Raw genomic sequence first — 101,935 nt, 5'->3', positions numbered from 1 at the left:
GCGTTGTTTCGGATAACGAAGATTAGCAAGGGATTTGCAACTGGTCGTTTGCCTGTGCACGAATGTCCGAAAAGCCTTGATATAGTGCGTTTTTTGAGGGCACGCAAACAGGATGATACGACGTTGTTCAAAGGCTCATTTTCGACAACTCGGTGAGGCCGGGCCATCCGCACAACTGAATCCAGTCGTCGAGCGCCCGCACCGCCAAGGCTTCCGAGCCGCGCGCATTCCCTTGACGAACGGCGGCAAGAAGCCCCTGAAGCGCCTGATGCAGATCACCCGCGACGCGGTCTTCATCGCCCGGCCATGCGCGCCAGACGCCCGGTGAGATGGCGAGCGCATTCTCGAGCGCTCGCTCGGCATCGACTTGCCTGCCCCCATCGGCAGCCCAGGACACGGCCGCCAACAGCGCACTTTCCGCGGTCGCGAGTGCGTTTTCGTCCTGATTGACCACGCCCGGGGGGAGTACGCCCGAAAACGCCGCTTCCCCCGCGCGCAGTCGAACCGCCTGAATCTCATAGTCGCTTGGCCGCAAACCTGCCGCCTTCAAAACATGGCGGATGCCAACGGGCGTCAACGCGAGCCACGCTGAGCCGCTCGTCGACCGCAGCGGAACGGCGACCTCGATGGACAGCCCGGGATACGCGACTGACGTGGAGGGACTTGCCACGCCCCCGATGGACTGTCCCCGCGCTTCCGTTCGAATAGTCGGCACATGGGCCCCCGGTGCTGCAAGCTGATGAAATCCCACGAGCGCCAGGGAGCCGAGCATCATCCCGCTCGCCAATCCTGTCTTCAGCCCAGCTCGAAAACGCCCCTCTCCCGCCGGAAGACTCCACTCCCGCATGGCCGCGATGACGCGGTTCAAGCGTGAGCGCGAAGTTGACGGCGATCGCGCTTCCTCGATCCGCGCGCGCATCGCGGTAAGGGTGATGGGGGCGCGGCGGCGCTCGATCCGGAGCACCGGTTCGCCTTCCCCGAAAGCCATGCCGCGATCGGGAACGGTCCAGGTCTGCGTCCCCATGCGAACGCGAACCGTGTGCGATGGCGGTTTGCGATCTGCGTGGCTATGAATCGGGTTCGATGCGTTCAAGTCCACCGCCTCCCGGCCGTTTCACGTGAGAGTCACGGCTAGTCTATGAGCCGGAAGTAGGCGGTATGCAAGTTTCGAGAGATTCGGCGGGAGGAAACCCTCCGCGCGCTCCCTCTGCAGGAAGGACGCGCGCGAGGGGCGAGAGGTTCATTCCGTGTCTACGGGAGAGAAGAGATAGAACGTGAGGTTCCCGGCCGTGTACGTGTGCATCTGCGCCCCGATGAGGGGATCGATCTCGTCCACGGGTACCATCCACACGCCGTTCGAGCGAATCAGCGGCGCCTTCAGGCGCACTGGTTTGCCGTCGATTGTAACCATGCCGGAGCGCTCGTCGATCGCAACATCGTGTCCTTGGTACGAGAAACGGGCCACGCCGTTTGCTGCGTGCAGGATGACATCGAGGTTCTGGGCGTAATGATTCAAGCTCAGGTAGGTCACACCGCGCAGGATTTGCGGCTGCGCATCCGGCGTCACGGGCTCACCCGTCGTGGGATCCAGAAAGACGGGCGGATTGTTCAAGTGCCAATCGAACATATTCATCAGCGATCCGGCCAGGGTGTCGTAGGACGCCGGCCCGAGTGAACCGAGGCCCCAGTTTTGCTCAATAAACTTGAGAATGGACGTCTGATCGATCAGGGTGTTATCCACGAAGTTATGCTTGGCGTACGGCGAAATGACCAGGAAAGGCACGCGAGGGCCATAGCCGGCGCGATCGATGCCGTTTTGTAACACCGGCTTCCCGCCGAGGACGTCCACAGCCGGATCATTCGACCCATTCACAAGCGGCGGCATGACGTGATCGTACCAACCATCCGAATCGTCATACGTGATGATGATGGCGGTGGAAGGCCAATCCGGCGAAGCCTCGATTTGGTTAATGGTCTGAACCAACCAGCGCTGCTCGTCGAGCGGATCGGAGTAACCCGCGTGGCCGTCCTCGTATTCGGGCGCCTTGAGGAAGCTGACGGCTGGCATATTTCCGTTCTGAAGCGCCATGAAGAAGTCCGTGATGTCGTACTGGTGGTTCGCCTGATCCGTGTGTCCGATCATGGACACGCTAGATGGCGGCAGATGATTGGGATTGGCAGTGGACGCGTAATACTGGAACGGCTCGTGGTGCGCGCTGTAATCGGTGGTCTCGTCCGTGCCCGCGATGTTGTTGTCTTTCGCGTTGGGATTGGCGAAGCCGCCCTGGAACCAGCCCCACGTGACGCCCTTCGCGTTCAGAAGGTCCCCGATGTTCTTGCCGGACATGGCCATGGTCATGCCCTTGGAGGCGCTGTCGTAGTAGGGATCGATATCGCCGATGTCCACGCCGTTTTGGGTGACGGCATTGGTCGGGAAGTTTTTGCTTCCCGGCTGTACCACCTGCGCCGTACCCGTCGTCTCATTGGACGAATAGACCGTCGCGCCGGCCGTGTCGCCCGAGATGAGGTTGATGGCGCCGGGCGTGGACGGCCCGTACTGCGTGCAGTACGCGTTGTCGTTCAGCGCGAAGTGCTGGGCGTAGTACCACAGGGCGGTAACGGTGTTTCCGTCGTAGTAGTCGAGATCGATGGGATTCCCCCGGCCTACGGTGTTGATGAAGTTGTCCATGCGGCCACCGTCGACCGACTGTTGCTCCGGCGTGTAGTTGTGATTCATGTCGGGCGTCACAGCCTGAGAGCGGTCGAGGCGCTGCGGGTTCGCGCCATTCGGGTTGTTCGTGAGGAGACTGCCCGAAAGGCCGTTGACGCTCGGCGTGTCAGGGGCCGCGTAGAAGGGCGGCTCGCCTGCGGGATTGGCGGCATTCGGATACGTGCCAAAGTAATGATCAAAGGAGACGTTTTCGTCAAAGATGACCACGAGATGGTGAATCGGTGTTGCCGTGGTGACGGACGGCGCGGCCGTGTCGCCGGCGAGCGCCTGCGGGGCCATCGCCGTGAGCAGGGCCACGGAAGTCGCGAAGACAGAAGACCATCGTCTGGCTTTCACAGTGGGTGAACCCCCTCCCCTATTGGTTCCACGAGCCGAATGTAACCTGGAATTGTTGAAAGAATATGAATCGAAGGTGAAGAGGGCGAAAAGATTTGGTGTTGAGCAAGGAGATCCATCTCATGTTTCACTTGGGCGAAAAGAAAAGGGGCTCAAAGCCCCCGCATCACCCTTACCCCTATACCGTTCGCGGTTTACCCCAGAACGTAAATCGTGATGGTGCGAGCCCCCCACGCATCCGCTTGCGAGAGAGAGGCCATGCAAATGTCGATCCGGTCGCCCACGATGGCCGATCCCGTGTCGGCGGCGATGCACACGCCAATTCCCGGAATGTACACCCGAGATCCGAGTGGGATGACCCGCGGATCTACCGCGATGACGCCCGGCTCAGCCGGCACCCCCGTTGCGGTTGTACCACCCGCCACATACGCGGTAGCCACAACCGTCAGCGCTTCGCGGATGAGCCCCGGATTCGGATTGGCAGATCTTGTCGCGAGCGTCGCCTGCACAGGCTTCGGCTCGGCCGTTCCGACCTCGACCACCGCATCGATAGGTTCCCGCACGATCCGTCTGACCACCCGTGTGGCAATGCACTTGCCATCCCGATAGACGCGCGTCGTCTGAACTTCCAGCAACCCTTTCACACCGTGCGTCACGTACTGGACATGTCCTCGAAGGAGTTCACTCGTGCTGCGACGTATGGTCTGAAACGGTATCTCCTGCGTCTGGGTGGTGGTCTCCGTCACGTAACGGTGAATCTCGATGGTCTCGCCTTGCCGAATCGCGTCCGTCACCTTGACGTTCATTCGATCCTGCGGCGTGAGCTCGATGTGTTCGCCCTGCAAGAGCTCTCCCACGGTCTTGGCGAAGGTAAAGACCGTCTCCTTCTTCCCTTCGACGTCCAACGTCACTTCCTTGGGACTCTCGATGGTCACCGTCTCGCCATTGACGACAGAGCTATCAAGTGCCGGGCTGACGCGGTCCCTTTTGCCGATGCGGACTCCGTGCTGCTCCAGGAATTCTTCCAAGGTTCCGGTCGAAAACCCACGCAACACCTTGCGCTGCCCATTGTCTGACACCGTGATGGTCTTGTAGGTGCTTGCAACTGCCGTGCCCGCACCGCCAAAGCCGACGGCTGCCGCCGTCACGGCCGCCACCACGGCTTTCGACTTTGGTAGACGCACTCCCTCACCTCTTTCCGTTTTTTTCCTCACGGATAGGGGTCGGGCTGCGGACAGTATAACGAGATTGCGACGGGATTGCAAACCACGTTCTGTAAGCGCATTCTCCGCCGCTTTCTCAGCAGCCTGAAAGCTTGACTCTAGTCTATAGAAAAGGCTATGGCGGATGGACGGGAAACATGTCGGCGGAAATCCAGAGATTTTCGTGTAAAATCGACAAGGACGGCGCAGCCGGTTTTGCCGACTTTGCCGCCCTCCGCCGAAATCCGCTTCACACGAGCGCCTGTCGCTCCGGGATCTGCAGGATGTCCGCCAACCCCTTCGCCACCTTCCACACGTCTCCCGCGCCCATGGTCAAGACGAGATCGCCCGGATGCACACTTTGAGCTAGGTACTCGATCACGTCGTCATGCGTCGGGATGTAGCGGGTGTTCGGATTGCTCATGCGCGCGATCTCGCTTGCGAGCCTGGCTGCGGACACGCCGTCGATCTTGCGTTCCCCCGCCGGGGAGTAGATGTCGCAGAGAATGACCTCGTCGGCCTCTCCGAACGCCTTGGCAAATTCCTCGAACAAAAACAACGTCCGCGTGTAACGCTGCGGCTGAAAGACCGCCACAATCCGCCTGCCTGTGGACTTCGCCGCAGCGATGGTGGCGCGGATCTCCGTCGGATGGTGTGCGTAGTCGTCGACAATGAGCACGTCCGCCACCTCGGCCACTACCTGAAACCGCCTTTTCGCCCCGTGAAACCTCGACAGCGCGCGGGCCGCGGCCTCGAACGAGAGCCCGACCTCCATGCAAACGGCAATGGCGGCGAGCGCGTTCAGCACGTTGTGTTTGCCGGGAAGGGCGAGCTGAAGCGTTCCGACGAATTTCCCGTTCATGTACACGTCGGACTGTGAGGCGCGATCGCCCAGGACCACATGTTGCGCGGTCATGTCGGCGTCCTCCGCGAACCCGTAGGTCACCACTCGACAGTGCGCCGCGGCGCGCAATTCGCGGAGCTTTTCGTCATCCGCGGACATCACCAAGAGCCCCTCGGACGGGATCTGGCCGATGAACGTCTCATACGCTCGGACGAGGTTCTCGAACTTTCCGTCGTAATGTTCCAGATGATCCGCCTCCACGTTCGTGACCACCGCGATGGCCGGCCGATAGTGAAGAAACGATCCATCCGACTCATCGGCTTCCGCGACGACAAACGGCCCCTTGCCTGCCTTGGCATTGTCGCCGAGATCTGCCACGACACCTCCGACAATAAAGGTCGGATCCAGTCCATTTTGTTCCATCGCAAACGCGATCATCGAGGTCGTGGTCGTCTTGCCGTGGGCGCCGGTCACCGCGATGCCGACGCGATCGTCCATCAAACGCGCCAGCATTTCGCTCCGGTGAATCACGGGAATATGGAGCGCCCGCGCCGCCTGGAGTTCCACGTTATCTGGTTTGACGGCGGTGCTGTGGACGACAATGTCCGCTCCCTCCACGTGCTCAGGGCGATGCCCGTAATACACCGTCGCCCCGCGCGAGGCGAGCTTCTCCGTCAGCTCGTGACGAGATACATCCGATCCCGAAACCCGATATCCCAGATCCAGCATCACCCGCGCGATGGCGCTCATGCCGTAGCCGCCGATCCCGACGAAATGCACATGTTCCGAACCGCGCACGCGCCTCACCGTCCTTTACTGCCATTCCTCTGCTCCAAGTGCAATGATAGTGTTCCGCGCCAACTCCGCCATATACAAATTTCCCCAAATCACGATCGGCTCGTGGCCCGCCAACGCCTCCTGAATGGCGTCCTCGATCGACGACATCACGCAAACCGAAAGATCTGGCCGCATCTCGCGAGCAAGCGCCGCCAACGCCCTCGGGTCTGCGCCTCGCGGATGAGGGGATTTCACCATCAGCGCCGCGCGCGCCAAGGGCAGCATGTGTGCAAGCATGCTCCGTACGTCCTTGTCAGCGAAGGCCGCGAAAACCATGCGCCACCGGCTCGATCCCATGCCCTTCCCCAGGCGCCGAAGCGCGCGGGCAAGCGTGCGCGCGCCTTCTTCGTTGTGCGCGCCGTCGATCACGACAAGGCGGCCCCCGATGTCAAACAACTCACAGCGAAGCGGCCAGCGCACGCGCTCGAGAGCCGCCAGCGCGCGCGCCCAGTCCGCTTCCGCGATCTGCCCCTCGCCTAACTCCAGCATGGCGAGGCTCACCGCAGCGTTCTGCGCCTGATGCTCGCCGACGAGGCCCAAGCGGACAGAAGGCGCGTCGCGGAACAGCCCTCGATAGGTGCCGCGCAGGCGCGCGTCCGCGCCCGTGATGGTGAACTGCACCTCGCGACCGACGTGAAACAAGTTCGATCCCAGCCGTGTCGCCGTGCGCTCGATCACACGGTACGCGCCATCTGTGCATGCGGTGACTACGGGCACGCCTGGCTTCACAATCCCTGCCTTCTCGCGCGCGATATCGACGAGCGTCGGGCCGAGAATCTCGACGTGATCGTAGGAGACGTTCGTAATGGCCGTCACGTGCGGCCACACCACGTTTGTGGCGTCCAGACGGCCGCCGAGTCCCGTTTCCCAAACCACGCGCTCGACGCCATTCGCCCGAAACGCGAGAAGCGCCACCGCAGTCAGCACCTCAAACTCCGTCGGCGGATCGGAGGCGTCCGCGGCGCGGCGCACGGCGTCCACATGCTCTGCGAACTCCTCCTCCGATATGGGCTTGCCGTCGATGGCGATCCGCCCGTTGAAGCCGCCCAATCCCGGCGAGGTGTACAGACCGGTTCGATGTCCGAGCGCCGTGAGCATGGCCGCAAGCATGGCGCAGACGGAGCCTTTGCCATTCGTGCCAGCGACGTGATAGAAACACAAGCCGTCTTCAGGATGATCCAACTTCGACAAAATCCGACGCATCCGGTCAAGGCCGGGCTTCATGCCGAACCGCCGGAGCGCGCCGAGATAACGAACGGCCTCCTCGTATCGCATGTGCGCTTCGCCCTTTACCCCTCGAGCGACGCCATGCGCTCCTCGACCGTCAGCAACTTCGCCCGATAGTCGGCAAGCTTCTCCCGCTCTTGGGCGACGACCTCCTGAGGCGCGCGATGGACGAAGTTCTCGTTGGCAAGCTTCTTCTCCAAGCGTTCGACCTCGCCCTTGAGGCGATTCGCTTCTTTCTTCAGCCGCTCGCGCTCCGCGTCCATGTCGATGAGGCCAGCGAGCGGGATGTAGATTTTCGCGCCGGTGACCACCTGGACCGCGGCCTGCTTGGGCGCCTCGATCCCGGCCCCCACGTCCACGCGCTCTGCGTTGCAGAAGCGGGAAATCATCTCCGTGACCTGATCCACTACGCCTCGAACCCGTTCCGAATCGCACGCGATGACGATGGGAATGGAGGTCTTCGGCGGAATCTGGAGCTCCGAGCGGACGTTTCGCACAGCGCGGATCACGTCCATGGCCACGCGCATCTGCTCCACGGCGGCCTCGTCCTGCGGCAGATCCGCCGCCTCCGGCCACGCGGCGTCGATCAACATACCTGTAGTGTTCGGCAGCGCCTGCCAGATTTCCTCCGTAATGAACGGAATGTACGGGTGAAGGAGTCCCAACACCCTCGAGAGCACGGTAAGCAGCACCGACTGAGTCTGCCGCTTTTTGTCCGCGTTATCGCCGTACAGGTTGATTTTGGCGAATTCGATGTACCAGTCGCAGAACTCGTCCCACGTGAACTCATACACCGTGCGCGCCGCTTCGCCCACGTCGTAGTCCTCGAGCGCCGAGGTCACACGGCGGATCGTCTCGCCCAGCCGGTGCAGGATGAAGCGATCGGCGAGATCGAGCGACTGTGCGTCGAGCGGCAGAGGGGAAAAGCCCTCCTCGAGATTCATCAGCACGAATCGAGCGGCGTTCCAAAGTTTGTTCAGGAAGTTCCGGGCGCCCTCGACCTTCTCCCACGAAAAGCGAAGATCGTTGCCGAGGACGGTGTTGGACGCCAGCATGAAGCGGAGCGCGTCCGCGCCGTACTTGTCGATCACGTCCATCGGATCGATGCCATTGCCCTTCGACTTCGACATCTTCTGGCCCTTCGCGTCCCGCAACAAGCCGTGCAAAAGCACGGTTTGAAACGGCATCCGGCCCGTGAAGTGCACGCCCATGAAGGCCATGCGCGCCACCCAGAAGAACAGGATGTCATAGCCTGTGACGAGCAGGCTCGTCGGGTAGAAGCGCGCCAGATCCGGCGTATTCTCAGGCCATCCCATGGTCGAAAACGGCCAGAGCGCTGAAGAGAACCAGGTGTCAAGCACGTCCTCGTCCTGCGTCACGTCCGCCGATCCGCAGTGGAGGCAATGGTCGAGATCGTCCCGGGACACGGAAACCTGCCCGCACGATGCGCAGTACCAAGCCGGGATTCGGTGGCCCCACCACAGCTGGCGGGAGATGCACCAGTCGCGCACGTTCGTGAGCCACTGCTCGAACACCTTCATGAATCGGTCCGGCAGGAACCGCAGCTCTCCTCGGCGCGCGCGCTCGAGGGCGTCTCGCGCGAGCGGCTCCATGCGGACAAACCACTGCTCCGACAGATACGGCTCGATAACCGTGCCGCAGCGCTCGCAGTGACCCACGGCGTGTTGAAGCGGTTCCTCCTGGACGAGGTAGCCCTCTTCGCGCAACGCCTCGACCACCCGCTCGCGCCCTTCCTCGCGCGAGAGACCCGCGAATCGGCCGGCGAGGTCGGTCAGGCGTCCATCCTGATCCAGGCAGACGAGCGCCGGCAGTCCATGCCGCTCGCCGACCTCGAAATCGTTCGGGTCGTGCGCGGGCGTGATCTTGAGGCAACCGGTGCCGAAATCTCGCTCGACGTAACTGTCTGCAATGACGGGAATGGAGCGATGGGTCAACGGAAGCCGAAGGGTCTTGCCGACGAACGACGCGTAGCGCTCGTCATCCGGGTGCACGGCGACGGCCACGTCCGCGAACATGGTCTCGGGGCGGGTGGTAGCGATGACAAGATGGCCCGAGCCATCCTCGAGCGGGTAACGGACGTGATACAGGACACCTGGCTCCTCGATGTGCTCCACCTCGATGTCGGAGAGCGCGGTCCGACAGCGAGGGCACCAGTTGATGATGCGGTTGCCGCGATAGATGAGGCCTTCCTCGTACAGCCGGACAAACACCTCGCGGACGGCGCGCGATAGCCCGGGATCCATCGTGAACCGCTCGCGAGACCAGTCACACGAGGCGCCGAGCGAACGGATCTGGCTCGTGATGGTACCGCCGTACTGCTCCTTCCACGCCCAGACCCGCTCCACGAACGCCTCTCGCCCCAGGTCGTAACGCGATTTCCCTTCTTGCTCGCGCAGCGCCTGCTCCACGCGCGCCTGGGTGGCGATCCCGGCGTGATCCGTGCCGGGCACCCAAAGGGTCTCGTAGCCCTGCATGCGGCGGAAGCGCGTAGCGATGTCCTGGAGCGTCGTGTCGAGCGCATGGCCGAGATGGAGAACGCCTGTCACGTTCGGCGGAGGCATGACAATCGAAAAGGTTCCCCGGGTGCCTTCGCGAGGCGCGAAGTGGCCGCCGCGCTCCCACACCTCGTAGATACGCGATTCGACGGATTTAGGATCATACACCGTGGAGAGCGTTCGTTCGCTCATGTGAATCCTCCTCGTCTCATGGAAAAGAGCCCCCAGTCCTTCAGGACGGAGGGCTCCGCGATACCACCTGAATTCCCCGCGCCAAACCGCCCGGGGCACTCGAACATCGATAACGGGATGACCGGCACGGCTCCAGGACGACCTTCAAGCGGCCGGAAGGGGCGCGGTCTCAGCACTCTGCCCGCCCTCTCTGGACAACCGGCGACGCCCTACTCCTTCCCTTCTTCGCCTTGGCGTATGGGATCTGGTACGTATAGTACGCAACCTGGGAATTGGTTGTCAAGATTTCGGCCGCCGACCTCGCCCGCGGCGCTTCTTCTTCCGGTGGATGCGCACGCGCGGCCGCTCGTCCCCTTCAGCCCGCCGCGTTTCGGCCTCCTTCTGCGCTCGCTCGGCCGCAAGCTGGGCTCTGCGCCGTTCCGACCAGTCCGTGCTCCAGCCGTACACCCAGGCAAAGACGAGCGCGATGACAAAGGTCATCGCATTCTGCAACAGAAAAGCGCGTTCCTCTCCGTGCGCGATGATTGTGCGCGTCTCGGCGTAACCGAGCGTGTACTGAAACAAAAAGCCCAGCAAATAGCTCACGGCGGCCACAACCAGGCCGTTCAGGCTCCGCTTTTCCTTGGCGCGCTGCACTACCGCGATCACGGCGATGAGCGTACCGAGTTCCGCCGAGAAGAAGAACGAGTACTTGCCTCCGGACGCGTAGTATACGATGCACTCCAGGACTGCGACCGCGGCGACCGTCAACAGGTCGAACCGCCAGTACCAGCCGCGCCACACGCCCGTTTTCCACGCGTTTCCTGTCGACTCCAACCGACTTCCTCCAGACCTGCCGCGAATGTAGACGACCCTATGTTATCAGATCGAACGCCGTCTGCATACTCGAAGACCACTCCGTCCAACAGCCGCATATACATGTATCGGCTCAGTGAGGAGGTCGGCCTCGTGGGATTGTTTCAAAACTTGCTCCGCTTCGTGAAACTGCTGCTCGCACTCGCGATTTTGCTTTTGTTTTTCAGGGCCATTTTCTGGCCAAGCGCGCTCGATCTCCTGATCCTCATGCTGCTTTTCCTCGTATTTTTTCTCATGTTCATCGGCGCGCCATGACTGGGTAATCCACACAAAAAACGCGGGAACCGCGACCTCGGCCACGATTCCCGCCCGTCCCCTCACGCATGGGTTCCACTTGCTCAATTGAGTTGCACGACTTTCTGAATCGTCACCCTGCGCTCGGGTACCAAAAGTGCCATCCCAGGCTCCAGATGTCCCTGAAGCCAAGGGTTGGCTCGCTCCAGCTCGCTCGGCAAACATCCGCACCGTTCCGCCACACTCTCTAAGGTCTCGTGTTCGAGCACGATGACGAAGCGCAGCGTGTAGCGCGGCTCCGGCGCGTTGAAGTCGACGAACGACCACAACTTCTTGTCCTTCGCCTTAAACTGCTCGCTCTCATGACGCGCTTCCTCGCCCTCTCCAGGCTCAGCTGCTTGGTCGGCCGACACCGGCGCCTCAGCGCCAGACTGCTGCTCGGCGGGAACCTCCACCGTATCCTCCCGAACCGACGCGAAGAACGAGACCTTTGGCATCGGGTCCGCCGCGACAGCCGGCGGTTCCTCGCTCAGAACGTGGGCCTCGCTCAGCACATCCTCCTCAGATTCGGACCGAGCTGAAACGCTTGGTTCCTGCTGAAAGGGGGCACGCGCATCTGCGTCGTTCGTGGCTTCGAACACCACGTCATCCGCCTGATGGACGAATTCGAAGGAGGCCACGGGTGCCTGCGAAGCCGAGACTGGGTCGCTCGACGCATCGAGCCCTCGAGGTCCGATTTCTCCCACCGCATCCGCCGGCCCCGTCTCCGGCAAGAAGCGATCGAACTCGGCGAGATCGCGCTGAACCGTCGGGGGTCCCTCATCCGCACCGGCGGATGCCTCCGCAGATTCCGAGGGTTCCGCGCCACCGCGCGCCTCGCTCACCGCCTCGACCGTGGACTGGACGTTTGCGCCAGAGGCTGTTTCCTCGTGGGCTTCGCCGCGCAACGCGGACTCGAACGCCATCTCGGCAGTCGCCTGCAGAAGCCCATCGCTCGCGGAGTTTTCCTCTCCTTCGGCCGAGAACATCTCCTGGACTTCCTGTGCGCCGCAGCGAAACAGATACCCTTTGGAACCGTTTAGCCCGTGCACCTCGAGCCATCCACCCAAGTGGAGCCACGCGTCGCCCGACACATCGAGCTCAACGCCCGCGAGCCGGCTCTTGACGTTCAGCACCCCGGCCTGCTGCGCGGACACGGGCACGCGCAGCAAAAACGGAAGCCGCTGATGAACATGGACCACGTCGCCGCTCGACGCCTTCTGCACGTAGGCCGCAAAGACGATCGCGCCCTCAAGCTGATACGTATCGCGGTCCTGATCGAACGCGACGATCTCCGTCGCGACGGTCGCATCTTGCACCACATCGCCGGAGGCGACTTGTTCGGCGTAGACTTCTTGATCGACCGGCAGCCGAATCAAGAGTTCGCGCGAAACTTCGGACATTCGAGCCCCTCCTCAAACCGCAGGATTCCACCACCAATCTATGTCCCGCGGAGGCGAGATATGTCGATGGGAACGCGGTTCGAGAGGGTGATTGACATCGAGACGGTACCGCGTCACGCCCTCCGCGTTGCGATGCGAGGAAAGACGCGCTCCATAGCCTCGATGGTCTTTTCGATCTCGGCCTCGCCGTGCACCATCGACATGAAGCCACTCTCCAACTGAGCGGGCGCAAATGCCACGCCTTCCGCCAACATTTCGTGGAAGAAGTCGGCGTAGAGCGCCTGATCGCAAGCTTTCGCCGTCTCAAAGTCCACGATGGGGCCGTTATGGAAAAAGAGTCCAAACATACCGCCGATGGCGTGGCCCGTAGCTGGCAGTCCGTACGTCGCCGCGAGTCGACAGAACGCCTCCACAAGCCTGCGCCCGTACGACTCCAGGCGCTCGTAAGCGCCTTCGGCCGCCGCCCGTTTCAGCATGCGAAGCGACGTGAGGCCTGCCGCCATCGCGAGCGGATTCCCGGAGAGCGTGCCCGCCTGGTACACCGGTCCCTCCGGCGCCACGAGCGCCATGAGGTCCTTGCGCCCGCCGTAGGCGCCCACCGGCAATCCCGCGCCGATGACCTTGCCGAACGTCGTCAGATCCGGCAGCACGCCGAACCGCGCCTGCGCTCCGCCAAGGCCGACGCGAAAGCCCGTGATGACTTCGTCGAAGATGAGAAGGGCGCCATAGCGGCGCGTGATCTCCCGCACGGCCTCCAGGTACCCCGGCCGCGGCAGCACACACCCCATGTTGCCCGCCACGGGCTCCAGGATCACGGCCGCGATCTCGTCGCCGCGATCGGCAAACAGCTTCTCCATGGCATCGGCATCGTTGTAGGGCACCGTCAGCGTGCGCTCGGCCACGGACTGGGGGACGCCGGGCGAGTCCGGTAGGCCGAGGGCGGCCACGCCCGATCCCGCCTTGACAAGAAACGAATCGGCGTGCCCGTGATAACAGCCGATGCACTTGACAATGGCCGTCCGCCCCGTGGCGGCGCGGGCCAGGCGGATGGCGCTCATGGTCGCCTCGGTGCCGCTTGAAACCATGCGCACCTTCTCGACCGAGGGGACGAGCTCCACAATCTCCTCCGCCATCTCGGTTTCAAGCTCGGTGGGCACGCCAAAACTCGTCCCGCGCGCTGCCGTGTCAGCAATCGCCCGGACAATATCTGGGTGCGCGTGGCCCCAGATGAGCGGTCCCCAACTCATCAGATAGTCGATATAGCGGTGGCCGTCGATGTCGTACAGGTACGGCCCTTCCCCGCGATCGGCGAAATACGGCGTGCCGCCGACCGCGCGGAACGCCCGGACGGGCGAATTGACGCCCCCCACGAGAACCCGCTTTGCCCGTTCAAAGGCTTGCTTGGAACGCTCCCCGACCATGTCCACCCCTCCTCAGCGCGCCTCTTCCCGCAGCCAGCGGAGCACGTCCGGCGCGTGATACGTGAGAATCAGATCCGCGCCCGCGCGCTTGAACGACGTCATCATTTCCATGACGACCGCCTTTTCGTCGATCCACCCGTGTTGCGCCGCCGCCTTGACCATGCTGTACTCGCCGCTCACATTGTAGGTCGCGATGGGCACGTCAAACGCCGCGCGGAGGCGAGCCGTGACGTCCATGTACGCGAGCGCCGGTTTCACCATCAGCATATCGGCTCCTTCTTCAAGGTCCGATCTCGCCTCGCGCATCGCTTCGCGGCCGTTGGCAGGGTCCATCTGGTAGCTCTTGCGATCGCCAAATTGGGGCGCCGAGTCCGCCGCCTCGCGGAATGGACCGTAAAACGACGACGCGTATTTCACTGCGTACGACAGGACAATGACGTCCTCGAAGCCTCTCGCATCGAGCGCCTCGCGGATGGCTGCGACACGGCCGTCCATCATGTCCGAGGGCGCGACGATGTCCGCACCGGCCTGCGCGTGCGACACGGCCGTCTTGGCCAACAGTTCAAGCGTCGGATCGTTCACAATTTTCCCGTCCCGGACGAGGCCGCATTGGCCCAACGGATTGTACTCGCACAGGCACACGTCCGTCATGACCACGAGATCCGGATTTTCAGCCTTGATGGCGCGAATGGCCTCCTGCACCACGCCGTGCTCATGGTACGCAGAGGAGGAGAGTTCGTCCTTCTCGCGCGGGATGCCAAAGAGGATCACCGACTTCAGGCCGAGTTCCGACAGCGACGCGATTTCCCTTCGCAGCGCGTCCAAGCCGTAGCGGAAAACGCCCGGCATCGAATGGATGGGCGAGGTCCCGTTCAATCCTTCTTGGACGAACATCGGATAGACGAGATCGTCCGCGTGGACGCGATGCTCCCGGACGAGATCGCGCAGATAAGGCGTGCGGCGCAGGCGCCGGTGGCGCCGAAATGGACTCATATCGATCACGCTCCCCTAGGATACAAAGTCTCGAGATGGTGAATCAGCGCTTCGTGCGACGGCTCAGGCGGAGGCTCGAGATGGCGCACGCCCAGCCGGTCGAGCGCGCTCGCGGTGGTCCCGCCGAATGGCAGCCACGCGAAACGCCCAGGCGCGAAGATCAGGTCGCACGCAGGGTGCGCCGCGATGGCGGACACGGCGGAGGGGCTGAACAGGACGACGATGTCGCCTGAGCGTTCCGCTAACTGATCCGCCGCTTGTGGCCGGAGGACGGTGTCATACACAATCCACTCGGTCACGCGGCGCCCGACGCGGCGGAGTTCCTCCGGAAGCACCTCGAGGGCCAGACGCCCGCGCGGGAAGATAAAGCCGACCGGCGGCGGACACGCTTCGAGGAGTCGCTCGGCAAATTCTTTTGCGCCGCGCACGCCGGGAAAGTGCACGGCGTTCGGCGCCACGGCTCGGAGATCGCGCCACGTGGCTGATCCGAGTGCAAAGGCGGCTGGCGCCTCCTGCAGGCGCGTCACCGCCGGTGCACAAGACGCGAGGGCTCGGACGGCCGCGGCCGACGTGAACACCCATGCGTCGTCGCGCGCGGTCACTTCCGCAAGCTGTGTGACCGCCTCGGCGAGCGGTACCGTCTCGATGAGCGGCATGTGCTCCGCGCGAAAGCCGCAATCTCGCAGCGCCGCGGCGAGGACGGCGCCGCGATTTCCAGACTGCGTCACGATGACGTCCGGTCGCGGCATCTCAACCACCTCGCGCAGGTCGAAGCCATGCCTCGGCGCCCTGGCGAAGCATCTCTTCAGCCACTGCGACGCCAAGCGCCCCCGCGTCGTCCCCTGTGCGCTCAAGCTGCAGGTGATGGTTCCCGGAGGGATCGGCGACAAACGCGATCAGGCGCAGCCCGCACCCGACGGATTCAGCGTAGGCGCCGATGGGCACCTGGCAACTGCCCTCGACCCGCGATAGGAACGCGCGCTCTGCTTCAACGGCGCGCGTCGTATCGGGATCCGAGATGGCGGCGAGGTATCGCATCACCTCGTCGTCTTCGGTTCGGCATTCCACGGCAAGCGCGCCCTGCCCCACCGCGGGCACAAATCGATCCACGGGGAGGTACTCCGTGATCTTCCCGGCCAGCCCCAGGCGGTGTAGCCCGCTCGCCGCAAGCACGATGGCATCAAATTGTCCCTCTTCAAGGCGCCGGAGCCGCGTGTCGACGTTGCCGCGCAGCGTGTCCACACAAAGATCCGGCCGAAGGCGGAGGAGGGCCGCCTGCCGGCGCAAACTGCTCGTCCCCACGCGAGCGCCCGACGGCAGATCGAACAGCCCTTGGCCCGTCCGGCTGATCAGGGCATCCCTCGGATCTTCGCGGGGCGGCACGGCCCCAATGGTGAGGCCCTCGCGCAGTTCGAACGGCACGTCCTTGAGGCTGTGTACCGCCAGATCGGCTTGTCCAGTGGCAAGGGCTTCCTCGATATCCGCAACAAACAGCCCCTTGCCGCCTACCTCGGACAGCGCTCGATCCACGATCTCGTCGCCGCGCGTCCGGATGGGCACGAGTTCAAACTCGACGCCAGGCGCCACCCGTCTCAAAAGATCCACCACGTAATTCGTCTGGGTGAGCGCGAGCGCGCTCCGCCTCGTCGCGACTCGTAACGTCCGCAATTCTATCCTCCCTCGGGTCATGGCAGCCTTCCGCCGACAAACAGCAAATTGGAGAGCACCGCGACAAAGCAGATGACCTGAAACACCATCATGGCGCGGGTCGCAACTCTCCGGCGCATCCGCCAGACCAAGTAGCTGACATATAGCATGAGACAAAACGCAGTCACCATAAACTTGGGCCATGTCAGCAGCCATTGGTGAAGCACTCTATCGCCCCACCAGAGCCCCGTCACCACGGCCAGAAACAGCAAACCTGCCCCCGTCGCGCTCGCAAACAGCGACAAGCTGTCGAGCGTGGCGAGCGAAGGCAGGTGCAGGTACCAGCGGTCGAACAGGCGCCGGCGAAGGCGCTCCTCAAGCACGAGGTGCATGAGTGCAAAGGAAAAGCTGAACGCAAAGGCCGTGTCCCCGAGCACCGCCAGCGCGACGTGGAGCGCGAGAAGGCTCGACGCAGGAAGAAACGGCGTGTTCGACTGCGCCTGCAGACCTCCCGCCAGAAGAGCGAGGCCAAACCCTACCGCGTTCAACAGGAGCGCCACGGGGCTCCAAGCGGCGCCGCGCCCCATCGCCACCGTGACGGTGATCATGAGCCACGCGATGAACAAGGCGAGATCGCCACGAGAATAGTCCGCCGCGCCACGCAGGGAGGCCAAGCGCGCGAGAAACACAGCTGTCACGAGTGCGAAGGACGCTACATACAGCCCATAACCGACGCGCGGAGAGAAAGGTGTCGCCCGCGCGAACGACCAGCCGGACCACACGAGCGCCAACGCATACGCAACCATGCTCAGGACATACCACGTCCCCATGTCTATCGCTCACCCTAGGAGAGCGCCGGCCGCCGGGCAGCGTCGGCGGCATAGGAAGAGCCTTGTCCCCACTCGACGCGAACGCGGTTGTGGCCCGTTTCGGGCTCTAGGCCAAACAGCGCGGCGAGCGTCTCCGCGTAACCGGGGTCGCCCGACTGCAGCGACAACTCCTTGACGTTTTTCACAGGTTCCCTCAGCAGTTGGTGAACGATGCTCATCATGTGCTTGTGAATGACTTTCTGATCTCGCTCGCTGAGGTGAGGGAGTTTGCGCACGAGGCTCGCCATGACCTCGCGCTCGATGGCCTCTCCGCGCTGATGCAGTGCGGCAATCACGGGTACGACCTCCTGCTCCGCCAACCATCGAGAGAAGGCGCGGACGCTCTCGTCAATCATCGCTTCGACCGCAGCCTCCTGGCGAGCGCGCTCCTCGAGATTCGCGGCGACCACGCCCTCGAGATCGTCCACATCGTACAGGTAAGCCGACGTCCAACGCGACACCTCGGGATCCACGTCGCGCGGGACGGCAATGTCCAGGATGACAAGCGGCCGTCCACGGCGCGACGTCATGGCATTCGCAACCATTTCCTGCGTCACCACGTAGCGCCCTCGGCCGATGGCACTTAGCACCACATCCGCGCGGATCAGCGCTTCTGCAAGCCCTACCTCATCCAAGGGCCGCGCGTCACCACCGACTTCAGCGGCGAGCGCCTGCGCCCTTTCCAGCGTCCGGTTGAAGATGAGGAGGGACTTCGGCTGGTGTGCGGCGAAATGGCGCGCGGCGAGTCCTGCCATATGACCAGCGCCAATCACGACGACCTGTTTATCCCGAAGCTCCCCAAGCACCTTGCGCGCAAGCTGCACAGCGGCGTAACTCACAGACACAGCTTCTCGCCCGATGGATGTCTCTGTCTGAGCCCGCTTGCCCACATGGATGACTTCGCGGAACAGCCGGTTCAACACAGAACCTGTTGCGCCCTCCTCGAGCGACAACTGGTACGCATCGCGCACCTGGCCCAGGATCTGCGTCTCGCCAAACACCACCGAGTCGAGCCCACAAGCGACCCGCATGGCGTGCCGCACCGCATCTTCCCCTTCCCGGACGTAGGCGTACCGCTTGAGCAAGTCTCGATCCACGCCGGTGAGGCGGGCGACGGCGGACAGCGCAAAGTCGGATCCGGCCCGTGCGCTCGGGCCGAGGCCATAAACCTCGAGGCGATTGCACGTCGATACCACGACGCTCTCCAGCACAGTTCGCGAATCGCGGAGCTGCGTCAAAACGTGACGAACCTCGGCCTCACCGAGGCTCACGCGCTCACGCAGTTCCACGGGCGCTGTTTTGTGGCTGAGCCCCACAACAAAGATCTTCACACGCGTCACCCCCACGTCCTATCCCATTATAGAGCAGCAGGAGCGCCTGCCCAAGGGCTTCGGCCCATCGGGTGTGACGCTCCCTTGAACGTTGTTGAGAGGGGCCCATGGTGGAATAGCCCACCCTCACGTCTCTCGTCTCTCTGGATCTGCCGCGGTGAAGGAGATGGCGGGATCGGACGACTCGCCCGGGGCGCTCGACGCGCGTGTTTCCGCGAGATCGCCTTCCATCACAGCCCACAGCGCTTCCAGTCCCGTTCGCTTCTCGGCGGAGACCGGCCAGATGTCCACCGGTGTGCGAAGCGTCTCGCGGATGACCTTCACGTGTTTCGGGATATGGCTTTTCCCTATCTTATCCGCCTTGGTCGCCACCACGGACACGGGCACGCCCAGCTCGAGCAGGGCGGTGTGGACCGCGACGTCGTCCTTCGTGGGCTCGTGCCGAATGTCGATGAGATGAAAGATCCGGCGCAGGCAGTCGCGTTGATTCAAATAGCGGTCGATCATCACCGCGAACCGCTCCCGCTCCTGCTTGCTCACGGCGGCGTAGCCATAACCGGGAAGATCGACAAACCGAAACGATCCGTTGACGAGGTAGAAATTGATCTGGCGCGTCTTTCCAGGTTGTGACGAGACGCGCGCAAGTTGCTTTCGGTTCAACAGCCGATTGAGCAACGTGGATTTTCCCACGTTGCTGCGGCCGAGAAATGCAAATTCGGGTAACCTCGTCTTTGGCCACTGATCCGGCCGAACGGTCACCGCTTCTAATTCGGCACTGCGGATAATCACTGGTGCGCCTCGCCTCCTCCGAATCGGCTGTCCGACCACACGTCAGCCCACCAAGGTTCGTCCGCCAGAGAACCTCCAGCGTGATCGAGCGGATTGTCCACCAGTGCCAGGCGCAAGACCTCGTCCATGTGGGAGACAGGGATAAACTCGACTTCCGACTTCACGAGGTCCGGCACGTCGTCCAAATCCTTGACGTTTCCCTTCGGGATCAGAATGGTCCGGATCCCGGCGCGGTGAGCCGCAAGGCTCTTCTCTTTGAGCCCCCCAATGGGCAGAACCCTCCCGCGCAACGTGATTTCGCCCGTCATCGCCACGTCTCGGCGCGCCTTGACGTGCGTGAGCGCGGAGACGAGGGCGGTGGCCATCGTGATGCCCGCCGAAGGCCCGTCCTTGGGAATGGCGCCCTCTGGGACGTGGATGTGAATGTCCACTTTTTCGTGGAAATCCGGCGGAAGCCGGAGGGCTCGGCTGCGCGAGCGCACGTACGATAAGGCCGTCTGCGCGCTCTCCTTCATGACGTCGCCCAGCTGGCCCGTCAGCACAAGTTTTCCAGATCCAGGAACAATTGAGACTTCGACGAGCAGCAGATCTCCGCCCATTTCCGTCCACGCAAGCCCCGCCACAACGCCGACCTGATCCTCCGCCTCCATCTCGCCGAACTCATACTTGTGAGGCCCCAGATACGACCGCAGGACGGAACTCGTGACCGTCACGCGCTTCGCCTCTCCAGCGGCCACCGCTCGGGCCACCTTCCGGCATACGGCTGCCAACTGCCGGTCCAACTGTCGCACGCCTGCCTCGCGCGTGTAGTGCCGAATGATCTCCAGCAACACGTCGTCCGACATGCGAATGCGATCTCCCTTGAGCGCGTGGGCGGCTCGCTGCTTCGGCAGCAGGTGCTCTCTGGCGATATGGAGTTTCTCGATCTCCGTGTAACCCGAGAGCTGAATGACCTCCATGCGATCCCGCAGCGGTCCAGGGATCTGGTATACGTTGTTGGCGGTCGTAATGAACAGCACGTTGGACAAGTCGTACGGGATTTCGATGTAGTGGTCGGAAAACGCGTGATTCTGCTCGGGATCGAGCACTTCAAGCAGCGCTGAGGCTGGATCGCCGCGAAAATCGCTCGCCATCTTGTCGATCTCGTCGAGCAAAAACACCGGGTTGATGACGCCGGCCTGCCGCATGCCCTGGAGAATTCGCCCAGGCATGGAACCGATGTAGGTCCGGCGATGGCCTCGGATTTCGGCCTCGTCCCGTACGCCGCCGAGCGACACGCGCACAAACGGCCGCTTGAGCGACTTCGCGATAGACCGCGCCAGCGACGTCTTTCCCACGCCCGGAGGACCGGCCAGGCAAATGATAGGGCCGGCCTGCTTGTCGGTGAGCGCCTGCACTGCGATGAATTCCAGGATGCGCTCCTTCACCTTGTCGAGGCCGTAATGTTCCTCGTTCAGGATGCGCTCTGCTCGCGCGACGTCTGCAGTTGACTTGGCCGATTCCAGCCAGGGCAGCGCAAGCAACCATTCGACGTAATTGCGAACCACGGTGCCCTCGGCCGATGCAGGTGGAATTCGTTCCAAGCGAGCGATTTCCTTTTCCACCCGATCCCGCACGTCGTCGGGCATGGGTTTGGCGGCGAGCTTTTCGCGAAGTTCATCGACCTCAGCCTGGCGCCCCTCCTTGTCGCCGAGCTCCCGCTGGATGGCCTTCATTTGCTCGCGCAAGTAATACTCCTTCTGAGTCCGCTCCATCTGCTTGCGCACGCGCTGGTGAATCTTTCGCTCGAGCTCCAGGACTTCGCGCTCGTCGGAGAGGATCTGCAGTAGGCGCTCGAGGCGCTTCTCGATGTCGAACGCCTCGAGGATGTCCTGTTTCTCCCGCACCTTCAAAGGCAGGTGCGATGCCACGGCGTCCGCAAACTGGCCCGGATGCGACATGTCTACCACGGTCGCGTACGTGTCGAGATCGAGCTTGCGGGACAACCGCACGTACTGTTCAAACTGCTGGGTGACCGAACGGCGCATCGCCTCGATGGCGGGCGTGGTGGGAACCTCCTCTGGTTCTTCATACGTCTCCACGCGCACGGTGAAGGATTTCTCTTCGGAGACAAACTCGCGCACCACGGCGCGCTTAAGCCCCTCGACCAGCACGCGGATGGTCCCGTTCGGCAACTTGAGCATCTGCTTCACGCGCGCGAGCGTACCGACCCGGTACAGGTCGTCAGCCGACGGATCGTCCACCTGCCCGTCCTCCTGAGAAGCCAGCACAATGAGGTGGTCGTTCGACACCGCCTGCTCAAGTGCGCGGACCGACTTCGGCCGACCGACGTCAAAATGCAGCACCATGCCCGGGAACACGAGCAGGCCGCGGAGCGGCAACAGCGGGTATACGTCCTTGGTCTCTGGCGCCGAATGCCCCTCGGTCACCATGCCCCCACCTCCGAACTCTCTCCCTGACGATGCCCTTCATTGTATCCAATCGCCGCGGCAAAGTCGAACGCGTCACGACGCTCATTGTGCGAGAGGTTTCTGGATCATGGCCGCGGCAACGTCGGACCGGACGCCATGATCGTCAAGGCCGCTCACCAGCGAGAGGCGCAACACATCCTCCAGCCGCTCGACGGGGACCACCTGGATGTCCGCGCGTTGGCGAAAGGACTCCTGCCAATTCGCCTTCGGAATCAATACGACCTTCGCGCCCGCTTCTGCCGCCGCGGCGATCTTGGCCGTCACGCCGCCGACCGGTCGGACCAAGCCCAGAATGGAGAGTTCCCCCGTCATGGCCACGGTATGCAGCACAGGCTCCATCCGGACGGCCGAATAAATGGCGACCGCCATGGCGACGCCCGCACTCGGCCCATCGACGGGCACGCCGCCCGGAAAGTTCACGTGCAAGTGATAATCAGTCGCTCGAATGCCGTACAGGCGTTCCAACGTCGTCAAGACGTTTTCCAACGAAGACTTGGCCATACTCTTGCGGCGGATGGATCGATCGCGCCCGCCAATGGTCTCCTCCTCCACGAGGCCGGTGATGATCAGACGGCCGTCTCCATCCGGCGCAGGCGTGGCTGTCACTTCAATCTCAAGTAACATGCCGAGCTGAGGTCCGTACACCGCGAGGCCGTTCACGACACCCACTTGGGGCTTGTCTGCGATCTTCCTGTCTGGGCGGGGCGTGAGACGGCTGAACTCGACGACCCATTCAATGTCCTCTCGACGGATGGACGATCGCTTTTCCATCATCGCGAGGCTACCCGCCATCTGAACGAGGTTGACGGCGTCACGCCCGTTGGTGGCATAATCGGCGACGGTATCCGCCACGCCCTCTTCGAAGGGCATGCCTAGCTTCTCCGCCGCGCCTTCGGCCACCTGGCGAATCTCTTCACGCGTAAGGGCGCGGAAGAAGATTTCCACGCAGCGCGAACGGAGCGCCGGCGGCAACTCCTCGGGCGATCGCGTCGTCGCGCCAACCAGCCTGAAATCGGCGGGCAAACCGTTTTGGAAGATGTCGTGGATGTGCACCGGGATGTTGGTATCCTCACTGCTGTAGTACGCGCTCTCGAGGAACACCTTCCGGTCCTCGAGCACCTTCAGCAGCTTGTTCATCTGAATCGGATGGAGTTCCCCAATCTCGTCGATAAACAGCACTCCGCCGTGCGCCTTGGTGACTGCACCCTGCTTCGGTTGTGGAATGCCCGCAATCCCCATTGCGCCCGCGCCCTGATAAATGGGATCGTGTACGGAACCGATTAACGGGTCGGCAATTCCACGTTCGTCGAAGCGCGCCGTGGTCGCGTCGATCTCGATGAACTTCGCGTCCGGTTTAAAGGGCGAGCCCGGCGTCCGCTTGGCCTCTTCGAGAATCAAGCGCGCAGCTGCGGTCTTCCCCACGCCAGGCGGTCCATAGATGATGACGTGCTGCGGGTTGGGACCGCACAGTGCTGCGCGAAGCGCGCGCACGCCGTCGTGCTGGCCGATGATATCGTCAATTCTCTGCGGTCTGGTGCGCTCCGCGAGCGGCTCCGTGAGCGAGATGGCGCGCATCCGACGCAGCTTCTCCAGCTCTTTCTTAGACTCGCGCTCGATAGCGTGTCGGCTCTGATTCTGGGTGCGAAGCAAATTCCAAAAATACATCCCAATCACGAGCGCGAAGAACAGTTGTACGGCTGCCAGAATACTGGCCGTCATCCGGATCCCTCCCTCTTCCTGCTGCGCTATGCAGTATTGCCTTGCAGGAAGAGGGATAAACGAAAAGCCAGCCCGCTGGGGCTGGCCCGGAACCGCCGTCAGGCGGTCTCTTCTCGCTGGAACGGGATGACCGTGCCGTCTTTACGAAGGACGATAGGCGGTCCCTCGCGCAACACGGCAGCCTTCGTAATAATGCACTTTTGCACGTCATCGCGCGAGGGCAATTCATACATCACGTCAAGCATAATCGACTCGATGATTGCCCTCAGCCCGCGCGCACCGGTGCCTCGCCGGATGGCCTCTTTGGCAATGGTCTCAAGCGCGTCCTCGTGAAACTCAAGCACGACATTATCCATATCAAGGAGCTTTTGGAACTGCTTCACAATCGCATTTTTGGGCTCCGTCAGGATGCGCTTCAAGGCTTCTTCGTCGAGGGCATCCAGCGTCGCGATCACGGGCAGGCGCCCAATAAACTCCGGGATCAACCCAAACTTCAACAGGTCTTCCGGCAACACATGCTGAAGAATGGCGGAATCCTTGGTCTCGCTCGAAGCCGATCCCGCCGCACCGAACCCGATGACCTTGCTGCCGAGCCGGCGCTTGATGATGGTCTCCAGGCCGTCGAACGCGCCTCCGCAGATGAACAGGATGTTCGTCGTGTCGATCTGGATGAACTCCTGATGCGGATGCTTCCTCCCACCCTGCGGCGGCACGCTCGCGATGGTGCCCTCCAGGATCTTCAGCAGCGCCTGTTGCACGCCTTCGCCCGAGACGTCGCGCGTGATGGACGGATTTTCCGACTTGCGCGCAATCTTGTCGATCTCGTCGATATAAATGATCCCGCGCTCCGCCTTCTCGATATCGTAGTCGGCCGCCTGGATCAGCTTCAGCAAGATGTTCTCCACGTCTTCGCCGACGTACCCGGCTTCGGTGAGCGACGTCGCGTCCGCGATGGCAAACGGGACGTTCAGCGTGCGCGCCAACGTCTGCGCGAGCAACGTCTTCCCGCTGCCCGTAGGCCCAATGAGCAAGATATTGCTCTTCGACAGTTCCACGTCGTCGTTCTTCTGCGAGCCCGCGTTGATGCGCTTGTAGTGGTTATACACCGCCACGGACAGCGCCCGCTTGGCGTGTTCTTGACCAATGACATATTGATCCAAAACCGCCTTGATCTCGGTCGGCTTCGGCACATCCTTCAACTCGAACTCGTCGTCTTCACCGAGCTGTTCCTCGACAATCTCGTTGCACAGCTCGATGCACTCGTCACAGATATATACGCCGGGGCCAGCAACCAACTTCCGCACCTGCTCCTGCGTCTTACCGCAGAAGGAGCACTTCAGTTGGCCCTTCTCCTCGTTAAATTTGAACATGGTTCGTTCCCCTCCTCTTACGAGGTTACCACACCGGCCGCACAAGGCAAAGACATCCGATTCCCACCTTCACCGAACCGGATGCAGCGGATGCAACACTTCGTCAATCAGACCATAGGCTTTCGCCTCTTCGGCCGTCATGAAGTGGTCGCGATCCGTGTCCCTCTCGATGACCTCGAGCGGTTGCCCCGTCCGTTCGGAAAGCAGGCGATTCAGCTTATCCTTCGTCTTCAAAATCCATTCGGCATGGATTTTGATGTCCGAAGCCTGGCCCTCGACGCCGCCGAGCGGCTGGTGAATCATGATCTCTGCATTCGGCAGGGCGTACCGTTTTCCCTTCTCACCCGCCGCCAACAGGAACGCGCCCATGCTCGCGGCCATGCCGATGCACAGCGTGGACACCGCCGGGCGGATGTGCTGCATGGTATCGTATATGGCCATGCCTGCGGTCACAGAACCGCCTGGGCTGTTGATGTACATCTGAATGTCCTTCTCAGGATCGTCGGCCGCCAGGAACAGAAGCTGTGCGACGATCGAGTTCGCGACCTGATCGTCGATCGGCGTTCCCAGGATCACGATCCGATCCTTCAGCAAGCGAGAATAAATGTCGTACGTCCGCTCGCCGCGGCTCGTTTGTTCGATCACGTACGGAATCGGATAATACATGCAACAGCCTCCCTCTCCCTGCGGCCATGTAGAGGACAAGACAAGGCTCTGGCCTTGTCTTGTCCTGAACTCGCCTCGATCAGTTGTCGGTCGGCGGCACGATCTTCGCGTGGTCCACCAACAGGCGCACCGTCTTGCGCGTCTTCAGATCCGCCCGCAAGCTCACGAGCTCTGGGTCACGGAAACTCAGGAGCTGACGCACCCGGTCCGCCTCTAGGCCGGTCTGCTCGGCCATGCGCGCAATCTCTTGTTGGACGTCTTCCTCGGTGACTTCCACCTTCTCGGCCTCAGCGATGGCTTCGAGCACAAGGCTCGTGCGAACGTTTTGCTCCGCCAGCCCGCGGTACTGATCACGCAGCTCCTCCATCGTCAATCCCGTGAACTCAAGATACGCGTCGAGCGGAATCTGCTGCATTTGCAACTGTTGCGCAAAGTGGCCAATTTGGTGGTCGATCTCCCGCTCAATCATGACCGGCGGGATCTCCATCGTGGCCCGCTCAGTCGCCTTTCTCACAACTTCATTCTCAATATATCGCTCGTGCTCGAGTTTTGCCCGCTCTTCGAGTTTCTTGCGAAGATCGGCCATGTATTCATCGACCGTTTGGAATTCGCTGATCTCCTGCACGAACTCGTCGTTCAGCTCACGCAGCACGGGCCGCCGGATCTCATGCAGCTTGACGTGGAAGCGCGCCACCTTGCCGCGCAAAGACTTCACGTGGTAATCCTCCGGGAAGGTGACCTCGATGTCGCGCTCTTCACCGGGCTTCATGCCTATCAGCTGATCTTCAAACCCCGCGACGAGCGCCCCACTGCCAATCTCCAAGCGGAAGCCTTCCGCCTCTCCGCCTTCGAAAGGCTCGCCATCGACGGTCCCTTCGAAATCGATGGTGACCACGTCGCCCTTCTCAACCGCCCCATCCTCGACGGTCTCGATCTGAGCATGACTCCGGAGGACATTCTGAACCTCTTGTTCGACGTCCTGGTCGGTGACCTCGAAGACCTTGTCTTCCACTTCGATGCCCTTGTACTCGCCGAGTTGAACCTCGGGTTTCACGGTGACGGTCGCCTTAAAGATGAAAGGCTTCCCGTTCTCCACCTGCACGACGTCGACCGAAGGCTGATCAACCGGCTCAATGCCCGTCTCCATGACGGCTTCTTGATAGGCCTGCGGCAAGAGGATGTTGACCGCGTCCTCGTACAACGACTCCACGCCAAACCGCTTCTCGAACAGCTTGCGCGGAACTTTCCCCTTCCGGAAACCTGGAAGGACAACGCGCTTCACGACGCGTTTAAAAGCCTCATCTAGCGCTTGGGCGAATCGCTCGCTGTCGACCTCCACTTCGAGCACACCCACATTTGCGCCAGTCTTTTCCCACTTCGCTGCCATTCAACCGATCCTCCTAACTGTGTCCCACAAACCATCCGACGAACCCGCGTGCGCGCGTTCGCGGTCACCACTCTCGCTTGAACCGCGTGCGAGGCCCATCTGTGAATTGAGCACCCCGGTGGGTGCTCATGGCTTGCCCGCGTGGCGTCTCAGGAGGGATTTGAACCCCCGACCCGCGGTTTAGAAGACCGCTGCTCTATCCCCTGAGCTACTGAGACACGAATGGAGCGGGTGAGGGGAGTCGAACCCCCGCCGCCAGCTTGGAAGGCTGGAGTTCTACCGTTGAACTACACCCGCATATCATACCACCTTCGATAGTTTAGTCGATCAGGCAGGGGATATCAAGATAGCGCCTTCCCGACGTGGTTCACGTCCATTCGTCTCAGGTCATTTCAGGAATGCGGGCCAATAACTCGCGCACGGCCCGCGCGCGATGAGAGAACTGGTGCTTCTCCGCGGCGGACATCTCCGCGAATCGGCGCAACGCTCCCTGCGGAGAAAACAGCGGATCGTATCCAAATCCGTGTTCTCCCCTCGGCTCGTCATAGACGACGCCGTCCACCCGCGATTCAACCTCCAACATGACCCGATCCTTGCGAGCGAGGACAAGCGCGCAGGCAAACCATGCTTCAGCTTGCCGAAGCCCCCTGGAGCGAAGCGCCTGGACGAGCTTGTCGTTGTTGGCGCCATCATCCGCGCCTTCCCCCGCGTAGCGCGCCGAATGTACACCCGGCTCGCCGCCAAGCGCGGGAACCACAAGCCCGGAATCGTCGGCGAGTACGGGATCCTCGACGTATGCCGCGTAAAACAGCGCCTTTTGACGCGCGTTCTCTAAGAAGGTTTCACCCGTTTCAGGCGCCTTCGGCAGCCCTGAAGGGAGAGGCACAAGTTCCACTCGACCCCCAAGGATCTCCGCGAACTCTCGAACCTTGTTCCGATTCTGCGTGGCCATTACGATGCGCATCTGCACCACCTCCTCACGGCGCGACCTGTTGCAAGGGCTCCGCAGGTAGGGGAAGCGACACATGGCGGACGGCGCGATCGCCAGGCGTTTCGCCGAACCAAGTCGCCAGGGCCATGCGGAGGCTCGCCGTATCTCCAGTCGTCAAAAAGCAGGCGTCCGGTTCGCCATCATCCGGAGCCTGAAGGCCGCGCTCGGCGAGCCATCGCGCGACCCGCTCTGCAGTGGCGTCGGCTGACGAAATGACGCGGATGGACGGACCCAAAACCCGCCGAATGACCGGCATGAGCAGCGGATAATGGGTGCACCCGAGCACTAGGGTGTCGATGCCCTGACGGAGGAGCGGCTGAAGCGATTCGCGCACCACAGCCTCCACGGCCTCGCCTTCCACGTGCCCCTGTTCGACCAGTGGAACAAAAAGCGGACACGCTACCTCGACGACAGAGACATCCGGGCGAAGGGCTCGGAGCGCCTGGGCGTACGCATGGCTTGAGACGGTCACCGAAGTGCCGATGACGCCAATTCGCCCGGTTTCGCTCGCCTCTACCGCCTGGGACGCCCCGGGCTCGATCACGCCCACGACGCCGATGCCGAGCTCGTGCTTCAGGCGCGACAGCGCGACGGCTGTCGCCGTATTGCAGGCGACCACGAGCAGCTTGATGCCGAGGCGCTCCAGGTAACGCCCGATTTCGAGCGCAAAGCGTTCCACTTCGGCTGGGTCCCGATCGCCATAGGGACAACGGGCGCGATCGCCGAAGTACACCATGGATTCGTGGGGCAGGCGGCGCTTCATCGCGTGAAAGACCGTCAGCCCCCCGATGCCGGAATCAAACACGCCGATAGGGCGATGCGCGCAGTCCATGTTCCCCACTCCTCTAAGTTCAAACACCCGCGTACCTCGGCTCTACGAGCGACGGTTACGAATTACCCATATTCGTCAGAAGAAGATCGAGTGCTTGTAGGATGGCGCGGCGCTGCTCAATGGAGACATGTTTCAAAATCGAATCGAGGTAGGCCCGGCGCGCGGAGAGCACCGCTTCAATGACCTGCGCGCCCTTGTCCCGGAGTTGCACACGAACGACGCGCCGATCCACGAGATCCCGCTGGCGGGCCACATACCCAGCGCGCTCCAGCCTGTCCACCAAGTCAGTAGTCGTGCTGTACGCGAGATACAGCTTGGCCGACAACTCGCCGATGGTCAACTCGCCCTCATTGTACAGCGTGATAAGCGCATCAAACTGGGGCGACGTGAGGTCGTAGTCTTTCAACAGAACCCTGCCGCGGCGACGCACCGTGGCGGCGACGAGGCGCAATGCCTTTTCAATTTCCTCAACAAAGGGACTGTAGTCTGCCAAAGGATACCCACATCCTGTCCTGGCCCAGAGTCCAATAAATCGTACCATTGCCCACTTTTTTCGGTCAACGGGATCGGGCATCAAGAAAGGGCGCCGGTGGCGCCCCAACCTGTTGTCCTTGAACTATTCTTCAAACGGCCACGCCGGAAGTCGGCGCGACAGCGGTTTGTCTCGTCGGTATCCGAGCGCGTACTCCGCCTGCAGGATGGTGTGGATCTCGCGCGTCCCCTCATAAATCACCGGCGCCTTGGCATTTCGCAGGTACCTCTCCACCGGATACTCGTTCGAATACCCGTAGGCGCCGTGAATCTGAACCGCGTCCGACGCCGCCTCCCATGCTGCGTCACACGCCACCCACTTCGCGAGCGAAGTTTCGCGCGTGTTCGGCAAGCCCTGGTTCTTCAGCCACCCAGCGCGGTAAACCAGCAAGCGAGAGATGTCCAGGTTCGCGGCCATCTTCGCAATCATCTGCTGCACCAACTGATGCCTGCCGATGGGCTGGCCAAACGTCTCGCGCTCGTGACAATACTTGACCGATGCCTCGAGGCAAGCCGCGATGCATCCGCAGGCCCCGGCCGCCACCGTGAAACGCCCGTTGTCGAGCGCGGACATGGCAATTTTGAAACCTTCGCCCTCTTCTCCAAGGCGATTCTCGACTGGAACGCGGACGTGATCGAAGAACAGTTCCCCCGTATTGCCCGCGCGAATGCCGAGCTTGCCCTTGATCGATCTCGTCGAGAACCCTTCCCAGCCGCGCTCCACGATGAACGCCGTGATCCCGTGGTGCTTCTTTGAGCGATCCGTGTACGCAAAGACCAGGAAATGATCCGCGACGTCGGCGAGCGAAATCCAGATCTTTGAACCGTTCAAAATGTAGAAATCTCCGTCCCGCACGGCGGTCGTCCTCATCGCAGCCACGTCCGACCCCGCGTTCGGCTCCGTGAGTCCAAACGCCCCGATTTTCTCGCCGCGCGCCTGAGGAACCAAGTACTTTTGCTTCTGCTCCTCGGTTCCCCACTGAAGCAGCGTGAGCGAATTGAGACCCGTGTGAACCGAGACGGCCGTTCGAAACGCGATGTCTCCGCGTTCGAGCTCTTCACAGACAATGGCGAGCGTATTGTAGTCCATCCCGGCGCCGCCGTACTTCTCGGGAATACACACGCCCATGAGCCCCAGCTCTGCCAGCCGCCGGAGCACACCTGGCTCAAAGTGCTGCTTCTCGTCCCACTCGCGGATGTAGGGCAAGATCTCCTCGTCCACGAACTTGCGGACCACATCCCGAACCGCCATCTGTTCTTGCGACAGGCTGAAATCCATGACACACGCCTCCCCTGTTGAGCCCGCGGCTCTCACACTTGCCTACCTCGATGTCTCCAGATCCGACGGCGGACGACTCACCACGACACCCGCCGCCTTTAACGCTTCAATCTCGCCAGGAGGATATCCCAACTCCAACAGAATCTCCTCCGTGTGTTCGCCAAGCCCCGGCGGGCGCCGCCGCAGGTGAAGGTCCCACCCTTCTCCAAAAAAAGGCGATCTCGTCACGCAGAACGATCCCACCCCGGGGTACTGAGTCTCCCACAGCATGCCTCGAGCTGCGACCTGCTCTAGATGAAGCACGTCATCGATTCGGTTCACTGCAGAACAGGGCACGCCCGCCTCCATCAAAACCTTCTCCCATTCCTGAACAGTTCGTTCGGCTAGCCGCGCTTCGAGTTGAGCCGCTAGCTCACTCCGATGGCGCACGCGGAGCCCGTTCGTTTGGAAGCGTGGGTCGTCCGCGAGCTCAGGGCTTCCGATGGCTTCGCAGAACCTCCGAAAAAGCCCGTCGTTCCCGACGGCGACAACCAGCCAACCGTCCGCCGCTTCCAACGCCTGATACGGCGCGAGACTGAAGTGAGATGAGCCCAGCCGTTCACCTACGTGACCTGTTAGGAAGTACGCCGTGGCGTAATACGTCATGAGCGCCACCTGGCCTTCAAACAGGCTCGTTTCCAGGTAGGTGCCGCGCCCCGTGTGTTGGCGCTCCAACAGCGCGGCGCAGATTGAGAGGGCCGCCCAGAGCCCGGCCGTCAAATCGGCGATGGACCAGCCGGTGCGCACAGGCCCGCGCCCCGCCTCGCCCGTGACCGACATCAACCCACTCGCGGCCTGAATGGCGAGATCGTACCCTGGTCGATCCTTCCACGGCCCCGTGCGACCGTACCCACTGATGGCCGCGTAGATAAGGCGGGGATTCTCCGCTCGGAGCGAGCGATGGCCCAACCCCCACCGCTCCATCGTTCCTGTGCGGAAATTCTCCACGAGCACGTCCGCTTCCTGCGCGAACCTGCGCACAATCTCGCGCCCTGCTTCGGTCTTTAAATCCACCGCAATGCTCCGTTTGTTCCGATTGAACGCGAGAAAATAGCTGCTCACGCCGTCCTTGGTGGGCTCATACTTGCGGGTCTCGTCGCCCTGCGGGCTCTCGACTTTGATCACGTCGGCGCCGAGATCGCCGAGAATCTGGGTACAAAAGGGCCCCGCGAGCACTCGACTGAGGTCGAGCACGCGGACGCCTGCAAGCGGTTGCATGCGAGTCACCTTCTTCTCGGACGAAAGTCCTGCATCAGGTCAGCGCTGCACGGCCTTGATGTTCGTTCTGACGGCCGTGTCCCTGAAGTCCGACGATGAACGGCCCTTGCGATTCCGCCGCACGCACCTCCACGACCACCGCGCCTTCGGGCACGCGCTCGCCTTCTTCAGCAGAATACAGCCGCCCAAGCGCCGCCTCATACCGCTCCTCGGTAATCTGCCACGCTTCGCGCGCAGACCAAAGCGCATCGCGGATGGCCGCAAACAGGGCATCCTCCCAGGCGGGCACGTGGCACCGGACGTACACCGGTCTTCCTTCCACCAATGCATACGCCAGCTGTTGAGCTGCGCGAACGTCCACGCCGGAGCTCGACCGGTCTGCCTGTGTCCAGATCCGCAATCCGCTCACCTCAGTTTCATAATGTAAACTCTGATTCACTACAGAAATGATGCCTGCTCTCATGGTAGATCACAAAGCAGGTGGCGGCAAGACAGGGATCAAAAAAAGCTGGCCCGAGGGCCAGCACACGATAGCTGCGAAAGATGGCGCTGAACGTCATGCCTCAGAGCGAGCGGTCAAATCCGCCACGCTGGGCGAGGGCTGTGGCACGTGAACCTGCACGCTCTTCAGCAACGCCTCCGCCATCAGGATGAGACCAATGGCGGCAGAAATCAGCCCAGAGTACCCTCCAAACGCACTGTTTACGCCGGCGAGGTTGGCGAGCGTGCCGCCGAGGAATGCGAAGAAGACGAACAAGAAGAGCAGCCCAAACATCAGTTGCACCCGGAACGCGGCGATTACGAACGGCACGGTGACAATGGTCCAGATGAGCAGAAACGCCCCGAGCGCCTCGTTCGCCTGCGTACCAAATTGAAGCACGCCTTTCAATTCGAGATAGAAGAACAGGAACAGGGACGTGAAGAACGCTCCGTAAAATCCGTTCACGCTCAGGCCGAAGGTGTCCCCGCGGACGTAGGAAAAGATGCATGCCAGGAAGTACACGAGACCGCCACATACGAGGATGGCGGGCATGAAGAACAGTGTCACCTGCGGAGGCACCAGATGCGCGTTCGGCAGATTCAGCAACGTCTGCGCGATGACAAATGCCGCAAGTCCCACCACAATCGGATCGCCAAGCCGCTTGTCGTGCATCATCGATCTCCCTTCACATCGCGTTTTTTGAATCCGCTTACATTCGTGGTTCCAAAAACTCGTCAGCCTTCCGACCCTCACTGTCCCCACAACCAACTGTTTCATATCAGAAACACCGTTTCATCTTGATGCCGCTCGCCCCCTTGCGACGAACTTCGCTTCAATCTCCATACTAAGGTCGAATGAAAGCGCTGTCAATCATGAAAGTTCCGATTTCTATACTCAGATTGCGACGCGGATTCAGGCGCCGTGGGGACTCCTGTGGTCTTTTCTGTGCGCTGCGAGCATAGGGATGGAATAGGCGCCAGAGCGCCAGGGCCTGCGCGGCCTGCGGAAGAGGCTCAACACCCCTACTCGCGGTAGGGGTGTTGCCTGTCAAATCGTGATCTCACCCAGGCGCACCAGTTCCACCACGGCCTGCGAGCGCCCTTTGACATTCAGCTTCTTCATGACGTTGGATATATGGTTCCGGACGGTCTTCTCGCTGACAAAGAGTTGCGAAGCGATTTCCTTCGTCGTCTTATCCTGAACGAGCAGCTCAAACACTTCTCGTTCTCGGTTGGTCAACAGCGACTTGCCGCGCCCGTCCTTGACAGGTGCCATCCCCACGATCCCTCCTTGCCCGGTCATACAAGAGCGGGATACAGTCAGGGTATCGTATGTCGCCCGCTGCGCGACCGTTCCGCCCCGCGCCCGAGATGGGCGAGACCGCGGGATGATCTCGACATCCGTCAAGGTATACAGCGCCGGCTGACTGCGTCTTGCAGTTGTTGAAGAGCCTGTCGCAGAAGTGAACGCGGACAAGCGATGTTCATTCGCTGGAACCCAGATCCCTGCGAACCAAAGATGTGCCCCTCGTTGAGACCGAGGCGGGCCTCCTCACGCAAAAACCGATCCAGTTCTTCGTCAGACATCCCTAGCGCTCGGAAGTCCAACCACACCATGTACGTGCCTTCTGGACGGATCATGCGAATATCCGGAAGTTCCTGCTCGAACGTGCGCTCCATCTCATCGAGGCTCGCCTTTAGATATTCCAGCAGCTCATCGAGCCATGCCGCGCCGTGCTGATAGGCCGCAATCATCGCCTCGATGCCGAAGACGTTGAGTTCGGCCATGGAAGCTCGGCGCGATGCTTTTTCGTACGCGGTTCGCAGCGACTCGTTTTCCGTCCAGATATACGCGGTGTTGAGCCCCGCCAAGTTGAACGTCTTGCTCGGCGCGTGACACGTGATGCTGTTTCGCGAGCACTCCGGTCCGAGCGAAGCGAACGGAGTGTGCCGATGAGGGGCAAAGACGATGTCCGCGTGGATCTCGTCGCTCACCACCAGCACGCCGTGCCGCTGGCAGATATCCGCGACGCGCTCGAGCTCGTGTTTCGTCCACACGCGGCCGACCGGATTGTGCGGCGAGCATAGGAACATGACCTTGGCGTCTTTTGCCTTTTGCTCCAGGTCGTCGAAATCCATCTCGTACCGCCCGTTCGACTCCACGAGCGGATTTTCGACCACGCGCCGCCCCCATCCCTCAATCACGCGCCGGAACGGGTGATAGACCGGAGGCTGAATCAGGATCCCGTCGCCAGGCTCTGTGAAAGCCTGGACGATCACCGAAAGCGCTGGGACCACGCCAGGCGCAGGCACAATCCAGTCCGGCGAAATCTCGAGCCCATGCCGCGCCTTGATCCACTGGACGATGCTCTCCGTATACCGGTCCGTCTGGATGGCGTAGCCGAACACCCCGTGCTTGGCCCGCTCGACGAGCGCGTCGATCACGGCCGGCGGCGAGGGAAAGTCCATGTCCGCGACCCAGAGCGGAATGAGATCGTCCCTCCCGAAACGGCGCCTCAGGCCGTCCCACTTCATGCACCCTGTGTTCCTTCGTTCCACATACCTGTCGAAACTGGACATGCACCCGACCTCCCGATGCCGCTCCTCTGTAGGCGCGACAGCATCGCACCGACGTACATCAATGTATCACAACGGACGGCGCCACATCCTGGCCCTCGGTCATGGCAACCTATTTACCTAAATCTCCGATATGGATACCATGAAAAAGCGCGCTGTGGTACGCTTGATCCGGAGATGGAGATCCATCGCGTGCTGGAGGATTGCACATGACCGCCATGAGCCACTCGCGAAGGCGCCTGCTGACGCCAACCGGCGGCTATCTCCGCGGATACGATTACACATTGAATCCGTTCATCGGCTGTGCATACGGTTGCAAGTACTGCTACGTGCAGGCGTTGCCTGTGGCGCGCTTCCGCGGCGAACCTTGGGGCTCGTACGCCGAAGCCAAGCCAATCAACCCGGAAGATCTGCTGCGAGAACTGCGCAGGGCGCGGCAGCGCGGAGGAACGCGCATCTTCATGTCGTCCAGCACGGATCCGTATCAGCCCGCGGAATGGCGCGTGGGTGCGACGCGTACCGTTCTGCGGACGCTCACGTCGGCGCCCGAACTCGTGGATTTTCTGTTCGTGCAGACGCGCTCTCCGCTCGTCGCCCGGGACGCCGATCTCCTCGCATCCCTGCGCCATCGCGTCCTCGTCTCCGTGACCCTTGAGACGGATCGGGAAGAGGTCCGGCGCCGTTTCACGCCCTTCGCGCCGACCGTGCGAGCGCGCATCCGAGCCATCGAAGCCCTTCGCGCGCATGCAATCCCTGTGCAGGTCGCCGTGGCCCCCATTTTGCCGTCATCGCCCGATTTCCCGCGGCTCGTCGCCGAGCTCGCGGATTTCGCCGCCATCGACGACTGGTTTATCGGAGACGGTGCGAATGGGCGGCGAAGTCGCGCGCTGGGTGTCGAACAGTGGTACCTGCCCGCGGAGCGGGACGCGTGGTATCGCCCGGAACAGGCGCGGGACTTTGCCGAACTGCTCGCAGAAAGGATGCCCCGAGACCGCATCTTTCTGCACCAACAGGGATTTTTGCCGCTCGACGTACGGCGGCCCTTTGACGAAAGGATCGATCCGGAGCATGCGTGAGAGCATTCCTCTCTATAAGCAACTGAAATCGGAGTTACTCGAAAAGATCCTGAGCGGAGAATGGCCCCCTGGCGAACAGATCCCGTCAGAAGCGGAGTTGGCATCCATGTATGACGTCAGCCGCACGACGGTCCGCCAAGCGGTGGGCGATCTCGTCACCGCGGGATTCATCGTGCGCCGGCAGGGCAAAGGGACCTATGTTGCGGAGGTCGATCACCCGGCCACGTCTACGACGCTATACGGGTTTGCTGAGGAACTCCGGGCGGCCGGACTTCCCGTGGAGGTGCGCGTCGACGTGATCGAGATGCGCGTCTGTCCCGACGATATTGCCCGCTGGCTGCGGATGACGCGGTCCCGGCAGGTGCTCTACATCGAGCGCACCGCGTACGTGGAGGACATGGCCTATTTTCATGAGCGCTCCTATCTCGTGCCGCCATACCAGGTGTCGTCGAGGATGACGCCGGACCCGAAGATGTACGACTCCATCTACGGTTTTTTCGAACAAAACGGCGTCCGGATCAATTCGGGCAGCCAGACCATCTCAGCCGACCTCGCGGATGAGGACGATTGCGCGCGATTCGGGCTGACCCCGCCCGCCGCCATGCTGTGTATCGAACGGATCACGAGGGACGAGTCCGGCGCACCTGTCGAATATTCGCTGGTGCGCTACCCGTCGGATCGGTACCAACTTCGGGTTCACCTGCTTCGAAATCCGCGTTGACGAGCGGCGAGCGCGCGGCCTCTGGCCAAATCGCTCGCCGCCCTGTAGAATGGAACTGCACCGTTCAACTTGTTATGACATCATGACAAGTCAAACCGGGACGTAGCGCGCCGGGCAAATGGGCATGCTGTGGTCTGAAGACCTCCGCTACCAGAAGCGCGGCCAAAGGGGGACAGGAAGATGCAGCAGGCGACGCTGGCGAGGAAGGAACACCGATTGCCGCTCGAGGGCGTGATTCGCCGCCCGGAAGGCATGTGGTTCATCGTCGGTACCGTGTGCTTCGGCGCCTTCATGGCGGCGCTCGACGCGAGCATCATCAGCATTGCGCTGCCCAAGCTCGAACAGGCGTTCCACACCACGATGAACCGCATCGAGTGGGTGAGTCTTATCTACCTTCTTGCACTCGCTGGGTGCATCGTGGCTTTTGGACGACTCTCGGATCTCATAGGCCGGCGCCCGATGTACACCATGGGATTCGGCGTGTTCATCATCGGGTCTGCGCTGTGCGGGGCCTCGTGGAATCTGTCCAGTCTACTCGCGTTTCGGGTCGTGCAAGGCATCGGCGCGAGCCTGCTGCAGGCCAACAGCGTGTCCATCATTACCGCCGCCGCCGACGCCGAGCGGCGGGGCCAGGCCATCGGCTTTCAGGCGCTTGCCCAAGGGCTCGGATTGAGCCTGGGGCCCCTCGTCGGAGGCGTTTTGACGCACATCGCGTCCTGGAGGCTCATCTTTTACATCAACCTGCCGGTAGGAATCTTGGGCACCCTTGCGGCCCTCCTGTTTCTCCCTCGCGATCGGCGCGAGTCGCCCCGTCCACGATTCGATCTCGTCGGCGCCCTAGTACTCGCGTTTCTGCTCATCGTCACCATGTACGTGCTGAAGGAGGGCTTCCGCCCGGAGAGCCGTCCCACCATCACCGCGATGTTGCTCGCCATCGCAGTACTCGCTGCGGCGTCGTTTGTGGCTATCGAGCGCAGGGCGCCCGCTCCGCTCGTGCCCATCCACTATCTCCGCGAACCCGTCGTCTGGCTGGGCAACTTGACGTCTATCCTGTCGTTCAGCGTGATGTACGCCGTCACCCTCGTGGTGCCCTACTGGTTCGTGCACGTCGAAGGCCTGTCGAGCGCCAAAGCAGGTCTCCTGCTCACGGCCCTTCCCGTGGGCATGGCGCTGTGCACCCCCTTCGCCGGCCGACTCGCCGACCGGTGGTCAAAGGTCAAGGTTTCCGCGGCTGGTCTGGTGCTCGCCGCCTTGGGATCCGCGTCGCTGTTCGCGTTCGCCCGTGTCACGCCTGCTTTCCTCGCCGGCCTGTTTCTCGTGGGATGCGGCGTCGGGACGTTCACGCCCGCCAACAACGCCCGCGTGATGAACGCGACGCCCGCCGCTCACCTCGGCGTCGCCGGCGGCATCCTCAACATGAGCCGCACGCTCGGCATGGGCCTCGGCGTGACGGCGGGCGGCGTCAGCGTCGAACTCTTCACCGCTGCTTTTGGCGGCCACGGCATCGCACTCGCGTATCGGTGCAGCTTCCTCGTTGCGGCGGCGCTTGCCGTCATCGCCCTCGGTCTGACCCTCCTCCATCAAAAGCCATCGCAAGAAGCGGCTTGACTCCGGGATCCACGCGATCCCGCTTGACCGCCTCCGCCTCGCACGAACGCGAACAGAACCCACGCATCTCGCGCTCACACGCCTCACAGCATAGAAAACGGCGATGGCAGTCCAAGTATCCACAGTTGATGTATCGATCGCAAGGCGCGCCGCAGATGGAGCAGTGGGAGATGACTGTGTCCTCTTCCGTTTGGTTGATGCGCACGGCGACGCGATCGTCAAACACGTAGCACTTGCCCAGGAACTTTCTCCCTCGCACCTCCGGATCCTTGCCGTACGTGATAATTCCGCCATCCAACTGATAGACTTCGTCGATGCCTTGTTCCATGAGATACCCGGACAGCTTCTCACAGCGGATACCGCCAGTGCAGTAGGTCAACACCTTTTTCCCGCGCCATTCGTCCTTGTGGCGTTGAATCCAAGCTGGGAATTCCCGAAACGTGGACACGTCCGGCCGCACAGCCCCCTCGAAATGGCCGATGTCGTATTCGTAGTCGTTGCGGCCGTCGATCACGACGACGTCGTCTCGGCCGAGCATTTCGTACCACTCGCGCGGAGACAGCCTCCGCCCCGTCTTTTCCCAGGGCTTCGGGGCACCTTCCGCACCAAAGTGGACAATCTCCCGTTTCCGCTTGACAGAGAGCCGAGGAAACACATGTCCCTCGGCCGGATCGACCTTAAACACCATGTCCGCGAAACGCGGATCCTGACGCATGCGGTCGCGGTACGCCTGGCACGCCGACGCTTCTCCGGAGAGCGTCCCGTTCAACCCCTCCTCGGCCACAAGAATGCGGCCCAGAAGCCCCAATTCCTCGCACATCGCTCGCTGCGACCGAGCGAGGTCGTCTGGATCCTCGACGGGCGTGAACTTGTAAAACAGCATGACCTCGTAGGCCATCGGCACTGGTCCCCTCCTCTTTCCGCGTGCTCCCACAAAAAACGAGCCGAGGTCGCAGTTACCTGCAGACCTCGGCCGGCCTTGCTCCGACGATCACGGCGTCGTCGCGCCACTCGACTGGGTAACCTCATTCGGGCTCATGATCAACCAGCGGCCGTTGACGCGCTTGACATACAACACGCCGCCCTGCTCATTCGAGAACTCGACCTCCGCCACGTCGCCTCGCTGACCCAAAAGCGCATAGTTGACTTCGGACGGATCGAGCGACAGGTACAGATTGTACAGCGACGCATGCCAGCCTGGCGTCTGCTGGAACGTCGGCGTGAGCAGATGGTACGCCTCGTTGAACTGCCGCAGTTCCACAAAGTCGATGAACCGGCGCACCGTGTTGACCGGCGTATTGCTCGTCTCCTCCTGGATCACCGGCCGAAGGAGGAAGTAGCTCCCGAACCCGAGAACCAAAAGTGACACGATGAGCGCGATGAAACTCCTCGTCTGCGCCCGCTGCCTGCGCTGTGCCGAGACGGCCTGCATCGTTCATCCCCGCCTTTCCCTGAATCCACGGCGACCCAAAGCTCTTACTTGCGCAGCCATGCGCCAATCGCGCGGTAGGTGACCTCTCGGTTCATCACAGCGATGGACGTCGTGAGCGGAATGCCCTTCGGACATACCTCCACGCAGTTCTGCGCATTGCCGCACTCAAAGATGCCGCCCTCGCCCATCAGCGCCTGCAGGCGCTCCTCTTTGTTCATCTTCCCCGTCGGGTGCATATTGAACAAGCGCGCCTGAGAGATGGCAAAAGGACCAATAAACGACGTCTTGTCGTTCACATTGGGACATGCTTCGACACAGGCGCCACACGTGAAGCAGCGAGACAACTCGTACGCGATTTGCTGTTCCTCGCTCGACATGCGCGGACCTGGGCCGAGATCGTAGGTGCCATCGATAGGGATCCAAGCCTTGATGCGCTTGAGTGCTTCGAACATGCGGCTGCGGTCGACGACGAGATCGCGAATGACTGGGAACGTGCGCATTGGCCGTATCCGAATGGGCTGCTGCAACTTATCGACGAGCGCCGAACACGCCTGGCGAGGCTTGTTATTGATGACCATGGTGCACGCCCCGCAGACCTCTTCCAGGCAGTTCATCTCCCAAGTGACCGGCGCGACCGGCTCGCCCTTCTTGTTCACGGGATTGCGCTGGATCTCCATCAAACAGGCGATGACATTCATGCCTGGGCGATACGGAACCTCAAACTCCTCCCAGTACGGCTCCGAATCCGGCCTGTCCTGACGCTCGATGATGAGATGCACCTTGCGACCCGAATCCGTCTGCGCCTGCTGCACGGCCTCCGCTGTTGTGCTCATTCCTTGGTCGCCTCCTTGCTCACCGCGTAGTTGCGCTTACGCGGCTTGATCAGCGAGACGTCGACGTCCTCGTACGAGATCTTCGGCCCGTCCGGCGTGTACTCGGCGATGGTCGTCTTCAGGAAATTCTCGTCGTCGCGCTCCGGGAACTCTGGCTTGTAGTGTGCGCCGCGGCTCTCGTTCCTCATCAGCGCTCCGATGGTAATGGCACGCGCCATGATGAGCATATTCTTCAGGTGGCGCGTGAACTGGGCGACCTGGTTCTCCCAGCGCGATGTGTCGGACATCTTGATCCGCTTCCAGCGCTCCTGAAGCTCCTGGATCTTGGCGTCCGTCTCCTTGAGCTTGTCGTTGTACCGCACGACTGTGACGTGATCCGTCATCCACTTGCCAAGCTCGCGGTGCAACTGGTACGGGTTCTCGTCGCCGTCGAGCTTGAGAATTTCCTCGAATTCCTGCTCGTATTTGCGGCGGTACTGCTCAAACAGCGACTCGGGCAGGCTATCCGCAGACTTACGCAGATTCTTTGCCCAGCGCACGGCGTTCGGGCCGGCGATCATCCCGCCGTAGATACAGGACACGAGCGAGTTGGCGCCAAGACGATTTGCACCATGGTATTGATAATCCGCTTCGCCTGCGGCAAACAGGCCCGGGATGTTGGTCATCTGGTCGTAGTCGACCCACAGCCCGCCCATGGAATAGTGCACAGCCGGGAAGATCTTCATCGGGACCTTGCGCGGGTCGTCGCCGACGAATTTCTCGTAGATATCGAGAATGTTGCCCAGCTTCCGATCCAACACGTCCGCCGGAATGTGCGTCAAGTCGAGGTAAACCATGTTTTGGCCGTCGACGCCAAGCCCCATCTCCACGCAGACCTTGTGAATGGCGCGTGTCGCGATGTCGCGAGGCACCAGGTTCCCGTATTCGGGATACCATTCCTCCAGGAAATACCACGGCTTGCCATCCTTGTACGTCCAGACGCGGCCACCCTCGCCGCGGGCGGACTCGGACATGAGCCGCAGCTTGTCGTCTCCCGGAATAGCCGTTGGATGAACCTGGATCATCTCCGGATTCGCGTACTTGACACCCTGCTGATACAGCTCGGACGCCGCGGAACCCGTGTTGATCATCGAGTTGGTGCTTTTGCCGAAAATGAGTCCGTTGCCCCCGGTGCACATGACCACCGCATCGGCGCGGAAGTAGTGGATCTCCATGGACCGAAGATCCTGCGCGACAATGCCGCGACAGATCTGCTCGTCGTCGATCACGGCGCCGAGGAAGTCCCAGCCCTCGTATTTCTCGACCAGGCCTGCCACTTCATACCGGCGAACCTGTTCGTCCAACGCGTAGAGCAGTTGTTGCCCTGTCGAAGCGCCCGCGAATGCGGTGCGGTGATGCTTGGTGCCGCCAAACCGGCGGAAATCCAGAAGTCCCTCCGGCGTGCGATTGAACATGACACCCATGCGGTCCATCAAATAGATGATGGCCGGCGCCGCCTCGCACATGCCCAAAACCGGAGGCTGGTTGGCCAGAAAGTCGCCACCGTAGATGGTGTCGTCAAAGTGCTCCCACGGCGAGTCACCCTCGCCCTTTGTGTTCACGGCGCCGTTGATGCCGCCTTGAGCACACACGGAATGGGAACGTTTTACAGGGACTAAGGAGAACAGTTTCACCGGCACGCCAGCTTCCGCCACCTTGATGGTGGTCATGAGACCGGCCAGGCCGCCTCCCACGACAATGATGCTCGTGTTTGCCACGTCAATTCCCTCCCATGCTCGCGTAAGCACCTTGCGAGAGGTCCATGTGCACCTCAGACGTTCATCCGGAACGCAATCAGCGACGCCACACCAACCGCCGCCAACACGACAAAGATGATCATGGTCACCCACGCGGTGATGCGCTGCGCCCGGCGCCCGACCGTGATGCCCCAGTGAATGGCGAACGACCACAGTCCGTTCGAGAAGTGGAACGTCGCCGCGATCACGCCCACGATCATGAACGCGAAGTACGCATTGTTGGTGACGAGCTCGTGCACCATGTCAAACGACGGCGCATTGCCGGAAAACCGCGTCGTCCACAGGTGGAAAATAATGAAAACAAAAGTGATGATGCCCGTCACCCGCTGCAACACGAACATCACGTTGCGGCTGAACGAGTACCGGTTCGCGTTGTAGCCAGACACGAACGCCACGTATAGCCCAAACACACCGTGATACGTGATGGGCAGGAAAATGAACACGAACTCAATGACGTGCAGGAGCGGAAGCGATTGAATCGCTTGCACGGCTTCGTTGAAAGCTGCCGCACCGCCCAGAACCGTCGCGTTCGTGAACAAGTGTTCCAGCAGGAACAGTCCCACCGGAATCACGCCCGAAAGCGTGTGGAGCCGCCGCCAGAAAAACTCCCGGTTGTGCTGGGCTGCTTGGGCCACTGCCACTTGGGTTCCTCCCTTCAATCCCCCAAAAAGAGAAGCGATATGTACGCGCGGCGGGATCGCCGTGCAAGTGCAAAACACCGCAGGCCAGCGCGACACGCCGCCACCGTTTGGCACCTTCTAAATTGTAATGATTGGCCATCGTAGAATCAAGAAAACGGTGCCTCGGACGAAATTTCCATCTCGACCTTCTCCCGAGCGACAAGCTCTTCCCGGACCCTGGCCACGATCTCCCGCGCGAGTTGGTCGCCAATCCCGAGACCGCGAAAGTCCTCCGGCTGCGCCGACGCGATGGCCTTCAGGCTGCCAAACCGGCGGAGAATGGCCTTCTTCCGCTCCGGTCCCACGCCACGAATCTCGTCCAGGACGGATTGAAATCCGCTCTTGCTGCGCCTCGACCGGTGGAACTCCACCGCGAACCGATGCACCTCATCCTGGATGCGCTCGAGCAGGTAGAACGCAGGACTGTGTCGTTCGATGCGCACAGGCTCTTCCTCGTCCATGAAGAAGAGCTGGCTCGTGCGATGGCGCTCGTCCTTCGCCAGGCCGCAGACGGGAATATCGAGCCCAAGCTCGCCCTCCAGGACGGACAACGCCGCGCGCAATTGACCCTTCCCGCCGTCAATCACGACGAGATCGGGCAGCGGCTTATGCTCCCGGACGAGCCGGCTGTACCGCCGTCTCACGACTTCCCGAATCGCTTCATAGTCGTCTGGCCCTTGGGTGGATCGGATCTTGTACTTGCGGTACTCCGACTTGGCGGGCTTGCCGTCGATGAACACGACCATCGCCGACACCGCGTCGACGCCCTGGAAATTGGAATTGTCGAACGCCTCAATCCGCCGGGGAGGCTGGATCGCGAGCACCTGTCCCAGTTCCATCACCGCGCCCAGCGTGCGGTCCAGATTGCGGTCCATCAGCTGGATTTTCTCCGCCAGCGCCTGGCGCGCATTGTCACAGGCGAGATCGACCAGATCCCGCTTGGGCCCGCGCTTCGGCTGCAACACCTTCGCATCGACGACCATCGCAAGGGCTTCGCTCGGCACGCCCTCGGGCAACAGGATTTCCTTCGGAAGATCCACCCGCTCGTGGTAGAACTGCTCCACGAACGACATGAAGTCGGTCAGTGGATCGTCGAAGTGCGGCGCAATCTGCACCTGCCGCTCGATGAGCTTCCCGTTCCTTACAAAAAACACCTGGACACTGAGCAGCCCGCGGTCTTCGGCGAAGCCGAACACGTCTCGGTCGATCCCGTCCGTCCACGTCACCTTCTGCTCCTGCATGACCTGCTCGATGTGGCGAATCAGATCGCGAAGTTCCGCGGCCCGCTCAAATTCGAGCGACTCCGCCGCCGCTTGCATCTTCTGCTCGAGTTCGCGCACGACATCCTGGTGCCCGCCGTTCAAAAAATGGCTGATTTCCTTCGCCATCGCTTCGTACGTGGCTTCATCCACGTCATACACGCACGGCGCGAGGCACTGGTGGATGTGATAGTACAGGCAGACTTGCTTCTTGAGCGTCTTGCACTTGCGCAGCGGATACAGCCGATCCAACAAGCGCTTCGTGGCCTGCGCCGACGTGGCGTTGGGGTAAGGCCCGAAGTACTTCGCGCCGTCCCGCTTGACCTGGCGCACAATCTGCAGCCTCGGATGCCTCTCCTTGGTTAGCTTGATGTACGGGTACGACTTGTCGTCCCGCAGCATGATGTTGTAAGGCGGCTGGTGCTGCTTAATCAGGTTGCATTCGAGCAAAAGCGCCTCCGCGACGGTGTCCGTCACGATGTACTCAAAGTCGCGGATCTGCGAGACCAACACCTGTGTTTTCGTGTCATGCGACCCCGTGAAGTACGAACGCACACGATTCCGCAGCACCTTGGCCTTGCCCACGTAAAGAATTTGACCGCTCTCGCCCTTCATGAGGTAGACGCCGGGCCGCTGCGGCAACAGATCCAGCTTGTCTCGGATGACCTGGTTCACCGCCTCACCTCCTCAATCGGCTCGCGCCACCACAAGATAAGTGCGTCCTCCCGCGCGCTCGACGTAGTCCACGTAGCCCCCGTCCGCGCCCCAGGCAGACACGGGCACCTCCAGGCGAAGCGACGGCTGGCGGCTCCCTGGTGCGTGCAGGGCGCACATCGCGAGCGTCTGTCCTTCCGGCGAGGACACCGGGGCGACCGCGTACAACACGCCGCTTTCACCTTGGACGACGGCGCCATCCGTCGCAGCAGGCACGCCAGCGTAAACAGTCGATTGCCCCGTCGGCGCCACGCACACCCACATGCCCGCCGCCACTGGAGCCGCCGAGGTTCCCTGATACACAAAGCCCGCGGGCGTGACGTGTGGATTGCGGACCACCCCACTCACGTCGATACGGACGGATGGGCCAAGCGACGCCGAGCCCCCGCGTGCGACAATGGGCGCGAGATGGACGGGAGATGCCGCCGTGACGCCTTCTTGCCCTGATACGGATTGCCACGCAATGCCGCCTGGCCCCGTCGCGATCACGACCTCGCCGCCGTCGCCCACGTTCAGCGTGGTCAGCCGCGACGGCGATCCGCCTGCAAACGGGACAGCGTACACGTCCACCCTCGAGGCCGCGCCATGAATGCCATTCTCCGTCCAATTCACCGTGACCACAGCCCAGGCGCCCGCCGACGAGAGCGACCAGGAGCGAAACAGCCAGGCACCTCCAGTCCCCGGTGAAGGGGGCGAAAGGGTGACCTTGCACGTCCAACGCGGGTGAGCCAACAGGCTAAGCCCATGGAGCGCATAAGCGCTCAATTGAATTTCATCTCCTTGGGTGCCGAGCGACAGGCTGCCCGTCACCAGCTCCCCATCGCCGAAGGCTAGATGGCCGAGATCGACCGGCTGACGCGTGATGTCCAACACGGCCTGCACTTGCACAGGGAGGTCGGCGCCCGCGACGGGCTCTGGCGACGCTCGGTGGACGCTTGAAGGCTGCCCCACTCCCGACGACCGCTCTCCCCACCAGCCGTACCCTACGAGGGCGAATCCGAGCAGGACGAGCATGCCGGCGGACGCGCGCGCCACCCGAGAGCCCGAGCGACGCGCTTCGGCCTCTTCGTACGCGATTTGGGCGCGCAACCGCTGCAGCGCTCGGTTCCGGAGCGCCAGTGGGAGATCGCGAAGAACCGCCTCTGGCAACCCCGTTTCCTCGAGTTCCTCCCCTCCGTCTCTCACCTCGAGCGTGTCGGCGGTCGCCTCGCTCGACTCGTCCTCCGCTGGAGACGAAATCCCGAGCGATGTCAGCGTCTCCTCCACCCGTTCGCGAAGGCGCGCCAGGTCTGCTCGGCGGCCGATTCGCATCCACACGGCGAGCATGAGGTCCACGAACGCGTCTTCGGCCTCAGGCGTCTCCCCCATCCGCTCCACGACGGCACGCCACACAGCGGGACCGAACCGGTCCACCAGAACATGTGCCATTCGCCGGCGCTCCGCACCCGACCTACGTGCTCTCATGGATCACGCTTCCCCGTTCTCTCCAGGATGGATAGTCTCATCATAGCCCACGAAAGCCGGAAAGGACAGCGACCCCCGCCGCGCGCGGCGTTGAGCAGAAACAAAACGAAAGACCCCCTGCCGTAGCAGGAGGCCTTTCTGGAATGGGTCATGAAGGACTCGAACCTTCAACCACCCGATTAAGAGTCGGATGCTCTACCAATTGAGCTAATGACCCGTGGTGACCCTAAGGGGATTCGAACCCCTATTACCGCCGTGAGAGGGCGGCGTCCTGAGCCATTAGACGATAGGGCCAACTGGCTGCCGAACTAGGACTCGAACCTAGACTAACTGATCCAGAGTCAGTCGTGCTACCATTACACCATTCGGCATCGTAGCCTTACCTGACGCCCTACCGCTCTTCCGGGCGGCTCAGCCGGTTGCGTAATTCAATATACATGCTTCCTCGTGCCGTGTCAATAGCTGCTCGTCAATTTTTTTGTCGATCCGTACCGCCTGCGCGAACGGCGGCCGGCGGGCGAGCCCGCCGGCTTTCGCCTCACGCCGTGACCACCTCGCCAGCCTCGATGCGATCGGCCGTTTCCCGCAAACGGCGCACGGCTTCGTCGCGTCCGATGAGGGCGATGACATCAAACAGGCCGGGTCCCACCGTCAAACCCGTGATGGCCAAACGCACGGGGTGAATGAGTTCGCCCGATTTCACGCCCATGTCTTCAATCCACTGCCGGAACTCGCGCTCGACGACAGGCGCCAGAAACGGTGCCACCTCTGTCAGGCGATCCGCCACGGTCCTTAGCCTACTCGCGGTCTCCGGATGCGCGAAGTGCTTGCGAACCCCCTTCTCGTCGTACGCGCGGACCGGTTCAAAGTACGGTCGCAGCCCGTCGACCAACTCCTGAAGGTTGCGGCTGCGCGTCTGCACGAAGGCAATCACGGTGCGGATCCACATCAGGACTTCCCGTCGACACTCGTCTGCCGCCACATAGCCGCGCTCCACCAACTGCGACCACGCCTCATCCATGACAGCTTCAGGGGACTGCTGCCGAAAATAGTGGGCGTTGAGCCACTCCAGCTTCTTGACGTCATAAATAGCAGCGTGCTTGGCCACCTTCTCCAGGTCAAAGAGCTGAATGGCCGTTTCCCGGTCCACAATTTCCCGATCATCCCCCGGGGAGAAGCCCAGAAGCAACAGATAGTTCACGAGCGCCTCAGGAAGGATGCCCATGTCCCGATACTCACTCACACTCGTGGCCCCATGGCGCTTGGACAGTTTGCTGCGATCCGGCGCGAGGATCATGGGCACATGCGCAAACGCCGGCGGCTCTGCGCCGAGCGCCTCGAACAGCACGATGTGACGGGGCGTGTTGGACAAGTGCTCCTCCGCCCGGATGACGTGTGAAATTTTCATCTCCACGTCGTCGACGCAAGACGCGAAGTGGTACGTCGGCGTATCGTCCGCCTTCCAGATGATGAAGTCGTCGATCTCACTGTTCGCGAACGCCACATCCCCGCGGATCAAGTCGTGAACAACGGTCTCGCCCTCCACGCGGCTGCGGATCCGGTACACGTGAGGCTCGCCTGCCGCCATGCGGCGAGATCGCTCTTCAGGAGACAACTCGCGGCAGCGGCCTACGTAGCGAGGTGGCTTCCCCTCTCGTTGTGCGGCCTCGCGGTCCCGAGCGAGTTCTTCGGGTGTGCAGAAGCACGGGTACGCCTTGTCCTCAGCCAGGAGCCGGTCCAAGTGGCGGCGGTAAATATGCATGCGCTCCGATTGGCGATAGGGGCCGTAGGGCCCTCCCACATCTGGACCTTCGTCCCATAGGATGCCGAGCCAGCGCAATCCCTCTAAGATCTGCTGATACGAAGCTTCCGTCGAACGGGCGCGATCCGTATCGTCGATTCGAAGGACGAACTTGCCTCCGTGCTTTCGCGCAAACAACCAGTTGAAGTACGCCGTGCGCGCGCCCCCGATGTGAAGCGCCCCCGTAGGGCTCGGCGCAAAGCGAACACGAACTTCTTGAGCCATGCCCCAACCTCCTGTCAAATTGCCCGCGGATATCCGCCGCGCCTGTGCGCACACTAGGCGCGAGGTGAACCGTGATGAAGGATCCGAACCGCCATTCCAAGACGCCCGCCATTTCGAGCTCCAACTCCGGCGCGTACGATCCCGGCCCCGTTGATCAAGGGGAGACCGATTACCCGACGGCCGACGTCGCCGCCGCGCAAGCCGCCACCTACGATCTCGCCGTCGAGGAGTTTCCGGAGGGCCCCTATGGCGCCGCGACCGACGAGCGGTGCCTCGGGAAGACGTCCCCGTGGCTGCCCGGCCAGATGGTGAGCGGCCGCTTTCGCGACACCAATATGATCACGTCGGATCGGCATACTGCGCCGTACGAGCAGGACGGCGATGACACGTACGAGGATCGATCCTAAACGCGCGCACGGCCGGATGGCAACTTTCAACGTTGCCCCGGCCGCACGATGGCGCCATGTTGGCCTCAATGCGTTTGGCCGACCACCTCGAGCAGCGCGGCGATGCACATTTCGTTTTCTTCCGGCGTGCCAAAGGTGATACGCACATACGATTCCAATCCGCGGAACCCGGTTCTCACCAGGATGGCCCGCCGCATCAGCGCCTCAAACACCGCCGCGCCATCGCCGACTTCCACCAGGCAAAAGTTTGCCTCGCTCGGCACCACGCGGATCCCATGTTCGGCAAGCCGCCCGTATTGAAACCTCGCTTGAGAAGCAAGCGCCTGCGATCGCCGGACGTGATCGACATCCTCAAGCGCGGCGATAGCGCCGATTTGGGCCACGCGATTCACGTTGAAAGGCTCTCGCACGCGGTGAATGAACTGAATCACATTCGCGTTCGCCACCAGATACCCTACGCGCAATCCAGCCAGCCCATACAGCTTTGAAAACGTGAACAGAAACCCCACGTTCCCGCGTTCGAGCTCCTCCGGGCGAAGCTGCAGGCGTTCTTCATCCAAGGCGTAATTGTCGTACGCCATGTCGACCACGACAAACACGTCGTCGGGGATGCGCGCCATGAGAGCCTCAAACTCACCGCGCTTCAGCACGGTCCCGGTTGGATTGTTGGGTGTGCACAAATACACGATCTTCGTCCGAGGCGTGACGGCCTCCGCCATGGCATCGACGTCATATGTAAAGTCCGGCTTCAGCGGCACGGGCCGCACACGGGCGTCCATCACCTGTGCGCCGAATCCGTACTGAGAGAACGACGGATGCGGCACGACGATCTCGTCGCCTGGCTCGAGAAACGTCTCAGAGATGAGCTTGATGATGTCATCGGATCCGTTGCCCACCAGCACTTGATCCGGAGAAATTCCGTGATGACGAGCGACGGCCTCGCGCACGAGATCACTCGCACCATCCGGATACAAGTGAAGCCGCGGCAGCTCCTTGCGAATGGCCTCGATGGCGAGCGGCGAAGGGCCCAGTGCGTTTTCGTTTGAATTGAGCTTGATGATTCGCCGGTTCCCCAGTTCTCGGCGCAGTTTCTCGTCGCTCAGACCGGGTTTGTAAGGCTCAATGGCGGCCAGGTTTCCCCGCACCCTGCTCGTGACGTCGGACATCCCGCGCACCTCCCACGTGTCATGCTCTTCATTGTACAGGATATCGGCCTAGGCCGTCACTGCTCACGCGCCAACGGGCGGCGGAGGGGGCTTGGGCCCCTCCGAACGGTCAGGGCCTTCCGCATCCACACGCGCTTGCGCCGCAGGCATCTTTCCCTTTCCGTCGGTTTCCACCCCTCGCGTCTCGCCGAGTCCTGCGGACAACGCGAACCGCCAAGCAGATTCCACGCTCAGATCGACCGGCTTGACGCGATCCCGCGGGACAAGGACCGTCACGCCTGCAAATTGAAACGCATTCGGCAGGTACACAGCCACCATCCGCCCCTGCGGATCGAGTGCCTCGGGAAGCGTTTCGGACGTGATGAAGCCAAGCACCTGGGCGCGTTCGTCCGGCCACATCACGAGCACAGGAGTTTGGAACGCTGTTCGCCGCCGGAACAAGTTCTCGATGAGCTCCTTGACCGTGGTGTACACGGTGCGCACAACCGGGATGTGCGTAAAGAGGCGATCCGCCCATTGCAACACGATCCGGCTGACGTATGCGCGCGACAACAGGCCGATGACGAACAGCGCCGCGAGAACAATCAAAAAACCGAGACCCGGGATGTGAAGATAGACCCAGGGGATGTACCAGCTGACGAGTCCATCGACCTGGTTGACGACGAACACCACCACCCAGATGGCCAGCGCAAACGGCAAGATGGTGGCAAGGCCGATACCTAGGTACTGGGCCAGTTTCCGAAGGATCTCCTTCACCCAATTCATCTCCTGTCACCCCGGCAGGCTATAGAACCCAGCCGCCAGTACCACGTAGGCGCCAAAAGCCATAGCGCCTTCCAGCCAATTGGACTCTCCATCCATGACGAGCACAACAACGAGCAAAACGGCGGCCATCATGCTGACCACTTCCGGCCACGTGAACGCGAACGTGAACGGGACGCCCATCAGCGCGCCGATGAAAAACAGGACCGGCGCGATGAACATGGCCACCTGAAGCGTGCTTCCCACGGCGATTTCGAGCGACAAATCCATGCGGTTTTTCCAAGCCATCCAGACCGCCGAGGCGTGCTCCGCGGCATTTCCAATGATGGCGACAACCACGACGCCGATGAACACTTCGCTCCACCCGAGGTGTGCCGCGATGGAACGCACCGAGCCGACGAGCCAGTCGCTCTCCAGACTCACGAGGACGGTGGAAGCCGCCAACAGCGCCACATGCACGAGAAGCGGCTTGTTCGACGCGGAAGCATCGTCCTCTTCATGTTGAATCGCTTGGAACAGTTCGCGATGGGTGAACAGGCTGAAGTAGAGTCCCAGTAGATACACCACGAGGGAGACGGCCGCCGCCCCGTACGACAGGACCGGAGATAGGTGAGCAGCGCCATAGGCGAAGGCGGTGGGTACCACAAACGCAACGCCAATCCCCAGCATCAACATGGAACCGTGACTGCGCGCCACGCGGACATTAAACTTTTGAATCGGATGGCGCAAGCCCCCTACGAAGAACGAGAGGCCCAAGACGAACAGCAGATTGCTGATGATGGAGCCCGTGATGGACGACTTGACCAAAGGAATGAGCCCGTCCTTCAGGGAAAACACGCCGATGATCAGTTCCACCGCATTGCCAAATGTCGCCGATAAAAGACCTCCCAGTCGCTCGCCGGACCTCGCCGCGATGGCCTCCGTGGCCCGCCCCATGATGGCCGCGAGCGGGATCACGGCCGCTGAGGAAACAAAGAACTGCATCACAGGGCTGTGCACCCACAGATGAACACCGACGCTCCATGCGGTCAGAACCACCGCAGCGATCGAGATCAAGACATTCAATCGCGTCTCTCCTCCTGGTGATACCGTCTGCACCATTCCTCAAAAATCTATCAAAACCATACCAAATGTCCGCGCTCCATTGCATGCGTCTCCCGGGGTTCTACATGACAAGTGTGCTACAATGAGGCGAGAAAGGAGACCGCGCGATGTATGCATTTCCCAAGGTCAAACGGCTGCGAGGGGAACTCAAGCGGAGCGAAGTGCGCAACCAGGTGAAGTATCAGTTGACAACGCGCGAGTTCGTCCAACAGCGAGGTCGAACGACGTATCGAATCGCGCTCGAACACATCCTCGGCATGGTAGAGTGCTCGGACGCCGAGTACGTGCGCCACGCAAAGCCGCTGTTTGGGAACGCCCCTGATACGTTCGGAAAACCCTACAAAATTGTGACCGTTTTGATGCACCTCGTTACGGAAAAGGGTGTGATTGAGCAACATGGCGTGTCATTCTACACGCGCCTTTCCCCAGCGTTTGCGGCACACATGGAGAGCCTCCTCGCCGAACACGGCTGAGGCCGAGTCAGCGATCGTTGGGTCCCCGGCGCCTCTTCCAACTCGACCAAAAGGTTCTCAGATACCGAACACCCAGAATGGCGGCACAGGCCGCCACCACGCCGTATCCCACCCACCGGATGCCTGAGGCGCCGGTCCAACGCGCCAAGAAACCTGAAAACTCGTACGCAGCGATGGCGACGCCAGCAAACATCCAGTTTGGATACCGTTCGTTCATGACAGGCCTCCATCGTTCTCGTCACTCCACAGGCGGATCTGATCTCCGCGCTCGAGCCGAGGCCTTGGGCGCCTCGCGAGATGGAGAAGATCCAGCCAATCGAACGCGTTCCATACAGCATCGTTGTTCGAGTTGTTGTTCATCAGGATGTGAACCTCTCGAACCCGCTCGGCGAGTGCGCGCACGTCCGGAACGATTTCGCGGAGCTCGTCCTGGCTGTATCGATAACAGAATCGCTCCTTGGACGAAGTGAGACCCTTTTGATTCCACGTCTCGCGATTTCGGCCGTGCATGCGGAAAATAGCGAGATCTGGAGTCGTCACGCAGGGCACGTACGGAACTGACGTACGCCCCGCGTCGGGTTCGTCACAGATGACGTGAACGGCGCCCATGGCCTGGAGCCATTCGAGCGTCCGATGGGTACGTTCGTCGGTAGCGTACCAGCTGCGCTCGCGAAATTCCACCGCCACGCGATGGGGATGCAGGAAATCCACCAGGCGTTCGACGGTCACGCGATGCTGGCGCGTGGCGTCAAACCACGGGGGAAACTGCAATAAGATGACGCCCAGTTGGCCCCGCTCCTCGACGGGTTTGAGACTCGCCAAAAACGCCTTACCCACGTCACGGCGCGCCTCTCTGGACATCACCCGAACGTGAAACGTCAGCGCGCCGGGCGCCTTGACGTGAAAGAGGAAGGAAGGACTCACTTGATCGAGCCACCGCTCCCACACGCGGGCCTCCACGACGCGGTAAAAGGTGCTGTCGATCTCGACGAGATCGAAATACGACGCGTAGTAGGCGAGTCGAAACTCCCGGGGCCAGGTGCGAGGGTAGAAGTCGTCGTGATCGTGAAAAGCGCACGTTCCGACGCGTATCATCCTGGACCTCCCCGCGGTGCGGGCTTTGACCCCGTTCTTCGCTCATCGATATAATGGTGGACGTGAACGCGATATCTAGGTCTTGGATGGGAGATGAACGACATGGCGAGCGCTCAACACGCCATCCGCTGTCCGCACTGCGATCATACCTGGTTCCGGGAAGAACGCCAAGTCGAGCTCGACTCTAGCGTTGTCATCAAGCCAGGGATGCCCGTTGAAGGCCGCGTCGTGCGCGAGCAGTACGTGTACATCTGTGCGAATTGCAATCAGGTCTTATACCACGAATGACGCGTTTCACAGCTTGGTCCCAGTATAAAGATCCCCATCTCCTCACAGGATAACGAGGAGATGGGAGGGATCTCCTTGAAGCGACACGGTCGGCGTTTGGCGTGGGTCGCTGTGGCTGTCGCGGCGTTCGGAGCGTGGCACGCCTGGCCTCGGCTGGAAAGGCCGCATGCGCATGATCATCCTTCGCGCTCGGCCGAACCGTCCTCCGCCGGTTGGACGGCCGCAGACACAGGCACCACGCGACTTGGGGGGCGCGAGACGATTCTCGTCTTAGGCAGCGACAAGCGCCCCGAAGACCCGCGAGGGAATGCCGACGTGCTCCTCGTCGCGAGCCTCGATGACAGCCACCGCCGCATCGAACTCCTCTCTATCCCGCGCGACACCCAGGTGGCCTTCCCAGACGGACGGTATCACAAGATCAACGAAGCCCTCGCGAGTGGTGGGCCAGAAGAAACCTGCATGCTGGTGGAGCGCTTGATTGGGCTCCCCATCGACCATTACGCCGTCATTCGATTTGATGCACTCGTGCGCATGGTCGATCGCATCGGCGGCCTCGATATCGACGTGCCGCGCAATATGGACTACCGCACGGGTGACAAGGTGTACGGCGTCATTCACCTGCGGAAAGGCCGGCATCACCTGAGCGGCGAACAGGCGCTTCAGTTTGTCCGTTACCGGCACGACGCGCTCGGCGACATCGGGCGCACGGAGCGACAACAGGCGTTTCTCATGGCGCTCAAGGACCAGCTCTTTCGCCCACAGACACTGCCCAGGCTGCCCGAAGTGGCGCTGGACGCGTGGAAGATGATCGACACCGACATGTCCCTTGGTGACATCACGCGCCTTGCGGCCCGCGCGCCGCAGTACAGGACGTACCGGGCCGTGCACACCACGCTGCCGGGCTCCTTTCACGATCCCGACCCGTCCATTCCAGGGGACTTGAGCTACTGGGTCGTCAATCCGGCCGAAGCCCGGTATGTCGCCAAACGGTTTTTCGCAGACGGCGAAGTTCCGTCGCGGATCATTCAGGACCCTCGTGAGACGCGCACCTGGCTCCCTCCAGAGGCACGCGCGGCGCAAACGGCGACCGAACGTTCGAGATCTGGCTGACGCCTGGTCACGCGCCTGTTTTGGCACGCATCAGCGAATCCCGCACCGACTCCCGTGTGACCACAATCGCATCCCCACGGGCCTCGCGCTCGATGTTTCGCCACGTCACGCGACTGTTCATCCAATACGACCAGACGGTGGACACTAGGATTCCAATGGCCTGCCCGACCGGAACGGGCACGCCCAATTCCTCGCATCCTCGCATCACGAGCGTCGTGATGGCGATCCCGACGAGCGAAATGCCGACAAACACAGGCAGCTTCCATCCCCATCCTCGCCCGGAGGATTCGGATTTCCAGGTGACGCGATCGTTCCAGAAATAGTTATTCAACATGGCCACCAGCGAGGCAGCGACGGATGCCACGGTGTCCCGCAGGTGAAGGCCGTACCACAGGAGGCTCAGAACCGCCTCGTTCACCACCACGCCCGACAGGCCGATGAAACAGAACAGGAAGAACCGCCGATCCGGCGGGCTTTGGCTCACCAAGCGCACCAAGTGGCGAAAGTAGTTCCACTGCTCCTTGAGACTCATCTTGGATTCGCCGAAATCGCGGGCCACGAACTCGTATGCGATCTCGTGCACGCTGCGGTAGCGGCCCTTTACCAGCACCTCAATTAAGATCTTCCATCCAATAGGATTCAGCTCGACACCTTCAATCACGTCGCGCCGCAGGCCGAAGAAGCCGCTCGTGCAGTCCGAGATCTTGCGCAGGCGATGGAGAGCGAGCTGCCCAATCACCCTCGCCGTCCACGAGATCAACTTCCGCAGTGGGCCCAGCCCGCCGTCTGAGCCCCCTTCCACGAAACGGCTTGGAATCACCACGTCGATCCCGGATTCTAAACGCTCATAGATGGCCGGCAACAGCTCCGGCGGATGTTGCAGATCCGCGTCCATCACAATCAGGTACCTGCCCTGCGCACGTTCGAATCCACGCACGACTGCGCTCGCGAGGCCCCGCTCGTGATCGCGGTGGAACACGTGAACGGCGGGATCCTGGGACTCCAGATCTCGAAGGACCGCAACCGTATCATCGCTGCTATCGTCGACAAACCAAATTTCGTAGGAAATCCCTAGAGGGGATAAAGCTCGATGAATGCGTTCCACCAGGGGATGGATGTTGTCTCGCTCGTTGTACGTCGGGATCACCAAACTGACGTCCACGCCTCAAGCCTCCTCGCGCCAAGGCCTACCGTGCCGAGGCTTGGCCCTGTCCATCATCTCGGAACCACGCACACAACGCAGCCATGTCGAGATCGGCGAGCGGGCCCGAGGATGCGCGGCGCAGGAGATCCCGAGCGAGCCCCGCCATGGGCGTGCGAGCCCGCCAACGCTCGCTGGCTTCCATGAACAGACGCATGTCCTTCGCCAGATGTTTCACTGGAAATTGCGGCGTGAAATCGCCTGACTCAATCATTCCGCGCTTCCCGCTGTACACGGCAGGCCATACCGAACTCGTGGCCAGCACGTCTAGCGCTGTTCGAACGTCGAACCCCGCCCGTTCCGCAAAGGCGAGCGCTTCTCCCAGCGACAGCATGGACATCGCAAGCAAGTAGTTGACCATGAGCTTCATGGCGGAGGCGTTGCCGACGTTGCCCAGCCGGTGAATGACATGCGCCATCGTGCGTAGATACGGCAGAGCCGCCTCCACGTTCGCCTCCGTTCCTGCCACCAAGGCTACGAGCTTCCCCTCTTCGGCCGGCTTGGTGGTCCCGAGGACAGGCGACTCCACGTACCCCACGCCGCGCCGTTCCACTTGATCCGCCAAACGAATCGAGTCTTCGACCCCGACCGTGCTCATGTTGACGACGATGGCCCCTGGCTCCATCGCATCGATGGCCCCCGACGCGAATAACGCCGCTTCCACTGCCGCGGCATCGGACAGCATGAGAAAGGTTAGCCGGCATCCCTGTGTGGCTTCTCGCGGATCCGACGTGAGCCGCACGTTGGAAGGCAAATGCTGAATTGATTTTGGCGAACGGTTGTACGCGAGGACCTCTTCGCCCAACGACGCGACCCGCTTGACCATTCGCTCACCCATCAGCCCAAGGCCCATCCAGCCAACGGTCATGGTTCATCCTCCTGTCTACCACGTGGACTCGCTGTACATGGATGTTCATCCATGATGGCGACCAATCGCTCGAGAAGTTCGAGAAACTTCCTCGCGTCCTGCTCTCCCAGCTTGTCCAGGAGTTGCGCGATCTTCACAGCGCGACTTCTCGTCAGCTCTCGGAGATGGGAACGGCCGCGATCCGTTAGAATCACGTACACGACTCGCCGATCCTCACTTGAACGCACGCGCTCGACGTAGCCCAACCGAACGAGTTCGTCACACACCTGGGTGATGGCACCGGGGCTCAGACCTGCGATGCGGGCCAAGTCAGACGACTTGGCCTGCGGCACGAGGCTCAAGTGCCGGAGCACAAACGCCTGCGTGTGCGTCAAACCGAATTTATCCTCGGTGAAGTGCGAGCGCATCCCGCGGAAGAACCGCTCCATAATCGTGTCGAGCCGCTGTGCGATATCCAGGCGATCCCCGTTCACCCACATTCACTCCACGTATGTAGTCTTGCGCAATGGTTCGCCGTTTCGCATCTGCTTCACTTCGCGTGGCCGTTGCGCCCGACGCGGCGGCGCAACAGAGCCGCAAACACGGCGAGCGCCGCGAGCGGAATACATCCCAGAAGAATGTAGATCCAGTTGCCAAACACACCTGCGTAGACCAACGCAACCCCGAGATAATACGGGACCATGGCCACGACGGCCGTCCACGTGTACGACCAAAGCGACGTGGCCGGGATCATGCCGGCAACATAGTTGACGAGAAACGCGGGCACCGGAAGCAAGCGGGCTAGCAACAAGCCCAAACTCCCCCATTCTCGCACCCAATGGTTGACCTGTTCAAACCGCTCGTGGTGCTGGACGCGTTGGAGCATGATGCGCGTAAAATAGCGGGCGATGAAAAAAATAAGAATGGAACTGATGGTGGATCCAATCCACGCATAGGTCGTTCCCGCGACAACCCCGAACACGCGCAGGAAGATGATCAAAAGCCCTTCGGACGGGATGGGCGTCAGGCACCAGATGACCATGATTGCGATGGCCCAGATCACGCCCCAGAATCCCCACGACTGAATCCAGTCGGTTAGCCGGTGATTCCGGTCCAAGTACAGAACCACCACCGCCACCAGGGCGCCCGACAGGATCATCGCAATGGTGCGCCAATCTGTGAGCAGTTGCTTAACAAACCCCGCCACATCCACGACTCCCCGCTATCATTCCACTCTCTTTCACAGTATCAGACTGTCGGCAAAGGTTCAAACGCATTCAAAGGGCGACGGGCCGTCTTCGACGCCCGCCGCCGACAGCTCCGTTCACCGAGGCTCGATGGGCGAGGTGCGCTTCTGACCGATGCGCTTTCCATCTTCCGGCTTTGGCGTCAGCGTGTGCTCGTCGACGGTATCGCGAATCGCCCACTGCTCCAACGCTTCGCGATCGCCTTCCGCGAGCAGCTTTTCACCGAAGTTGCGCATCGGTGGTCCGGGCTTGCGGTGCGTCTCCCCTTGCATGGGCCATCCCTCCCGTGCCTTACCGTGCCCCGCCCATCCGTATGTATGCGCTTGGCCCGCGCTCAAACCCCTGGCTTCCTGCGCCACACCACCCCTTCATCGGTGCCGATGGCCACCTCGTTCGCCATGTCGATGAACAGCCCCGACTCCACGACTCCGGTGGTCAACTTGAGACGCCGCGCCAAATCCGCTGGATTAGCCACTTCATCGAACACCGTGTCCAGGATGTAATTGTGATTGTCCGTGACGAACACTTCCCCGTTTCGCTCGCGCAACGTCCAGCGTCCGCCGAGTTGTTCAATCCGCCGCGCGGTCGTCTCCCACGCGAAAGGCACGACTTCAATGGGGATGGCGAGCCCTGACAGCGTATCGTACAGCTTGCTGTCATCTACGACGATGATGAGCTCATCCGAGATCGACGCGACCAACTTTTCGCGCAACAGCGCGCCTCCGCCGCCCTTAATGAGTTGAAGGTCCGGTGTGACCGCGTCGGCGCCGTCGATGGTGAGATCCAGGCGAGGACAGTTGCGGAAATCGGTCAAAGGGATTCCCAGCTCTCGGGCTAGCCGCTCCGTCTCACGCGACGTGGGGATGGCCACGATGTCGAGCCCTTCCTTGACCCGTCTGCCCACCTCGACAATGGTGTAATACGCGGTCGAACCCGTTCCGAGGCCGACCTTCATCCCAGGTTGAATTCGCTTTGCGGCTTCTTCACCCGCCATCCTCTTCTTCTCCATGCTCGACTTCCTTTCACAGAATCGGAGACAAAAGCCTTGCGCAGCTCTCCATGATGCGTTCGGCTCTCGGCCGTGATCGATATTGTTCCAGCGTCAATCTATCACATTTCTCAAGATCGCGCTCGAACAGATCGGCGAGATGCCCACTCTTGTCTCGGTCAAAGATGAGCGCATTGACTTCGAAATTGAGTTTGAAACTGCGAATATCGATGTTCGCTGTGCCGACGGAGGCCAATTCCCGATCCGTCACCACCATTTTGGCGTGTAGAAAGCCGTCTCGGTATAGGTAACACTGCACGCCCGCCTGAAGCAGATCGCCGAGATAAAATCTCGAGGCCCAAAAAACCCACAGGTGATCCGGCTTGCCCGGCAACATGACCTTCACGTCGACGCCGGAAAGACTCGCAATTTTCAGCGCCGTCAACAGGCTGTCGTCCGGGACAAAGTACGGCGTCTGGATATAGATGCTCTCTTTGGCCGCGTAAATCATTTTGATGTACGCATTCCGGATCTGCTCCCAATCCGTGTCCGGTCCGCTCGCCACCACCTGCATGCCGGTCGCGCCGGGGCGCCCGCAAACGCGAGGAAAATAGCGCTCCTCGAATTCCACGGGACGCTTAGATGAGGAATTCCAATCCAACAGGAAGATAGACTGCAACTCCAAGATGGCGCTACCTTCGATGCGCAGATGCGTGTCGCGCCAAAAGCCGAACCGCTCGTCCTTGCCCAGGTATTCATCTCCGACGTTGAAACCGCCAACGTATGCGACGGACCCATCCACCACCGCGATTTTCCGATGGTTGCGATTGTTCATGCGCAGATTCACGTACGGGATGCGGGAAGGAAAGAAAGCGGCGACCTCCCCGCCTTCACGCACCAGCGGTTCGAAAAACGACTTGGGAGTCCATGCGCAGCCGACGGCGTCGTAAAGGAGGCGAACCTGCACACCCTCGCGCGCCTTCTCGGCCAGGAGGCAAACGAGGCGCTTGCCGAGGTCGTCCGGCCGGAAGATATAGTATTCGAGGTGGATGTGATCCTTCGCCTTTCGAATGTCTTCGAACAGGGCTTCGAACTTGTCCACCCCGCGCACGAAGACATCGACGCGATTATCTTCCGTATAGACCGCGTAAGCCGTCTTGAGATTCAGCGCGATGAGATCCGCATGGCGCTGTGCGGCCGGTTCCTTGTACAACACATGGCCCGACTCAACCTGCCGGTGCTGGCGCTCCGCGGCGCGCGCCACCCAGGGCGCATTGCGCAGGCGAAACCGGGCCAACCGGTAGCGGCTGATATGTTGTCCAAACAGCACGTACAAGATGAATCCGCCAACTGGAACAAACAACAAAACCATGAGCCACGCCCACGTGACGGCGGCGTTATGCCGCTCTACGAAAATGATCACGCAGGCCGTGACGAGATCGAGTGCAAAAACGAGCAAATAGGCGATGTGCAACCACGGCATGTTGGGTCTCCATTCCGGCATGGCGCCAGGCGCGGGCGCGTCACGGCCGCGCCCGCAGCACCGGCCAGACGAGCGGCGCAAACGCGATACAAAACGCCGCAATGGCCATCCATTTGAGATATGCTTGATCCGCGGGATACGTCATATCGGGCACCTCCAACCGCGTCTGTGCTATAGCGTATGCGCGATCGCCCGTCTCCGACGTTCCCAGAGAGGAGTGAACACCTGTGAACGGTTGGTTCTTGGCGGCTGCCATAGCGTCCGAGGTGTTGGCGACTTCGATGCTCAAATTGACGCACGGATTCTCACGCCTCTGGCCTTCGCTGGCCGTGGTCCTGGGCTACGCGCTTTCCTTCTACGCGCTCTCGCAGGCGCTTCGAACCATTCCCATTGGCGTGGCGTACGCCATCTGGTCCGGCGTCGGCACCGCGGCCATCGCGGCGATTGGCGCCGTTGCCTACAGGCAACCTATCACGCCGCTGATGGGTTTAGGCATCGGGCTCATTGTGGCGGGCGTGGTGATCTTGAACCTTCATCGCCCACTCCATTGACCTCGCCGCGGCGCATCTCCTGGTGCGCCTGAGCGCAGAACACGCTCGGCTCGTGAGGATGATCCTCGTCTTCCACCTGAACGGTGACGTGCCCGATATTGAGGTGGCGCAGCCGGTGTTCAATTTCCCGGATCACGCCCTGCGTTTCGGATACCGTCGTGACACCGTCCATCTCCACATGGCACGAGAGCGCATTGCGCCCGTTCGCGATGGACCAGATGTGAAGGTCGTGCACGCCCCGCACGCCTTCCACCGTCAGGATGGCGTTCACGACGTCTCGGGCATTCACATCGGCCGGCGCCCCCTCCATCAGAATGCGCGTGGCGCGTCCCGCGAGCCGGACGGCGCCATAGGCGATGGCCAGCGCGATGGCCACGCTCAGAATGGGATCGATGGGCTCCCAGTGCGTCCAGGCGATCACGGCGCCCGCCGCGATGACCCCAAGCGAAGCCGCCATATCGCCCAGCATGTGCAGCACGGCGCTCTGCACGTTGAGATTGTCCTCGCCGCGCATCGCGACGGCCATGCCGAGATTCACGATAACGCCGACCACAGCGCTAAGCGACATCCACAGCGGTTCAATCGGCCGAGGGTGCTGCAGCCGGTTCCAGGCTTCCACCATCACCCAAACAGTGACGCCGAGCAGGAGCAGCGCGTTCAACAGCGCGGCCAGAATGCCAGCGCGATGATAGCCAAAGGTCATGCGCGCATCGGACGGCCGCTCTGCCTGTCGAAGCGCGTACCACGAAAGCCCGAGCGCGGCCATGTCCGTGAGCACGTGGCCTGCGTCGGACAGAAGGGCCAAACTGCCGGACACCACCCCACCGAGAACTTCCGCGAGAAACACCAGCGCCGTCAACCAGAACGCCAGGCGCATCTTGTCGGCCGGCGCGTGCACATGCAGCCATTCGCCTTCGTGCACGTGCCCGCCACCATGCGCGTGATGATGACCGTGCGGATGTTCGTCGTGCGAATGGGACATCGTTCTTTCTCCTCGTGCGTGGTCCCGCGGCCCGATGCCGCGATCACCTTCACGATATTCGTTCCTCGCCTCCCGCGCAATACCGCAGGCCGGGATCGCCTCTCGCACACAGTGGGGCGGCCCGAAGGCTCGAGCCGCCCGCCCCATCAACATTTGCTGTAACCGCACGCCTCACACTCGTAGCATCCGCCTTGGCGAATCAACGTGTGCTGATGGCACTCCGGACACCAATCCTTCGCGATGGAATACGCCCTCAGTTCCGACGGCTTCGCGTCGTCGAGCTCGTCCGGCGCAGACGTCGCCGCCTGGCGCGCGGCCATCTGGCGAAGCGGGAACGTCTCGGCGTGCTCGATTAAGGCCTTGGCGATGGCGTCCGGCACCGACGTGATGCGCTGCGCGCCGAAGCCCACGGCATTTTGGCCTCCAATGCCGGAGAAGTGTTTCACCAACTCCGCCTCGCGGTTGGGGTTGTTCGACTCGCGCAGGTACAGCGTGATGGCCCGGCCGAGCGCCTCGTTGGCCGCGTACACGTCCGATCCGGCCTTGCCGACGTTGACAAACACCTCGGTGGCCATGTGCGTGTCCGGATCGTCGTTGATCGTGATAAACGCCTTGCCGAGCGGGGTCTCCTTGCGGTACGTCGCACCATAGAGCACGTCGGGGCGCCGGCGCTTCACGTACCCACCCGGAGCAGGAGCAGCCTGGGCTGGTTGTGCCGCCTTTTCGGGTGTCTCCGAGGTTGCCGCGCCCTTCGCTTCCTGGCCATCGCCCGTTTCGTCGTCCTTCTTCAGCGACAGTACCTGCTCGCTGCGCGATCCGTCCCGGTAGATGGTGATGCCCTTGCAGCCGAGCTCGTAGGCGAGATCGTACAATTTCACCGTGTCTTCCACCGTGTACGAGTTCGGCGCGTTGCACGTCTTGGAGATGGAACTGTCGATCCATCGCTGCAGCGCGGCCTGCACGCGCACGTGCTCCTCTGGCGTGAGCTCCATTGCGGTGACGAAGTAGGGCGGCAGGCTCTCCTCGTTCGGATGTGCGCGCCGGTATTCCTCGACGATCGACGCGTGTTCCTCGAACAAACCGAGGCGAGAGTTGCGGAAGTACGACCACGCGTAGTATGGCTCGCACCCCGTCGAACAGCCGACCATCGTGCCCGTCGTGCCGGTCGGCGCAATGGTCATGGTCGTGACATTACGCACGCCATGCTTGCGGATGGCGTCGACCACGTGCGGGCGCTCCGCCGCCATGTGGCGCATGAAGCCGGATTGCAGGAACTTGTCCGCGTCGAACTTCGGAAACGGCCCGTACTCCTTCGCCAGCTCGACGGACTCGAGATACGCCCACTCCGCCATGAGCCCCATCAGCACGTCAATCAGTTTGACGCTTTCCTCCGAGCCGTAGCGAATGCCGCAGTAGAGCATCAGATCGTGCAGTCCCATGATGCCAAGCCCCACGCGGCGTTCGGACATCTGGTTCTGCCGGTTTTCTTCGAACGGATAGTAGGTCGCATCGATCACGGCGTCCTGAAACCGAATCCCCCAGCGCGTCGTGCGCTCGAGCTCCTCCCAGCGGATGTGATGCAGGAGAAACTCGGCCTCGTCCGCCGAGAACTTCTCGAGAAGGCGGGATCGCACATAAGCCTCGCGCTCGGGATCGGAGAATTCGGTCCGAACGCCGCTGTCGCGAAAACCATTGGCAAATCGAGCTAGAACAACCGCGCCGAGGTTGCAGATCCCATAGGGCGGAAGCGGCTGCTCTCCACACGGATTGGTGGCGACGAGCGGGTTGAAATACCACGAGTTGCTCATCGCGTTGGCTCGACCCAAAAAGACGACGCCCGGCTCGGCAGATTTCCATGCCGACTCACAGATGTCGCGCCACAGCTTCGCGGCGGAGACCGTTTCTGTCACCTCAAAAGGCTTGCCTTCTTCGATCCAGCGCCCGAAGTCTCCATCGAACGCCTCGCGGTACGACGCCGGGACAAATCCGAGCTGCCACGACTCGCCACGGCGTTTCGCCTCCATGAACTCCTCGGACACGCCCACGCTGATGTTGGCTCCCGTGATGACGCCGTCCACCTGCTTCGCGCGAATGAACTTGGGCAGATCAGCGTGGCGGTCGTTCAAGATGAGCATCAAGGCGCCGCGGCGGGAACCGCCCTGAAGCGTGAGCTGACAGCCCACGCTCATAATCTCTCCGACGCCCACGGGGCCGAAGCCCTCGCCGAACACCTGGTTCCCCTTGTCGTACAGAAGCCCCCACGAGTACGCGCCGGACGACCGCCCGTTCACACCGCGGACATAGCTATAGCGCGGGCGAAGCGACGACAGGACGATCGACACGCGCTTGCCGTCCCGCATCGCCTCCCACATGTCCCCGAGGGTTCTCGCGATGGTGCTGCGGCTGTCCCCAGGGCTTAGGCAGAATCCGACGGCCTGCGGCACCAGGTGCGCGTCGGAAGCCAAGATCTTCTCCATGAGCTCGCGCGCACGGATGCGCCCGTGCTCTTCGACGGGAAGACCTTGGCGCAACCACGCGTCGAGATCGCCCGTCCATTTGTCGTCATACCCCTCCACCGACGTGTCCGGAAACCGAAACACCCACTCGTCGTCCTCTTCCACGGCGCGCCAAAACGCGGCGTCGGCGCGGACGAGCTTCGTGGAATGAGGGTACTCAGTCTCCAGAAAGTCGGCGAGATCGGGATGCCAGGCGTCTAGGACCAGCATGAGTTCTGTCTTCCGGGACGCCCTGCTGACGGGAATCAGGGTGCCCTGAGGTGGGATGCGAGACAGGTTCATGCCCACGCCGCCGCTCCGCGCCTGGATTTCGAGCGTCTGGCCAAACGATTCCGCGTAGTCGCGAAGGTCGGGGCCCACGTTTGGAATCACAAAGCAGTTGTAGCTCGTCACCTGCATGCCGGTTCCCAGCGACGCGTTGATACGCCCGCCTGGGACGTAGCGCCAACCCTTCTGAAGCTCGTAAAACGCCTCTTCCCACACCTCCGGCTGGCGCGTGACCGCAGCAGCGCCCCGAGCGACGCGCCGCCACATCTGCCGAGGTGAGGTTTCGAGCAGCACGTCCACTTGGCTTGCCGGCAAGTCCACGAGCGAACCATCCCGGAGCTCCACCGTGACCTGGTCCGCATCGCGATCCACCGCCTTCACGCGCGCAAGCTCGTGGTAGGCGCGCTTCTTGTCCAACACGGCGACGACGAGCGCTCCTGGCGCCAAAGCTTCCTTGCGGATGTCCTTCAGCAAATACCGGTCGGCGACGATCTTTTCACCAGTCGGTCCCAGGTAATCGTCGTCGTTCAGATCCAGCATGGGCCTCTCCCGTTGTTCGATGGCCATTCGAATCCTCCTCTATCCTCGCGCGAACGACGTTCCGTCGCCGGAGGGCTTGTCCGCCTGCGCCGGCCGTTCCGCCGCGCGCGCCCGATCACCGATGAGCGCAAGCACTTCCTTCAGCAGCGTCTCGACATCGCGAAACTCCCGATACACGCTCGCGAATCGGACGTACGCCACGCCGTCGAGCTCCCGCAGCGCATCCATCACGCGCTCCCCGATGACCGAAGACGGCACTTCGCGTTCGTACTCGAGCCGCAGCTTTCGCTCGATCTCGTCGCACACCGCCTCCAGCGTCTCCGCAGGGATAGGGCGCTTTTCACACGCCTTCATGATGCCGCGGTAAAGCTTGTCGCGGGAAAACTCCTCCCGCTTCTGATCCTTTTTCACGACCATGAGCGGCCGCTGCTCCACCCGCTCATAGGTGGTAAAACGCCGCCCGCAGGCCTCATGAATGCACTCGCGCCGCCTGCGGATGGTCGTCCCGTCCTCGCCAGGCCTCGACTCGATGACGCGCGTGTTGTCCGCTCCGCAATACGGACATTTCATGCTGCTCACCCCCGTGCGCACCGGGCACTTCGCGGAATCCGCCGCAGATGACAAGCCTTCCGTCCTATATGTAGTGTCAGAAACTCGAGTCACCGCGATTATAAACACTATATCTGCGAGAAACAAGGGTCCAAGCGTTGAACTTCGGCGAGGATTCTTGGCGGTTTCAAGGGTGCGGAAGAAGCGACGCCACGGAGTCGACCGTCCACTCGGGGGAATGCGCCGAATCCAGTTCGCCTTCCAAGCCGGACCTGACCCACACCGTCGCAAGGCCTGCCGCCCGCCCCGCCGCCACGTCCGTCTCCACGTTGTCGCCGACGATGACGACTTCCTCTCGACGAAGATGGAACCGGTGGAGCGCATAGTCGACAAACGACGGATCCGGCTTCCCTGTCACGAATACCTCGGCCGACGAAGCGGTCTGCACAAACGCGCCGAGCGCTCCATTGCCAGGCATGAAACCGTCCTCGACGGGCAGCCGTCGGTCCGGATTCGTCAGAACCATCCAGCCGACGCGATGCGCGACGCGGGCGAGAAGTGCAAGGTCGCCGTAGCAGGCGTCCGGTGCGAGCCCCACGGCGACGGCAACGGCACGATTCACCCACGCTGCCCGCAGTTCGTCCGCCCGAGCCCTTCGCGGCTCCAACCCTTCATCCCGAAGAGCCTCTTCCAAACCGGGGCCGCCGACAAATGCGACCATGGGCGGTTCGCCTTGACATTCGGCGGACGTCCGTTGACGAATCAGGAAGGCAGCCGCCTGGGCGGAGGTAGCCACTTCTTCGGGATGGGCATGGATGCCGAGATCGCGCAAAAACGCGGCGACCTGAACAGGCGTTCTCGACGAGTTGTTGGTAAAAAAGATGGGTTGAATGCCCCGCGAGCGAAGGGTGCGAACAAACTCGGGAGCCCCCTCGATCACGGCTCGCCCGCGAAACAAGGTGCCGTCGAGGTCCAGGAGCGCGCCTTTGAACCCCGAATGCCAGAATGCCTCAGGAGACATCTCCCCTGGCAATGACGCACGAGACATCCCAGTCCCTCCTTTGCCAGCCGAACAGCAGATCGAGTGTACCACACGATAGGGTGACAAATTGACCCGCCTCGAACAAACTTTTAACATGAAACTGATTGTCGCGGAGACGGAGGGGTCGACTTGGCGAATGCAGGGCCATGGGAGCGCGTACTCCCCGGCGTGTGGTGTATGCGCGTTGCGTATCCGAACGTACTGCCGTACGGAACCGTCAATTTGTATGTGATCGAGGACGGCGGCGAGGCCGTGATCGTCGACGGAGGCGTCACCGATGGCGATCTCGACCTCGTGATGGCGCACCTTCCGCAACTCGGCATCCAGCGCGTTGCCGCGATCATCGCGACGCACTACCACGTCGACCACACGGCTGGCATTCCGGCGCTCAAGGCGCGTCTCGCTGCCCCCGCATTCATGCACCCTTTGGACATTGCTGCGTTCGACGTCAAGTTTCCGCATGGAGCTGGCACTTTTGAACCGTGCCCAGAGCGCCTGCGCGCAGGACATCGCGACCTATATGTCGTCCATCAGCCGGGGCACACCCACGGTCACCTTCACCTGTGGCTCCCCGACGCCAAGGCGCTCTTTGTCGGCGATCACTTGGTGGAAGAGGGATCCGTTTGGGTGGGGCCGCCGGACGGGCACATGGCGGATTACTACCGCGCACTGCAAGCCGTGATGGCGTCAGACGCGGAAGTGGCGCTCCCGGGACACGGGCCCGCCATCTGGCACCCGCAGCTCGCGGCGGAGCGGTTATACAAGCGGCGCCAGATGCGAGAGGAGCAACTGTTGGCCATTCTGGCCGGCGGCCCAAAGACGCTGGCCGAACTCACGGCCGCCCTGTACCAAGGCGCCGATTCGCGCGCCTGGCCGTTCGCGCGTCACACGGTGATGGCGCACCTGGAGCACCTCGAAGAGCGCGGCGCTGTGCGCAAGGCGATGTCCTCCACGGACTGGATCATGCGATATGCACGCACTGAGGAGTGAACCCACCCGTGAAGCGCTTGTCGTTTGCGAAGGATCGGACGTGGCTCGGGCTGTTGACGGCCATCGCGCTCGTCTATCACGTGTATTTCATCGTCAAGGCATGGCGCCAACCCGTCCTGTTGTACGGGGACGCCTATTATTATGATCATTCCGCGCACGTGCTGAACGCGCTGCATCTGTACGCGTACTGGAGTTGGGGCCCTGCCGCCCAGGTGACCCCGGGCTACCCGCTGTTCCTCGCGCTCGTGTATCGGGTGTCCGCCCTCTTCACGACCAGCCATGAGACGGCGATGCACGTAGCGCAGGCGTTTCAGCACCTGCTGGCCGTGGCAGCGAGCGTACTCTTGTATGTGATTGCCCGCTTTCGGCTGCCGCGTTATGCGAGTTTCCTCGCCGCGCTCCTGTGGACCTTGTACCCGCCCGTAATTTACGCGAATGATCAACTGCTCACAGAAAACCTCTACATCCCGTTTCTTCTCGCATTCGTGTGGTCGTTCCTCGTCCTGGTTAGAGACCGCACATGGCCGAGTTTCATCGTCGCGGGCCTGTTACTCGCGGTGACCACGCTCATTCGCCCAAGCGTCGCACCGCTCTTGGCGGCGCCGGCCTGCCTCTTCTTGCAGCGCGAGACGAGGCGCGCCTGGAGGCCCATGCTGAGAAATTATGCGCTGTACGTCGCCACCTTCTGCATCGCCATGGTACCATGGTGGGTGCGCAATCTCGTGGCGATGCACCAATGGATCACGACGGATCTCGACGCGGCAAATCCGCTCCTGTTCGGCTCGGATCCGACATTTTATAAGGACACGAGCTTGTCGAACGGGTTGACGTACGCGCAGCAAAAGGCCCTCGCCATTCACCGCATTGTGGAGGGCTTTCACACCCACCCGCTGGCCTATCTCAAATGGTACACCTTAGACAAACTCGGCTGGCTGTTCGGCACACCCTGGTACAATAGCGTACTGCCGCAACACGCGGGCCTGTTGACCCGGATCACCTTTGCCTATGCCCACCTGCACCTGATGTGGGTCATCATCGGGGCCATCGGGCTCGCAGCGGGATTCGGGATGCGGTATATTCGATGGCTGAGCTGGTTGACCGTCTTTCTCATCGTCGTTCAGCTTCCCTTTATCCCAATTAATCGGTACGCGTACCCGACCATGCCCTTTTTGTTTGTCGGTGTCGGAGCGGTGATTTACCTGGTCACAGCCTGGGCGCGCATGCGCAAGGCGTCGCCGCGCCGAGTCACCGCGCCATAAGCGCGGACGATTTTCACGATGGAGGCATGCCCAGACCATGCGAATCGCAGTCCTCATTCCGTGTTACAACGAAGAACTGACCATCGGAAAAGTGGTTCGGGACTTCAAACGCGAACTGCCCGATGCGGAGATTTACGTCTATGACAACAACTCGCGCGATCGCACGGCGGAAGTGGCGAGGGAAGCGGGCGCCATCGTGCGAAGGGAGACGCGCCAAGGCAAGGGAAACGTCGTGCGCTCCATGTTTCGCGACATCGACGCGGACGTGTACGTCATGACGGATGGCGACGATACGTACCCCGCAGAATTCGTGCACGATCTCATTCGGCCGATTATCGAAGGAGAGGCCGACATGTGTATCGGCGACCGCCACTCCGACGGCTCCTACTCGAAGGAAAACAAGCGCCCTTTCCACAACTTCGGCAACCAGTTGGTGCGGAAGCTGATTAACACCCTGTTTCACGCCGATCTCCGGGACATCATGACCGGGTACCGGGCGTTCAGCCGCCGCTTCGCGAAGACCATGCCCATTCAGAGCGAAGGCTTTGAAATCGAGACGGAGATGACGCTTCACGCCCTGGACAAGCGGTTTCGCATTCTGGAGATCCCGATTCAGTATCGGGATCGGCCGCCAGGCAGCCACTCCAAGTTGAACACGCTCAGCGACGGCATCCGAGTGCTGAAGACCGTCTTCTGGATTTTTAAAGACTACAAGCCGCTCGCTTTCTTCACGGCAGTCGCGCTGATTCTCTTTTTGGCCGGGCTCGGCGTCGGCATCCCCGTGTTGTACGAGTACTTCTCGTTTGGCCGCATCGCGAAGATCCCGTCCGCCATCCTCGCCGTCGGGTTCATGGTGCTGGCCACCAACAGCCTAACGTGTGGCTTCATCTTGGATACCATCGTCCGCCATCACCGCGACTACTACGAGCTCTTGCAGAACGAGTTCAAGGACTGAAGACAAAGGAGCGCCAAACCCTCCCATGCGACTTGGCTACGCCATCCTCATTCTCCTCAACGTCTGCCTGCTCGTCGGCGGGCAGACGCTTTGGAAGTACGGACTGCAACATCGAGATCTCAACAGCCTGCGATCCGTCATCGCGGCCATGTTTTCTCCCTGGGTGATCGCGGGCATCGTGCTGTATGTCATCGCGACGGTGATTTGGATTTTCCTCTTGAACAAGCTGTCCCTGAGTCTGCTCTATCCCCTGCAGAGCCTCGCGTACGTGCTCGCGATTCTCGTGTCCATCTTTGTGTTTCACGAGCACGTGCCCTGGATCCGCTGGGCCGGCGTGCTCGTGATCCTCGCGGGCGTGGCTTTGGTCGCCGTATAGGCGCCGCCCGCCCGCTGGATTCCTATGGATTCCTACGCGTAGTACGTCCCTTCGCACACCCAGTGCGCTTCCCCCGTCATCCACACGTGACCGTCCTCGCGAATCTCGATGTCGAGATCGCCCCCCAAGAGGTGCACGGTCACCCGGTTCCGTACAAATCCCTTTTTGGCGAGCGCCGCCACGCTCGCACATGCCCCTGTGCCGCACGCGAATGTCACGCCCGATCCGCGCTCGTACACGCGGAAGTCGATCTCGTCCGGGGCAAGCACCGAGACAAACTCCACATTCACGCGTTCGGGAAAGTCGGGATGGGACTCAATGGCGCGCCCGACACGCTCGACGTCCACCTCATCGACGCAATCGACCAGCGTGACAAAGTGGGGGTTTCCCATGCTGACGAGCGTGCCCGTATAGCTTGCGCCGCCTGCCTGCACGCGCACGTCGTCGCCGCGATCCGTCCCTCGGTACGGTACGGCTTCCGTGCCGAAACGAGCCTCGCCCATATCGATGGTCACAAGCCGCACGCGTCCCTCGACGTCCAGATGCACCTGCGCCGCCACAACGCCTGCCTTCGTTTCGATGGAGAAGTGCGTGGCGTCGACCAACCCGCGCTCGTAGGCGTACCTGGCCACACAGCGCAGGCCATTGCCGCAGGACTCCGCCTCCGATCCATCCGCGTTCCAGATCCGCATGCCGACATCCGCGCTGTCGGAGGGCGTGACGAGGATGAGGCCGTCAGAGCCAATCCCTCTGCGCACGTCGCTCACCCGGCGCGCGAGCGACGGGAGATCGTCCGTGGGCAGAGTTGTCCGGGCCGTATCGACAAACACATAGTTGTTGCCGAGCGCGTGCATCTTAAAGAACTGCATACGAACGCCTCCTTGAGCACGATTGAAAAAATCGGGCCACCGATGAAATGATTCGTTGCAAACCTGCGTGATTCCTTGTATAATGTAATCGTTCGCTGCGGTGCTGATGCGGAAACGGGCAGCGGACGAAGCAAACTCAGACATGCGGTCGTGGCGGAATTGGCAGACGCGCTAGATTCAGGTTCTAGTGGGGGCAACTCCGTGGAGGTTCAAGTCCTCTCGACCGCACCAGTGTAGCAAAAACCCCAGCCCGGACGTAAAGGGCTGGGGTTTTTGCTTGTCCTCATGGTCATCATGAGTCCTACTCGCGCCCCACCGGACATGGCCGCATCTCGCGGATTGGAGGATGGCAGGTCGCCAGCACAAGCTCGCTCCGAGCCCCGATTCAACAATCTTCGACGGTATGGACGGCGCCCTCCATTCTCATACTCTGAAATAAGCCTGCCGCACGGCCTCGCCCCGAAGACGCCTACACCAAGGAGCTGAGGCGAATCATGTGGTAGTCCTATGTTTCTCGGCCGCGTTTCTCGCCGTGGTCCTCGCGACACGCACACATCTGTACCTTACCCAGTACTGTAGGACCGTGCTCTGGATCGCCGTGATCGCCCTCATGTACAACCTGGTCTGCCGGGGATACATGATGTGGTATCACCCAAGGTGGTGGTTCATCACCGACAAGCTGTCGCAGCTCATTCAGATCTTCGTGTTGTTCCCTTGTACCACGCTCTTGTTCCTCCGCTACATGCCCAGTTCGCTCGGCCGGCGTCTCCTGCATTTCGCGCTGTTTCTGGCCATCTACAGCGCATTCGAGCTCGTACTCGTGCTGTCGCATGAGATTGAGTACTACCACGGCTGGGCGTTTGGTTGGTCCATCCTGCTCGATTCGTGCATGCTGTTCGTAATGTGGTTGCACGACCAAAATTGGCGCCTCTCGCTTGGATTCTGCGGACTCGTCACATCCCTGTTTCTCGCCTGGTTTCACGTCCCATTCGACACCTGAACGAAACAGGCCAGCGCACGCTGGCCTGCATCACATGGAAGAAACGTCAACGCGTCTCCGCGGGTTCCATCGGCACCAGTCCGCCCTCGCGGATCACGCTTTGATACCAAAAATAACTGTCCTTCGGGATGCGAGCGAGCGTATCGTAGTCCACATACACGAGGCCAAATCGCTTCGTGTATCCGAATGCCCATTCAAAGTTGTCCATCAGCGACCAGACGTAATAGCCGCGCAGGTTGCCGCCCTCCTCAAGGAAGTGATGTGCTGCGGCGAAGTGCGACGCGAGATATGCCACTCGATCCGCGTCGTGGACGCCCCCATCCTGGACGTGATCGTCGTAGGCGGCGCCGTTCTCGGTGATGTAGATAGGGATATCGCCGTAGTCCCGACGCAGGCGGCAGAGCAGGTCGTACAAACCGTCGGGATAGACCTCCCAGTCCATCTCAGTGCGGGGGCCTTCGCCCGGCAGGTGCCGAACGCCGAGCAGCGAATCGGACGGATCGTCCGCCACCACGGCGCGCGTGTAGTAGTTCACGCCCAAAAAGTCGACGGGTGTAGCCATCACTTCCAGGTCCCCAGGCTTGACGGCATCAAACCCACCGACCACTCGATCCACACGTTGCAAGAACTCCTCTGGATACTCCCCTCTGAGGACGGGATCGAGGAACCACCGATTTTGGAACATATCCTGCCTGTCGGCTGCCGCCAAGTCTTCTGGACTTGGCGTGGCCGCATAGACCGGGGTGAGGTTCAAGGTGATGCCGATCTCGCCGCGCAAGCCGAGCTCGCGGTACAGGCGGACCGCATGGCCGTGCGACAAGAGCAGATGGTGCGCGGCGCGGTATGCGCGGCGCCAGTCCTTCAGGCCCGGCGCGTGTACGCCGATCCCGTATCCCAGGATGGAAGCGCACCACGGCTCGTTGTGCGTGATCCACATGGGGACGAGATCACCAAGTTCGCGAAACAGGATTTCGCTGTACTCCAAGAAGCGGGACACGGTATCTCGGCTGTTCCAGCCACCCTCGTCTTCTATCCACTGTGGGAGATCCCAGTGATACATGGTGACGGCCGGGCGAATGCCGTTCTCAAGCAGCTTGGTGGCGAGCCGCTTGTAGAAGTCGAGTCCTTTCACCCAGACGCGCCCCTTCTCTGGCATCACGCGCGGCCAGGCGATAGAGAATCGGTATGACGAGATCCCGAGCTCTTTCATGAGCTGCACATCGTCTTCGTAGCGATGATAGTGATCGCAAGCGACATCCCCGGTATGTCCCTCGGCGACCTTGCCGGGCGTGTGGGAAAACGTGTCCCAAATCGACCGACCACGGCCGCCCTCGCGCGCGGCCCCTTCCACTTGATACGATGCCGTCGCGGTCCCCCACACGAATGCATCTGGAAACTTGCGCATCTTGTCATCTCCCTTGCTGCATCGTTGCCTCACGTACTCGTGGCGCCACATCACCCCGGATGGTGACAGGCGGCATAGTGGCCGGGCGCCACCTCGACGAGCGGCGGTTCCTGTGACCGGCAAAGCTCGGAGACGAACGGACACCGGTCGGCGAACGGGCATCCGACGCGATCTTCGAGCAGGTTCGGCGGGCGGTTCGACGTCTCCGGCAGCGGCCCTTGGTGGCGCGTGCCCGGGGTCGCCGCAAACAACAGCCGCGTGTAGGGATGCACCGGATGCCGAATCAGTTCGGCAGATGGCGCCGTTTCCATGACTTTGCCGCCGTAAAGCACCATGATGCGGTTGCCAATGTAGCGCGCTGAGGCGAGATCGTGTGTGATGTACAGGAACGCGATGTTCATTTCCTCGCGCAGTTCGTTCATCAGCTTGAGAATCCCGGCGCGTATCGACACGTCGAGCATGGAGATGGGCTCGTCGGCGACGATAAATTTGGGATTCACGGCCAGCGCGCGGGCGATGGCGACGCGCTGCCGCTGGCCCCCCGACAGCTCGTGTGGATACTTGCGCCGCGTCTCGCTGACCGGCGTCAACCCGACCTTGGCGAGCAGCTCATCGATGAGATCGGTCACGCGGCCCTGGCCCTCGCGGCGGTACTTTCGCACCGGAAACGCCAGGTGTTGCTCGATGGTACGCGTTGGATTGAGGGAGCCGAACGGATCCTGAAACACCATCTGCGCGTCCTTTCGATACGCCTTCAGTTCTCGCCCCCGGATGTGCGCCACATCGCGGCCAGCCACCCAGATCTGGCCTTCCGACGGCTCGATCATCCGCACCAACGCCTTGCCAATGGTGGACTTGCCCGATCCCGACTCGCCCACGAGCGACAACACCTCGCCAGGCTGGAGCGAGAAACTGACGTGATCGACCGGGCGAATGAACCGGCCACGGCCGATGGGAAAGCGGACGACGAGATCGCGCACGTCGACGAGGGCTGTTGCCTGGGCGGTCGCGAGTGCTTCAGACATGAGCCTTCACCTCCACCTCGTTGAACAGGTGGCACTCCAGCACCTTCTCACCCGCTCGCACCTGCGCCGGGCGCACGCGCTTGCAGATGTCCATGGCGTACGGGCAGCGCGGATGAAACGCGCACCCGGGCGGCAGATCCTGCAAGTCCGGTGGGTAGCCGCCGATACCCTGAATCGTCACCTCGTCCGCAGTCAACTGCGGGATAGCCTTCAGCAGCCCTTCCGTATACGGGTGATGCCGCTCGGCGAGGTTCAATAGGTGGCTCGGCGTCAATTCGACAATGCGGCCCGCATACATAATGGCGACGCGGGACGCGAGTTCCGCCACCAGGCTGAAGTCGTGGCTGACAAACAGAATGGCGAAGCCCACCTGCTCCTGAATGCGCCGGATCTCGTCCAGGATAGACCGCTGCACCACCACGTCGAGCGCGGTCGTCGGCTCATCCATGATGACGAGCGCCGGGTTGAGCGCAATCGCGATGGCGATGACGACTCGCTGCCGCATGCCGCCCGAGAGCTCGTGCGGGTAGCTCTGAAGGTGTTTCCGGTCGATGCGGACGAGATCGAGCAACTCCTGCGCCCGCTCGCGCGCTGCCTGGCGCGACAGGTCCGGACGATGCGCCAGGATGGTGTCGACGATCTGCGTCTCCACGGTCATCACCGGGTTCAAAGCGCTCATCGCGCTCTGGAACACCATGGACATCTTGCTCCAGCGAAACGCCCTGAGTTCCTTTTCAGACAGCGCGTACACATCCTGTCCCAACACGCGCACGCGGCCCTTCGTGACGACCGCGTCGCCGCGCAACAGCCGCATGATGGTGTACGCCATTGTCGACTTGCCCGATCCCGACTCCCCAACCAATCCCACAATCTCGCCCCGATGGACAGTCAAGTTCACATCGCTCACCGCATGCACGAGCCCCGTGTTCGTCACGTAGGCGACAGACAGGTCCTCAATCTGAAGCACCGCTTCTCGCGTCTCTCCCATCCACATGCACCTCGCTTTGCTGCGCCCGAAGCTCGCGCAAGAGTTTCTCGACCTGCCGGCGCCTGCGCGACGTTCGCAGACGCGGATTGGTCACCTGATCGATGCCGAAGTTCATGAGGGCAAAGCTCGTGCCTAGTAGCGCGATGCCGAGCCCCGGCGGCACGAACCACCACCACGCCCCGCTCATCAGCGCGCTGTTCTGCGTCGCCCAGTACAGCATCGTGCCCCAACTCGTGGAAGCCACGTTTTCGAAGCCGAGGTACGCGAGTCCCGACTCCGCCAGTACCGCCGCCAGGCAGGCGTACATCACGTTGGACGCAATCACGCTTGTCATGTTCGGCACGATCTCGAACACGATGATGCGAAGTGTGGACATCCCCGACAGACGGGCCGCCGCGATGTAATCCCGGCTTGCGATGGTCATGGCCATCGACCGCATCACGCGCGCGCCCCACGCCCAGCCCGTCAGCGCGATAATGAGACCGTTCATGTACGGCGTCGTGTTGTGCACGTACGATTCGATGATAATGAGCAGCGCCAAGCCTGGCATGACAAGGAAGATATTGCAGAGTGCATTCAGGATGGAGTCCACGACGCCGCCCACGTACCCAGCCGTGACCCCAATCAGGATGGCGATGACGGTGCTCAACAGTCCGGCGCCGACACCTACGATGAGCGTGGTCCGCGTGCCCCAAATAAATTGGGAAAACACGTCTTGGCCCAGGCTCGTCGTACCAAACCAGTGCGCGTGCGACGGAGGTTGAAGCATACCAAACGCCGTTGACGTCGGATTGTACGGCGCGATGGCAGGTGCGAACACGGCGACCACCAGAAACACGCCAAAGAGCACCACGCCCGCAAGAGCCTTCGGATTTCGAAAGAACTGGCGCAACGCCGAGTTCCTGCGCCGACTCGCGCGTTTCGCGCGCGACTCCGCCACATCGATGGCTGCGATGGTCATTCACGCCGCCCCCCTTCTGCGCACGCGCGGATCGAGCCGTCCATACAGCATATCGACGATGAAATTGATGACAAGGGCCGTCACGGCGATGATGAGAAACATCCCTTGAATGAGCGGATAGTCTTCACTCGCCACCGCGTTCGTCAGTCCGTAGCCGATACCTGGATACGAAAATACTTGTTCGATGAGAATCTGCCCGCCGATGATGGACGAGAGTGCGATGGCCACGGAGGTCAACTGCGGCAAAAGCGCATTTCGAGCGGCATACGAAAAAATCAGTCTCCGTTTCGATACCCCTTTGGCTTCGGCGAACACCACGTAGTCCTCGCCGAGCGTCGTGATCATATTGTTACGCATGCCGACAATCCAACCGCTGATGCTCCCGACAAACACCACCACCGCCGGCAGGATACTGTGGTAGACCGCGCTCGCCAGAAATGGGCCATTGAGCCCTGGGGTCACATCATCGCCGTACCCGTGCGCGAGCGGAAACCAGTGATGGACGAATCCGAAAAAGTAGATGAGAATGAGCCCGAGCCAGAAAGTTGGAATGGCCTGGCCGAACATCGTAGCCACTGGGATTACGTTGTCCGCGGTTCCGCCGCGGCGCCAGGCAATCAGAATGCCAATGAGGGTTCCGACGACCACCGCAATGATGGTCACCACACCGAGCAGCACGATGGTCCACGGCAGGCTCGTCTCAATAATGTTGACCACCGGCGTCGGAAAGTACTGAAACGAAGCGCCCCAGTGTCCCGTCAACAGGTTGCCGAGATATTGAAAATACTGCTGCCAAAGCGGTCCGTTTGACAGCCCGAGCTGCTCCTCAATCGCCTTGAGCGCGGCAGGATTGATGTTCCCCGCTTGCTTCGCAATCATCGCCTGCGCCGGATTCCCGGGCATGAGGCGCGGCAAGATAAAGTTGAGCGTGATGGCTGCCCAAAGCGACAAGATGAGAAAACCAAATCGATTTAGAAAGTACCGCATGCATCTCCCCTCCTTCTGGGACGGGCGCACCGGCGGCGGCTGCGCCCATGTATCCGCTTACTCCTATCCTAGCTGCCGCCGCCTCGTTCGTAAAGCGACTGCCCGCTCACTTCACCGGCTTCAGGTGATCCATGATGATGGCCGCCGCCTGATAGGTGTACGGCGCGGGATTGATCCAGAGGTTGTTGGCCGTCGGGAAGCCCGTGAAGTGACGGTCGTTGTACTCGTACCAGAGCGCGCCATCCAACAGCGGGATGACCGGCAGTTGGCTCGCCACCAGTCGCTCAATCCTGTACATCACCTGGTGCTGAACCCGGCTATCGGTGGTCGACGAAAACTCGTTGAACCACTGATCCACCTGCGCATTGCGATAGCCTTCTAAATTAAAGGACCCGTGCGAATCCAACATGTCGTAATACGTCGTGTACGGCGTAGGCCCCACGTTGGTCCACGAAATGGCGAGGTCGTAGTGCGGAGCCTGACCCGGGCCCGGATCGATGGCGCTGTAGTAGGCCGAGAACTGCTCCTCCTGCACGTTCACGGCGATCCCGACCTTCGCCAATTGCTGCTTGATCAGCAGCGCGTCTTCGTCCCAGTCGCTCCAACCGCTGACCGTGAGTAAGTTGAAAGACAACTCCTTGCCGTGCAACGCGAAGATTCCGTTTTGGTCCTTGCGGAAGCCTGCCTTCTGCAAAATCTGCACCGCTTTCGCATCGTTGAGCGTAAATGCACGATAGCTCGCAGGGAGACTGGGGTCCAACCACGACGACTGGGGCGGCAATACGAGGCTGGTAGGGACAGCCGGCTTCTCGTAGCCTGTCTCCCCGATTTTCGACAGCGCATTTCGGTCAATGGCCAGGCTGATAGCCTCGCGCACAGGTAGCATGGCGAGGAGCGGGTTGTGCAGGTTCGGATAAAGTTCCACCGGTTCGTTAGGCGGGAACAGATAGTGATTGTGCGCCGGATCGGCCGCTACAAAGGTCTTTTCGACATTGGGGATATTGATGCCGGCGTATTGAATCTGACCGCTCGCGAGTGCCAGATCGGCACTGGATGTCAACATCGGTTGTAAAATCCCCAATAACATCGGATGAGAATTCCCCAAGATCATCGGCCTCAATTCCTCAAAATCATCGGGATGAATTCCCCACCCCCATGTCGAATCGGGGCACCTGTCATCCGTTCATGGGAGGTGCCCGTCATGAGGGAGGACGAGAGGATGGAAATCAGGCAACTCTACGAGGCAGGCGTCAGCATCTCGGAGCTGGCCAGAAGATTCGGCCATGACCGAAAGACCATTCGCAATGCACTGAACTCATCGGCGGAAGAGAAGCAGGGCGAAAGAGCGTCGCGTGGGGAACGAAAGAAAGGCTCCAAGCTGGAGCCCTACAAGGATTACGTGAAGCAGCGTATGCAACTCGGTGTTCTCAACGCTGAACGAATTCTACGAGAGATCCGGGAGCAGGGTTATACCGGCGGTATCACCGTCCTGCGTGAGTTCATGAAGCCACTTCGCCCGGTGGTCTCTGCCAAGGCCACGGAACGCTATGAGTCGGACCCTGGTGAACAAGCCCAGATCGACTTGGGGGCCTTCCCCTACTACGATTCGCACGGTCGGCGACGAACGATTTGGGCCTTCGCCATGGTACTCGCCTACTCCCGCATGCTCTACGTTGAGTTTATCAAAGCGGCCGACCAGCTGCACATCCTTCAGGCCCTTCGCAACGCGCTGGAGTTCTTTGGCGGGGTGCCTCGGGTGATTCTCAGCGACAACTGTTCGCCTTTGGTGATCGCCAATGACGGTCAAGGCCACGTGGACTGGCAACCGGCTTATCTCGACTTTGCGAAGTTCTACGGATTCGTGCCCAAGGCATGTCGGCCCCGCCGGAGCCGCACCAAGGGCAAAGTGGAACGGCCCATTCGTTATATCCGGGACAGCTTCTGGCCAGTTACCTTTGTGGACGAAGAGGACTTGAACCGACAGGTCGCATGGTGGCGCGATCACGTAGCCAACGTCCGCATCCACGGAACGACCCATGAACAGCCCATCGTGCGGTTTCAGGCCGAAAAGCTGCAACCGCTACCAGCCGCCCCGTATGTGTTGGCTTGTGCAGGCCTTCGGAAGGTGATGAATGACTGCCGAGTCTCCTGGAATACGAACTTGTACACCGTTCCCTGGCCCTATGTGGGCCACACGGTCCTGGTTCGGGAGTTCGAGTCGGGTCGCCTGCAGATCGAATACGGCGGACAGGTCATTGCGGCACATCGCGTGCTGCCCGGCAAGCATCAAATCTCCACGGATCCCGAGCACTACAAGAACATCCCTCGAGATAGCGCGAATCCGACGCGGGGTAAGACGGCGGGATGGCAAGTCGACCCGGACGTGGAGCAGCGCGAACTTGCGATCTATGAACAGATCGCCATGGGAGGTCATGTGCAATGAGCGAAGCGTTGGTGGTCGCTCAGGTCGAGGAACAACTGTTGGACCTGGGCTTGAAGCGAGCAGCTGCTGTCTTGCCGGCGTGCGTGGAGTGGGCCACTGGGCAAGAGGCGACCTATATCGCATTTCTCCAGCGTTTGCTGGAGGCTGAGCAGGAGGAACGGCACAGCCGGGCCATGCAGGCTCGGCTGCGCTTGGCGAACTTTCCGTTCCACAAGACGCTCGCCGACTTCGATTTCTCGTTCCAGCCGTCTGTGGATGAGCGCCAAATCCGAGAGCTCGCAACGCTAACGTTTGTCCAAGAATGTGGAAACGTGATCTTCTTAGGACCTCCGGGGGTGGGAAAGACGCATTTGGCGGTGGCTCTCGGCATGGAGGCGATTCGCCAGCGGATGAGCGTCTACTTCGTCACCATGCAGAAACTCGTGAGCGATTTGCGCCGAGCCTACCAAGAAGGGCGGCTGGACAGGCGCCTCCGAGTCTATACGCAGCCGAAGGTTCTCATCTGTGATGAGGTAGGCTACTTGCCTCTTGACGCGCTCGACGCCGCGAACTTTTTTCGGCTGGTCTCAGAGAGGTACGAGCGAGGGTCGTTGATCATCACGTCCAACACGAGTTTTACGAACTGGGGAACGCTCTTTGGTGACCAGGTCTTGGCCGCCGCCTTGCTCGACCGCTTGCTGCACCACGCCACGACCGTGAATATCCGCGGCAACAGTTACCGGATGAAAGACAAGCTACGAGCTGGCGTTACGCACGCATTGTCGGGAACACGAGAAGAAGCGAACGTATGTGTGGGGAACGAATCGCGATGATTTTGGGGAATCGAATCCGCTGTTTTTGGGGAATCGAGCGCGATTTTTTTGGGGAGTTTTAATCCGCTGTTGACACTGGAGTTGCTGGCAAACGCCGGATAATTGAGAGTCTTGACCTCGGGTGCCCCTCCGTAATAACGCGGATTGGCCGTGAATTGATAGTCCTGGGTTGTGAAGGACGACAGCTTAAATGGGCCCGTGCCAATGGCATTCAAGTGCGTGATCTTGGCTTTGGCCGGATCGCCAAGCGACTTCCACTGATGAGCCGGCACAATGTACGTGCCTCCGAGGACGTACTGCTCGGCAAACGGGATGTTGGGCTGCTCGAACTGGAATACAACCGTGTACTTTCCTTCAGCTTGGACACTTTTCAGCTGCTGCCACACGCCGTTGGTATCCGCATCAGGATACTTCTTGAGATCTTCGAATGTGAAGACGACATCCTGCGCCGTAAACGGAACTCCGTCCGTCCAGACTGCGTTTTTGCGCAGAGAAACCGTGAGGGTCTTCCCGCCGTTCGAAAAACGGAACGAGGTCCCCAGCAGGTTGAACTGTTTCCCGGTCGTATTGTCGAAGTAGAACAGCGTCTCGTAGATATTACCTAAGGTACCGGGCATGCTGTTCGTACTGAACGGATTGAAATTGTCCGAAAAGGTGCCCGTGACATTTGGCGCGACGGTCAAGACCGAACTCGACGACGCACTGGCCGCTCCTGGCGACGGCGTGGAAGAATGGCTGGTGCTGTTGACCGAGGTGTTTGCTGCGCCACACCCGGCGACACCCACCACAGCGAGACCTAACGCAGCAGCGACCCATCCTCGACTTCTCTTCGACCGCTTCATGCTTCGTTCCCCCTTCTCGACGTCAAAGCCGAAATCGATTTCGACCGAGTGTGCAGAGCAACCAGCACAAAGATGCAGAGGATATCGGGCATCCCAGCCGAAATCGATTGCGCCATCACGGCGCTGCAAGCGCTCTCGTCGCTATTTTGCCACGGCGATGAAAGCGAATGCAAGAGGAAATTCGCAATCGTTTTGGTGCAAGTGGTGAAGTGGGCGACTCCGGTGGTCTCGAAATCGATTACGGCAAGAGCACGCGATCCCAGAGAAAAGCGCTCACGAACGCGGCAACTTGGACCGGTATCGGTCCAGGGCCTGCTTCAGCGTCCGAAGCGAGTCCTGCAGTTCGTTGTACACCTTGGCCGGGGCCCCTTCTCCGGTGTACGCGTCGCAGAGCGCCACGACTTGCTGTGCGTCCGCAAACAATTCTCCGTTCGGCGAAAGGGGCGGAGCGCTGCTGCCTATCGCCTGAACAGATTGAAGTTCGGTGTCGAAGCTCTCATTCCGGTTCTCTTTCAGGGCCTGTTCCACGCCGCGATAAATGGCGCTGCATACCGCGTATAGCTTCGGATCGACCTGTGTCTCGCTCGCCACCTGCACACCCGCCTGGCGCCCGCTTGGGCCAGAAGACGAGTTCGTTCCACGAAGAGGCGTGCCACACCCCGCAATTAACGTACAAACCATCGCGATGCTCGCGATGGTCCATTGCCGATTCACACCGCTCCCTCCTCTCGGCACAACCCTCTCAAGTCAAAACCGCCGGTCCGCGCAAGCGGAACCGACGGCTCCAGGGCGTCACACCCCATCTCAGCGGTTGCGGAAGAAATTCCGGTTCTTCTCGATGAACTCCTTCTCGTCCTCTGGAACAAACTCCTCTTGATAGATGGCGTTGACCGGACAAACCGGCTCGCATGCAGCGCAATCAATGCACAGATCGGGGTCAATATAGTACTGATCCGGACCCTCGTGGATGGCGTCCACTGGGCACGTCTCCACGCAGTCCGCGGCCTTTTCCCCAATACAAGGCGACGTGATGACAAACGGCATTCGCGTGAGCCTCCCTCGAATCCTTATCGTAGATGATGTCCTCGTTACAGATATACACCAAATCTATAGGAAAACTCAAACGAAAGTTTTGCATGTCACGGTTCTGTCGAATTCGATCTTTTGTCCTACCTGGAGGTTGTCCCGCCAGTTCCGTCTTCCGCACACGGCCCGCCAGATTCCCAAAAAAAGCCGCCCCATTTTTGGGGCGGCAAGCGCGGATTGGGGTTCATGCACGAACCGCTTAAGCACAGGTCCAGCGCACTCTCACTGTAGCATCGAAACGTAAAGGCCGAGTGACAGCTTTGTGAAGAGGATATTGAAAGATTTTGAAGTTCTCTGACACGGGTGCGGCACGCAGTCAAACGGTTGTCACAAGATGGACACATGTTCACCCACAAGAACCGACGCGACCTGAGCGTATTTGAAGTACACTAGAGTGTGTCATCATCGACTTCTCCACACAGGAGCCACGCCGCGGTCACGACGCCGTGGCTTTTGTGTTGTTCCTCACAAAAATCTACACAAACCTCACACGTCCTTAACATTCACCCGGTATTGTGTTCTGCGGAATCATGCGTGTCTTGAGGATAGAGAGACTGGAAACGGCATAGGATTGGGAGGAGACAAGTCGTGGGCAAGTCCATGACGATTCGCCGCTTAAACGCATGGTACGGCGCACACCAGGTGTTGCACAATATTGACATGGACATCGAGGAGAATCGCGTGACCGCCATCATCGGCCCGTCGGGCTGTGGAAAATCGACGTTCATTCGGTGCCTGAATCGCATGCACGAAACACATCCCCAGGCCCGCGTGGAAGGGGACATCCGACTGGCCGGTGAATCGCTTTTTGACCTGGACCCGGTCGATGTCCGCCGCATGGTGGGCATGGTGTTTCAAAAACCAAATCCATTCCCCACCATGTCGATCTTCGACAACATCGCCATTGGGTTGAAATTGGCGGGCATCCGCCGCCCCAGCGAACTGCGGGATCGCGTCGAGCGGGCGCTGCGAATGGCGGCCCTTTGGGACGAGGTGAAGGATCGTTTGGCCAAGCCTGCAACGGCGTTGTCAGGCGGCCAACAGCAGCGCCTCTGCATCGCACGAGCCATCGCCGTGGAACCCGAAGTGTTGCTCATGGACGAGCCTGCTTCCGCCTTGGATCCTATTTCGACTATGCGCATCGAAGAGCTGATCGAAGAGATCAAGCAGACGTACACCATCGTGATTGTGACGCACAATATGCAGCAGGCGGCCCGCATCGCAGACAAGACGGCATTCTTCTACCAGGGCCATCTCATCGAGATGGACGACACGTCGCAAATGTTCACGAAACCGAAAGACAAGCGCACGGAAGATTATATCACCGGCCGATTTGGATGAGGTCCAATCTCGCGCGAACGAAGGGACGAGCCGTATGCACCAACGCCAAGCCTTTGACATCGCCCTCAAGGAACTCAAGTTGAAGCTTTTGCACATGGGTGGAGACGTGCAGGAGTCCATCCGCCACGCTGTCGCCGCTGTGCTCAAACACGACCAAGCGCTCGCAGAACGCGTCATTGAGCGGGATCGGGAGATCAATCGCCAGGACCACGAAGTCGAGGATCTGTGCATCCGCCTCATCGCCACCCAGCAGCCCGTAGCCGGCGATCTTCGCAGAATCGTCGCAGGCATGCGGCTCGCCGTCGACCTCGAAAGGATGGGAGATCTCGCCGTCGATCTCGCCAAAACGGCCCTGCGCCTGTCCACGCCCCCGATGCAGGAACCAGCACGTCGGCTGCACGAAATGGCGGAAGCGGTCGATCGCATGGTGTCTGAGGGCTTGAACGCCTATGTGAACAGTGACGCGGACGCGGCGCGCCGATTGGCGGAAATGGACGACGCGGTCGATCGCGACTATCGGCTTCTCGTGGAAGAACTCTTCGCCGATGGGCCTGACGCGAGCGGAACCCCCCAGCAGCGCATGCTCATCGCGTTCTGCGGCCGTTACCTCGAACGCATCGGCGATCACGTCACCAACATTGGCGAGAGCGTCCTGTACATCCTGACGGGCGAGCGGTCGGATCTGAACTGACGTCGACAAGACTCGACGATCCGCGAGAAACTTGTGACATAACCGTCAAAGACGGACGCCTACGCTACGTCTGTGTCGCTGCCCCTCGTGGTAGACTGGAAGCAGATGATCGTGGCTAGGAGGGTGTTGTGGTGGAAAGGAAGAAAGCCGCGCAAGATCCCGTCCAGCGCCTGTTGACGTTCGTCCAATACCTTGAAAAAGCCGCGTTTGCCGCGTCCGTCGCCATCCTCGCCGGCACCGCGGGCTACGTGACGATACACGCCGTCTCGTGACGGTGCTCGGCGCGAGAAGTCGCCGAGATCGAGAAAAGGGAGGGAGTGCGGTGAAGCCGCGCTCCCTCCCTTTGATCTCCTTACCCGTTCTGTCCGATGACCCGACGCGCGCCGATGTAGTGGTCGGCCCAATAGGGATCCGACAAGCTGTCAATCTCGACGGACGTGCTCGCCGCGTTGATGAATTGGCCATTGCCGAGGTAAATCCCGTCGTGAGATGGGCCGCTTCCGTATGTATCAAAGAACACGATATCCCCCGGCTTCAGATTGCCCTCCGAAACCGGGACCCCCGCCTCATACTGCGCGTAACTCGTCCGAGGCAGCTGAATGTAAAAGTGGGCGTACACGTACTGAATCAGGCCCGAGCAATCGAAGGCCGATGGGCCGTTCGCCCCCCACTCGTACGGATCCCCGAGGAACGTGCGCGCATAGTCAGCCACTGCAAACCCAAGCGCGCTCTGAGTGAGCGACGCGTTCGACGACCCGGGTGAACTTCCGCGGCTGGACAGGGACGCTTGTTGGACGGCCGAGTTCGCTGAGGAAGAAAGAGACTGGGGTTTCGAGACTCGGAGCGATTGGCCAGGGTGGATGGCGCTGGACGAGGTCAGGCCGTTCCACGCTTCCAGCTGCGACATGCTGATGTGAAACTTCTCGCTGATAGACCACAGCGAGTCACCAGGCTGAACCACGTACGTGGATGCTCCTGAACGGGCCGAGGAAGGTGCAGAGGATGACGCCGACGTGGAACCGCCAGGGGAGACCACGAGGACCTGCCCCGGGTGAATGACGTCGGACGAAAGATGGTTCCATAACTCCAATTGGTGCACCGTCACGTGAAACTTCGCTGCGATTTTGTAGAGGCTGTCGCCAGCGCGCACGGTGTACGTCGCGGACGAAGCCAACGCCGTGGCCGGTACGAGAGAAGCCCCCAGGCACGCGGCCAACCAACCTACGCTTGCTGCGATTCGAGAGCGCACTCGCCAAAGCCCCTTTGCTCCACAGAGATGCTTGCTTCGGGGCTTATTATACCGGGCACTTTCGAGTTCGACAATCGTATTTTCATAGATTTGCGAACAACTTCGAGCATCAGGACGATTTTTGTCCCATGATGTCCAATTCAGCCGAACGCGCGTCGGCCTGACAAGTTTCCGGAGGGCCTCGAGTCCGATACAATGAAAGAGGGTTGAAACTTGAAAGGAGTCACATCATGGCGATTGACGAATACGCTTTTCGCAAGGCCCTGGCCCGATTCGCTAGCGGCGTGACCGTGATCACAGCAGCGACCGAGGGCGAGATGGGCGGGATCACGGTCTCAGCCTTCTGTTCGCTCTCACTGCGCCCACCGCTCGTCCTCGCGTGCATCGACGAGCGAGCCAGCATTCTTCCACTTCTTCGCCGATCCGGCGCGTTCGCAGTCAACATTCTGTCCGATGATCAATCCGGGCTGTCCAACCAGTTTGCGAGTAAGATGTCCGATAAGTTTCAGGGCGTGTCGTACGATGTGGGTCCGCTGGGCCAGCCGCTCCTCGCGGGCGCACAGGCTTACCTCGTTTGCACGCTCGTTCACGAATGGGAAGGCGGAGATCACCGCGTCCTCGTCGGACAAGTCGAGGCGGCGTCCGCCGACGAATCGCGAACGCCGCTGCTCTACTACGCGAGCCAGTACGGCTCGTTTCAGCCCCTCTCCTGAACCACAACCGGGGCCGCAGCCGGCGCTGAGCGCCCAAAAGCTTGATGACGTTCGCAAGCACGAGCGAGGCACAGCGACACGTACGACGCGGCTCCCGGCTTCCCCAACTCGATAGCCCGCATCCGCATTGCGCCTTGCGTCTCCTCGGACCAGTGCGCAAACAGGTCGTCGAGCTCAGCGAGGGTGCTTGCAATCCGTCCGGCGCCGAGGCGCTCGATGCACCTCGCGTTTTCCCGCTCCTGCCCCGGCAACGGCTTGTAAAACACCATGGGCGTACCCGACGCAAGGCACTCGGCGATGGTCACACCGCCCGCCTTGGCGATGACGAAGTCCGCTTGCTGAAGATGGCTCGCCACATCATCGGTAAAGCCAATGGGGTGAATCCTGGCGTGGCCCATTCGCTCCGCAAAGGCCTGCACTCGCTCCAGCATTCGCGCGTTTCGACCGCACATGACCTCGATGACGTGATCGGGAAAGTGGCGAATGAGTCGCTGAAGCACCCCTTCATACTGAGGAAACACGCCCCGTCCGCCGGTCAACAGCACGATGCGACGCGCACCGTCGAGGCGGGAAAGCGCGCAGCGGCGAAATTGATCCCGCACCGGGATTCCGCCCACCTCCACCCGGACATCTGACCGAAAGCGCCGCACGTGCGCCGCCGCTTCCTGTGTCGGCACCACCACGAGATCCGCGTTCGCATGCACCCAGCGGCTGTGCACGGCGAAATCCGTGAGCACAACGGCCACCACCGGCCGCGGCCCCGGCGGCAGCTCCGCCAGCGCATGGTCGGGGAACAGCTGCACGATCACGTCGGGTTGAAACTCGCGGATGGCTCGCCATGCGGCTCCGCGCGAAAAACGCGCCAAAAACGCCCACAGGGGATGACGAATGGACAAATTCTTCGTCCAATCGTAACTCCAGCCGTAGAGCGCAGGCGCGTAACGTGTGCTCCATTCGAATATGCGCTCGTTCATCCTCGCAAGCGATTCGCTGGTCTGCCGAAACGTATCCACCGCCTGGACTTCGGCACCGAGATCCCGCGTGAGCGCTTCCGAAAGCGCTCGCGCCACCTGCACATGCCCGTCGCCAAACGAAGCATAGAGCAACAGACACCTCATGAGTCCAGAGACACGACCTCACCGCGACCTTGGTCGTCCGTCATGACGCCCTCGCGCGCGGAGAGCGCGCCCTCGCCAAACATCTCGATGATCTTCTGCTTGGAAGCGACGACGAGCTTCGGCTGTAACACGTCTCGATGCGTCTGCAGGATGTGATCTGCATCCGGATTGACCATTTTCAGGATATTCGTCAGGTGCCAACTGGTCACGGCGCGCACGAACGGATTGCGAAGCGGGTACGTGTGAAAACCGAAGTGCTCGATTCCACGGTGAATCATGGTGATCCCGTACAACACCTGAGCGTCCTGAAATTTCTCGTGCTGAACGGCCCTCGCAAGCGCCGGCAACGAGACACGCGCTTGCCTCAAGAGCCGCACAATCGCCCGCACGATGTTGGCATCTTCGCGAAGCGCCCGTTCGATGAGCGCGTTGTTCATGTGCATCTCCACGACGGGATCGCCCGGGCGAACCACAATCCCGTCGACCTCGAAGGTCCGACCGAGATACCGGCGGCGGGCAACGAAAAACAGGTGCTCTGTGCCGGGCTCCAGTTCCTCCAGGTGCAGAGCGCGATGAAATAAGGCTTCCCATGCATCAAAGACCGCCCGCGCTGCCCGATTTGGCATGGTCTCCCCTCCCTATTCGCAGTCCGACGCGAGCACGAATGTGTAGCCGCGTCTTCGCACTTCCTCGACCACAGCCGGGATGGCCGCAATCACGCTCTCCGGCGCACCGCGCTCTGCGCCCGGGGACTCATCGCTGTCGTGGAGCACAATCACCGAGCGCGCGTCGAGCTTGGCAAGAATACGGCGAACCAGCTCCTCTGGAGGCGTCCTTCGCCAGTCGCCCACCATGACGCTCCACAACAGCATCGACATGCGCGATCGCCTGAGCAAAACGAGCGTCGCCAGGTTGCACGCGCCCCAGGTTGGCCGGTAGACCCGAGGTTGAATGCCAAACCGCTGCGCCAAGATGTCCCGGGCTCCCACGCATTGGCGCGCCGTAAGTCCGGGGGGCAACAGCGGCACGAACCAATGGCGATACCCATGCACCTGCACTTCGTGCCCTTCCGCCAGCATCCGTTCGACAATCTCGGGATGACGGAGGGCATGCTCGGCGATCACGAAGAACGTCGCTCTTGCCCCCGCTTCCCTGAGCGCGTCCAGAAGCCGGGGCGTGTATACGGGATGGGGGCCATCGTCAAAGGTGAGTGCCACGCATCCTGGTTTCGGCGTTCGGCGAATGCAGGAACGCCCCAAGCCCCGCGTCCAGACGAAAGGCAGCCCTGCGTACACCACCAGGATGGCGAAGACAACCGCCACCAACCACCCGATCACGGCGCACCCTCTCACGTCGGAAGAAGCTCGGGCGGCCACTCCGGCGACACGGAGCGGCACGGAAGCTTCTTCGTGGCATACAGCATGATCTTCTGCGCGATGCGCTCCGCCGCGCCACAGCTCGGCATCGCGCTGCAAGCCTCGCGCATGCGGCTCAGGATGGACGGGTCTTCACGCACCGAGAGCAAGAACGCCTGGGCTTCCACCGGGGATTTCACGCACACCGCCACACCTGCCTGCTCGGCAAACCGCGCATTCGCCTCCTCTTGCCCCGGAATCGGCCGGTAGATGAGGAGCGGCAGCCGCATCGCGATGGACTCCGTCAGCGTCAGCCCACCCGGCTTCGTGACGATGAGGTCTGCCATCGCCATGAACTTCTCAATCTCGTTCGTGTACCCGAAGACGCGGACCCGCTCGCTCTGGATCGCGGAAAAGCGGCGCTCCAAGCGACGATTGTGGCCACAGATGATGAGGTACTGCATGCCCGACTCGGGAATGAACGACTCCCATACGCCGGGATCAGCCAGAATCCCGCTGCCGCCCCCCATGAGCAAGATGATAGGAATGTCTTCTTGAAAACCGATTGAACGAATCAGTTCAGACCGATGTGCCAAAAGGCGCTCGACGTTTTCCTCTCGGAACTTCCGGCGCAGCGGGATTCCCACGACGTCCACCGCGTCTTCGGGAATGCCGTACGAGACGAGATCGCGCTTGACCTCATCGGTCGCGACAAAGTAATGATCCGCGAAGTCGTGATACCATTGGCGATGAGCCGTGTAATCCGTCACGATGGCCAAGTTCGGGATGTCGATTTTCCCCGCGCGGCGCAGTTCGCCGACGACCCCCATTGGCGTCGGAAACGTGCTCGCGATGCAGTCAGGCCGGTAATACGCGATGTACTCCTGGATGCGCTCAATGCCGATGTGGTTGACATATCGCTGAAGGGCGGAATCCGGGTCGATCCGCGACATGGACTTATAAAAAAGGCCGTACAACCCCGGCGCCCGCTTCACGCCCTGAATCAGGCTGAACTTCGCAAACGAGCGCAGCGCTGGATTCAGGAGCCCCACGTAGTCGACCACTTCGACTTCAGCATCTCTTTCCTTGAGCGCCTCCATCACGGCGTACGCCGCCTGGTTATGTCCCGAGCCAAACGACGCGGTCATCAGCAAAACGCGGCGCATTCGTCTCGCCCCCTCAAATCTTCCACAGCTCTATTCTAAACTTGAAGGATTCACCGGACAACTGAACAAGACCATCCATAGCCAAAAGAACAAAGCGGAGAAGGCTCCAGGCACCTTCTCCGCTTATGGTATTCGTTGTCCTGGCCGAATAGCCGCACGAACAAGGGTTACGCCGTAGATCGCCCGCCCCGCGCCGAGGAGCGCCACACGACAAGGCGCACGACGAGCTGGATGATGAGGATCAGCATGAGTAGGACGAATCCCGCTGCATACGCAAGTTGGCGAGCCTGAGCGTAAGGCTCGTCCAGGTACGAGTACGCGACATACGTCAGATACCCTACCTGCGAATGGGTCAGCGCGAGCGACGGATTGTTCGAGTTCCACCCCGCGGTGTAAAGGAGCGGGGCTGTCTCGCCGAGGCCGATAGCGATGGCGAGCAAAAGACCCGTGGCCATCCCAGAAGCAGCAGGTCTCCAAACCGTCTTCAGGATGGCTTGCGTCCGCGTCATCCCGAGAGCCCAGGCCGCCTCGCGCTGCAACAGCGGTACCTGTTGCAGGCTGGTGTCCGTGGTGCGAAGAATGTAGGGCAACATGATAAGCGTCAGCGCCACCCCGCCCGCGAGCGCAGAAAAGCCCCAATGGAAACGCAGCACCAGCAGCAAATAGCCGAAGTAGCCAATCACGATGGAAGGCACGCCGGACAGCACCTCGGCCACAAACCGGATGGCAGCGGCGAGCCGCGGCGGGGCAAACTCGGACGTGAAAATTCCGCCCAAGATACCAAGGGGTGCAGCGAACACGACGCCTATCAAGACGAGCTCAAAGGTGCCCAAGATGGCGTTTTCCAACCCGCCCGCGATTCCTTGCGTGGGCTCAAACAGCATGAAGAGACGAAACGAGCGAATGCCCTGCCACAGAACGGAGCCGACGAGATCCACGAGGCCAAAGAGAACAAGCGCAAACGCCAGCCAGGCGAGTCCCCACCCCAGCGCGCTTTTCCATTTCCGCCGACGTCTCCTCATGACGCAACCGCCCCTTCTCGACGCCGCGGGCGCACCAACCAACGGGCCACCAGGTTCGTGGCGAGCGTGATGGCGAGAAGGAGCAGCGCGAGTTCGGAAAGTGCGTGGACCGCCATGCCCGAGGCGTCCGTCTCCGCGCTGTCCAACTGGTTCGCAATGAACGCGGCCATCGTGGAAATCGGACTATAGAGGTTCTGCGGCAAAATGTTCGTCGCGTTGCCGGACACCATCAAGACCGCCATCGTCTCGCCCATCGCGCGGCCCCAACCGAGCGCAACAGCGCCGATGAATCCTTCGCGGATGTAGGGCAGAGCGATGTAGCGCACCACTTCCCATGACGTCATCCCAATGCCAAGCCCGCCCTCGCGCGCGAGGACCGGCACCTGCTCGAGCAGATCGCGCGTCGTCGCCGTGATGATGGGCACAATCATCATGGCGAGCACGATGCCGCTCGCCAGCAGGCTGTAGCCCGTCCCCGTTTGCCCGCCGAAGAATGGAATAAAGCCTAGAATAGACTTCAGAAACGGCGCAAAGGTATTGGCGATCCATGGCACAAGCACAAGGATGCCCCACAGGCCGATCACGACGCTCGGGATCCCTGCCAACAACTCCACCAGGATGTTGAGCAGAAAGCCGAGCGGCCCGCGAACGCGGTAGGCGAGAATCAGCGCGGTCCCGACCGAGACCGGCACGGCGATGATGAGCGCGATGACGGAGGACAACAGCGTGCCGACGATGAACACAAGCGCACCGTAGGACGCACCGGCGGGCGCCGTGATGCCGTTTCTGTGCGTCAGGGCCCCGTATAGGTTCCCCATGTCCCAGCGCGTTTCGGTGAGAAAGTGAATCCCCATGAAGCGAATGGTCGGAATCGATTCAACCAAGACGATGGCGGCAATGGAGACCAAGAACACGGCAGGGCTGGCGGCCCCAATGGCCGCCAGCACCCGAAACCCGCGATCCCAGGCCTTGGCCGCTCTTGAAACCTTGCGCACGGCATGCCCTCCTGGTATCTATCGGTGTCAGCCTTTGATCTTCTGGATCTGCGCCTCGCTCTTGGCGTGCACGCTCGTCGGGAGCGGCAGGAAGTGCACCGGCGTCAGGAACTTCGCGCTGTTGCCTTCAGACGGGTTGATGGCCCACTCCAAGAACGCCTTCAGTGCGTCGGCTTTCGCCGCATTCGGCTGATCGTCCTTCACAATGAGGTATTCGAAGTTGATGATGGGATACGAGTTGGCACCCGGCTCGTCGATGAGCGAGATCCGCTCGTCGGCCGGCACGCTCTTCACGCCCTCCTGGGCAGCGGCCTGAATGGTCGCGCTGGTGGGTAGGACGTACTTGCCAGCCTTATTTTCGAGCGCCGCGTAGCCTAGGCCCTGTTGGACGGCCTTGTCCAGCCAGCTGATGCCCACATAGCCGATGGAGTACGGTGTCTTCGAGAGGGCGGCCACGACGCCCTGATTGCCTTTCGCGCCAATCTCCGTCTGCAAACCAGGCCACGAGATGGTGGTGCCATAGCCGTAGTTCTGGTTCCACTCGGCGCTCGACTTGCTCAGGTACTGCGTGAAGAGGAACGTGTCGCCGGAGCCGTCCGAGCGCACCACAGGCTTGATCACCTGGTGCGGAAGCTTCACGCCCGGGTTGAGCGCCTTGATCTTCGCGTCGTCCCAGTACTGGATCTTGCCCTCATAAATCTCGGCGAGCACCTGGCCATTCAGTTGGAGATGCCCTTTCACGCCAGGCAGGTTGTACATGATCTGCTGCGCCGAGATGGCCACCGGGATGTTGAGCATGTCCGGATGCTGTTGGATTTGGGCATCCGCCATGTACGCGTCCGACGCGCCGATATCCACCGTGCCTGCGATGGCATCGGAGATGCCCGTTCCGCTGCCCGTCGACGCGGCTGTCATTTGCACGTCAGGATGAAGCTTATGGTAGGCAGGAATCCACTGCGCGTTAAAGAGCGGATACAAAAGCGACGATCCCGTCTCGGTGAGCGTGACGTTCGCCACACTGGCCGCCTGCTGGGACGAATTGCTCGTCGCCGTGTTTTCGGTCGAGGAAGACGAATTCGACGTTCCGCAACCCGCCACCACACCGACCGCGGCGACAGCCGCCAGACCCGCAAACCACTTCGAACGCAACTTCACGCAAAGGTCCCCCTTATCGTCTTCTGTGCTACGTAGTTTGTCACGTTAGCGGCGTAACGAACCGCCGCCTTCAGGAACGAGCGTACCAAGGGGATGTGAAGGCGCATTGGAGAGATGCTGAATTTGATGTGAAGATTTGTCCGATGTGGATTTACAAACTTTACGGTGCATTTACAAACGGGGCGGGCGCCTCGCGCTCAATGCAGGCGCCCCGGCGAAGAGAGGAACTGCGCGAGCCAAGTTGCGAACCGGTCCGGTTGTTCCAAATGCGGCGTATGACCCGCGCCCTCGATGGCAACGTGCACGGCGTTTTGAAGGCGCGATTGCATGCGCTTGCCCATCCCTGTGAACTTCGCGTCCAGCGCTCCTGTAACTAAGGCCACTGGCATCGTCAGCCGCCCTAACGCGTCCCAATACGACGGCTGGCGCCCCGTCCCTAACCCGCGCAGGCTCTGGGCATAGCCGCGCGCGCTTCCCGAAAGCCTGATGGCGCGCTGGCGCGCCTTCTCCTCTTCCGGCAGCGCTTCGTGCGTCGCAAAGATGGGGCGGCGCTCCCATTCGGAGACGAACCATTCGAGACCGCGCGCTTCGATCTCGTCCGCCAACGCATCGTCCTCGCGCCGGCGCGCCTCACGCTCGCTCGCATCTTCAATCCCGGGCGACGCAGACTCCAAGACGAGCGCGCGCACGCGCTCAGGATGAGCAATGGCAAATGCGAGTGCGACGCGCCCGCCCATCGAATACCCCACCACTTGGCAGGACGGAATCCTGAGCTCTTCGAGGAGCGCGTCGAGATCGCGCACGGTTTCGTCCATGGAATAGCGCCCGGCGTCATCGGGCACGTCGCTTGCGCCGTGCCCCAGAAGGTCCGGCAAGATGGCACACGGCCGGCACCCTAGGCCTGCAAGCCGTTCCAGGACGGGCAAGAACACGTCGCCCGCGCCGGTGAAGCCGTGCAGAAACAGACACGGCTCGCCGCCCGGGACGAGCCGGTACGCGTATCGAACGCCGCGGACCAAAGCCACGCGCTTCATCGGGCACCCACGCCCATCGCGCTCGCGAGCCTCGCGACGAGATCGCGGTAGATCCGCGGGCTCTCCTCGTTTGGAAAGCGAACCTCCACCACCGTGAGCCCCGGACGCTCCATCCCTTCGCGCAGTCCGGCCATCAGGTCACCGGCATCGTCAGCGCGCACGTACGTCCCCCCGTACGCGCGAACCATGGGCGCAAAGTCCAGCTCGTGTGGCGTGGTGAACCAATCGATCTCGCGCGGCCTCTCCGCCTGCGCCAGATGGCGGAAAATCCCGCCGCCGCCGTTGTGCACAAGGACCACGACGAACGGAGACGACAGTTCGCGAGCTGCGGCAAGCCCGTTCAAATCGTGGTAAAACGACACGTCTCCAATCGCGAGGAGCGTCGGTCGCCCGGAAGCGACGGCGTGGCCGAGCGCCGTAGATGTGACACCGTCGATCCCGCTGGCGCCGCGATTTCCATAAGCTTCAACCCCCGCCCTCGGCAGCGCCAAGGCGTCAGCATCCCGAATGGGCCGGCTGTTGCCAAGCACGAGCACGTGACCCGGGTTCAGAGACTCGACCGCCATGCGCACCGCCGCGCCCTCGAACCAGGGCAGAGACTCCTGGAGCGCGCGCCGCGCAGCGTCGGACGCCTGCCGCCAGACCTCCCGGTACTCGCTCCAATTCCCGAGCGCGCCGTGCACCTCATGGAGCCACGGCGTCGGGTCGCCGATGACCACGTGCGTGGCGTGATGTCCGCTGTCGCGATACAGGGGCGTCTCGTCAAACACCACGAACGCTGCCCGCGCTTCCCGAAGCCACGAGGCGAGCACCTTGGACGTGGGCTCGCCGCCGAAGCGCAGGACGAGATCCGGAGGTTCTGGAGCAGCCCCCGCGCGGAGGACGAGATCGTAGTGCGGCACACTCGACTCGCTGTCGCGGCACTGACTTAAGATGTCCGCCAAAAGGGGAATGCCGGACGCGCCGGCGAATCGAGCCACGCCTTGCGCGAGGGACCCCGGGCGCATGGGGCCGGCAACGATCACAGGCCGCCTAGCGCGGGAAAGCGCCTCCTCCACCTGAGCGAGCGCAGAGGGCACGCACAGGGCTCCGGCGGCAGGGTGCCCCTGAATGGCGGAAAGTTCCTCGAGCTCACGGGATTCGCTTCTGCGGGGAGGAAGGAGCGGTTCCCGAAACGGCACATTGACGTGCACCGGACCCTCGGGGACGGTCTTGGCCACGAGCCCGGCGCGCAGGGCGAGGCCCCGCAGGTTGAGCGCCAAGTCGATCCTGTCCTCGGGCACGGGTGTTTCACAAGTCCACTTCACGTGCGCGCCGAACAGATTCGGTTGGCGGATGGTCTGATTGGCCCCGACCTCGCGCAGTTCAGCGGGCCGATCCGCGGTCAACACCACGAGGGGCACCCGCGAGAAATAGGCTTCGACGACGGCGGGATACAGATTGGCCACCGCCGTGCCGGACGTGCAGACCACGGCCACGGGCTCTCCTGACTGGCGGGCTAGGCCAAGCGCGAAAAAGCCGGCGGATCGCTCGTCCATATGGGAGACGGGCGCGATGCCGCCGTGCTCGAGGAGCGCAAAGACGAGCGGCGTGTTGCGCGATCCCGGCGAGATGACCGCGCGTCTCACCCCGCTCGCGTACAATCCGTCCACCAGCGCGTGCACAGGCCACAGATCCGGATTCAAGGCCCGACCTCCCCTTGCACGCCCAAGGCCTCCCGCATCGGCCTGAGCTTGAGTTCGCTCTCCTGCCACTCGGCGACCGGATCCGACCCTTCGACAATCCCACAGCCCGCGAAGAGCGCGGCTTCCCCGGCGTCGACAAAGGCTGAGCGCAGGCACACGTCGAGTTCGCCCTCTCCCTGGGCATACGTTCCGAACGCACCCGCGTAATACCCGCGCGGCCAGCCCTCATGGGCGGTCACATAACTCGTGGCCTCCCGCTGGGGTGTTCCTGCAACCGCGGGCGTCGGGTGAAGCGCCTTCGCCAGGTCGAACAGCCCTACGCCAGGTTTCAACCGCCCCCACACCCGCGTCCGCAGATGCTGAACGTTTGCCAGTTTGAGCACCGCGGGCTCAGGCTCGGCCTCCACGCGCTCACAGAGCGGCGCGATGGATTGCAGGACGTGATCGACCACGGCTCGGTGCTCCCGCTGAATCTTCGCACTCGCGAGGAGCTCGTCCTGGAGCTTGCGGTCTTCCTCGTCGCTCTGGCCTCTGCGCGCCGTACCGGCGAGACAGTCGATCTCGGCCATCTGCGCCCGGACCTTACAGAGTCGCTCGGGGCTCGCGGACAAAAGCCATCTCCCTTGCCAGGAGAGCGCGAAGACATGGCTCTCGGGATACCGTGAAGCAAGCATCTCGAGAGCCTCGTCGAGCGGGCGCGTGACGCGGCCGGTGACGAAGCGGGCGACCACCACCTTGCTGAGCCGCCCTTGACCAATCTCTCGGAGCGCGCGATGGACCTTGTCCGCGAATCGGCGAAAATCCTCAGGCTCTTCGAAGACCGGGCGCTTCCCTGAGGGGTCTTCACCGTGGACGTCGAGGAGATCCATGACGTCCGCGCGCACGTCCATCTCTTCAGCGCCGCGCGGCGGCATGTAGACCACATTCGCCACGTCCGAAGAAGGCGCCTTCGTGAGGTACAGCCTGGGCGCAAACCAGATGGACTTCGGCCAAGCCGCCCAGATGCCGAGCGGAAGCGCGTGGAAATCGAACGGAACGGCCCCAAACCACGGCAGGTCCGCCGGAAGTTGTTCCTGCGCAAAGCGAGCCTTCAGATCGTCCCAGTCGTCGTCCGCGCTCGCCACCAGCCGGCGGTATACGCCCACCCCAAAACGCTCTTCTCCGCTTGGCGGACGGCTGTAGACAGCGGGTTCCCAGCGATGCCAGTGGGCGAGCGACGCAAGCGAGCGGTCCCACGGAACGCGCAGCCGAACGGGCAGGTCTGTCTGCCCGCGCGCCGACGCCTCGGTAAATGCCTCGACGATTCGCGCGAAGAGGCTTTGTCGCAGTGCTTCCTGCGCCGTCACGCTCATTCCTGCATCACCCACTTTCTCATCTCGTAGCGCATCAGCTTGCCGGACGCCGTGCGCGGCAACGCCTCGACTTGCCGGATTTCGGCGGGCACCTTGTAATGTGCGAGCCGACCTCGAAGCTCCTCGCGAAGCGCGCCAGCCATTTCGTCCGTGAGCACCTTGCCTGGCTCCAGGACCACGAACGCCACGGGCACCTGCCCCCACTCGTCGTCCGGTTTTCCCACGACGCCGGCGTCCACCACACCGGGAAGCGCGAGCAGCTGCGACTCGATCTCGGCCGGATACACGTTTTCCCCGCCCGACACGATGAGATCCGCGCGCCGATCCAACACGTACAAAAAGCCCTCTTCGTCGAAGCGCCCGATGTCCCCCGTGTGGAGCCATCCCCCGGCCAGCGCGCGTTCCGTCTCCTCTTTTCTGTTATAATAACCAGCGAATACAGTCGGGCCCTGCACGAGGATCTCACCCTCGACACCAGGCGCCGTCGTGGGTCCAGACGGGCCCTGTACAGCGATGCGCGTGTTGGCAAGCGGGCGCCCGGACGACCCCATCTTGCGCAGCGCGTCAGCTAGGTCGATGGTCGCCACCTGCGTGTTCGTCTCCGTAAGCCCATAGCTCTGCGCGACCGGCAGGCCGAGCTCGAGCGCGCGCTCCAGCACAGGGCGAGGACAGCCCGCGCCGCCCAACAGGATGGCGCGCAGCCGCGCTGGGTACGGCCCACGCCGCAGCTTGAGAAGCCGCGCGAGCATCGTCGGCACAAGCGACACCAGCGTGATCTCGCCGGAATCTAAGGCGTGATCCACCCGTTCCGCGTCGAACCGATCGTGTACGACGGCCGTCGTCCCGTAGATCAGGCTCCGCATGAGCACACCCATGCCGCCGACGTGAAAAAGCGGCATCGGGACGAGCCACTGCTCGTCCGGATCGAGGCCGAATTGAAGTACCGACGCCATCGCGCTGTACCAATGGTTTTGATAGGTGATCATGGCGCCTTTGGGCCTGCCCGTCGTGCCGCTCGTGTACACGATGGCGTGCACCGAGGGAAGGGACACGTCGATGGGCGCGACAGATACGGACCCCTCGCGCGACTCGGCCTCCCAAGCGCGTTCCGACAGGATCACGGTCTGCACGGGGCGCGACACGATGTCCGCCACCCGAGACGCGAGTGGCGCCGCCGATTCGTCGCACAGCACATAGGACGCTCCGCAGTCCTCGACTTGATACGCCAGTTCGTGCGGCTGAAGCCGCCAGTTGAGTGGCACGAGAACGGCGCGAAGCAACATCAGCGCGTGCAGGCAAAGCGCGTGCATGAGTCCCTGGTGACACATCACGGCGACGCGATCGCCCGGACGGACACCGAGCGCGAATGCCCTGGCCGCCACCGACCTCGCCGCGGCGTACAGCTCGGCGTAGGTCACGGCGCGATGTTCCGACCGAAGTGCCACGCGCCCGGGTCTGCGCTCCGCGTGGAGCGACAGCCAATCCGGCAAGAAGGCGACGGGCGCCTGCGCTCGCTCTACATTCATGATGGCCGTTCACCCCCCGCCTTCAAACGCGGTTGTCGACAGGCGTGGACTCGCCGCTTCAGGGCAGCCGCGGGAACTTGCTGAAATCGGGCGGACGCTTTTCGAGGAACGCTCGGGCGCCCTCCTTCGCCTCGTCCGTCATGTAGTACAGCATCGTGGCGTCGCCCGCAAACTGCTGCAGCCCGGCCGCGCCGTCGGTGTCCGCGTTGAACGCCGCTTTCAGGAAGCGGATGGCAATTGGGCTCTTCTCCAGGATTTCCTTCGCCCAGCGGATCGATTCTTCCTCAAGCCGCTCGAGGGGAACCACCGCGTTCACGAGCCCCATTTGCAGGGCTTCCTGAGCGTTGTACTGCCGGCAGAGGAACCAGATTTCCTTCGCCTTCTTCTGGCCCACGAGCCGCGAGAGAAGCGAGACGCCGTAGCCACCGTCAAAGCTACCGACCTTGGGCCCAACCTGGCCGAACACAGCGTTCTCCGCTGCAATCGTCAGGTCACAGCAGACGTGGAGCACGTGACCCCCACCGATGGCGTAACCCGCTACCACGGCGATAACCGGTTTGGGCAACGTGCGGATGAGCCGCTGCAGATCCAGCACGTTCAGTCTCGGCACGCCATCGCTGCCCACGTAGCCACCGTGGCCGCGCACGCGCTGATCGCCGCCGGAGCAGAACGCCTCGTCCCCTTGGCCGCGCAACAGCACCACACCAGTGGAACTGTCGTCGCGGATGTGTTGAAAGGCGTCGATCATCTCCATCACGGTCTCCGGTCGAAACGCATTTCGGACCTCCGGGCGGTTGATGGTGACCCGCGCAATGCCTTCGGCCCGCTCGTAGATAATGTCGGTGTACTCTTTCACTCGCTCCCAATTGAGCGTCATGAGAAAGCCTCCTCGCGCAAAGTGGTTTAGGCCCTGTTGATGTCCGATCTCGCCGATTGACGCGAACTCATTATAGACCTTGTCCCATGGGCCTGCAAAAGCGATGGACGGTTGCCGGAGAGAAGGGCGAGTGGTAGGATCGCGAGGGACTGATCTCTCGTGAAACCGCGATTCGGTCGGGCCGTTTGAGCGATTCTCTTGAGGCGATGAACGTCCTCTCTTGTGTGAGGTGACTTGTATTGACAGGTGCGAGCCGCCTGCGCGTATGGTGGCGCGTGCTTCGCCCGTTCACCCTGACGGCGAGCATTGTTCCTGTGATTGTCGGCACCGCTGTCGCCGTGCCGTCGTATCCGTTTCACTTGTGGCGCTTTGTCGCGATGCTGTTGGCTTCGATTCTGATTCAGTCGGCGACCAACATGTTCAACGAATACTACGATTATCAGCGCGGCTTGGACGACGAGCGCATGGTGGGCATCGCGGGCACCATCGTGCGAGATGGCGTTCCGCCCAAGGTGGTGCTCCGTCTGGGGTTCGCGTTTCTGGCCGCCGCCCTGCTTTTGGGCGTGTACCTCTGCGCGACGACCAGCTGGTGGCTGGCCCTAGTGGGCGTCTTGTGCATGGCTGTGGGGTACTTCTACTCGGGCGGCCCGGTGCCTCTCGCCTACACCCCGTTCGGCGAGATCGCCGCTGCCACCGCGATGGGACCGACCATCGTGCTGATTGCGTTCTACCTCCAGAGTGGGACCGTCACGCTGCGGGCGCTGTGGGTGTCCATCCCGATTGGTCTGTTGATTGGCGCCATCTTGTTTGCCAACAACATGCGCGACATGGCACAGGATGCCGAAGGCGGACGGCGCACGATGGTCATCCTCATCGGCCGGGAGCGGGGCCGCGTGTTGTTCGCAAGCGTGTTTGTGGCCGCGTATCTCGTCGTCGTGGCGATGGTGGCCCTCGGCGTGCTGACGCCGTTCGCGCTCCTCGTGCTATTGACGGTGCCGACGGCGGTCTACGTGGTTCGCCTCTTCTACCAGTACACGGAGCCGGCCAAACTCCACAAGGCCGTGAAGGGCACCTCGAACCTCCTGTTCCGGTTTGGCGTCCTGATGGTGTGCGCGTTCCTCGTTTCCACGCTCCGCTTTTAGAAGGTCAAAGACGAGCGGGCTGCCGAGTGATTCGGCAGCCCGCTTTTTTCACGCCCCTTCGATGGCGCCCCGTACCTTCTTCGCGTCCGCCAAGCGCCACGGATGGCTGTACACGTTGAAGGACCGGCCGCGGACAAAGCCGATGGCGGTGATGTTCAACTCCTCGGCGAGATCGACGGCGAGGAGCGTCGGCGCGCCTCGGGCGATCACGACCCCCACGCCGATCTTGGCGACTTTGAGCAGCACCTCAGACGAGATCCGGC

At 61.6% G+C, this 101,935-nt stretch carries 97 protein-coding genes, 6 tRNA genes and 1 pseudogene (1 of these 104 running past the window's edge); 22 read left to right on the top strand and 82 right to left on the bottom strand.

From position 1 onward, the window contains the following. Positions 1-127: 127 nt before the first annotated feature. The 7 genes from AC27E8_RS03345 to AC27E8_RS03315 form a co-directional block, all read right to left on the bottom strand. Positions 128-1,099: a hypothetical protein gene (locus AC27E8_RS03345; protein WP_487098042.1), complete on the bottom strand. Its 972-nt coding sequence runs from the start codon at positions 1,097-1,099 to the stop codon at positions 128-130. 141 nt (positions 1,100-1,240) lie between these two features. Further along, the gene (locus tag AC27E8_RS03340) at positions 1,241-3,067 is read right to left on the bottom strand and encodes a phospholipase C (RefSeq protein WP_487098043.1); all 1,827 of its coding nucleotides are present in this window, start codon (positions 3,065-3,067) and stop codon (positions 1,241-1,243) included. A 194-nt stretch (positions 3,068-3,261) separates the two neighbouring features. Beyond that, positions 3,262-4,251 (bottom strand): resuscitation-promoting factor, encoded by a 990-nt coding sequence (locus tag AC27E8_RS03335; RefSeq protein ID WP_487098045.1) that lies wholly within the window; start codon positions 4,249-4,251, stop codon positions 3,262-3,264. 268 nt (positions 4,252-4,519) lie between these two features. Then, complete coding sequence (gene murC / locus AC27E8_RS03330; protein ID WP_487098047.1) at positions 4,520-5,911, bottom strand: UDP-N-acetylmuramate--L-alanine ligase; 1,392 nt, start codon at positions 5,909-5,911, stop codon at positions 4,520-4,522. A gap of 15 nt (positions 5,912-5,926) precedes the next feature. Continuing rightward, positions 5,927-7,225: a bifunctional folylpolyglutamate synthase/dihydrofolate synthase gene (locus tag AC27E8_RS03325; protein ID WP_487098048.1), complete on the bottom strand. Its 1,299-nt coding sequence runs from the start codon at positions 7,223-7,225 to the stop codon at positions 5,927-5,929. A gap of 14 nt (positions 7,226-7,239) precedes the next feature. Continuing rightward, positions 7,240-9,885 (bottom strand): valine--tRNA ligase, encoded by a 2,646-nt coding sequence (locus AC27E8_RS03320; protein ID WP_487098049.1) that lies wholly within the window; start codon positions 9,883-9,885, stop codon positions 7,240-7,242. 279 nt (positions 9,886-10,164) lie between these two features. Further along, positions 10,165-10,701 carry a hypothetical protein gene (locus AC27E8_RS03315; protein WP_487098051.1) on the bottom strand — a complete coding sequence of 179 codons (537 nt, stop codon included), beginning with the start codon at positions 10,699-10,701 and terminating at the stop codon, positions 10,165-10,167. 132 nt (positions 10,702-10,833) lie between these two features. On the opposite strand from AC27E8_RS03315, the gene AC27E8_RS03310 reads away from it, so the two are divergent. Further along, entirely contained in the window at positions 10,834-10,995 is a 162-nt protein-coding gene (locus AC27E8_RS03310) for a hypothetical protein (RefSeq protein ID WP_169793483.1), read from the top strand. A gap of 83 nt (positions 10,996-11,078) precedes the next feature. Here AC27E8_RS03310 and AC27E8_RS03305 read toward each other — a convergent pair whose 3' ends face one another. The 24 genes from AC27E8_RS03305 to AC27E8_RS03190 all read right to left on the bottom strand — a co-directional run bounded on the left by AC27E8_RS03305 (position 11,079) and on the right by AC27E8_RS03190 (position 35,029). Continuing rightward, positions 11,079-12,416, bottom strand: a complete 1,338-nt coding sequence (locus AC27E8_RS03305) for a hypothetical protein (protein WP_487098053.1) — start codon at positions 12,414-12,416, stop codon at positions 11,079-11,081. A gap of 113 nt (positions 12,417-12,529) precedes the next feature. Beyond that, positions 12,530-13,837 carry a glutamate-1-semialdehyde 2,1-aminomutase gene (gene hemL / locus AC27E8_RS03300; protein WP_487098055.1) on the bottom strand — a complete coding sequence of 436 codons (1,308 nt, stop codon included), beginning with the start codon at positions 13,835-13,837 and terminating at the stop codon, positions 12,530-12,532. Between the two features lie 12 nt (positions 13,838-13,849). Continuing rightward, the gene (gene hemB, locus AC27E8_RS03295; RefSeq protein ID WP_487098057.1) at positions 13,850-14,830 is read right to left on the bottom strand and encodes a porphobilinogen synthase; all 981 of its coding nucleotides are present in this window, start codon (positions 14,828-14,830) and stop codon (positions 13,850-13,852) included. Between the two features lie 5 nt (positions 14,831-14,835). After that, on the bottom strand, positions 14,836-15,579 hold the full coding sequence (locus tag AC27E8_RS03290; protein WP_487098059.1) for a uroporphyrinogen-III synthase: 744 nt from the start codon (positions 15,577-15,579) through the stop codon (positions 14,836-14,838). Position 15,580: 1 nt separating this feature from the next. After that, the gene (hemC, locus tag AC27E8_RS03285) at positions 15,581-16,498 is read right to left on the bottom strand and encodes a hydroxymethylbilane synthase (protein ID WP_487098061.1); all 918 of its coding nucleotides are present in this window, start codon (positions 16,496-16,498) and stop codon (positions 15,581-15,583) included. Positions 16,499-16,515: 17 nt separating this feature from the next. Then, a complete protein-coding gene (gene ccsA / locus AC27E8_RS03280; protein ID WP_487098063.1) occupies positions 16,516-17,307 on the bottom strand; it encodes a cytochrome c biogenesis protein CcsA in 792 nt (263 codons plus the stop codon). Between the two features lie 14 nt (positions 17,308-17,321). Further along, positions 17,322-18,677 carry a glutamyl-tRNA reductase gene (gene hemA / locus AC27E8_RS03275; RefSeq protein ID WP_487098064.1) on the bottom strand — a complete coding sequence of 452 codons (1,356 nt, stop codon included), beginning with the start codon at positions 18,675-18,677 and terminating at the stop codon, positions 17,322-17,324. Positions 18,678-18,803: 126 nt separating this feature from the next. Beyond that, positions 18,804-19,466, bottom strand: a complete 663-nt coding sequence (yihA, locus tag AC27E8_RS03270) for a ribosome biogenesis GTP-binding protein YihA/YsxC (RefSeq protein ID WP_487098066.1) — start codon at positions 19,464-19,466, stop codon at positions 18,804-18,806. Beyond that, positions 19,463-21,898 carry an endopeptidase La gene (gene lon / locus AC27E8_RS03265; protein WP_487098068.1) on the bottom strand — a complete coding sequence of 812 codons (2,436 nt, stop codon included), beginning with the start codon at positions 21,896-21,898 and terminating at the stop codon, positions 19,463-19,465. Before lon ends, yihA begins: the two co-directional genes overlap by 4 nt. 81 nt (positions 21,899-21,979) lie before the next feature. Beyond that, a complete protein-coding gene (gene lonB, locus AC27E8_RS03260; RefSeq protein WP_487098070.1) occupies positions 21,980-23,656 on the bottom strand; it encodes an ATP-dependent protease LonB in 1,677 nt (558 codons plus the stop codon). A 98-nt stretch (positions 23,657-23,754) separates the two neighbouring features. Continuing rightward, positions 23,755-25,026 (bottom strand): ATP-dependent protease ATP-binding subunit ClpX, encoded by a 1,272-nt coding sequence (gene clpX, locus AC27E8_RS03255; RefSeq protein ID WP_008340896.1) that lies wholly within the window; start codon positions 25,024-25,026, stop codon positions 23,755-23,757. A gap of 69 nt (positions 25,027-25,095) precedes the next feature. Further along, positions 25,096-25,692, bottom strand: coding sequence for an ATP-dependent Clp endopeptidase proteolytic subunit ClpP (gene clpP / locus AC27E8_RS03250; protein ID WP_012811146.1), 597 nt, complete (start codon positions 25,690-25,692; stop codon positions 25,096-25,098). Positions 25,693-25,771: 79 nt separating this feature from the next. After that, a complete protein-coding gene (tig, locus tag AC27E8_RS03245; RefSeq protein WP_487098071.1) occupies positions 25,772-27,079 on the bottom strand; it encodes a trigger factor in 1,308 nt (435 codons plus the stop codon). A 142-nt stretch (positions 27,080-27,221) separates the two neighbouring features. Next, positions 27,222-27,297, bottom strand: a tRNA-Arg gene (locus tag AC27E8_RS03240). Positions 27,298-27,302: 5 nt separating this feature from the next. Continuing rightward, a tRNA-Gly gene (locus AC27E8_RS03235) sits at positions 27,303-27,376 on the bottom strand. Between the two features lie 85 nt (positions 27,377-27,461). Then, positions 27,462-28,043: an RdgB/HAM1 family non-canonical purine NTP pyrophosphatase gene (rdgB, locus tag AC27E8_RS03230; protein ID WP_487098073.1), complete on the bottom strand. Its 582-nt coding sequence runs from the start codon at positions 28,041-28,043 to the stop codon at positions 27,462-27,464. Between the two features lie 13 nt (positions 28,044-28,056). Next, a complete protein-coding gene (murI, locus tag AC27E8_RS03225; RefSeq protein WP_487098074.1) occupies positions 28,057-28,902 on the bottom strand; it encodes a glutamate racemase in 846 nt (281 codons plus the stop codon). 55 nt (positions 28,903-28,957) lie between these two features. Beyond that, positions 28,958-29,395, bottom strand: a complete 438-nt coding sequence (locus AC27E8_RS03220; protein WP_014464711.1) for a MarR family winged helix-turn-helix transcriptional regulator — start codon at positions 29,393-29,395, stop codon at positions 28,958-28,960. 123 nt (positions 29,396-29,518) lie between these two features. Further along, positions 29,519-30,712 carry an acyl-CoA dehydrogenase family protein gene (locus AC27E8_RS03215; protein WP_487098076.1) on the bottom strand — a complete coding sequence of 398 codons (1,194 nt, stop codon included), beginning with the start codon at positions 30,710-30,712 and terminating at the stop codon, positions 29,519-29,521. 42 nt (positions 30,713-30,754) lie between these two features. Next, positions 30,755-31,969: a CaiB/BaiF CoA transferase family protein gene (locus AC27E8_RS03210; protein ID WP_487098078.1), complete on the bottom strand. Its 1,215-nt coding sequence runs from the start codon at positions 31,967-31,969 to the stop codon at positions 30,755-30,757. A gap of 34 nt (positions 31,970-32,003) precedes the next feature. Further along, positions 32,004-32,378, bottom strand: a complete 375-nt coding sequence (locus AC27E8_RS03205) for a hypothetical protein (RefSeq protein ID WP_487111326.1) — start codon at positions 32,376-32,378, stop codon at positions 32,004-32,006. 147 nt (positions 32,379-32,525) lie between these two features. Beyond that, positions 32,526-33,125: an acetate uptake transporter gene (locus AC27E8_RS03200; RefSeq protein ID WP_487098081.1), complete on the bottom strand. Its 600-nt coding sequence runs from the start codon at positions 33,123-33,125 to the stop codon at positions 32,526-32,528. Between the two features lie 372 nt (positions 33,126-33,497). Then, positions 33,498-33,725: a helix-turn-helix domain-containing protein gene (locus AC27E8_RS03195; RefSeq protein ID WP_008341227.1), complete on the bottom strand. Its 228-nt coding sequence runs from the start codon at positions 33,723-33,725 to the stop codon at positions 33,498-33,500. A 128-nt stretch (positions 33,726-33,853) separates the two neighbouring features. Continuing rightward, the gene (locus tag AC27E8_RS03190) at positions 33,854-35,029 is read right to left on the bottom strand and encodes a MalY/PatB family protein (protein ID WP_487098082.1); all 1,176 of its coding nucleotides are present in this window, start codon (positions 35,027-35,029) and stop codon (positions 33,854-33,856) included. Positions 35,030-35,235: 206 nt separating this feature from the next. Here AC27E8_RS03190 and AC27E8_RS03185 point away from each other — a divergent pair, with 206 nt between their 5' ends. The 3 genes from AC27E8_RS03185 to AC27E8_RS03175 all read left to right on the top strand — a co-directional run bounded on the left by AC27E8_RS03185 (position 35,236) and on the right by AC27E8_RS03175 (position 38,431). Next, on the top strand, positions 35,236-36,102 hold the full coding sequence (locus AC27E8_RS03185) for an SPL family radical SAM protein (protein WP_487098083.1): 867 nt from the start codon (positions 35,236-35,238) through the stop codon (positions 36,100-36,102). Then, positions 36,095-36,823 carry a GntR family transcriptional regulator gene (locus tag AC27E8_RS03180; RefSeq protein ID WP_014464719.1) on the top strand — a complete coding sequence of 243 codons (729 nt, stop codon included), beginning with the start codon at positions 36,095-36,097 and terminating at the stop codon, positions 36,821-36,823. The genes AC27E8_RS03185 and AC27E8_RS03180 overlap by 8 nt, the downstream gene beginning before the upstream one ends. A 180-nt stretch (positions 36,824-37,003) precedes the next feature. Then, positions 37,004-38,431, top strand: a complete 1,428-nt coding sequence (locus AC27E8_RS03175; protein WP_487098085.1) for an MFS transporter — start codon at positions 37,004-37,006, stop codon at positions 38,429-38,431. Here the strand turns inward: AC27E8_RS03175 and trhO are convergent. The 11 genes from trhO to gltX form a co-directional block, all read right to left on the bottom strand. After that, positions 38,376-39,329 (bottom strand): oxygen-dependent tRNA uridine(34) hydroxylase TrhO, encoded by a 954-nt coding sequence (gene trhO, locus AC27E8_RS03170; protein ID WP_487098092.1) that lies wholly within the window; start codon positions 39,327-39,329, stop codon positions 38,376-38,378. The genes AC27E8_RS03175 and trhO overlap by 56 nt on opposite strands. 93 nt (positions 39,330-39,422) lie before the next feature. Continuing rightward, on the bottom strand, positions 39,423-39,863 hold the full coding sequence (locus AC27E8_RS03165) for a hypothetical protein (protein ID WP_014464722.1): 441 nt from the start codon (positions 39,861-39,863) through the stop codon (positions 39,423-39,425). Between the two features lie 44 nt (positions 39,864-39,907). Beyond that, a complete protein-coding gene (sdhB, locus tag AC27E8_RS03160; RefSeq protein ID WP_014464723.1) occupies positions 39,908-40,696 on the bottom strand; it encodes a succinate dehydrogenase iron-sulfur subunit in 789 nt (262 codons plus the stop codon). Then, a complete protein-coding gene (gene sdhA, locus AC27E8_RS03155) occupies positions 40,693-42,405 on the bottom strand; it encodes a succinate dehydrogenase flavoprotein subunit (protein ID WP_049763344.1) in 1,713 nt (570 codons plus the stop codon). The genes sdhB and sdhA overlap by 4 nt, the downstream gene beginning before the upstream one ends. 101 nt (positions 42,406-42,506) lie before the next feature. Beyond that, positions 42,507-43,133 carry a succinate dehydrogenase cytochrome b558 subunit gene (locus AC27E8_RS03150; RefSeq protein WP_487098088.1) on the bottom strand — a complete coding sequence of 209 codons (627 nt, stop codon included), beginning with the start codon at positions 43,131-43,133 and terminating at the stop codon, positions 42,507-42,509. Positions 43,134-43,279: 146 nt separating this feature from the next. Next, positions 43,280-45,106, bottom strand: a complete 1,827-nt coding sequence (gene uvrC / locus AC27E8_RS03145; protein ID WP_487098089.1) for an excinuclease ABC subunit UvrC — start codon at positions 45,104-45,106, stop codon at positions 43,280-43,282. Between the two features lie 12 nt (positions 45,107-45,118). Next, positions 45,119-46,573 (bottom strand): RNA polymerase sigma factor, encoded by a 1,455-nt coding sequence (locus AC27E8_RS03140; protein ID WP_487098090.1) that lies wholly within the window; start codon positions 46,571-46,573, stop codon positions 45,119-45,121. Between the two features lie 180 nt (positions 46,574-46,753). Continuing rightward, a tRNA-Lys gene (locus AC27E8_RS03135) sits at positions 46,754-46,826 on the bottom strand. Position 46,827: 1 nt separating this feature from the next. Continuing rightward, positions 46,828-46,903, bottom strand: a tRNA-Glu gene (locus AC27E8_RS03130). Between the two features lie 3 nt (positions 46,904-46,906). Then, positions 46,907-46,980 (bottom strand) — tRNA-Gln (locus tag AC27E8_RS03125). 167 nt (positions 46,981-47,147) lie between these two features. Further along, positions 47,148-48,635, bottom strand: coding sequence for a glutamate--tRNA ligase (gltX, locus tag AC27E8_RS03120; RefSeq protein ID WP_487099302.1), 1,488 nt, complete (start codon positions 48,633-48,635; stop codon positions 47,148-47,150). Between the two features lie 74 nt (positions 48,636-48,709). On the opposite strand from gltX, the gene AC27E8_RS03115 reads away from it, so the two are divergent. Next, positions 48,710-49,042, top strand: a complete 333-nt coding sequence (locus AC27E8_RS03115) for a hypothetical protein (protein WP_487099303.1) — start codon at positions 48,710-48,712, stop codon at positions 49,040-49,042. A gap of 65 nt (positions 49,043-49,107) precedes the next feature. On the opposite strand, the gene hisC is transcribed toward AC27E8_RS03115, so the two are convergent. The 3 genes from hisC to cax all read right to left on the bottom strand — a co-directional run bounded on the left by hisC (position 49,108) and on the right by cax (position 52,035). Further along, positions 49,108-50,208, bottom strand: coding sequence for a histidinol-phosphate transaminase (gene hisC, locus AC27E8_RS03110; RefSeq protein WP_487099304.1), 1,101 nt, complete (start codon positions 50,206-50,208; stop codon positions 49,108-49,110). 63 nt (positions 50,209-50,271) lie between these two features. Continuing rightward, a complete protein-coding gene (locus AC27E8_RS03105; RefSeq protein WP_014464731.1) occupies positions 50,272-50,973 on the bottom strand; it encodes a DUF502 domain-containing protein in 702 nt (233 codons plus the stop codon). Positions 50,974-50,979: 6 nt separating this feature from the next. Then, the gene (gene cax, locus AC27E8_RS03100) at positions 50,980-52,035 is read right to left on the bottom strand and encodes a calcium/proton exchanger (protein ID WP_487099305.1); all 1,056 of its coding nucleotides are present in this window, start codon (positions 52,033-52,035) and stop codon (positions 50,980-50,982) included. A gap of 146 nt (positions 52,036-52,181) precedes the next feature. Here cax and AC27E8_RS03095 point away from each other — a divergent pair, with 146 nt between their 5' ends. Then, positions 52,182-52,547: a hypothetical protein gene (locus tag AC27E8_RS03095; RefSeq protein WP_487099306.1), complete on the top strand. Its 366-nt coding sequence runs from the start codon at positions 52,182-52,184 to the stop codon at positions 52,545-52,547. Positions 52,548-52,554: 7 nt separating this feature from the next. On the opposite strand, the gene AC27E8_RS03090 is transcribed toward AC27E8_RS03095, so the two are convergent. Together AC27E8_RS03090 and AC27E8_RS03085 are read right to left on the bottom strand one after the other, a co-directional pair. After that, complete coding sequence (locus AC27E8_RS03090) at positions 52,555-52,764, bottom strand: hypothetical protein (protein WP_014464734.1); 210 nt, start codon at positions 52,762-52,764, stop codon at positions 52,555-52,557. Next, a complete protein-coding gene (locus AC27E8_RS03085) occupies positions 52,761-53,642 on the bottom strand; it encodes a DUF72 domain-containing protein (protein WP_487099307.1) in 882 nt (293 codons plus the stop codon). Before AC27E8_RS03085 ends, AC27E8_RS03090 begins: the two co-directional genes overlap by 4 nt. Positions 53,643-53,744: 102 nt before the next feature. Between AC27E8_RS03085 and AC27E8_RS03080 the strand changes: the two genes are divergently transcribed. Beyond that, positions 53,745-53,930 carry a hypothetical protein gene (locus AC27E8_RS03080; protein WP_041695814.1) on the top strand — a complete coding sequence of 62 codons (186 nt, stop codon included), beginning with the start codon at positions 53,745-53,747 and terminating at the stop codon, positions 53,928-53,930. A 75-nt stretch (positions 53,931-54,005) separates the two neighbouring features. Beyond that, complete coding sequence (locus AC27E8_RS03075; protein WP_487099308.1) at positions 54,006-55,040, top strand: LCP family protein; 1,035 nt, start codon at positions 54,006-54,008, stop codon at positions 55,038-55,040. 7 nt (positions 55,041-55,047) lie between these two features. Here AC27E8_RS03075 and AC27E8_RS03070 read toward each other — a convergent pair whose 3' ends face one another. The 7 genes from AC27E8_RS03070 to cls all read right to left on the bottom strand — a co-directional run bounded on the left by AC27E8_RS03070 (position 55,048) and on the right by cls (position 60,806). After that, positions 55,048-56,202 carry a glycosyltransferase gene (locus AC27E8_RS03070; protein ID WP_487099309.1) on the bottom strand — a complete coding sequence of 385 codons (1,155 nt, stop codon included), beginning with the start codon at positions 56,200-56,202 and terminating at the stop codon, positions 55,048-55,050. A 25-nt stretch (positions 56,203-56,227) separates the two neighbouring features. Continuing rightward, positions 56,228-57,109: an NAD(P)-dependent oxidoreductase gene (locus AC27E8_RS03065; RefSeq protein ID WP_487099310.1), complete on the bottom strand. Its 882-nt coding sequence runs from the start codon at positions 57,107-57,109 to the stop codon at positions 56,228-56,230. Continuing rightward, the gene (locus AC27E8_RS03060) at positions 57,106-57,588 is read right to left on the bottom strand and encodes a MarR family winged helix-turn-helix transcriptional regulator (protein ID WP_487099311.1); all 483 of its coding nucleotides are present in this window, start codon (positions 57,586-57,588) and stop codon (positions 57,106-57,108) included. The genes AC27E8_RS03065 and AC27E8_RS03060 overlap by 4 nt, the downstream gene beginning before the upstream one ends. 50 nt (positions 57,589-57,638) lie before the next feature. Then, a complete protein-coding gene (locus AC27E8_RS03055) occupies positions 57,639-58,295 on the bottom strand; it encodes a TVP38/TMEM64 family protein (RefSeq protein WP_487099312.1) in 657 nt (218 codons plus the stop codon). 117 nt (positions 58,296-58,412) lie between these two features. After that, positions 58,413-58,607: a hypothetical protein gene (locus AC27E8_RS03050; protein ID WP_067851740.1), complete on the bottom strand. Its 195-nt coding sequence runs from the start codon at positions 58,605-58,607 to the stop codon at positions 58,413-58,415. 62 nt (positions 58,608-58,669) lie between these two features. Beyond that, positions 58,670-59,344 (bottom strand): ribose-5-phosphate isomerase RpiA, encoded by a 675-nt coding sequence (gene rpiA / locus AC27E8_RS03045; RefSeq protein ID WP_487099313.1) that lies wholly within the window; start codon positions 59,342-59,344, stop codon positions 58,670-58,672. Positions 59,345-59,357: 13 nt separating this feature from the next. Next, on the bottom strand, positions 59,358-60,806 hold the full coding sequence (gene cls, locus AC27E8_RS03040) for a cardiolipin synthase (RefSeq protein WP_014464744.1): 1,449 nt from the start codon (positions 60,804-60,806) through the stop codon (positions 59,358-59,360). Between the two features lie 227 nt (positions 60,807-61,033). Between cls and AC27E8_RS03035 the strand changes: the two genes are divergently transcribed. Beyond that, positions 61,034-61,357 (top strand): DMT family transporter, encoded by a 324-nt coding sequence (locus AC27E8_RS03035; RefSeq protein WP_014464746.1) that lies wholly within the window; start codon positions 61,034-61,036, stop codon positions 61,355-61,357. Here the strand turns inward: AC27E8_RS03035 and AC27E8_RS03030 are convergent. The 4 genes from AC27E8_RS03030 to AC27E8_RS03015 form a co-directional block, all read right to left on the bottom strand. Then, complete coding sequence (locus tag AC27E8_RS03030; protein WP_487099314.1) at positions 61,308-62,339, bottom strand: cation diffusion facilitator family transporter; 1,032 nt, start codon at positions 62,337-62,339, stop codon at positions 61,308-61,310. The genes AC27E8_RS03035 and AC27E8_RS03030 overlap by 50 nt on opposite strands. Positions 62,340-62,485: 146 nt before the next feature. Then, positions 62,486-65,689, bottom strand: a complete 3,204-nt coding sequence (locus AC27E8_RS03025) for an adenosylcobalamin-dependent ribonucleoside-diphosphate reductase (protein ID WP_487099315.1) — start codon at positions 65,687-65,689, stop codon at positions 62,486-62,488. 12 nt (positions 65,690-65,701) lie between these two features. Beyond that, positions 65,702-66,232 carry a transcriptional regulator NrdR gene (gene nrdR / locus AC27E8_RS03020; RefSeq protein ID WP_014464749.1) on the bottom strand — a complete coding sequence of 177 codons (531 nt, stop codon included), beginning with the start codon at positions 66,230-66,232 and terminating at the stop codon, positions 65,702-65,704. A gap of 166 nt (positions 66,233-66,398) precedes the next feature. Beyond that, positions 66,399-67,259 (bottom strand): HAD-IIA family hydrolase, encoded by an 861-nt coding sequence (locus tag AC27E8_RS03015; RefSeq protein WP_487099316.1) that lies wholly within the window; start codon positions 67,257-67,259, stop codon positions 66,399-66,401. 123 nt (positions 67,260-67,382) lie between these two features. Between AC27E8_RS03015 and AC27E8_RS03010 the strand changes: the two genes are divergently transcribed. From AC27E8_RS03010 to AC27E8_RS02995, 4 genes are read left to right on the top strand one after another with little or no spacing between them, the layout of a single operon-like run. Continuing rightward, positions 67,383-68,243: an MBL fold metallo-hydrolase gene (locus AC27E8_RS03010; RefSeq protein ID WP_487099317.1), complete on the top strand. Its 861-nt coding sequence runs from the start codon at positions 67,383-67,385 to the stop codon at positions 68,241-68,243. Positions 68,244-68,251: 8 nt separating this feature from the next. Beyond that, positions 68,252-69,502 carry a glycosyltransferase family 39 protein gene (locus AC27E8_RS03005; protein WP_487099318.1) on the top strand — a complete coding sequence of 417 codons (1,251 nt, stop codon included), beginning with the start codon at positions 68,252-68,254 and terminating at the stop codon, positions 69,500-69,502. A gap of 37 nt (positions 69,503-69,539) precedes the next feature. After that, complete coding sequence (locus AC27E8_RS03000) at positions 69,540-70,457, top strand: glycosyltransferase family 2 protein (RefSeq protein ID WP_014464753.1); 918 nt, start codon at positions 69,540-69,542, stop codon at positions 70,455-70,457. A 25-nt stretch (positions 70,458-70,482) separates the two neighbouring features. Beyond that, a complete protein-coding gene (locus tag AC27E8_RS02995; RefSeq protein ID WP_487099319.1) occupies positions 70,483-70,833 on the top strand; it encodes a DMT family transporter in 351 nt (116 codons plus the stop codon). Positions 70,834-70,865: 32 nt separating this feature from the next. Here the strand turns inward: AC27E8_RS02995 and dapF are convergent, their stop codons facing one another. Next, positions 70,866-71,702 carry a diaminopimelate epimerase gene (gene dapF / locus AC27E8_RS02990; protein ID WP_487099320.1) on the bottom strand — a complete coding sequence of 279 codons (837 nt, stop codon included), beginning with the start codon at positions 71,700-71,702 and terminating at the stop codon, positions 70,866-70,868. A gap of 144 nt (positions 71,703-71,846) precedes the next feature. On the opposite strand from dapF, the gene AC27E8_RS02985 reads away from it, so the two are divergent. Then, positions 71,847-71,933: transfer RNA gene (locus tag AC27E8_RS02985), tRNA-Leu, on the top strand. Positions 71,934-72,198: 265 nt separating this feature from the next. Further along, positions 72,199-72,702 (top strand): CBO0543 family protein, encoded by a 504-nt coding sequence (locus tag AC27E8_RS02980; protein ID WP_487099321.1) that lies wholly within the window; start codon positions 72,199-72,201, stop codon positions 72,700-72,702. Between the two features lie 46 nt (positions 72,703-72,748). On the opposite strand, the gene AC27E8_RS02975 is transcribed toward AC27E8_RS02980, so the two are convergent. The 6 genes and pseudogenes from AC27E8_RS02975 to AC27E8_RS02950 all read right to left on the bottom strand — a co-directional run. Beyond that, positions 72,749-74,107 carry a GH1 family beta-glucosidase gene (locus AC27E8_RS02975; protein ID WP_487099322.1) on the bottom strand — a complete coding sequence of 453 codons (1,359 nt, stop codon included), beginning with the start codon at positions 74,105-74,107 and terminating at the stop codon, positions 72,749-72,751. A gap of 50 nt (positions 74,108-74,157) precedes the next feature. Beyond that, positions 74,158-75,132 carry an oligopeptide/dipeptide ABC transporter ATP-binding protein gene (locus AC27E8_RS02970; protein ID WP_195868141.1) on the bottom strand — a complete coding sequence of 325 codons (975 nt, stop codon included), beginning with the start codon at positions 75,130-75,132 and terminating at the stop codon, positions 74,158-74,160. Then, positions 75,125-76,120 (bottom strand): ABC transporter ATP-binding protein, encoded by a 996-nt coding sequence (locus AC27E8_RS02965; protein ID WP_487099323.1) that lies wholly within the window; start codon positions 76,118-76,120, stop codon positions 75,125-75,127. The genes AC27E8_RS02970 and AC27E8_RS02965 overlap by 8 nt, the downstream gene beginning before the upstream one ends. Then, positions 76,086-77,081, bottom strand: coding sequence for an ABC transporter permease (locus tag AC27E8_RS02960; RefSeq protein ID WP_487099324.1), 996 nt, complete (start codon positions 77,079-77,081; stop codon positions 76,086-76,088). Before AC27E8_RS02960 ends, AC27E8_RS02965 begins: the two co-directional genes overlap by 35 nt. Further along, positions 77,082-78,068, bottom strand: coding sequence for an ABC transporter permease (locus AC27E8_RS02955; protein WP_487099325.1), 987 nt, complete (start codon positions 78,066-78,068; stop codon positions 77,082-77,084). 106 nt (positions 78,069-78,174) lie between these two features. Beyond that, positions 78,175-79,122 (bottom strand): annotated as a pseudogene (locus tag AC27E8_RS02950) (ABC transporter substrate-binding protein); the annotation flags it as partial. 165 nt (positions 79,123-79,287) lie between these two features. Here AC27E8_RS02950 and istA point away from each other — a divergent pair. After that, positions 79,288-80,511: an IS21 family transposase gene (istA, locus tag AC27E8_RS02945; RefSeq protein ID WP_487099326.1), complete on the top strand. Its 1,224-nt coding sequence runs from the start codon at positions 79,288-79,290 to the stop codon at positions 80,509-80,511. Then, positions 80,508-81,323: an IS21-like element helper ATPase IstB gene (gene istB / locus AC27E8_RS02940; protein WP_487099327.1), complete on the top strand. Its 816-nt coding sequence runs from the start codon at positions 80,508-80,510 to the stop codon at positions 81,321-81,323. The genes istA and istB overlap by 4 nt, the downstream gene beginning before the upstream one ends. Here the strand turns inward: istB and AC27E8_RS02935 are convergent. From AC27E8_RS02935 to AC27E8_RS02925, 3 genes are all read right to left on the bottom strand, one after another. Beyond that, on the bottom strand, positions 81,227-82,165 hold the full coding sequence (locus AC27E8_RS02935) for an ABC transporter substrate-binding protein (protein ID WP_487099328.1): 939 nt from the start codon (positions 82,163-82,165) through the stop codon (positions 81,227-81,229). The two genes, istB and AC27E8_RS02935, sit on opposite strands and share 97 nt — an antisense overlap. Before the next feature lie 273 nt (positions 82,166-82,438). Further along, the gene (locus AC27E8_RS02930) at positions 82,439-82,879 is read right to left on the bottom strand and encodes a hypothetical protein (RefSeq protein ID WP_487099329.1); all 441 of its coding nucleotides are present in this window, start codon (positions 82,877-82,879) and stop codon (positions 82,439-82,441) included. A 90-nt stretch (positions 82,880-82,969) separates the two neighbouring features. Beyond that, positions 82,970-83,209, bottom strand: a complete 240-nt coding sequence (locus AC27E8_RS02925; protein WP_008336977.1) for a ferredoxin family protein — start codon at positions 83,207-83,209, stop codon at positions 82,970-82,972. Positions 83,210-83,851: 642 nt separating this feature from the next. Between AC27E8_RS02925 and pstB the strand changes: the two genes are divergently transcribed. From pstB to AC27E8_RS02910, 3 genes are all read left to right on the top strand, one after another. Then, positions 83,852-84,592: a phosphate ABC transporter ATP-binding protein PstB gene (pstB, locus tag AC27E8_RS02920; RefSeq protein WP_487099577.1), complete on the top strand. Its 741-nt coding sequence runs from the start codon at positions 83,852-83,854 to the stop codon at positions 84,590-84,592. A gap of 34 nt (positions 84,593-84,626) precedes the next feature. Beyond that, positions 84,627-85,283: a phosphate signaling complex protein PhoU gene (gene phoU / locus AC27E8_RS02915; protein WP_487099330.1), complete on the top strand. Its 657-nt coding sequence runs from the start codon at positions 84,627-84,629 to the stop codon at positions 85,281-85,283. A gap of 131 nt (positions 85,284-85,414) precedes the next feature. After that, positions 85,415-85,555 carry a hypothetical protein gene (locus tag AC27E8_RS02910; RefSeq protein WP_169304833.1) on the top strand — a complete coding sequence of 47 codons (141 nt, stop codon included), beginning with the start codon at positions 85,415-85,417 and terminating at the stop codon, positions 85,553-85,555. An 80-nt stretch (positions 85,556-85,635) separates the two neighbouring features. On the opposite strand, the gene AC27E8_RS02905 is transcribed toward AC27E8_RS02910, so the two are convergent. Then, positions 85,636-86,532, bottom strand: coding sequence for a C40 family peptidase (locus AC27E8_RS02905; RefSeq protein ID WP_487099331.1), 897 nt, complete (start codon positions 86,530-86,532; stop codon positions 85,636-85,638). Between the two features lie 230 nt (positions 86,533-86,762). Between AC27E8_RS02905 and AC27E8_RS02900 the strand changes: the two genes are divergently transcribed. Next, positions 86,763-87,245, top strand: a complete 483-nt coding sequence (locus AC27E8_RS02900) for a flavin reductase family protein (protein ID WP_487099332.1) — start codon at positions 86,763-86,765, stop codon at positions 87,243-87,245. On the opposite strand, the gene AC27E8_RS02895 is transcribed toward AC27E8_RS02900, so the two are convergent. The 12 genes from AC27E8_RS02895 to menB form a co-directional block, all read right to left on the bottom strand. After that, entirely contained in the window at positions 87,230-88,351 is a 1,122-nt protein-coding gene (locus AC27E8_RS02895; RefSeq protein WP_487099333.1) for an MGDG synthase family glycosyltransferase, read from the bottom strand. The genes AC27E8_RS02900 and AC27E8_RS02895 overlap by 16 nt on opposite strands. 8 nt (positions 88,352-88,359) lie before the next feature. Then, a complete protein-coding gene (locus AC27E8_RS02890) occupies positions 88,360-88,989 on the bottom strand; it encodes a YkoP family protein (RefSeq protein ID WP_487099334.1) in 630 nt (209 codons plus the stop codon). Positions 88,990-89,001: 12 nt separating this feature from the next. After that, positions 89,002-89,700, bottom strand: coding sequence for a polysaccharide deacetylase family protein (locus AC27E8_RS02885; protein ID WP_487099335.1), 699 nt, complete (start codon positions 89,698-89,700; stop codon positions 89,002-89,004). A gap of 11 nt (positions 89,701-89,711) precedes the next feature. Beyond that, complete coding sequence (locus tag AC27E8_RS02880) at positions 89,712-90,884, bottom strand: MGDG synthase family glycosyltransferase (protein WP_487099336.1); 1,173 nt, start codon at positions 90,882-90,884, stop codon at positions 89,712-89,714. 167 nt (positions 90,885-91,051) lie between these two features. After that, the gene (gene pstA, locus AC27E8_RS02875) at positions 91,052-91,906 is read right to left on the bottom strand and encodes a phosphate ABC transporter permease PstA (protein WP_487099337.1); all 855 of its coding nucleotides are present in this window, start codon (positions 91,904-91,906) and stop codon (positions 91,052-91,054) included. Further along, positions 91,903-92,901 (bottom strand): phosphate ABC transporter permease subunit PstC, encoded by a 999-nt coding sequence (pstC, locus tag AC27E8_RS02870; protein WP_487099338.1) that lies wholly within the window; start codon positions 92,899-92,901, stop codon positions 91,903-91,905. The genes pstA and pstC overlap by 4 nt, the downstream gene beginning before the upstream one ends. A gap of 27 nt (positions 92,902-92,928) precedes the next feature. After that, on the bottom strand, positions 92,929-94,056 hold the full coding sequence (gene pstS, locus AC27E8_RS02865) for a phosphate ABC transporter substrate-binding protein PstS (protein ID WP_487099339.1): 1,128 nt from the start codon (positions 94,054-94,056) through the stop codon (positions 92,929-92,931). Positions 94,057-94,253: 197 nt separating this feature from the next. Beyond that, the gene (menH, locus tag AC27E8_RS02860) at positions 94,254-95,090 is read right to left on the bottom strand and encodes a 2-succinyl-6-hydroxy-2,4-cyclohexadiene-1-carboxylate synthase (RefSeq protein ID WP_487099340.1); all 837 of its coding nucleotides are present in this window, start codon (positions 95,088-95,090) and stop codon (positions 94,254-94,256) included. After that, complete coding sequence (gene menD / locus AC27E8_RS02855; protein ID WP_487099341.1) at positions 95,087-96,775, bottom strand: 2-succinyl-5-enolpyruvyl-6-hydroxy-3-cyclohexene-1-carboxylic-acid synthase; 1,689 nt, start codon at positions 96,773-96,775, stop codon at positions 95,087-95,089. The genes menH and menD overlap by 4 nt, the downstream gene beginning before the upstream one ends. Continuing rightward, entirely contained in the window at positions 96,772-98,127 is a 1,356-nt protein-coding gene (locus tag AC27E8_RS02850) for an isochorismate synthase (RefSeq protein WP_487099342.1), read from the bottom strand. Before AC27E8_RS02850 ends, menD begins: the two co-directional genes overlap by 4 nt. Beyond that, positions 98,124-99,653 (bottom strand): o-succinylbenzoate--CoA ligase, encoded by a 1,530-nt coding sequence (menE, locus tag AC27E8_RS02845; RefSeq protein ID WP_487099343.1) that lies wholly within the window; start codon positions 99,651-99,653, stop codon positions 98,124-98,126. The genes AC27E8_RS02850 and menE overlap by 4 nt, the downstream gene beginning before the upstream one ends. A 58-nt stretch (positions 99,654-99,711) precedes the next feature. Beyond that, positions 99,712-100,530 carry a 1,4-dihydroxy-2-naphthoyl-CoA synthase gene (gene menB, locus AC27E8_RS02840; RefSeq protein ID WP_014464780.1) on the bottom strand — a complete coding sequence of 273 codons (819 nt, stop codon included), beginning with the start codon at positions 100,528-100,530 and terminating at the stop codon, positions 99,712-99,714. A 239-nt stretch (positions 100,531-100,769) separates the two neighbouring features. Here menB and AC27E8_RS02835 point away from each other — a divergent pair, with 239 nt between their 5' ends. Continuing rightward, on the top strand, positions 100,770-101,672 hold the full coding sequence (locus AC27E8_RS02835) for a 1,4-dihydroxy-2-naphthoate polyprenyltransferase (protein WP_041695277.1): 903 nt from the start codon (positions 100,770-100,772) through the stop codon (positions 101,670-101,672). Positions 101,673-101,720: 48 nt separating this feature from the next. On the opposite strand, the gene fdhD is transcribed toward AC27E8_RS02835, so the two are convergent. Then, positions 101,721-101,935, bottom strand: the end of a protein-coding gene (fdhD, locus tag AC27E8_RS02830; protein WP_487099344.1) for a formate dehydrogenase accessory sulfurtransferase FdhD. 628 nt of this gene lie beyond the right edge of the window; 215 of the gene's 843 nt are visible here — the last part of the coding sequence; its start codon lies beyond the right edge, outside the window; its stop codon occupies positions 101,721-101,723.

It is taken from the genome of Alicyclobacillus sp. CIJ1, assembly GCF_057538885.1.
The sequence above is the reverse complement of the archived record's forward strand: the minus strand, read 5'-3'. Positions and strand labels throughout refer to the sequence as shown.

What these genes read in the sequence shown, in the direction of transcription:
- AC27E8_RS03000 (WP_014464753.1), top strand. Translation starts at nt 69,540, where the DNA reads ATGCGAATCGCAGTCCTCATTCCGTGTTACAACGAAGAACTGACCATC.
- ccsA (WP_487098063.1), bottom strand. Translation starts at nt 17,307, where the DNA reads ATGGGGACGTGGTATGTCCTGAGCATGGTTGCGTATGCGTTGGCGCTC.
- clpP (WP_012811146.1), bottom strand. Translation starts at nt 25,692, where the DNA reads ATGTATTATCCGATTCCGTACGTGATCGAACAAACGAGCCGCGGCGAG.
- AC27E8_RS03105 (WP_014464731.1), bottom strand. Translation starts at nt 50,973, where the DNA reads ATGAATTGGGTGAAGGAGATCCTTCGGAAACTGGCCCAGTACCTAGGT.
- hemB (WP_487098057.1), bottom strand. Translation starts at nt 14,830, where the DNA reads ATGAGTCCATTTCGGCGCCACCGGCGCCTGCGCCGCACGCCTTATCTG.
- AC27E8_RS03195 (WP_008341227.1), bottom strand. Translation starts at nt 33,725, where the DNA reads ATGGCACCTGTCAAGGACGGGCGCGGCAAGTCGCTGTTGACCAACCGA.
- AC27E8_RS03085 (WP_487099307.1), bottom strand. Translation starts at nt 53,642, where the DNA reads ATGATACGCGTCGGAACGTGCGCTTTTCACGATCACGACGACTTCTAC.
- AC27E8_RS02925 (WP_008336977.1), bottom strand. Translation starts at nt 83,209, where the DNA reads ATGCCGTTTGTCATCACGTCGCCTTGTATTGGGGAAAAGGCCGCGGAC.
- rpiA (WP_487099313.1), bottom strand. Translation starts at nt 59,344, where the DNA reads ATGGAGAAGAAGAGGATGGCGGGTGAAGAAGCCGCAAAGCGAATTCAA.
- AC27E8_RS02975 (WP_487099322.1), bottom strand. Translation starts at nt 74,107, where the DNA reads ATGCGCAAGTTTCCAGATGCATTCGTGTGGGGGACCGCGACGGCATCG.
- menE (WP_487099343.1), bottom strand. Translation starts at nt 99,653, where the DNA reads ATGAATGTAGAGCGAGCGCAGGCGCCCGTCGCCTTCTTGCCGGATTGG.
- AC27E8_RS03050 (WP_067851740.1), bottom strand. Translation starts at nt 58,607, where the DNA reads ATGCAAGGGGAGACGCACCGCAAGCCCGGACCACCGATGCGCAACTTC.
- AC27E8_RS02955 (WP_487099325.1), bottom strand. Translation starts at nt 78,068, where the DNA reads ATGCGGTACTTTCTAAATCGATTTGGTTTTCTCATCTTGTCGCTTTGG.
- AC27E8_RS02880 (WP_487099336.1), bottom strand. Translation starts at nt 90,884, where the DNA reads ATGCGCCGCGTTTTGCTGATGACCGCGTCGTTTGGCTCGGGACATAAC.
- tig (WP_487098071.1), bottom strand. Translation starts at nt 27,079, where the DNA reads ATGGCAGCGAAGTGGGAAAAGACTGGCGCAAATGTGGGTGTGCTCGAA.
- sdhA (WP_049763344.1), bottom strand. Translation starts at nt 42,405, where the DNA reads ATGACCACCATCAAGGTGGCGGAAGCTGGCGTGCCGGTGAAACTGTTC.
- AC27E8_RS03015 (WP_487099316.1), bottom strand. Translation starts at nt 67,259, where the DNA reads ATGTCTCGTGCGTCATTGCCAGGGGAGATGTCTCCTGAGGCATTCTGG.
- murI (WP_487098074.1), bottom strand. Translation starts at nt 28,902, where the DNA reads ATGGACTGCGCGCATCGCCCTATCGGCGTGTTTGATTCCGGCATCGGG.
- nrdR (WP_014464749.1), bottom strand. Translation starts at nt 66,232, where the DNA reads ATGAAATGTCCGTATTGCGGAGCGGACAACACGCGCGTCATCGAGTCG.
- istB (WP_487099327.1), top strand. Translation starts at nt 80,508, where the DNA reads ATGAGCGAAGCGTTGGTGGTCGCTCAGGTCGAGGAACAACTGTTGGAC.
- AC27E8_RS03290 (WP_487098059.1), bottom strand. Translation starts at nt 15,579, where the DNA reads ATGCCGCGACCGGACGTCATCGTGACGCAGTCTGGAAATCGCGGCGCC.
- cls (WP_014464744.1), bottom strand. Translation starts at nt 60,806, where the DNA reads ATGCCGTGGTTGCACATCGCCTATTTGCTCGTTTTTGCACTCGATCTC.
- AC27E8_RS03305 (WP_487098053.1), bottom strand. Translation starts at nt 12,416, where the DNA reads ATGTCCGAAGTTTCGCGCGAACTCTTGATTCGGCTGCCGGTCGATCAA.
- hemL (WP_487098055.1), bottom strand. Translation starts at nt 13,837, where the DNA reads ATGGTCGGGGAGCGTTCCAAGCAAGCCTTTGAACGGGCAAAGCGGGTT.
- lonB (WP_487098070.1), bottom strand. Translation starts at nt 23,656, where the DNA reads ATGACGGCCAGTATTCTGGCAGCCGTACAACTGTTCTTCGCGCTCGTG.
- phoU (WP_487099330.1), top strand. Translation starts at nt 84,627, where the DNA reads ATGCACCAACGCCAAGCCTTTGACATCGCCCTCAAGGAACTCAAGTTG.
- AC27E8_RS03190 (WP_487098082.1), bottom strand. Translation starts at nt 35,029, where the DNA reads ATGTCCAGTTTCGACAGGTATGTGGAACGAAGGAACACAGGGTGCATG.
- AC27E8_RS03060 (WP_487099311.1), bottom strand. Translation starts at nt 57,588, where the DNA reads ATGTGGGTGAACGGGGATCGCCTGGATATCGCACAGCGGCTCGACACG.
- clpX (WP_008340896.1), bottom strand. Translation starts at nt 25,026, where the DNA reads ATGTTCAAATTTAACGAGGAGAAGGGCCAACTGAAGTGCTCCTTCTGC.
- AC27E8_RS03180 (WP_014464719.1), top strand. Translation starts at nt 36,095, where the DNA reads ATGCGTGAGAGCATTCCTCTCTATAAGCAACTGAAATCGGAGTTACTC.
- AC27E8_RS03115 (WP_487099303.1), top strand. Translation starts at nt 48,710, where the DNA reads ATGAAGGATCCGAACCGCCATTCCAAGACGCCCGCCATTTCGAGCTCC.
- AC27E8_RS03320 (WP_487098049.1), bottom strand. Translation starts at nt 9,885, where the DNA reads ATGAGCGAACGAACGCTCTCCACGGTGTATGATCCTAAATCCGTCGAA.
- dapF (WP_487099320.1), bottom strand. Translation starts at nt 71,702, where the DNA reads ATGCAGTTCTTTAAGATGCACGCGCTCGGCAACAACTATGTGTTTGTC.
- hisC (WP_487099304.1), bottom strand. Translation starts at nt 50,208, where the DNA reads ATGTCCGACGTCACGAGCAGGGTGCGGGGAAACCTGGCCGCCATTGAG.
- pstA (WP_487099337.1), bottom strand. Translation starts at nt 91,906, where the DNA reads ATGAGGAGACGTCGGCGGAAATGGAAAAGCGCGCTGGGGTGGGGACTC.
- AC27E8_RS02890 (WP_487099334.1), bottom strand. Translation starts at nt 88,989, where the DNA reads ATGCCAAATCGGGCAGCGCGGGCGGTCTTTGATGCATGGGAAGCCTTA.
- AC27E8_RS02900 (WP_487099332.1), top strand. Translation starts at nt 86,763, where the DNA reads ATGGCGATTGACGAATACGCTTTTCGCAAGGCCCTGGCCCGATTCGCT.
- AC27E8_RS03215 (WP_487098076.1), bottom strand. Translation starts at nt 30,712, where the DNA reads ATGGATTTCAGCCTGTCGCAAGAACAGATGGCGGTTCGGGATGTGGTC.
- trhO (WP_487098092.1), bottom strand. Translation starts at nt 39,329, where the DNA reads ATGGCCTACGAGGTCATGCTGTTTTACAAGTTCACGCCCGTCGAGGAT.
- AC27E8_RS02960 (WP_487099324.1), bottom strand. Translation starts at nt 77,081, where the DNA reads ATGACCATCGCAGCCATCGATGTGGCGGAGTCGCGCGCGAAACGCGCG.
- AC27E8_RS03065 (WP_487099310.1), bottom strand. Translation starts at nt 57,109, where the DNA reads ATGACCGTTGGCTGGATGGGCCTTGGGCTGATGGGTGAGCGAATGGTC.
- AC27E8_RS03175 (WP_487098085.1), top strand. Translation starts at nt 37,004, where the DNA reads ATGCAGCAGGCGACGCTGGCGAGGAAGGAACACCGATTGCCGCTCGAG.
- AC27E8_RS02965 (WP_487099323.1), bottom strand. Translation starts at nt 76,120, where the DNA reads ATGGGAGAGACGCGAGAAGCGGTGCTTCAGATTGAGGACCTGTCTGTC.
- AC27E8_RS02935 (WP_487099328.1), bottom strand. Translation starts at nt 82,165, where the DNA reads ATGAAGCGGTCGAAGAGAAGTCGAGGATGGGTCGCTGCTGCGTTAGGT.
- AC27E8_RS03165 (WP_014464722.1), bottom strand. Translation starts at nt 39,863, where the DNA reads ATGCAGGCCGTCTCGGCACAGCGCAGGCAGCGGGCGCAGACGAGGAGT.
- menH (WP_487099340.1), bottom strand. Translation starts at nt 95,090, where the DNA reads ATGAAGCGCGTGGCTTTGGTCCGCGGCGTTCGATACGCGTACCGGCTC.
- AC27E8_RS02995 (WP_487099319.1), top strand. Translation starts at nt 70,483, where the DNA reads ATGCGACTTGGCTACGCCATCCTCATTCTCCTCAACGTCTGCCTGCTC.
- AC27E8_RS03025 (WP_487099315.1), bottom strand. Translation starts at nt 65,689, where the DNA reads ATGGCCATCGAACAACGGGAGAGGCCCATGCTGGATCTGAACGACGAC.
- istA (WP_487099326.1), top strand. Translation starts at nt 79,288, where the DNA reads ATGGAAATCAGGCAACTCTACGAGGCAGGCGTCAGCATCTCGGAGCTG.
- AC27E8_RS03090 (WP_014464734.1), bottom strand. Translation starts at nt 52,764, where the DNA reads ATGAACGAACGGTATCCAAACTGGATGTTTGCTGGCGTCGCCATCGCT.
- AC27E8_RS03200 (WP_487098081.1), bottom strand. Translation starts at nt 33,125, where the DNA reads ATGATGCACGACAAGCGGCTTGGCGATCCGATTGTGGTGGGACTTGCG.
- lon (WP_487098068.1), bottom strand. Translation starts at nt 21,898, where the DNA reads ATGGTGACCGAGGGGCATTCGGCGCCAGAGACCAAGGACGTATACCCG.
- AC27E8_RS03080 (WP_041695814.1), top strand. Translation starts at nt 53,745, where the DNA reads ATGGCGAGCGCTCAACACGCCATCCGCTGTCCGCACTGCGATCATACC.
- menB (WP_014464780.1), bottom strand. Translation starts at nt 100,530, where the DNA reads ATGACGCTCAATTGGGAGCGAGTGAAAGAGTACACCGACATTATCTAC.
- AC27E8_RS03095 (WP_487099306.1), top strand. Translation starts at nt 52,182, where the DNA reads ATGTATGCATTTCCCAAGGTCAAACGGCTGCGAGGGGAACTCAAGCGG.
- AC27E8_RS02850 (WP_487099342.1), bottom strand. Translation starts at nt 98,127, where the DNA reads ATGAGCGTGACGGCGCAGGAAGCACTGCGACAAAGCCTCTTCGCGCGA.
- gltX (WP_487099302.1), bottom strand. Translation starts at nt 48,635, where the DNA reads ATGGCTCAAGAAGTTCGTGTTCGCTTTGCGCCGAGCCCTACGGGGGCG.
- pstB (WP_487099577.1), top strand. Translation starts at nt 83,852, where the DNA reads ATGACGATTCGCCGCTTAAACGCATGGTACGGCGCACACCAGGTGTTG.
- sdhB (WP_014464723.1), bottom strand. Translation starts at nt 40,696, where the DNA reads ATGAGCACAACAGCGGAGGCCGTGCAGCAGGCGCAGACGGATTCGGGT.
- AC27E8_RS03210 (WP_487098078.1), bottom strand. Translation starts at nt 31,969, where the DNA reads ATGCAACCGCTTGCAGGCGTCCGCGTGCTCGACCTCAGTCGAGTGCTC.
- AC27E8_RS03325 (WP_487098048.1), bottom strand. Translation starts at nt 7,225, where the DNA reads ATGCGATACGAGGAGGCCGTTCGTTATCTCGGCGCGCTCCGGCGGTTC.
- AC27E8_RS02970 (WP_195868141.1), bottom strand. Translation starts at nt 75,132, where the DNA reads ATGTCTGAAGCACTCGCGACCGCCCAGGCAACAGCCCTCGTCGACGTG.
- AC27E8_RS03030 (WP_487099314.1), bottom strand. Translation starts at nt 62,339, where the DNA reads ATGTCCCATTCGCACGACGAACATCCGCACGGTCATCATCACGCGCAT.
- AC27E8_RS03140 (WP_487098090.1), bottom strand. Translation starts at nt 46,573, where the DNA reads ATGGCACATGTTCTGGTGGACCGGTTCGGTCCCGCTGTGTGGCGTGCC.
- rdgB (WP_487098073.1), bottom strand. Translation starts at nt 28,043, where the DNA reads ATGCGCATCGTAATGGCCACGCAGAATCGGAACAAGGTTCGAGAGTTC.
- AC27E8_RS03185 (WP_487098083.1), top strand. Translation starts at nt 35,236, where the DNA reads ATGACCGCCATGAGCCACTCGCGAAGGCGCCTGCTGACGCCAACCGGC.